The following is a 115,343-nucleotide window of genomic DNA, read 5'->3' on the forward strand; positions in this document are numbered from 1 at the left end:
GGTGAAGGTTAAGTCCGCAAACTCAACATTAGCCAAGAACCACGATGACCCTCCTCTTTCGCCCACAGGGCGCCTTCGGCTGGTTCAGTTACACCACTTCTCGGGACACGATCAAAAAAAAGGATGAAATGCTTGTTAGCGGGATATTTTTCTTTAGAAACGAGAGGTTATCCAGCAAAGTGTCTACTTCACTGCCGTGTAGGCAGCTCAGAAAACCACGGCCTGGTGCAGCTGCTGGCTACGCATCTTCACTGCCGTGTAGGCAGCTTAGAAATGGGTGCGCGCCGCCCTCCGCTGAGCAGTGGTCTTCACTGCCGTGTAGGCAGCTCAGAAATGCTCGAAGCGGCGCCAGGCCCTACATGCGCACTTCACTGCCGTGTAGGCAGCTCAGAAAAGAACGAAAACCAAGGCACTGCGGCTATCCCGCTTCACTGCCGTGTAGGCAGCTCAGAAAAGCTCACAGCTTGGGCGAACGAAAACCGGGAACTTCACTGCCGTGTAGGCAGCTCAGAAATGTGAACGCAGCATGAAGTCCAGCATCTGGTCCTTCACTGCCGTGTAGGCAGCTCAGAAAGGCATGGAGCCGGATCAAGGAGAGAGCATGAGTCTTCACTGCCGTGTAGGCAGCTCAGAAAAGCAGTCGATCAGTCGATACCGCGCCAGGCGCCTTCACTGCCGTGTAGGCAGCTCAGAAATGAACGGCAAGCAGCTCACCAACGCTGAAAAGCTTCACTGCCGTGTAGGCAGCTCAGAAAAATTGACGCGGCTTCCTACGAAGTACATAGCGCTTCACTGCCGTGTAGGCAGCTCAGAAATCGATCAAGGTCAAGTACAGATCCTCGGCAATCTTCACTGCCGTGTAGGCCGCTTAGAAAAGACTCTGTGCTTCTGGAGTGAATCGCCCCTTTTTGACTGCCGCATGGGCTGCTCAGAAATGCAAGACGGTCCCGGCGTGGTTGCCTGTGCTCGACACTATCTTGCAGGTAGCAAAAATCTTGGCGAGCTTCCAGGTGCAATCGATTTTCTTAAGCAGACAAATGCTCAAACAGAATCGTCGCCCCCACGATCATCAACACCACCCCACCGACAATCTCCGCCCGCTTGCCAACAACCGTCCCGAGCACCCGCCCCAGCATCACCCCGATCGTCACCATGATCATCGTGGCCAAACCAATAGCCGCTGCCGCTACCAGAATATTCACATCGACAAACGCAAGACCCACACCGACGGCCAGCGCATCGATACTCGTCGCAAAGGCCGTGACGGCCAGCACCAGAAACGAATGCTGGCGGGTCTTCTCTTCTTGTTCATCCTCGTCTTTCACGCCGTTGTAGATCATGTGCAGGCCCAGGGCGATCAGCAGTGTGAAGGCGATCCAGTGGTCCCAGTCGGCGACCCAGGCGGTGGCAGCCTGGCCGATTGCCCAGCCGACAAGCGGCGTAATGCCTTCGATCACACCAAAGATCAGGCCGGTGCGCAAAGCTTCAGAGAGGCGGGGTTTATGCAGTGCCGAGCCTTTGCCGATGGCGGCTGCGAAGGCGTCGGTAGACATCGCAAGCGCGATGAAGATGAGGGAAATCGGGTTCACGGTGTACGTCCGCCGGGCTATGAGTCAACGACAAAGACACGCGCCCGGCTTGAGCATGTGCTGTGTCGCTGGTCTCACCAACCAAAAATGGTGTTCGTACCACGGCTGACTGAAGCCGAGAATGTTGATACGAACGCTCGCGATTGCTCGCCAGCAGGTTACTCCCCAACGGAAGCGGCGATTATATACGCGTACCTGTGAAAGTGAAGTTAAGTATTTGTTGTCTCTGGAAAAGCCATTTTGGGTAACAGGATGGCGTATGGCATCGTGCAAAGGAAAGGTGCATTGTGTCTGGAAGCGTTATCTAAAGCCTGGCGCAATCCCTTACAGTAGACGCTTGATAGCAACAAGCCATGAGGTATCTGGAACGTGCAGCACGAAATACACCCCCTGTCGGACACGCCGCTGCGTCAGCAGATGCTGGCAAACGTAGCGTGCTTCGAAGGTATCAAGGATGAGGTGTTCAATGAGTTGATCGGGATGGCTACGGCGCATTTTGCTGTGCCGATTGCGCTGATTTCGATTCTCGAAAGCCGTCGCCAGTGGTTCTGGGCGCAGGCCGGGATGGAGTGCACTCAGACGCCGTTGATCGACTCGTTCTGTGCCACTGCCGTTGCCGCCGATGGTTTCTTTCAGGTCACGGATGCGGTTGTCGATTCACGTTTTCGTGATAATCCACTGGTGCTGGGCAATCCTGGCATTCGCTTCTACGCGGGTTACCCGCTGGTGACCAGCGAAGGCCTGACGCTGGGTATGTTCTGCATCATCGACACAAAACCCCGCCCCGGCCTCACCACTGAACAACAGAACATCCTCAAGCAACTGGCCCGCATTGTCATGCTGCGCATCCGCGACCTGCGCGAAAGCAGCTATGTCGATGGCAGCATCGGCCTGTACAACCGTATCAAGTTCGAAAAGGACGTCGAGGCCTACAGGCATCGCGGCGAGCCGGTGACGGTCATCGCCGCCGACATGATCTCGCCGACCTTCCTCAACGAGATCGTCAAGTCCCTGGGCTATCCCTTTGCTGCCAAGGTCATGTTGCTGCTCAAGGACAAGCTCAAGCGCATCATTGGCGAGCGTGACCTGTACAAGATCAGCCCGACCCGCTTTGGCTTCATGATTCCAGGCGCAGGCGAGATCGAGAAACTGATCGGGCTGTTGTCTGCCGAGATCGAGCAGCCCATCGAGTGCTCCGGCATTCCCCTGCAGCCGCGTGCGGGGCTTGGCATGTTGCGGCTCACGCCGGGTGACTGGCACGAAGACTGGCTGCGTTGCCTGGTCAGTTCGGCCGATCATGCACGAAACACCGGCAAGGGCTGGGTGTATTTCGAGCCTGAGCTGGATCGGGCGCAGATGCGGGCGTTTACCTTGCTGACCTCGCTGTCCAAGGCGGTGGAGCGCGATGACCAGTTCTATCTGGAATACCAGCCCAAGGTCGAGGCGGCGAGCGGCCGGCTGTGCGGCGTTGAGGCCTTGCTGCGCTGGCGGCACCCGGAGCTGGGGCTGATCAGCCCGGGCGAGTTTATTCCGCTGGCGGAAAAGACTCCGTTGATCCGCAAGATCAGCGCCTGGGTGGCGCGGCGGGCGCTGGAACAGTTGGCGGACTGGAAGGCGCAGGGATTCGAGTGGCAGGTGTCGATCAATGTGTCAGCGGCGGACATGGCCGACTCGACCTTTGTCGACCAGTTGATCGGCCTGCTGCGCGAGAAGACGATCGAGCCCCACCTGCTGGAAGTGGAACTCACCGAAAGTGCATTGATCACCAATCCCGAGCTGACCCGGGTCAATCTGGAACGAGTCCGCGATTGCGGTATTCGCCTGGCCATCGATGACTTCGGCACCGGCTACAGCAACTGGACTTACCTGCGCATGTTGCCGGCCACAACCGTCAAGCTGGACCAGTCGTTCATGCGCGATGCCTGTCGCGATACGAAAGACCGGGCGGTGGTGACCTCGATCATTCAGCTGGCGCAGACCATTGGCTATCAGGTCGTGGCCGAAGGGGTGGAAACCGCCGAGCTGTATGAGCTGCTCAAGGCCTGGGGGTGCGATCAGATCCAGGGGTATTACGTGGCACGGCCCATGCTGCCGAACCTGTTGGTGGCCTGGGCGCAGAGTCGGTGAGCGGTCGCGGGCAACCTGTGTGATGCAGGCCGGCTGAATCTTTTACCGCTTGTTCCTATCAGAGTGATGGGCACGTGCTCATAGTCATGATCGAGGAACAGCCATTGAATATCGCATGCCTGGGATGGGGATCGCTGATCTGGAAGCCGGAGGCATTGCCGCTGGCGGGCGAGTGGTATCAGGACGGGCCTGAGCTGCCGGTCGAGTTCTGTCGGGTGGGCGATAAGGGCGAGCTGGCCACGGCCTTGTGCTGCAACGCACCGTCCAGCCAGGTGCTGTGGGCGCTGCTGGCCGTGGACAGCGTCGAGCAGGCCTGCGCCAGCCTGCGCGAGCGCGAACAGATTGCTGCTGACCGGCAGGATGGCATCGGAGTGTTCATCCCCGACAAGACCGAGGTCGGGCCGTTGGCCGAGTGGGCAGCGGTACGCAAAGTCGATGCGATTATCTGGACCGCCTTGCCACCCCGGCTGGATGCCATCGAAGGACGTTTGCCATCGCTGAAGGATGCCTTGGGCTACCTCGACGGACTGTCGGGCGAGCCTCTTGAACATGCCCGCCATTACATCGAACAAGTCCCTCGGCAGATCGACACACCCTATCGACGGGCGATCTGTAAACGCTTCGGGTGGGGCCAGGGTCAATAAGTCTGCCCAGGCGTTGCCGATCAGTAGGAGCAACCAACGGTCGCGAAAAGATCCGCATGATTCAGGGCGGCATTCGCGACCGTTGGTCGCTCCTACGGGCTGCCAGCCCTCAATGCTGAGGGCTGGACGGCTCGACGCTGGTTTTGGCCGTTTCATGACCGGCATCCAGCGTACTGCGGATCGCCTTGACCTGCTCGGCCGACACCACGCTGGCGCTGTTCGACCAGCCCTGGCGCAGGAAGGTCGCCAGGGCCGCGGTCTCGCTGTCATCCAGGCGCCAGGCAAAGCCCGGCATTGGCAGCACCGAGGGGGCTCGTGCCGTCGACGGCGTCTGGGCACCGGCGAGGATCACGCTGATCAGCGCGCTGGGGTTGTCGGCGTTGATGATCGATGCGCCATCCAGTTGCGGGAAGATGCGCGAGGCACCATTGCCGCCGACGAAGTGGCAGGCACCGCAATTGTCCACGTACAGACGCTCGCCCAGGGTCAGGTCCTTGGCGGCGGTCAGCTTGGCAGTAGTCGCTTCGCTGGCGGACGATTTGGTCGCTGCCGGCGCTTTCTTGCCATTGAGTGATTTCAGGTAGGCCGCCACGGCGCCCAGGTCTTCATCGCTCATGTGCGAGGTGCTGTTGGCGACCACGTCGGTCATTTCGCCGCCGACCGAGGCCTTGGCGTTGCGGCCGGTGCCCAGGTAATCGACGATTTCCTCATGCGACCAGTGCGGCATGCCGCGCAACGGCGGGACCGCCCAGCCATTGAGTTCGGCACCGGCCAGGTAGTCCGGGTCTTTTTCGTCCAGGCCTTTCTCCTGCATGGTCAGCGCCCGTGGCGTGTGGCACGAGCCGCAGTGGCCCAGGCCCTGCACCAGGTAGGCGCCGCGCGCGACCTGAGCGGCTTTGCCCTCGGTCGAGGCCTTGAGCGAAACGGCGGCCTGCTCCGGCGTCGGCGAGAACAGCGTGCGCCAGTAGGCCAGCGGCCAGCGGATCGACAGCGGCCACGGGATGTCATTGGCCTTGTTGGCCTGATTCACCGGTTTGACGCCGCTCATGAAGTAGGCGTACAGCGCTTCGGTGTCCTGGTCGGTGGTGCGGGCATAGGACGGGAAAGGCATCGCCGGGTACAGCGCGCTGCCGTCATGACCGATGCCGCGACGCACGGCGCGCTCAAACTCGCCGTAGCTCCAGCCCCCGATGCCGGTGTCTTTGTCCGGACTGATGTTGGTGGCGTAGATGGTGCCGATGGGAGACTCGATGCCGCGCCCGCCGGCAAACGGCTGGCCGCCATGGGCGGTGTGGCAGGCGACGCAGTCACCGGCGCGCGCCAGGTATTCACCCTTGGCGATCAACTCGGGCGTCACCGGTTGCGACAGTTGCGCACCGGTGTCGCCGGCGCGGTTGAGCCAGCCGGCGAGCAGCCAGCCCAGCAGCGCCAGCACGACGCCGATCACGACCAGGGCGATCAGCAGGGAACGGGGTCTGGATTTCACGTGTGCGCTCCTCATGCCTGCACCAGCGGGCCGGGGTTTTTCAGGTACTGGTCCTTGATGGCCTGGGCGGCGAACAGCGTCAGGGCGCCGATCAGGGCCGTCGGGTTGGCCTGGAAGTTCTGTGGAAACGCGTTACCGCCCGGCACGAATACGTTGTGCACGTCCCAGCTCTGCAGGTAGCGGTTCAGCGCGCTGGTCTCTGGCGACTCGCCCATCACCGCGCCACCCACGTTGTGGGTCGACACGTACTTGGTGATGTCCCAGTGCGAGTCGAGCCCCAGGAAGCTTTCCGAGTAGCTGTCCGGGCCCAGTTCTTTGGTGATGTTCTGCACGATGCCGCGCAGGTGCTGCTGCAGTTTCAGTTCGTTCTGTTTCCAGTCGAAGGTGATGCGCAGCAGTGGCTGGCCCCATGGGTCCTTGTAGGTCGGGTCCAGGTCCAGGTAATGGTCGCGATAGGACATGCAGCCGGTAGAGATGCTGACCTTCATCGAATGGCCATACCAGTCGGCCATGCCGTCTTTCCAGCCCTGGCCCCATTCCGGGGTGCCGGCCGGCAGCGACGTGCCGATCGGTGTGCCGGTGGCCTGCGAGCTGTGGATCTTGGCGCCGCCAATGAACCCCAGCGCCGCACCGTCGTAGTTGCCCGGCGAGATGTCGTTGAACATCTGCCCGGTGGCGCCGGCGGTGGCGAACGGGTTGAAGGTCTTGTCCTTGAAGAACAGGGTGCTGGCGCCCACGCTCAGGTAGGCGTAGTTACGCCCGATGGTGCCGGTCTCGGTCACCGGGTCATACGGTTTGCCGATGCCGGACAACAGCATCAGGCGCACATTGACGAACTGGAAACCCGCCAGCACGACGATCTTGGCCGGCTGGAACACCAGGTTGCCGTCGCCGTCGGCGTAGGTCACGCCGCGGGCGGTCTTGCCGTCCGGGTGCAGTTCGACTTTCAGGACGTTGGCGTTGACCTTGTAGTCGAAGTTGTCCATGCGCTTGAGCGCGTCCATGACCGCCGTTTGCGGCGACGCCTTGGAGTAGTTCAGGCACGGGTACTTGCTGCAATAGCCGCAGTAGTTGCACGGCGCGATCTGGTTGCCGTAAGGGTTGGTCCAGGCGCGCGAGACGTTGGCCGACGGGTTGGGGAAGGGGTGGTAGCCCAGCTTGCGCGCCGCGGTGGCAAACATCGAGCAGTTCAGGGTGTCTTCCAGCGCCGGCAGCGGAAAGGGGCTGGAGCGCGGGCCCTCGAACGGGTCGCCACCTTCGATGATCTTGCCGTTGAGGTTGCCGGTATTGCCCGAGAGGCCGCAGATCTTGTCGAACTTGTCCAGGTACGGCTCGATCTCGTCCCAGGTGAACGGGTAGTCACCAATGCGCATGTCGTCTTGCAGGATGCCTTTGGCGTAGGCCTGGTCGGCGTAGGTCTTGAGCTTGATGTCAGTGGGCGTCGGGCGGATCAGTACACCGGTCCAGTGCAGGCCGGAGCCGCCGACGCCAGTACCCGGCACGAAGGCGCCCCACTTGCGGGTCGGCAGGGCGGTGCTGCTCATGTTATGACGCACGGTCAGGGCGCCGTCCTTGGGGGTGACCATGACCTTGTTGCGTACGGCGTAGGCGTACTGGTCAGCCGGCTTGGGGTACATGAAGTCCGCGTTGTTGCGGTCTTCACCGCGCTCCAGGGCGCGGACCTTCAAACCGGCCTGGGCCAGTTCGATGCTCATCAGGGAGCCGGTCCAGCCGAGGCCGACGACGACAACGTCGACTTCGTCATTGGTAATAGTTGCCATAAAAATCTTGCTCGCTCTAACGCTTGACGAAAAAGGGGTCAGCCGCGGTCGCCACTGATGCTTACAGGGCCCAGCGGGTAGGCAACGTTGTGTTGCTTGACCCATTCTAGGTAGCTGGCGCGGGCGCCGGGAAAGCCGATGGCAATCCAGGCCTTCATGCCCTTGTTGCCGCCGTAGATCGGATCGGAGAGGTAGCCCTGCTGGGCCAGCGTCAGGACTTCGGAAAAGAACATCGGCGACTTGAGGATGTCTTCGCCAAAGGCATTGAACTTCAGGTCACCGGCCTGCAGCTTCTTGAGCACCTCGACCTGGGTGTCGGCCTTGAGCGCAGCAAAATTGCCGTGGTGGTTCTCGTTGCACCAGGCTTCGACTGCCTGGATGCCCTTGCGATAGATGTCCTGCGGGCGGTACGGAATCTGATAGCCCAGCGTCTTGGGGGCGTTCAGGTCGAAGGGGCCTTCGAGGTAGATCTCACCGCCCAGGTCACTGGCCAGTTGCTGGTCCATGAACACCGGCACGTTGGCTTCCAGTGCGCCAGGACCGCGGCCACCGGCAGGAATCAACTGATTGCAGGCCGCCATGATGAACGCCCATTCGGCGGGGCTGAAAAACGTCGGCGAGTAAGACTCGAGGTTGGGGGCCACCATGTCGGCAGCGACGGCGGCGCTGAGCCCGTTTACGGTCACGCCCAGCGCAGGCAAGGCAATCAGGGAAGAAAGCAGGAATTTTCTTCGCGATGTCGGCTTGTTCAACAACATACAGGGACCACCTATGACGGCTCACAAGAAAATCCCGGACGGCACAACGCTCTATGGCTACACATCGCAAGCGACGATCCTGACCCTTTGCGTAAACGTTGGCGGCCGCCGCAGCCTGTGGGCAGGCGTAGTCGGCGTCAGGTTGAAAAGGCCTTTGCCTGCCACCTTTTTCAGGGCAGACGGAACCACGCCAGTGCAAGGCGGGTCGTTATCGCAGGCGAAGGCTTTCGCAACAGGGGCTGGCAGGCCTTGAGGGCTGCTCTCATTGTGATTCGTTTACATCGGGTGGCCGGCTCAGGTCGCGATCCGGTCCATTGACAGAGGTGCGATACGTGTCGATCGCTTGCTCATCACGGGTCATACGATGTTAGCAGACTCATTTCTATATGTAACGAATGATTTCCTTTCGAGTGTCAAGCGCTCTATCGCCGCATCCATAGATGAGATTGCGCTGTCTTTAAAAAGTTATTGGATCGCAAATTATTCAAGGTTTTCAATGGTTGTCTGACGTCGCAGTGGGAGACCGCCGGCCTCAAGGCGGAGGGCTTTTATCGGACGCTGCACATGACCGACATGAACAGACCGTAGGAGCGACCAACGGTCGCGAATGCCGTCGCCAATCATGCAGGTCTTTTCGCGACCGGTGGTCGCTCCAGCTGTGGTCGTAGACGTGTCCGATCCAGGCTTTTACTGGGCCGGCACGGCCAGCCACTCACCGAGAATGGCCTGATAGGCGCCCGTGGCCTTGCTCAAGTGCAGCCATTGATCGACATAGCTTTTCCAGGTCATGTCATCACGGGGCAACAGGTAGGCTTTTTCACCGTATTGCATGAAGTGTGTCGGGTTGACCGCGCACAGCCCCGGCAAGCGTTTTTGCTGGTAAAGCGCTTCGGAGGCATCGGTGATCATCACATCGGCCTGCTTGTTCAGCAGTTGCTGGAAGATGGTGTTGTTGTCATGAAAGCCCAACTGCGCCTTGGGCACAAAGGCGCGGGCGAAGGCTTCGTTGGTGCCGCCGGCCGGCTCGATCAGGCGTACCGAAGGCTGGTTGATCTGCTCAATGCTCTGGTACAGCGCCTGGTCTTCACAGCGCACCAGCGGGATCTTGCCGTCCACGTCCAGAACGTTGCTGAAAAAAGCCTTCTTCTGCCGCTCCAGAGTGACCGAAATACCGCCCATGCCGATGTCGCACTTGCCCGCCTGCAGGTCCGGCATCAGCGTCTTCCAGGTGGTCGGCACCCATTTGACCGGCACGTTCAGGCTCTTGGCCAGCGTACGCGCCATGCTGATATCAATGCCTTCGTACTCGCCGTCTTCACGCAGAAACGTGTAGGGCTTGTAATCGCCTGTGGTGCACACAGTCAGTTGACCGGCCTGCTGTACTTTATCCAGGTGCGAAAGCGGCTCCTGGGCGTGAACTGCACTGCAGAACCCGAGTACCAAAACGGCCAGACTGCTGGATTGAACATTCATAGGGGCGCGACTCGCTGCTGGAGAATGGAAGCGCCTAGGGTAGCGGGTTTGATCCCGGATGTTGGACTGGGTGCGAAATCGCATCGGCGACTGTATGAGCGCGGGCCGGCACTTGCATAAAATCGACGGCCTGTTGAAAATGCGAGCAATTATTATTAGCGCTTGCAAGGTCCTCTCATGTCGAGCCTTGATATTTCAGCCATTCCCCCGCTTTACAATGAGCCCCACCGCTGGCTGAAAGGCTGGCTGCGGGTACGGTCAGGCAACCCGGCCGATGCGGCGGACTTTGCCCGGGACACTTTCCTCAAGGTCATGGGCGCCCGTAATGCCGGGCCGATCCGCCAGCCCCGTGGCTACCTGAGCAGCGTAGCGTGTTCGCTGCTGGTCGACAACGCATGAGTCACACGCCGGATTTCCAGACCCTTGAAGCGGCTGCCACCTGGTATGTACAGCTTAACGATGGGGAGATCGACGAAGCACGTATCCTGGCCTGGCAACAATGGCTCCAGGCATCGCCGCAGCACGCAGCGGCATGGGAGCGGGTCGAGAGACTGCACCAGCAGTGGGCGCGTGTGCCGCAGCAGACGGCGTTATCCAGACTGAGCGCTGCACAGAAGCAACGGCGTGAGGCGCTCACGGTGCTGTCGATCCTGCTGGTCATGGGCGGTGCCGGCTGGCTGGCCGTCGAGCATGTGCCGTACCGCGCATTGCTCGCCCAGCAGCACACCCGTGGCAACCAACGGCGCACGCTGGATCTGCAGGATGGGTCGCGCCTGGTGCTCAATGCCGATACTGCCGTGGACATCCGCTTCAGTGCACTGCAGCGGCTGATCCAGTTGCATCAGGGCGAGGTCCTGGTGCAGACCGCTCAGGATGCCGCCCGGCGACCTTTTATCGTCCAGAGCGAGGAGGGCAGCATTCTGGCGCTGGGCACACGGTTCAGTGTTCGCCAATTGCTCGGCAAAACCCGCGTCGGGGTGCTGGAGGCCGCCGTGCAAGTGCGGCCGTTGCAAAGCATCCATCATGCCGACCGCCTGGTCGCCGGTCAGCAGGTGACCTTTGATTGCAACCGGGTCAGTCCGCCTGAACACCTGCCCGAAGGCTCGACCGCCTGGGTGCAGGGGCTGCTGAGCGTCAATGACTGGCCCCTGGGGACGTTTCTCGATGAGCTGAGCCGCTATCGCCCAGGCGTACTGCGCTGCGACGAGTCAATCAGGCACCTGAGGATTTCCGGCACCTTTGCGCTCGATGACATCGACACGGTGCTGGAAAACCTGGGCAAGACCCTGCCGGTCAAGGTGCGTTACCTGACCCGCTACTGGACCCGCGTCGAGCCCGCCTGATAACGGGCCACGCGGATTATTCGACTTTCAGGGCTACCCACTGATCGAAGTCCGGATGTTCGCGCCGGGCCTTGTCCGACAACTGCTCAGGCGTTTCATCACCCAGCCCATAACGGGCATCGACAGCCTGGGCCAGCGCTTGCCAATCCAGTTCGCGGTCTTCGTCTTCATCCGGCTCCAGCCAGTCGCCGTCAAAGAACTGCTTGCCGCTGGCCAGTTGGCGGATGAAGTCCTCGATGTCATTCGCCACCAGGCTGGTTGCGCCTTCCGAGCCCATGAACACCACCGGTGGCCGTGTGCTCAAGCCGGGGTAATACCACAGCAGAAACATCGACCCGGTGCCGTCCTGGCCAAACTGCACAAACGTGTCGCCCGCCTCGGACCAGCGCTGGCCGCCAAACCAGTGGCCGAAGGTTTCCGCCAGCTCCGCATCGCTGAAGGCTGCAGGCTCGAAATCGATAGGCCAGTCGATCAGGCCGTCTTCACACAGCGTGTTGATGAAGTCGATGGCGTCGCGGGTGGTGTCGTCAAGTTTGCTGTTCATGGAATGCCTGCGCTTAGAAGGGGGGCGTTTCCAGCAGGGCGCTGGTCTGTGGCAGCAGTAGACCGCAGAAAGTGGGCTAGGTTTGCGAGCGTGTTGGCGTTTTGGATGAGCACGTGGTGGTTCTGTGAACTGGGTACAAAAGCATGTTCCGCAGGACGTCATGGCGGTTAAACATTAAGGCTTGGCAGGTTCTGCTAAAATCGCTCAACCGCCTACAATCCACCTTCTCTACGGCACTCATTCAGGTCGGTCCATTCATGGCGCTCGATCCCCTTACCCTGCTGGTTATCACCGTTGCCCTGGCCGCTTCTGCGGCGCTGTACCTGGCCATCGAGTGGCGCAGCGTGCGCGAGTCATCCTTGCTGTTCTGGAGTGCCGGCTTTGCCTCGATCAGCGTGGGCTGCATCCTGGCGGTGATGCGCAGCAGCGGGTTGCTGGTGATCGGCATTTGGTTTGCCAATGGTTTGTTGGTGGTGGCGCACGGGCTGTTTCTGCTGGGCGTTGCGCGCTTTACCGAAGTGCGCCTGTCGCGCGCCTGGTACCTGATTGCGGTGGTCTGGTGTGCCTTGCTGTTACTGCCCGCCGATCCGTCGTGGTCCAAGGTCATGCTGCTGGTCAATTCGCTGCTGGTGGCGCTGCTGAGCCTGCGTGCCAGCTTCCTGTTGCGCCCGCATGGCCAGTCGTTGACCGTTGGGGCGGTGCAGTTGCGCTATGTGCTGTTGCTGCACGGGCTGTTCTACGTGGTCAAGGCCGCCACGGCTGTGGTGCCGGGCACCCTGATCGATCTCGCCTCGTTGCGCGGCCAGATCATCCAGATTTCCCTGGTCGAGGGCGTTATGGCCGTAATGCTCATCGCGCTGTCGATGACCGGCACCGAACGCCACCGCCGCGAGCGGCGCATTGCCCGGCTGGCCGCACGCGACCCATTGACCGCGCTGTATAACCGCCGCGCCTTTGAAGTACGAGCCGCCCGCCTGCTTGAAGACGTCTGCACTGCCCGGCCCGGTGCCTTGCTGTTGATCGATATCGACAATTTCAAACTGGTCAACGACCTGCATGGCCACACTGCCGGTGACCGTTTGCTGATCACCCTCAGCGAACTGATACGCGCCGAACTGCCCCAGGGCTCACTGGCTGCCCGCCTGGGCGGTGACGAGTTCGTGATTCTGCTCAGCGATGCCTCGTGCGAACAGGTTGGCGCCCTGGGCAGCATGCTGCGCGAGCAGTTTCACAAGATCGCGGCCGAGACCTTTGTCACGCCCAAGCCTGTGACCCTGAGCCTCGGCGCCAGCCTGTTCGACCAGGCGCCTGCCACTTTGGCAGGGTTGATCGAACAGGGCGATGCCGCGCTTTATGAGTCCAAGCGCGCCGGGCGTGACCGGTTAAGGATGGTGGATCTGCGCGTCATCAATAATGAAGATGCAATGCAGGTTGGCTGAGGCGGCGCGAGGCCGTAAGGCAGTTTTGTTCACGCACTCGGCGCCCTGCTTTCAGGTCCTCCCAGCGTTCGGGTATCACAGAATTAAAGTCGGCATCGGGACAAGGGGCTGCAGATGACTAAACTGTTTTTAATAAAAATTTCTGATGATTATCCGGAACGCTATTGGTTTCGCTGCACGGTGTTGAGCGGTCAGGATCCTGGTGTTTTTAAACAAGGCATACCGCTGGAAGAGGAGGTGTCGATTGAATTCAGGGTTGGCTCGAAGCCTGATGCCGGGCGCCTGTTGAACTATGACTTTCTGTTCAGTGATGGGCCTAACTTCATAAGCCCCAGGTTTCATCGGCTGTTACTGGACCATGACGTGCAGGGTCTTCAGTTTTTTGACGCTGACGTCTATATGGGGGAAGCTAAATGCCATGGTTACAAGGTGGTGAATTTTACCTCGAAGTCAAAGGCATTCGATGAAAGCAAGTCAAAGAGCGAGCCGCTCTTGAGCTATTTGCCAGAAGGGCCTGCGCTTTATACCGAAATTGTATTAAAGGAAAACGCTGATACGCGTGTCGACCTGTTCAGGGCTGAGGAAGACTTTACAAGCATGCTGGCCGTGGCCCGGATAAAGGCGCTCTGTGACGCTCATCAGGTAGGCGGTTTGCAATTCGTAGAAGGGGTTTTCAAAGCTTGAGGCCGTGGGGAGAGCTCAGCATAACGGCTTGTTGGCAGGTTCAAGGTTGCAGGCCGATGCCCACTGAAACTTTACGCCAGACGAAAAAAAGGCCTTGATAATCAAGGCCTTTCTTCATTGTGCTGGTGCCCCGAGGGAGACTCGAACTCCCACTCCTTTCGAAAACGGATTTTGAATCCGCCGCGTCTACCAATTCCGCCATCAGGGCTCAATGGCCGCGAATTATAGGGACGGTCTGACAGCCGGTCAACCCTGATTTTTGAGGCTTTTTTACTAATCGAGGCAAACCGGCTAAACTTCGCGCCCCTGCTGGACGACCCCACCCCATCATGCGTGTTGCTGACTTTACCTTCGATCTTCCCGACGCCCTGATTGCGCGTCATCCCCTGGCCGAGCGGCGTGGCAGCCGGCTGTTGACGCTGGACGGCCCGAGCGGCGCGCTGGCGCATCGTCAATTCACCGATTTGCTCGAGCATCTGTGCCCTGGCGACTTGATGGTGTTCAACAATACCCGGGTGATCCCGGCGCGGTTGTTTGGCCAGAAGGCCTCCGGCGGCAAGCTGGAGATTCTGGTCGAGCGTGTGCTGGACAGCCATCGGGTGCTGGCGCACGTGCGTTCGAGCAAGTCGCCCAAGCCGGGTTCGGCCATCGTCATCGACGGCGGTGGCGAGGCGACCATGGTCGCGCGCCACGACACGCTGTTCGAGCTGGCGTTTGCCGAGCCGGTGCTGGCCTTGCTTGATCGCGTCGGGCATATGCCGTTGCCTCCTTATATAGACCGCCCCGATGAGCGCGCGGACCGCGAGCGCTACCAGACGGTGTACGCCGAGCGTGCCGGTGCGGTGGCCGCGCCGACGGCCGGGCTGCATTTCGACCAGCCGTTGCTGGAGGCGATTGCCGCCAAGGGTGTCGAGACCGCGTTCGTGACCTTGCACGTGGGCGCCGGGACTTTCCAGCCGGTGCGGGTCGAGCGCATCGAAGACCACCACATGCACACGGAGTGGCTGGAAGTCGGCCAGGACGTGGTCGATGCCGTGGCGGCGTGCCGGGCGCGGGGCGGGCGGGTGATCGCGGTGGGCACCACCAGCGTGCGCTCGCTGGAAAGTGCCGCACGCGATGGCATCCTCAAACCGTTCAGCGGCGATACCGATATCTTCATCTATCCTGGGCGACCCTTTCATGTGGTCGATGCCCTGGTCACCAACTTTCATTTGCCTGAATCCACGCTGTTGATGCTGGTTTCGGCGTTTGCCGGTTACCCCGAGACCATGGCGGCCTATGCGGCGGCCATCGAGCAGGGCTACCGCTTCTTCAGTTACGGTGATGCCATGTTCATCACCCGCAATCCCGCGCCTACGGGGCCCCGGGAATCGGCATCAGAGGATCATCCATGAGTCGCACCTGTCGTATGTCTTTCGAGTTGCTGGCCACCGACGGCAAGGCCCGTCGTGGTCGGCTGACCTTCCCGCGTGGCGTGGTCGAGACCCCGGCATTCATGCCGGTGGGCACCTATGGCACGGTCAAGGGCATGCTGCCGCGTGACATCGAGGCCATCGGTGCGCAGATCATCCTGGGCAATACCTTCCACCTGTGGCTGCGCCCTGGCACCGAGGTGATCAAGGCCCACGGCGACCTGCACGATTTCATGCAGTGGAAAGGTCCGATCCTCACCGACTCCGGCGGTTTCCAGGTGTTCAGCCTGGGCGCGATGCGCAAGATCAAGGAGGAGGGCGTGACCTTCGCTTCGCCGGTCGATGGCGCCAAGGTGTTCATGGGGCCCGAAGAGTCGATGCAGGTCCAGCGTGACTTGGGCTCGGACATCGTGATGATTTTCGACGAGTGCACGCCGTATCCGGCCAGCGAAGACGTGGCGCGGGTGTCGATGGAGCTGTCGCTGCGCTGGGCCAAGCGCTCCAAGGTCGCCCATGGCGAGAGCGATGCGGCATTGTTCGGCATCGTCCAGGGCGGCATGCACGAAAACCTGCGCAAGCGCTCGCTGGACGGCCTGAACGAGCTGGACTTCGACGGCCTGGCCATTGGCGGGCTGTCGGTGGGCGAGCCCAAGGATGAGATGATCAAGGTGCTCGATTATCTGCCCGGCATGATGCCAGCAGACAAACCTCGTTACTTGATGGGTGTAGGCAAGCCCGAAGATCTGGTCGAAGGTGTGCGCCGCGGCGTCGACATGTTCGACTGCGTGATGCCGACCCGTAATGCCCGCAACGGTCATCTGTTCATCGACACCGGTGTACTGAAGATCCGTAACGCGTTCCATCGTCATGATGATTCGCCACTGGATGCCACCTGTGACTGCTACACCTGCCAGAACTTCTCGCGCGCTTACCTGCATCACCTGGACAAGTGCGGCGAAATGCTGGGCAGCATGCTCAATACCATCCATAACTTGCGGCATTACCAGCGGCTGATGGCTGGTTTGCGCGAGGCTATCCAACAGGGTAAATTGGCCGACTTCGTCGATGCCTTCTATGCCAAGCGCGGTCTTCCCGTGCCGCCTCTGGGTTGAAACACAACGAGTTTTTCCTGCTTTACATACTAATTATGCAAATGGAGCGCTAAATGAGCTTTTTCATCTCCCCCGCCTTCGCGGACGCTGCAGCACCGGCCGCTTCCGGCCCTGCAGGTTCCGGTTTCGAGTGGATCTTCCTGGTCGGCTTCCTGGTCATCTTCTACCTGATGATCTGGCGTCCACAGGCCAAGCGCGCCAAAGAGCAGAAAAACCTGCTGGGCAACCTGCAAAAAGGCGACGAAGTCGTGACCGCGGGCGGTATCGCCGGAAAAATCAACAAAGTGACAGACGACTTTGTGGTGATTGAGGTGTCCGATACCGTTGAGCTGAAAATCCAGAAGGGCTCCATTGTGGCCACTCTGCCAAAGGGCACTCTGAAAGCCCTCTGAGTTTCGTATCTACCATCGACGGGGCGCGCAAGGCGCCCCGCGTTTTAAGCGGGCGGCGTGATGCTGAACAAATACCCTCTGTGGAAATACATACTGATCCTGGCGGTGCTGGTGATCGGTTTCATTTATTCCGCACCCAATCTCTACCCTGACGATCCGGCCATCCAGATCAGCGGCGCGAGCACGGCGTTGCAAGTCAACCAGGCCGATGTCGACCGTGCCGCCAAGGCACTGACCGATGCCGGTCTGACGGTCAAGGGTTCTTCTCTGGCTGAGAATGGCAAGGGCGGTTTGCTGCGTCTGAGCAAGCAGGAAGACCAGTTGCCGGCCAAGGACGTCGTGCGCAAGGCGTTGGGCGACGACTATGTCGTGGCACTGAACCTGGCCCGTACGACACCGGCCTGGCTGAGTAATCTGGGTGCAAGCCCGATGAAGCTGGGTCTGGACCTGTCCGGCGGCGTGCACTTTCTGCTCGAAGTCGACATGGACAAGGCCATTGATGCACGCCTGAAAGTCTACGAAGGCGAGGTCAAGACCTTGCTGCGCAAAGAGAAAGTGCGTTATCGCAGCCTCCCGCAGCAGGGCAACGTGATTCAACTGGGCTTCAACGACGACGCCGAGCGTGAGCAGGCCCGTGCGCTGGTCCGCAAGAGCTTCACCGATTTCGAAATCACCCCCGCCGAGCTCAATGGCATTGTCACGCTGCGCCTGGCACTGACCCCGGCCAAGCTCGCCGAAATTCGCGAATACTCCATCAAGCAGAACCTGACCACGGTGCGTAACCGGGTCAACGAGCTGGGTGTGGCCGAGCCGCTGGTCCAGCGCCAGGGTGCCAACCGCATCGTGGTCGAGCTGCCGGGCGTGCAGGACACTGCCGAAGCCAAGCGTATCCTCGGCAAGACCGCCAACCTGGAATTCCGTCTGGGTGCAGGCCCGGATGACTCCAAGGCCACCACCGAGATGTTCGAGTTCCGTGAAGGCGGCCGTCCGGCGGCTGCCGTGGAGCGTGGCCTGATCATCACCGGCGACCAGGTGACCGATGCCCAGGCCAGCTACGACGAACATGGCCGTCCACAGGTGAACATCAACCTCGATGGCCATGGCGGCGAGTTGATGAGCCGCGCCACTCGCAGCAACGTGGGTCGCAGCATGGCGGTGATCTTCATTGAACAGCGTCCGGTGACCACCTACGTCAAGCAGACGGTCGACGGCGTCGAGAAAGAAGTGCCGCTGCAGACCTTCAAGGAAGACAAGAAGATCATCAGCCTGGCGACCATCCAGTCGCCGCTGGGCAGCCAGTTCCGCATCACCGGCCTGAACGGGCAGGGCGAATCGTCCGAGCTGGCGCTGCTGCTGCGCGCCGGTGGCCTGGCCGCGCCGATGTACTTCGCTGAAGAGCGCACCATTGGTCCGAGCCTGGGTGCCGACAACATCGACAAGGGCATCAACGCGTCGTTGTGGGGCATGCTGTTCGTGTCGCTGTTCATCATGGCCATCTACCGCTTCTTCGGTCTGATCGCCACGGTGGCGCTGGCCTTCAACATGGTTGCGCTGCTGGCGCTGATGTCGCTGCTGGGGGCTACGCTGACCCTGCCGGGCATCGCCGGTATCGTGTTGACCATGGGTATGGCGGTGGACGCCAACGTGCTGATCTTCTCGCGGATTCGCGAAGAACTGGCCAATGGCATGAGTGTGCAGCGTGCCATTCACGAAGGTTTCGACCGCGCCTACAGTGCGATCCTTGATGCCAACCTGACGACGCTGCTGGTCGGCGGCATTCTTTTCGCGATGGGCACCGGCCCCGTGAAAGGCTTTGCCGTGACCCTGTCGCTCGGCATCTTTACCTCCATGTTCACGGCCATCATGGTGACTCGCGCAATGATCAACCTGATCTTTGGCGGGCGTGACTTCAAGAAGCTGTGGGTTTAAGGGGCTGACATGAAATTAGGTACGATCAATTTCATGGGCGTGCGCAACGGTGCGTTCGCCCTGACCGTGCTCCTGACTGTTCTGGCGTTGTTCAGCTGGTTTCATAAAGGGCTCAACCTGGGGCTGGACTTCACCGGCGGTACGCTCATCGAGCTGACCTACGAGCAGCCGGCGGACCTTGGCAAGGTGCGTCAGGAACTGGGCAATGCCGGCTACCAGGACGCCGTGGTGCAGAGCTTCGGCGCCACCACCGACCTGCTGGTGCGCATGCCGGGTGACGATCCGCAACTGGGGACGCGGGTGGCCGAGGCCTTGCTCAAGGCCGATGCCGGCAACCCGGCCACCGTCAAGCGCGTCGAGTTCGTCGGCCCGCAGGTCGGTGAAGAGCTGCGCGACCAGGGCGGCATCGCCATGTTGCTGGCACTGGGCGGCATCATGTTGTACCTGGCCTTCCGCTTTCAGTGGAAGTTCGGCGTTGGCGCGATCGTGTCGCTGATCCACGACGTGGTGGTCACCATGGGCATCCTGTCGTTCTTCCAGATCACCTTCGACCTGACGGTGCTGGCGGCGGTGCTGGCGATCATCGGTTACTCGCTCAACGACACCATCGTGGTCTTCGACCGGGTGCGGGAAAATTTCCGTGTGCTGCGCAAGGCGACCCTGATCGAGAACATCAACATCTCGACCACCCAGACCCTGCTGCGCACCATGGCCACCTCGATCTCCACGCTGCTGGCAATCGTGGCGCTGTGGATGTTCGGCGGCGATAACCTCGAAGGGTTCTCCATTGCGCTGTTCGTGGGTGTGCTGGCCGGTACCTACTCGTCGATCTACATCGCCAACGTGGTGCTGATCTGGCTCAACCTGAGCAGTGAAGACCTGATTCCGCCGGTGACCTCTGACAAGGTCGACGACCTGCCATAAGGGCCGGGCGTGACCAAAAAAGGCGCGAGTGTTGAACTCGCGCCTTTTTTATTGCTCCAAGGCTGGGTAAATCGCAAGAAATTGCGCTTGGAAGGTCAGGAGGTTCACGTGAACAAGTCTCTGTTGGTGGGTGCCGTGTTGGGAGCCGTTGCGGTGACTGCGGGTGGCGCGTTTGCCACCTACAGTCTGGTCAATAGCGGTCCCGAGCATGCAGAAGTGCTGGCTGTCGATCCGATCAAGCAGCAGATCAAGACGCCGCGCGAAGTGTGCAAGGACGTGACCGTGACGCGCAAGGCGCCGGTCAAGGACGAGCATCAGATCGTCGGCAGTGTGCTGGGCGCCGTGGCCGGTGGCCTGCTGGGTAACCAGGTCGGTGGCGGTAATGGCAAGAAGATTGCCACCGTGGCCGGTGCCGTCGGTGGTGGCTACGCGGGTAACAAGGTTCAGGAAGGCATGCAGAACCGCGACACCTACACCACGACCCAGACCCGTTGCAACACGGTCAACGACATCAGTGACAAGGTCGTGGGCTACAACGTGAAGTACAAGGTCGGTGAAAAAGTCGGTCAGGTGCGCATGGATCGCGATCCAGGCAACCAGATCCCGGTCGACAAGAATGGCCAGCTGATCCTCAGCCAGCAGTAAGGCTGCAGGACCGGCCGGGCGGCGATCCGCTTTAGTCGGCAAGCAGACTCACACCAGGCATAAAAAAACCGGCTCATGAGCCGGTTTTTTGTGCCTGCAGCAATCAGCGTTTGATCGAGGCCGGCAGGTGCGGTGCGATCGAGGTCAGCACGGCCTTGAAGCACTTGGCGTTGCCCGCCACGATATGACCCTTTTCAAGGAAATCGTGACCGCCAGTGAAGTCGCTCACCAGGCCGCCTGCTTCCTGAATCAGCAAGGCGCCTGCAGCCATGTCCCATTCCGACAGGCCCGATTCCCAGAACGCATCGAAGCGGCCGGCAGCGACATAGGCGAGGTCCAGGCTGGCGGCGCCGGCGCGGCGGATGCCGGCGGTCTGGCCGACCAGGCTGCGGAACATGCCCAGGTAGTTTTCCAGGTTGTCCATCTGGTTGTCACGGAACGGGAAGCCGGTGCCCAGCAGGGCGCCGTCCAGGCTCTTGCGCGCGCTGACGCGCAGGCGGCGGCCATTGAGGGCGGCGCCACGGCCACGGCTGGCGGTGAATTCTTCCTGGCGAACCGGGTCCAGAACGACCGCGTGTTCCAGGCGACCACGGTATTTGCAGGCAATGCTCACGGCAAAGTGCGGAATGCCGCGTACGAAGTTGGTGGTGCCGTCCAGTGGATCGATGACCCACAGGTAATCGGTGCCTTCGCCGCTGCCGGCATGCAGGCCGCTTTCTTCGCCGAGAATGCCGTGGGTCGGGTAGGCTTTGCGCAGGGCGGCAATGATGCTTTGCTCAGCGGCACGATCGACTTCGCTGACGTAGTCTTTGGCTTCTTTTTCGTCGACCTTGATGGTATCCAGGCGCTCGATGGAGCGGAAAATCAATTCGCTGGCGTTGCGTGCGGCGCGCAGCGCGATATTCAGCATGGGCTGCATGGATAAATCACCTAGGGTTGTTAAAGAGAGCCGGGCATTCTAGTGGCTGCATCAAATTATTTCCAGCCTGTATTGACCTTCCGCACGCCCGGCAGATGAGCTGTTGTGACGGTTTGCCTGTCAGTGGCGCGACAGGGTGTCGCAAGGCTTCATGGCGTTAAGCAGGCTGCTTCTGTAAGATTTGCGCCCCATGATTGAGTCAGTGAGCGCCCACGGTGTTGCACAACATTCGTATTGTCCTGGTCGGTACGACCCATCCCGGAAATATCGGTGGGGCCGCCCGTGCCATGAAAAACATGGGCCTGTCGCGCCTGGTCCTGGTCGAGCCACGGGTCTTTCCGTCGCCTGAGGCGGATGCGCGCGCCTCGGGGGCTGATGACATTCTGGCCGGCGCCCAGGTGGTGTCGAGTCTTGAAGAGGCGCTGACCGGTTGCAGCCTGGTGCTGGGCACCAGTGCGCGTGACCGCAGCCTGCCCTGGCCGATGCTCGACCCGCGCCAGTCGGGAGAAAAAGTCATCGAGCAGGCGGGGCAGGGGCTTGAAGTCGCGCTGGTGTTCGGTCGCGAGCATGCCGGCCTGACCAACGATGAGCTGCAACGCTGTCATTACCATGTGCACATCGCCTCCAATCCGGATTTCAGCTCGCTGAACCTGGCCGCCGCCGTGCAGGTGCTCAGCTATGAAGTGCGCATGGCCTGGCTGGCGGGGCAGCAGGCACCGCAGGCGGTCAAGGCGTCGGTGGCGCGTGAGCACGAACTGGCGACCATGGATGAAATGGAAGGCTTTTATGCTCATCTGGAGCAGACGCTGGTGGCCATCGGTTTTCTCGACCCGGAAAAACCACGCCACCTGATGGCCCGGCTGCGCCGCCTGTACGGGCGCGGTGAAGTAGAGCGGCCGGAGCTGAGCATCTTGCGCGGCATCCTGACCGAAACTCAGAAAGTGGCGCGTGGCGAACCCTACAAACGGAAGGATCAGTGATGTTCGAGCGGTTGCGAGAAGATATCCAGAGCGTTTTCCACCGGGACCCGGCGGCGCGCAACGCCTTTGAAGTGCTGACCTGCTACCCGGGCATGCATGCCATCTGGATGCACCGCCTGGCGCATCGACTCTGGTGCGGCAACTGGAAGCTGCCGGCGCGCATGGTGTCGAACTTCAGTCGCTGGATGACCGGCGTCGAGATCCACCCGGGCGCGAAGATCGGCCGGCGCTTCTTCATCGACCACGGCATGGGCATTGTGATCGGTGAGACGGCCGAGATCGGCAATGACGTCACGCTTTATCAGGGCGTGACCCTGGGCGGCACCAGCTGGAATGCCGGCAAGCGTCATCCGACCCTGGAAGACGGCGTGGTGGTCGGCGGCGGTGCCAAGGTGCTGGGGCCGTTTACGGTCGGGGCGGGGGCCAAGATCGGTTCCAATGCCGTGGTCACCAAGGCCGTGCCGGCCGGTGCGACCGCTGTCGGCATTCCGGCGCGGATCATCATCAAGTCCGACGACGAGGTCGAGGCGCGGCGCAAGGCCATGGCCGAAAAACTCGGGTTCGATGCCTACGGCGTCGGCCAGGACATGCCTGATCCGATTGCGCGGGCCATCGGCAAGATGCTCGATCACCTGCAGGCAGTGGATGTTCGCCTGGAAGACATGTGCGGGGCGCTGAACAAGCTGGGCAGTGATTACAAGGGCTGCGAATTGCCGTCGTTGCCGGACGAAGTCTTCGAGTGCGTCAAGGACCAGCCAGAAAAGGCGCAGGCTTGATCGGTGTCAATACGCCGCCATTTTTGCTATGATTCGGCCCGCTCCTGAGGCTAAACCCGACTATTTTGGTTGGTTTTATAGTTGACTCAAATACTCGGGAATAGCATACTTGCACCCATTCTGAATCACTGCGGTACATGCCATGCGACTGACTACAAAAGGCCGATACGCTGTCACAGCCATGCTCGATCTGGCTCTGCACGCGCAACATGGTCCTGTGTCACTGGCCGACATTTCCGAGCGCCAAGGCATTTCCCTGTCTTACCTCGAACAACTGTTCGCCAAGCTGCGCCGCAGCAACCTGGTGTCGAGCGTGCGCGGTCCCGGTGGCGGTTATCAGCTGTCGCGTGACATGAACGGCATCCAGGTCGCCCAGGTCGTCGATGCGGTCAATGAATCGGTCGACGCCACCCGTTGCCAGGGGCTGGGCGATTGCCATGCCGGTGATACCTGCCTGACCCACCATTTGTGGTGTGACCTCAGCCAGCAGATTCACGAGTTTCTTAGCGGTATCAGTCTGGCGGACCTTGTCACTCGCCGTGAGGTACAAGAAGTCGCACAGCGCCAGGATAAGCGTCGTTGCTCGAACACGAGCAAGGTGTCGCTCCTGGGTAAGATTGAAACGTCCGCCGTCGAATGAACGCAGATGAATGAGCGGTGCGCCTGCCTGAAAGGAGATATTCAATGAAGTTGCCGATTTACCTCGATTATTCCGCGACGACCCCGGTCGACCCGCGTGTCGCCCAGAAAATGATGGATTGCCTGCTGATGGACGGCAATTTCGGCAACCCTGCGTCGCGCTCCCACGTCTTTGGCTGGAAAGCCGAAGAAGCGGTCGAGAATGCCCGTCGTCAGGTCGCCGATCTGGTCAACGCCGATCCGCGTGAAATCGTCTGGACCTCCGGTGCCACCGAGTCCGACAACCTGGCCATCAAGGGTGTGGCGCATTTCTACCACACCAAGGGCAAGCACATCATCACCTCCAAGATCGAGCACAAGGCGGTCCTGGACACCACGCGCCAGCTGGAGCGTGAAGGCTTCGAAGTCACCTACATCGAGCCGGGCGAAGACGGCCTGGTGACGCCGCAGATGATCGAAGCCGCCCTGCGCGAAGACACCATTCTGGTGTCGATCATGCATGTGAACAACGAAATCGGCACCGTGAACGACATCGCCGCCATCGGCGAGCTGACCCGTTCGCGCGGTGTGCTGTTCCACGTCGACGGCGCCCAGTCCACCGGCAAGGTCGAGATCGACCTGGCCAAGCTGAAAGTCGACCTGATGTCGTTCTCGGCGCACAAGACCTATGGCCCCAAGGGCATCGGCGCGCTGTACGTGAGCCGCAAGCCACGTGTGCGTCTGGAAGCCGCCATGCACGGCGGCGGTCACGAGCGCGGCATGCGTTCCGGCACCCTGGCCACCCACCAGATCGTCGGCATGGGTGAAGCCTTCCGCATCGCCAAGGAAGAGATGGTCAGCGAGAACCAGCGCGTCAAGGCCCTGAGCGACCGCTTCTTCAAGCAGGTCGAAGACCTCGAAGAGCTGTACGTCAACGGCAGCCAGACCGCTCGTGTTCCGCACAACCTGAACCTGAGTTTCAACTATGTCGAAGGCGAGTCGCTGATCATGGCGCTCAAGGACCTGGCGGTCTCGTCCGGTTCGGCCTGCACCTCGGCGTCCCTGGAGCCTTCCTACGTGCTGCGCGCCCTGGGCCGCAACGACGAGTTGGCGCACAGTTCGATCCGCTTCACCTTCGGCCGTTTCAGCACCGAAGAAGAAATCGATTACGCCGCGCAGAAAGTCCGCGAGGCGGTCACCAAGCTGCGAGCGCTCTCGCCGCTGTGGGACATGTACAAAGACGGTGTCGACATCTCCAAGATCGAGTGGGCGGCGCACTAATTCAAAGTCGCCATCCGGACAGGTCGCCTTTAACAAGCGCGACCTGCAGAGCGGCTCCCCTGATGTGAGAGGAACAGAATCATGGCTTACAGCGAAAAGGTCATCGACCACTACGAAAACCCACGCAACGTCGGCAAGATGGACGCTGAAGACCCTGATGTCGGCACCGGCATGGTCGGTGCTCCGGCCTGCGGCGACGTCATGCGCCTGCAGATCAAGGTCAATGAGCAGGGCGTCATCGAAGATGCCAAGTTCAAGACCTACGGTTGCGGTTCGGCCATTGCCTCCAGCTCCCTCGCCACCGAGTGGATGAAGGGCAAGACCCTGGACGAAGCCGAAACCATCAAGAACACCCAACTGGCAGAAGAACTGGCCTTGCCGCCAGTCAAGATCCACTGCTCGGTACTGGCCGAAGATGCCATCAAGGCCGCCGTGCGCGACTACAAGCAAAAGAAAGGCTTGTTGTAAGCACACCGCTCTTTCAGCAACGCTGGCGAAATCCAAGGAGTTCCCGATGTCTATCAGCATGACCGAAGCCGCCGCCAACCACGTGCGTCGTTCCCTCGAAGGGCGCGGCAAGGGTGATGGCATTCGCCTGGGTGTTCGCACCACAGGCTGCTCGGGCCTGGCCTATGTGCTTGAGTTCGTCGACGCGGCGGACCCTGACGACACGGTAGTCGAGGCGCATGGCGTGAAGGTCATCATCGACCCGAAAAGCCTGGTGTATCTTGACGGCACTGAACTGGACTTCGTCCGCGAGGGCTTGAACGAAGGCTTCAAGTTCAATAATCCCAATTCGCGCGGTGAATGCGGCTGCGGCGAAAGCTTCAACGTCTGAGGCCGATGATCGTGGGCACTCCTTGTCATTTTGCACTGTTCGACCTGAAACCCGGTTTTGTCGTGGACCTCGATCTTTTGGGGAACCGCTACCGGGAGCTGGCGCGCAGCGTGCACCCGGATCGGTTCGCCGATGCGCCCGAGCAGGAGCAGCGCCAGGCGCTGGAGCGCTCGGCCAACCTCAACGACGCCTACCAGACCCTCAGGAGTGCCCCGCGCCGGGCGCGTTACCTGTTGGCACTGCGTGGCGACGAGGTGCCGCTTGAAGTCACGGTGCATGACCCCGACTTTCTCCTGCAACAGATGCAATGGCGCGAAGAGCTCGAAGACCTGCACGACGAGGCCGACCTGGCTGGCGTCGCGGTGTTCAAGCGTCGCCTCAAGGCAGCCCAGGAGACCCTCAACGACAGCTTTGCCGCCTGTTGGGATGATGCGGCGCAACGTGAACAGGCCGAACGCCTGATGCGGCGCATGCAGTTCCTCGACAAGCTTTCCCAGGAAGTGCGCCAGCTCGAAGAGCGCCTCGACGATTAACCCCGTGCGGCCCTGGTCGCGCGCCTGTGATTATTCCTAAAAGCATGGCCTTACTGCAGATCGCCGAACCCGGCCAGAGTCCTCAACCGCATCAGCGTCGTCTGGCTGTCGGTATCGACCTTGGCACCACCAATTCGCTGGTTGCTGCCTTGCGCAGCGGCCTTTCCGAGCCGTTGGCCGACGAGAGCGGGCAGATCATCCTGCCGTCGGCCGTGCGCTACCACGCCGATCGTGTCGAAGTCGGGCACGCGGCGAAGGCGGCGGCTTCTCTTGATCCATTCAACACGGTTCTTTCGGTCAAGCGCCTGATGGGGCGCGGCATTGCCGACGTCAAGCAACTGGGCGAGCAACTGCCGTACCGGTTCGTCGAGGGCGAGTCGCACATGCCGTTCATCGACACCGTGCAGGGTGCCAAGAGCCCGGTGCAGGTGTCGGCCGACATCCTCAAGGTGCTGCGCCTGCGGGCCGAAGCCACATTGGGCGGCGAACTGGTGGGCGCGGTCATCACCGTGCCGGCCTATTTCGACGATGCCCAGCGCCAGGCCACCAAGGATGCTGCGCGTCTGGCCGGCCTGAACGTCTTGCGCCTGCTCAATGAGCCGACAGCGGCGGCCGTGGCCTATGGCCTGGACCAGAACGCCGAAGGCGTGGTCGCCATCTACGACCTGGGTGGCGGCACATTCGATATCTCGATCCTGCGCCTGACCGGCGGTGTCTTCGAAGTGCTGGCCACCGGTGGCGACACCGCGCTGGGCGGCGACGATTTCGACCATGCCATTGCGCAGTGGATCATCAGCGGTGCCGGCCTGTCCTCGGACCTTGAGCCTTCTGCCCAGCGCAATCTGCTGCAGGCCGCCTGTGCCGCCAAGGAAGCGCTGACCGATGCGCCGTCCGCCGAGGTCGCGTACGGCGACTGGCGTGCCGTGCTGACCCGCGAAGCCTTCAACGAACTGATCGAGCCGATGGTGGCGCGCAGCCTCAAGGCCTGCCGCCGCGCCGTGCGCGATGCCGATATCGAGATCGATGACGTCAAGGCCGTGGTCATGGTCGGTGGCTCGACCCGTGTGCCGCGTGTGCGCGATGCGGTGGCCGAGCTGTTCGGTCGCCAGCCGCTGACCGACATCGACCCTGACCAGGTCGTGGCCATTGGTGCGGCGATCCAGGCCGATACCCTGGCCGGCAACAAGCGCGACGGCGGCGAGCTGCTGCTGCTGGACGTGATTCCGCTGTCGCTGGGGCTGGAGACCATGGGTGGGTTGATGGAGAAGGTCATCGCCCGCAACACCACCATCCCCGTGGCGCGTGGCCAGGAATTCACCACCTATAAAGACGGCCAGACGGCCATGATGATTCATGTGCTGCAGGGCGAGCGCGAGCTGATCAGCGATTGCCGCTCCCTGGCGCGCTTCGAGTTGCGTGGCATTCCGCCCATGGTCGCCGGCGCCGCCAAGATCCGCGTGACCTTCCAGGTCGATGCCGATGGCCTGCTCAGTGTCGCCGCGCGCGAACTGGGTTCGGGGGTCGAGTCCAGCATTCAGGTCAAGCCGTCCTACGGCCTGACCGATGGCGAAATTGCCAGCATGCTCAAGGATTCCTTCCAGAACGCCGGCCAGGACAAGGTCGCCCGCGTGTTGCGCGAGCAACAGGTCGATGCCCAGCGCCTGCTTGAAGCGGTGCAGGGCGCCCTGGACGCTGACGGTGAGCGCCTGCTTGACGAAGAAGAACGGCTGGCCATCCAGCTGCAGATGGACGAATTACGTGAACTGATGCAAGGCACCGATGGCCTGGCCATCGAGCAACAGACAAGGCGTCTGTCGCAGGTGACCGATGCATTTGCTGCAAGGCGCCTGGATTCGACGGTAAAAGCCGCACTGGCAGGACGCAACCTGAATGAGATCGAGGAATAACTGATGCCGTTGGTGACTTTTCTGCCGCACGAGAAGTACTGTCCGGAAGGAGCAGTCTTTGAGGTGGCGCCCGGAACGAACATCCTGGAGCTTGCCCATGAGCATCACATCGAGATCGAGAGCGCCTGCGGTGGGGTGAAGGCTTGCACCACGTGCCATTGCATCGTGCGCAACGGCCTGGACTCGCTGGAGGAAGCCGACGAGCTCGAGGAAGACATGCTCGACAAGGCCTGGGGTCTTGAAGCCCGGTCGCGCCTGGCGTGCCAGGTCAATGTCGGCGATGAAGACCTGACCATCGAGATTCCGAAATACTCGCTCAACCACGCTGCCGAAGCGCCGCACTGATCCGGGAAGAAAATCATGGCTCTGAAATGGGTTGATGTGCAGGAAATCGCCATCCAGCTGGCCGAAGCGCATCCGGATGTCGATCCGCTGACGGTGAATTTCGTCAAGCTGCGCAATCTGGTGATGGCGCTTCCGGAATTCGATGATATTCCGGATCGTGGCGGGGAAAAGGTCCTCGAAGCGATCCAGGGGTTATGGATCGAAGAGGCCGACTGACACCTGTCAGCCTCTGTAACGCAACCAAGTTAGGCAATACTCTTGAACCCGCGTATAATTCGCGGGTTTAATTTTTCGATTTAATTTCTGCTTCTGGAGTTTCACCATGGCTGTTCAACGCACTTTCTCGATCATCAAGCCTGACGCCGTTGCCAAGAACGTGATCGGCAAGATCACCACTCGCTTCGAAGACGCTGGCCTGCGCATCGTCGCTTCGAAAATCAAGCAACTGTCCAAGGCCGAGGCCGAAGGCTTCTACGCCGAGCACAGCGAGCGCGGTTTCTTCGCTGACCTGGTTGCCTTCATGACCTCCGGTCCTGTTGTCGTTCAGGTTCTGGAAGGCGAGAACGCCATCGCTCTGAACCGTGAGCTGATGGGCGCTACCAACCCTAAAGAAGCTGCTGCCGGCACCATCCGCGCTGATTTCGCCGAGTCCATCGACGCCAACGCCGTTCACGGTTCGGACTCCGAAGCCGCTGCTGCTCGCGAAATCGCTTACTTTTTCGCTGCTACCGAAGTAACCGCTCGCTAAGCCACGGCCGACGAGCGAAGGGTGAATTCATGATCGTGACGACTGGTAAAACCAACCTGCTGGGTCTGACTCAGCCGGAAATGGAAAAATTCTTCGAGTCAATCGGGGAGAAACGCTTCCGTGCCGGTCAGGTCATGAAGTGGATTCACCACTTTGGCGTCGATGATTTCGACGCCATGACCAATGTCGGCAAGGCCTTGCGCGAAAAGCTCAAGGCCTGCTCCGAGATTCGCGGCCCCGAAGTGGTCAGCGAAGACATTTCCACCGACGGCACCCGCAAGTGGGTGGTCCGCGTGGCGTCCGGCAGTTGTGTCGAGACCGTCTACATTCCCCAGGGCAAACGTGGCACCTTGTGCGTTTCGTCCCAGGCAGGCTGTGCCCTGGATTGCAGTTTCTGCTCCACCGGCAAGCAAGGCTTCAACAGCAACCTCACTGCCGCCGAAGTCATCGGCCAGGTGTGGATTGCCAACAAATCCTTTGGCAGCGTCCCGGCAACCGTCGACCGTGCCATCACCAACGTGGTGATGATGGGCATGGGTGAGCCGCTGCTGAATTTCGACAACGTCGTGGCCGCCATGCACCTGATGATGGACGACCTGGGCTATGGCATCTCTAAGCGCCGGGTGACCCTGTCCACCTCGGGCGTGGTGCCGATGATCGACGTGCTGGCCCAGCACATCGACGTGTCCCTGGCCCTCTCGCTGCATGCGCCCAACGACGAGTTGCGCAACAAACTGGTGCCGATCAACAAGAAGTACCCCCTGAAGATGCTGCTCGAGTCCTGCCGCCGCTACATGGCGACGCTGGGCGAGAAGCGCGTGCTGACCGTCGAGTACACCCTGCTCAAGGACATCAACGACCAGCCGGCGCACGCCAGCGAGATGATCGAGTTGCTCAAGGACACCCCTTGCAAGATCAACCTTATCCCGTTCAACCCGTTCCCGCATTCCGGCTACGAGCGTCCAAGCAACAACGCCATCCGGCGCTTCCAGGACATGCTGCACCAGGCCGGCTACAACGTGACCGTGCGCACCACCCGTGGTGAAGACATCGATGCGGCGTGCGGGCAACTGGTTGGCCAGGTCATGGACCGCACGCGACGCAGCGAACGCTACATCGCGGTTCGCGAGGTCAATGCCGAGGCTGCGCAGGGACACAGCGCCGCCTCCTGAACCCGAATGCGAACCTGACCGAGAGGGACCCTATGTCTGTGCGCGCTTCGTTGCTGTTGAGTTTCGTCTTCTTGCTGACAGGTTGCGTGACATCGGGCGATGTCGACCCGCTGACCACCAGCAAGGGGCGTGACCAGGCGCGCAAGGCGTATGTGCAACTGGGCCTGGGGTATTTTCAGCAAGGCCAGACCGAGCGCGCCAAGGTGCCCCTGAAGAAAGCCCTCGACCTGGACCGCAACGATCCGGACGCCAACGCCGCACTGGCGCTGGTGTTCCAGACCGAAATGGAGCCGGAACTGGCCGACCAGTACTTCCTCAAGGCAATTGCCGCCAGCAAGGACGATGCCCGCATCGTCAACAACTACGGCAGCTTTCTGTACGAGCAGCAACGCTACAAGGAAGCCTACGCACGTTTTGAACAAGCGGCGGCCGACAATCTGTATCCTGAGCGCTCGCGTGTCTTCGAAAGCCTGGGCATGACGGCGCAGAAGCTGGGCGAGCGTGAGCGGGCGCGTGAATTTTTCATCCGTGCCCTGCGTCTGAACCGTGTCCAGCCACGCGCATTGCTGGAAATGGCTGAGTTGTCCTACGAAGACAGGCAATATGTGCCCTCGCGTGATTACTATGAGCGTTTCAGCCAGGTCAGCGAGCAGAACGCCCGGAGCCTGTTGCTCGGCATACGCCTGGCCAGGGTCCATGAAGATCGCAATACCGCAGCCAGTTACGGGCTGCAGTTGAAAAGACTCTATCCCGGTACGCCGGAATATCAGCAATACCTGTCGGAGCAATGATGAAAGCGGCGCATCCCGAAGTTGTAACAGGCAATGGTATGAATCCAGGGGAAACCCTGCGCCAGGCCCGTGAGCGCCAGAACTGGTCGCTGCCTGATGTGGCCACAAGGCTCAACCTCACCACCCATTCCCTGGCCCACCTTGAAAATGGCGCGTTCGACAAGCTGCCCGGGCACACCTTCGCCCGCGGTTATGTCCGCGCCTACGCCAAGCTGCTGGAGCTGGACCAGGCAGCACTGGTCGCCCAGTTCGACCAGTACACCGGCACGGATGGCAAAGGCAGTGAAGTGCATGCCTTGGGCCGTATCGAAGAGCCGGTACGCCTGTCGCATAACATTCTGCGTATCGTCAGCCTGATTCTGCTGCTGGTGCTGGTGGGTGGCGGTTTCCTGTGGTGGCAGGACCAGGGTTCGCTGCGTGGCAAGGACGTGGCCGGGCTGAACCTTGAGCATGTCGAGGTCGAGAGCGCCGATGGCACCACCCAGATTCACCAACTGGACGAGCCGCCGACTGAAACACCGGCGCCGCAAGCCGCCAATGGCAACAGTTCGCCCCTGGCGCTGACGCCTTCGACACCCACCACTGAAAGCGCGCCTGCCACGCCAGCACCCGCGGCGCCTGCAGCACAGACCAATGTCACCTCACCGGCCTCCAGCGCGCCAGCCACCGCTGCGCCATCGGCGCCGGTTGCTGCCACCTCCGAGCCTATTGCGCCGATCCTGCCGGGCTCTGGCCGTGTCAGCGTCAAGTTTGTCGCCAATTGCTGGGCACAGGTCACCGATGCCAACGGCAAGGTGCTGGCCAGCGGCCTCAAGCTCAAGGGCGAAACCCTGGAAGTCAGCGGCAAGCCGCCGCTTTCGGTGCGCCTGGGCTATGCCCGCGGGGCCGAGGTCAGCTATAACGGACAGCCTGTCGATGTGGCTCCATTTACCACTGGCGAAACTGCTCGCCTGAAACTAGGGCAATAAGTCATGCACGGCCATTCCCCCATTAAACGTCGAGAGTCGCGCAAGATCTGGGTCGGGTCTGTGCCGGTCGGTGGCGATGCTCCGATTGCCGTACAGAGCATGACCAACAGCGACACCAACGATGTCGCCGCCACCGTCGCCCAGATCAACCGTCTTGAAGCCGCCGGCGTCGACATCGTGCGGGTCTCGGTGCCCGACATGGATGCCGCCGAAGCGTTTGGTCGCATCAAGCAACTGGTCAAGGTGCCACTGGTTGCCGACATTCACTTCGACTACAAGATCGCCCTGCGCGTGGCCGAGCTTGGCGTCGATTGCCTGCGCATCAACCCGGGCAATATCGGTCGTGAAGACCGGGTCAGGGCCGTGGTCGACGCCGCGCGTGACCGGGGCATCCCGATCCGCATCGGCGTCAACGCCGGTTCCCTGGAAAAGGACCTGCAGAAAAAATACGGCGAGCCAACCCCTGAAGCGCTGGTCGAGTCAGCCTTGCGCCATGTCGAGCACCTCGATCGCCTGGACTTCCAGGACTTCAAGGTCAGCGTAAAGGCCTCGGACGTGTTCATGGCCGTCGAAGCCTATCGCCAGCTGGCCCGCCAGATCGTCCAGCCCTTGCACCTGGGCATCACCGAAGCCGGTGGCCTGCGCTCGGGCACGGTGAAATCCGCCGTGGGGCTGGGTATGCTGCTTGCCGAAGGAATCGGCGATACTATCCGCATTTCCCTGGCGGCCGATCCGGTCGAAGAGGTCAAGGTCGGCTACGACATCCTCAAGTCGCTGCACCTGCGTTCGCGTGGCATCAACTTCATCGCCTGCCCGAGCTGCTCGCGGCAGAACTTCGATGTGGTCAAGACCATGAACGAGCTTGAAAACCGCCTCGAAGATCTGCTCGTGCCGCTGGACGTGGCGGTCATCGGTTGTGTGGTCAACGGTCCGGGTGAAGCCAAGGAAGCCCATATCGGGCTGACCGGTGGCTCTCCGAACCTGATCTACATCGACGGCAAGCCGGCACAGAAGCTGGGCAACGAGAACCTGGTCAGCGAACTCGAGCGCCTGATTCGCGAGAAAGCGGCCGAAAAAGTTCAAGCTGACGCCTCGGTCATCGTGCGCGGCTAACCAAGATTGCTAAGGATTTTTTGTGAGTAAGTCTCTACAAGCCATTCGTGGCATGAATGACATCCTGCCCGAGCAGACCCCGCTGTGGCGCTATTTCGAAGGCACGGTCTCGCGCTTGCTGGACAACTACGGCTACCGGCAGATCCGCATGCCGATCGTCGAGTTCACCGAGCTGTTCAAGCGTTCGATCGGCGAAGTCACCGACATCGTCGAAAAAGAGATGTACACCTTTGCCGACCGCAACGGTGATTCCCTGACCCTGCGCCCCGAAGGCACGGCTGCGTGCGTGCGTGCGGTGCTCGAGCACGGCATCACCGGCGGTGGCCAGGTGCAGAAGCTCTGGTACATCGGCCCGATGTTTCGTCACGAGCGCCCGCAGAAAGGCCGCTATCGCCAGTTCCACCAGATTGGTGTCGAAGTCTTCAACCTCGACGGCCCGGACATCGATGCCGAACTGATCGTGCTGACCTGGCGCCTGTGGGGCCAACTGGGCATCCGCGATGCGGTCAAGCTCGAGCTCAACAGCCTGGGCACCAGCGAGGCCCGTGCCCGCTATCGCGATGCACTGGTCGAGTACCTCTCGGCGCGTCACGAACAGCTGGACGAAGACAGCCAGCGTCGCCTCAAGAGCAACCCGCTGCGCATCCTCGACACCAAGGACCAGGCTACCCAGGCCCTGCTGGTCGACGCGCCGAAGCTGGCCGATTACCTGGACGACGAGTCGCGCCTGCACTTCGATGGCCTCAAGGCGCGTCTGGAGGCGGCCGGCATTCCGTACGTGATCAACCCCAAGCTGGTGCGCGGCCTGGATTACTACAGCAAGACCGTGTTCGAGTGGGTCACCGACAAGCTCGGCGCCCAGGGCACTGTCTGTGCCGGCGGGCGCTACGATGGCCTGGTCGAGCAGATGGGTGGCAAGCCCACCACCGGTGTCGGCTTTGCCATGGGCATCGAGCGCCTGGTGCTGCTGCTCGAAACCCTTGAGCAGGTGCCGCAAGACATCGCCCGTCAGGTCGACGTCTACCTCTGCGCCTTCGGTGAAGCGGCAGAACTGGCCGCCCTGGCCCTGAGCGAGCAGGTCCGCGACCGCTTGCCCGGGCTGCGTCTGCAGGTCAATGCCGGTGCCGGCAGCTTCAAGAGCCAGTTCAAGAAAGCCGACAAGAGCGGCGCGCTGTATGCTCTGATCCTTGGCGAAGAAGAACTGGCCGGCCAGCAGATCGGCGTCAAGCCGCTGCGCGGGCAGGGCGAACAACAGAATATTGCCTGGGACGCTCTGCCTGAGCACCTGGCGGCCTGCCTGGCGCAGGCTTGAGCGGTCAAACAGCCGAATTAGCGACGAATCAGGAGTATTGGGGTGTCGAGTAGCGAAGATGACGATCTGGCAGCAATGAAGGACTGGTGGCAGCGCAACGGCAAACCCTTGGTAACAGGTGGTCTGCTGGCGCTGGTGGTGGTCTTTGGCTGGCAGTACTGGCAAAAATACCAGAGCACGCAGGCATCCAATGCCTCGGTGCTGTACCAGCAATTGCTGGAAACAGCCCTGACGCCCAGCGGCGATGCCGACCCTGCGCGTGTCGCCGAGGTGGCCGGCAAGCTGAAGAAGGAATACGGCGGTACCGCCTATGCACAGTACGCCAGCCTGTTCGTGGCCAAGGTCGCGGTCGACACCGGCAAGCTGGATGATGCCGTTGCCGAGCTGAAAACCGTGACTGACAAGCCGGCCAACGCGACGCTGGGCGAACTGGCCCGTCAGCGCCTGGCCCGTGTCCTGGCGGCGCAGAACAAGGCTGAAGATGCACTGAAACTGCTCAACGGCGATGCCGACAAGGCGTTCCTGGCCAGTCGTGAAGAACTCAAGGGCGACCTGCTGGTGCAGTTGGGTCGTGCCGATGAGGCACATGCTGCTTACCAAAAGGCCAAGACTGCACTGTCGCCAGACGCCGCAGTGGGTGGCCTGCAAATAAAGCTCGACGATCTGGCCAAAGGGGATGCGTGACGTGATTCGTTGGAAACATGCAGCATTGCTGGCCCTGGCCGTGATGGCCGTGGGTTGCAGCAGCAACAGCAAGAAGGAACTGCCGCCGGCAGAACTGACCGATTTCAAGGAAGAAGTGACCCTGCAGAAGGTCTGGAGCCATTCGGTCGGCGACGGCCAGGGTGAAACCTGGAACATGCTGGTGCCCGCCATCGACGGTGATCGCATCTATGCCGCTGACGTGACCGGTGAAGTGGTTGCCCTGGATCGCCTGACCGGCGACAAACTCTGGGAAAAGGACCTCGACCTGCCAGTGTCCGGTGCGGTCGGCGTCGGTTACGGCGTGCTGACCATCGGCACCGTCCGCGGTGACGTGGTTGCGCTGGACTCCAGCACCGGTGAAGAGAAATGGCGTGCCAAGGTCACCAGCGAAGTGCTGGCACCTCCGGCCACCAACGGCGACGTCGTGGTCGTGCAGACCCAGGACGACCGCGTCATCGGTCTGGATGCCTACACCGGTGCCCAGCGCTGGATCTACGAAAGCACGCCAGCCGTACTGACCCTGCGTGGCACCGGCGCGCCGATCGTGACCAGCCGCCTGGCGATTGCCGGCCTGTCGACCGGCAAGGTCGTGGCGCTGGACATCAGCAACGGCGTACCGGTCTGGGAGCAGCGCATCGCCATCCCGCAAGGCCGTTCGGAGCTGGAGCGGGTCGTGGACATCGACGGTGGCCTGCTGCTGTCGGGTAATACACTGTATGTAGCCAGCTATCAGGGCCGCGTTGCCGGTCTGGATCTGGATAGCGGCCGGGTGCTGTGGCAGCGTGATGCCTCCAGCTATGCCGGTGTGGCCCAGGGTTTTGGCAGCGCTTATGTCAGCCTGGCGTCCGGTACGGTCGAAGGCATCGACGAGCGTTCGTCCTCGGCGCTGTGGAGCAATGATTCGCTGGCGCGTCGTCAGTTGAGCGCGCCGGAAGTGTTTTCCAGCTACGTGGCGGTAGGCGACCTCGAAGGTTACCTGCACCTGCTCAGCCAGGTCGACGGTCGTTTCGTGGCCCGTGAACGTATCGACAGCGATGGCCTGCGGGCGCGTCCGCTGGTGGTTGGTGACATGATTTACGTGTATGGCAACAGTGGCAAGCTCGAAGCCCTGACCATCAAGCAATGATTGGATCGGGCCGGGGCTGATCGCCCCGGCCTGCCTTGCTCACGCAGGGCAGCAGTGCCTTCGGGGACTGTTTCGCACTCTGGCCGCTGCCTCGCAGCGGCTTTTGTATTTTCTGAAATAACGTAGTGGAGAGCCGCATGGTTCCCGTAATCGCCCTGGTGGGCCGACCGAACGTCGGCAAATCCACCATGTTCAACCGCCTGACCCGGTCGCGGGACGCCATTGTTGGCGACCTGTCCGGTCTGACCCGTGATCGCCAATACGGAGAGGCGAAATGGCAGGGGCACGCTTACATCCTGATCGACACCGGTGGTATCTCCGGTGACGAGCATGGCATGGATGAAAAGATGGCCGAGCAGTCGCTGATGGCCATCGAAGAAGCCGATGTCGTACTGTTTCTGGTGGATGCCAAGGCCGGCTACACCGCCGCCGACCAGATGATTGGCGAGCACTTGCGCAAGCGCAACAAGCGCAGCTTCGTGATCGCCAACAAGATCGACAATATCGATGAACACCTGGCCCGTGCCGAGTTCAGCCCCATGGGCCTGGGCGACGCCATTCCAGTGGCCGGTGCCCACGGTCGCGGCATCACCCAGATGCTCGACCTGGTGCTCAAGGACCTGGAGTGGGACGAGCAGGAAGTCATCGACCCTGAAGGTGCCGAAGAAGTCGCCGAAGGCCAGGAAGCCAAGCGCATTCCGGGTCCGAGCGAAAAGGATGGCATCAAGATCGCCATCATCGGTCGCCCGAACGTCGGCAAGTCGACCCTGGTCAACCGCATGCTCGGTGAAGACCGCGTCATCGTCTACGACCAGCCCGGCACCACGCGCGACAGCATCTACATTCCGTTCGAGCGCAACGAAGAGAAGTACACCCTGATCGACACTGCCGGGGTGCGCAAGCGCGGCAAGATCCACGAGGAAGTCGAAAAGTTCTCGGTGGTCAAGACGCTGCAGGCCATCAAGGACGCCAACGTGGTGATCTTCGTGATGGACTCGCGCGAAGGCGTGGTCGACCACGACCTGAACCTGCTGGGCTTTGCCTTGGAGTCCGGCCGTGCCCTGGTCATCGCCCTGAACAAATGGGACGGCATGACCCCGGGTGAGCGCGACTTCGTCAAGATCGAGCTGCAACGCCGCCTGTTCTTCGTCGACTTTGCCGACATTCACTTCATCTCGGCGCTGCACGGCACCGGCGTGGGCAACCTGTACAAGTCGGTGCAGAACGCCTTCATGTCGGCCGTGACCCGCTGGCCGACCAGCCGCCTGACGCAGATTCTCGAAGACGCCGTCAGCGATCACGCACCGCCCATGGTCAACAACCGCCGCATCAAGCTGCGCTATGCCCACCTGGGTGGCGCCAACCCGCCGATCATCGTGATCCACGGTAACCAGGTCGATGCGGTGCCCAAGTCGTACGTGCGCTACCTTGAGAACACCTATCGCCGGGTGTTGAAACTGGTCGGCACGCCGATCCGTATCGAGTTCAAGGGCGGTGAAAACCCGTATGAAGGCAACAAGAACACCTTGACCGACCGCCAGGTCAACAAGAAGCGCCGCCTGATGTCGCACCACAAGAAAGCCGACAAGAAGCGCCGCGACAAGCGTTAGCAGGAGTAATGACGATCAGTCAGGGGGAATTTCGGGCCTGGCACCAGATTGTGGGAGACGGCTTGCCGGCGATGGCTATGTGTCAGGCGCAGCAGGTGTATGGGCCTTGCTGGCCTCATCGCCGGCAAGCCGCCTCCCACAGAGTTTTGTGTTGTCTCATGTGATTGGTACTGGCCCTGCACCGCAGCCATCGCCGGCAAGCCGCCTCTCACAGGATTAATGTAGCCTTGGGTTTTTTGCCTGGCACAAGACTGTGGGAGGCTCTGCTGGCGCTGCCCATGTAGGGACTTTACCGGCCTCATCGCGAGCAGATCAGGGCGCCGACCGGCCCCTCCCACATGTTCAGCATGTGGCGAAATTCCCCCTGGCTGATCGGCATTAGTGAGTAGGAGCGGCTTTGTTGCGAATCGCACGAGGCGAAAGTGGCTGCGTATGTGTTCCCGGCTAAAGCCGGTCCTGGTGGCTTGCTGATTGCAGCTGTTGTAGGGTGAGCCCCAAGGCTTTCCCTACAGCAGGTGTTCAATGATCGACAGCAAACTGCCCAATGTCGGCACCACCATCTTTACCACCATGTCCCAGCTCGCAGCCGAAACCGGGGCGCTCAACCTGTCCCAGGGTTTTCCTGATTTTGACGGGCCACAGGCACTGCGCGATGCGTTGAGCCGCCATGTTGCCCAAGGCCATAACCAGTACTCGCCCATGACCGGCCTGCCAGCCTTGCGCCAGCAAGTGGCTGCCAAGATCCAGCGCAGTTATGGCGTCAAGGTCGATTTCGAGCGCGAAGTGACCATCACCCCAGGTGCCACCCAAGGCATCTTCTGCGCCGTGCAAACCGTGATCCGCCCCGGTGACGAGGCGATCATCTTCGACCCCTGCTATGACAGCTACGAGCCTTCTGTAGAACTGGCCGGTGGCCGCTGCGTGCATGTGCAGCTTGATCCGCAGAACTTTGCCATCGACTGGCAGAAACTCAGCGATGCCCTGAGCCCGCGCACCCGCCTGATCGTCATCAACTCGCCGCACAACCCCAGCGGTGCGCTGCTCGGCCGTGCGGACCTGGACCGGCTGGCGGCGTTGATCGCCGGGCGCGATATCTATTTGATCAGCGACGAGGTCTACGAGCACCTGGTGTTCGATGGTCGGCAACATGAAAGCGTATTGGCCCACGAGGCGCTGTATGCCCGCGCCTTCGTGGTCAGTTCGTTCGGCAAGAGCTACCACGTCACGGGCTGGAAAACCGGTTATGTGGTCGCGCCCCCGGCCTTGACCACTGAGCTGCGCAAGGTGCACCAGTACGTCAGTTTCTGCAGCGTCACGCCCTTGCAATATGCGCTGGCCGATTTCATGGCCGAGCATCCAGAGCACGTCGAGGCGCTGCCGGCGTTCTACCAGGCCAAGCGCGACTTCTTCTGCGATCACCTGGCCGCTTCACGCTTGCGCTTCGAGCGGGTGGGCGGCACCTATTTCCAGTTGGTGGATTACTCGCAGATCCGCCCGGACCTCAATGATGTCGACATGGCGACGTGGATGACCCGCGAACATGGCGTGGCCAGCATTCCGGTGTCTGTGTTCTACCAGAGCCCGCCTGAGGGCCAGCGCCTGATCCGACTGTGCTTTGCCAAGCGTGAGGAGACGCTGCTGCAAGCAGCGGAAAAACTATGCGCGATCTGAATACTTTGCCCGCATTGAACATTGCCCTGGTCCAGACCCACCTGGCCTGGCACGACCGGCAGGCCAACCTGGCGCATTTCCAGGCGCTGCTGGATCAGGCGCAAGGGGCGGACCTGATCATCCTGCCGGAAATGTTCACCACCGGCTTTACCATGGATTCGGTCGAACAGGCCGAAGCCGAAAACGGTCCGGCTGCACAGTGGCTGCTGGCTCAGGCCGCACGGCTTCAGGCGGTGATCACCGGCAGCGTCATCGTGCGCGCCGCCGATGGCAGCCACCGTAACCGGCTGTTATGGGCGCGACCCGATGGCGAGCTGCTGCATTACGACAAGCGCCATCTGTTTCGCATGGCGGGTGAGCATGAGCATTTCAGCCCGGGCGAGCGGCAGGTGACCTTCGAGCTCAAGGGCTGGCGGGTTCGTCCGTTGATCTGCTACGACCTGCGTTTTCCCGTGTGGAGCCGTGACGCCCAGGACACTGACCTGTTGCTGTACACCGCCAACTGGCCGGGCGCCCGACGCCTGCACTGGAACCGTTTGCTACCGGCCCGTGCCATTGAGAACCTGTGTTATGTGGCAGCGGTCAACCGTGTTGGCACTGACGGCAAGGGCCTGGCCTATACCGGCGACAGCCAGGTGCTGGATTTCCAGGGCGAAAGCCTGTTCAACGCGGGCGAGGCGGATGGCGTATTCAAGGTGACGCTCGACGCGGTCGAGCTGGCAGCCTATCGGACACGTTTTCCGGCGTGGCGAGATGCTGACGATTTTAATATTCAGTAACAAGTGCAGTTTTTCGGGGGCAGGCCGATACAGATGCCATACCTGAAAGGAGTTCGTCATGACGACCATCAACACCAGTTCGCTGAGCACCTACAACAGTGCCTTCACTGCAGCGATCAAGAAGCCGGACGCTGCTCAGACTGACGAGACCAAGACCGCTGCCCCTGAAAAAATCACCGCTGACATGAGCGGGACCCAAGTCAGCGAGGCCAGCAAGAGTTCGGGTGGATCGCCCAAAGAGCAGATGATCGAACAGATCAAGAAGCAGATCGAAGACACCCAGGAAATGCTCGAAAAACTGCAAGAGCAACTGGCAGCCGTGCAGAAGGGCGGTGCCGACGACGACACCAAGGCCCAGCAGTCGATGGCCATCCAGTCGCAGATCGTCGCCGCCAGCGCCAATCTGCAGACCCTGCAGGCCAGCCTGCTGGAGCTGATCGGTGGCAGTGTCGATACCAAGGCCTGATCGGCATGAAAGTCATGTCCGTAGGAGCGACCGGCGGTCGCGAAGGCCGCAGTGAATTATGTGGGTCTTTTCGCGACCGTTGGTCGCTCCTACAGATCGGGTGTTTGCTGCGCGATAAGGCTTTTCGTTGCGTACTCGGTTACTCGTTCACGTTCATGAACTTGCGCGCCCACTGCACATAGTCTTCGGGCTGGGTGTAGGTGTGGGTCAGTTCGGTGGCGCTCATCTCCGAGGTGCTGCAAGTGATCTGCCGCTGGGCCCGCAGGCTGTCGTAGGTGGCCTTGATGGCGGCAAAGTAGGCCGCATGGCCATCCACGCAGACGCGCACGCCCATTTCAGCCAGGCGCTGGTTGTCCAGCAGGGCCGGGTTGCCATAGGTCACCAGCATCAGCGGCACGGTCACGCCTTCGCTGATCTGCGCCAGGTGCTCGAAATCACGCACGCCCACCACGGTGATGCCATCCACACCCGTGGCCTGGTACTGCTGCATGCGGTCGATGGTTTCGCTGACCGGCAGGATGGTCGCGTTGGTACGGGCGAAAATCGACAGCTCGGCATCGCAACGTGCTTCCAGAGCGGCGCGCATCTTGCCCACGCCTTCGTCGACCGGAATCAGGTCGGTGGACTTGCGGCCGAACTGGGCTGGCAGCAGCGTGTCTTCGATGGTCAGCGCCGCAACGCCGGCACGCTCCAGCTCGGTCACGGTGCGCATGACATTCAGGGCGTTGCCATACCCGTGGTCGGCATCGGCAATGAACGGCAACTGGGCCACGCGACCGATGCGGGTCGCCTGTTCGACGAATTCGCTCAGGGTGATCAAGGCAAAGTCTGGCGCGGCCAATACTTGCAAGGACGCCACGGAACCGCCAAGGATGCCGACCTCAAAGCCCAGGTCCGCCGCAATGCGGGCCGACATGGGGTCAAACACCGAGGCGGTGCGGTAGCAGGTGCTGGAAGAGGTCAGTGCGCGGAAGTTACGGCGCAGGTCTTGATGGGAAGCCTTGGGCATAGTCGCTCCGTGGAGGGCAGGGTCAGCTCGGCAGGGCCGCAGCTGATGATTTTTCAATAGACGGCAGGTCGCTCCGTGCAGGATTTTCAATGGAAAATCGTGCGCTAGTCATCGAAGTGTCGGAAATGAAGTACAGCAAAAAAGAGGCAAGGCTCAAGCCAGATCCGATGACGCCAAAAGGTCATGGGGCTGAACACAGGTACCTGAATCGTTTAAGGACATAATGCTATCACAGCGTTTTTGCCGTGCCTTATGCCGAATCTGCGGGGGGTATGCGAGAAATGCAAGATGCACTGAGGTGGGGCGTTATCGCCCCACAATCTTCACCCTTTGCACCGTGGCGGTGCAGAAAGGGCGAAGATGGGGGAGGGGATCAGGCCGCTTCGGCCTTGCCTGGCGACTGGCTCAGCGAGCGGTTCAGGGCGCTGAACAGCGCGCGGAAGCTGGCCGTGGTGATGTTTTCATCGATGCCCACGCCGTGCACGGCACGTTCACCGTTGACGCGCAATTCGATATAGGCCGCTGCCTTGGCCGTGGTGCCGGCACCGATGGCGTGCTCGTTGTAATCCATGATCTCGACCGCCACCGGCAGGCTCGACACCAGCGCTTCCAGCGCGCCGTTGCCCTTGCCTTTCCAGCGCTGGGTCTCGTCATTGACGTTCACTTCAGCGTCGACGTTGCTGATGTTGTTCTCTTCCTGCAGGCGATGGCTGATCAGCGCATACGGCTTGTTGGCCTGCAGGTACTCGCGCTTGAACAGGGCGTAGATCTGCTGCGCGGTCATTTCCAGGCCCAGGCGATCGGTTTCGCCCTGAACCACCTGGCTGAACTCGATCTGCATGCGGCGCGGCAGCGAAATGCCGTATTCCTGTTCCAGCAGGTAAGTGATGCCACCCTTGCCCGACTGGCTGTTGACGCGAATCACCGCCTCGTAGCTGCGGCCGATGTCGGCCGGGTCGATCGGCAGGTACGGCACTTCCCACAGGGTGTCCGGTTTCTGCTGGGTGAAGCCCTTGCGGATCGCATCCTGGTGCGAGCCGGAGAACGCGGTGTGCACCAGGTCGCCCACATACGGATGACGTGGGTGCACCGGAATCTGGTTGCACTCCTCGACCACCTTGCGGATGCCGTCGATGTCCGAGAAGTCCAGCTCAGGGTGCACGCCCTGGGTGTAGAGGTTCAGGCCCAGGGTCACCAGGTCGACGTTGCCGGTACGCTCGCCGTTGCCGAACAGGCAGCCTTCGACGCGGTCAGCGCCGGCCATCAGGCCCAGCTCGGTCGCGGCCACGCCGGTGCCACGGTCGTTGTGGGTGTGCAGGCTGATGATCACGCTGTCGCGACGGTTGACATGGCGGCCGAACCACTCGATCTGGTCGGCGTAGATGTTCGGCGTCGACACTTCGACCGTGGCCGGCAGGTTGAGGATGATCTTGTGCTCGGGCGTCGGGTTCCAGACCTCGATCACCGCGTCGCAGACTTCCTTGGCGAACTCAAGCTCGGTGGCGCTGAAGGTTTCCGGCGAGTACTGGAACGTCCACTGGGTTTCAGGCTGCTGGGCGGCGTACTTGACGAACAGCTTGGCGGCATTCACCGCAATGTCCTTCACGCCTTGCTTGTCCTGGTTGAACACGATGCGGCGAAACGACGGGCAGGTGGCGTTGTACAGGTGAACGATGGCTTTTTTCGCGCCGCGCAGGGATTCGAATGTGCGGGCAATCAGGTCTTCACGGGCCTGGGTCAGCACCTGGATGGTGGTGTCTTCCGGGATGTGGTTGTCTTCGATCAGGGTGCGCACGAAATCGAAGTCGGTCTGCGAGGCGGACGGGAACGACGCTTCGATTTCCTTGACGCCGATGCTCACCAGCGTCTTCCAGAAGCGCAGTTTCTTGACCGCGTCCATCGGCTCGATCAGCGACTGGTTGCCGTCGCGCAGGTCAGAGCTGCACCAGATAGGCGCCTGGGTGATGGACTTCGAAGGCCAGGTGCGATCCGGCAAGTCGATGGTCGCGAAGGCACGGTACTTCTTCGAAGGGTCTTTGAGCATGGTCATCGGGCTGATCCTTTGTACTGAATGGGCCGTGGTAGAGGCGGCCAACCAATTGAATGTGGTGCAGGGCGAGGCGACGCGATCTAGCCTGGCAGTCGGGCGCTGACCAGGTCGAGGCAGGCGTGCTGGCGCAACAGAATGAGGGTGTGAGAGGTTTTCATGTGGCCAACCGTACTCATTGGGGTGAATGTTGGCAAGCACCCGGAAAAAATTGATAGAAATCTTCTGTAATGCACTTATGGCGAATTTTTTTAGCGTTAAACGACCATGAAACAATTTTTTATTGCTGGTCGCTACGCCAGGGCGCAAGTGAGAGGCGCCCTGGCGGTAAAGCCGCTGTTACGGCTCGAACGCGCCAATGAAGATCGCCGGGTCCACCCGGGCATCGTTGAGGCTCACATTCCAGTGCATGTGCGGCCCGGTGGCGCGGCCTGTAGCGCCGACCTTGCCGACCACGCCGCCGCGAGACACCGCATCGCCGACCTTCACGTCGATCTTCGACAAGTGGCAGAACATGCTGATGAAGCCCTGGCCGTGGTCGACGAACACGGTCTGGCCATTGAAGAAGTAGTCACCGGTCAGAATCACTTTGCCAGCGGCGGGCGATTTGACCGGTGTACCGGCCGGTACCGCGAAATCCAGCCCCGAATGCGGGTTGCGCTCTTCGCCGTTGAAGAAGCGGCGCACCCCGAAGCGGCTCGACAGCGGGCCGTTGACCGGTTTGTCGAGAATCAGGTTGCTCGGTGTGCCAGGGCTGAAGCTGCGATAGGCCTGCAACTGCTCGGCCAGCTCGCGCTCGTAGCGTTTGGTCTGCTCGGCGTTGGGCGTCACCTGGCTCTGATTCTTCAAGGTGATGCGCTGTTCTTTGTATTTCTTGCTGCCGACGGTAAAGGGCAGCGCGCGATTGCCGCTGAGCACCTGCTGCTTGCCCGGCTTGACGGTCAAGGGAATGCCGACAATCGCCAGCCAGCGGGTGTCCTGTTCCTTGACCACCAGAACCGGCTTGCCTTCATACGTGGCGGTGGGCGGCTGGGCGCCGCCACCCAAGTCGATGACCGCAACGCCGCCGGGGACCGGCTTGTTCAGGGTGCGGGTTATAAAGCTGTCGGCGTGGGCGGGCAGGCTTAACAACAGGGCCAGCAACGGTGCAATAAAACGTAGCATCGGCAAGTCAGTCCAGAAGAGAAAGGGTCACGGGCGTCAGGTGGTTGTCTTCGACGCGCACCTGCAATTCGCCCTCGCTGAGGCGCGCGGTGAGGCGTTGGCCGGTATGGGTCTGGTCGGCACGGCGCACCGCCTGACCGCGTTCGTCGAGCAGGATGCTGTAGCCGCGTCCCAGCGTGGCCAGGGGGCTGACCACTTGCAGGGTTTGCACCTGATGCTGCAACTGCAGGCGCCTTGCCTTGAGCTGTTCACGAATCGCCCGTGGCAAGCGTTCGGCCAGGGTGTCCAGGCGCTGGCGTAGAAAGGCCAGGGTCCGGCCGGGATGCTGCGCCGCCAGGCGGCTTTGCAGGTGCGCCACCTGGGTCTGCTGCTTGCGCAGGCTGTGGTCGAAGGCCCGGCGCAGGCGCATGTCCAGGTCATCAAGACGCTGGGCTTGCTGGCGCAGGCGTTCACCGGGATGACGCAAGCGCCGCGACAGGCCGTCGAGCAACAGCTGTTGGTGCATGAGTTTTTCGCGCATGCGGCTGACCAGCCGGCGTTGCAGGCTCTCGACCCGGCGGTGCAGGTCGCTGGCGTCCGGCGCCAGCAGCTCGGCGGCTGCCGACGGGGTCGGGGCACGGACATCGGCGACGAAATCGCTGATCGACACATCGGTCTCGTGACCCACGGCGCTGACGATCGGTGTGACGCAGGCATCGATAGCGCGTGCCACTGCTTCTTCGTTGAAGCACCACAGGTCTTCCAGCGAGCCGCCGCCCCGAGCCAGGATCACGGCATCGAAGCCCTGGCGATCGGCCAGTTGCAGGGCGCGCACGATCTGGCCGATGGCTTCGCGACCTTGCACGGCGGTGGGGATCAGGGTCAGCTCGACCTGCGGCGCACGGCGGCGGAATACGCTGATGATGTCGCGGATCACCGCGCCCGTGGGCGAACTGACAATACCGATGCGCCTGGGGTGCAAGGGCAGGGCGACCTTGCGTTCGGCACTGAACAGGCCTTCTTCATCAAGCTTGACCTTCAGGGCCTCGAAGGCCTGGCGCAACGCACCGTCACCGGCCGGCTCCAGCGTGTCGAGAATCAACTGATAGTCGCCACGGCCTTCATACAGCGAGACCTTGCCGCGCACCTTGACCTGCAGGCCGTCCTTGAGCGCCTGGCGCACCCGCGCCGCATTCTGGCGAAACAGCGCGCAGCGCACCTGGGCGCCGGCGTCCTTGAGGGTGAAGTACACATGCCCCGAGGCCGGGCGTGAGAGGTTGGAAATCTCGCCCTCGACCCAGATGCTGCTGAACACGTCCTCCAGCAACACCCGGGCACGGCCGTTGAGCTGGCTGACAGTGAGGACTTCCCGGTCCAGGCCGAGTCTTGCAAAAGGGTCTTTGATCATGGCCGGCATCATAAAGCGATTTGCCGCCTGCCCACCACTGGTGCTTTTATCGCGCATGGCTTTAGATGCATACCTTGGCAATGTCGCGGATCGCATCATTAATGCGATCGATGTGGGAGGGGGCTTGCCCGCGATGGCTGCGGTACAGACGAAACAGGTATTGCAGTGCAACGCGGCAGTGTTGTGGCGCAGACCCAGTGGGCTCTCTTGAGCGACAGCGCACGGCAGAGATTGAACCAAAAGTCATTGTCAGGGAGGAAGCCGTGGTCATCGAATACACACTGCAATGGATCGCCCAACTGGGCTTCTCGCCGCTGGACTGGCTATGGATCGAGTTGGCCATCGTCGGCGCCTACATCGTGTTCGGCATCGCCGGCTTCGGCACTGCCCTGGTGGCAGGGCCCCTCCTGATTCACTTCATGCCGCTGTCGCGGATCATCCCCTTGCTGGTCATGCTCGACTTCATCGCGGCGTTGGGCAACCTGCTGCCGGCGCGCCATTCGGTGGTCAAGGCCGAACTGCTGCGCCTGCTGCCGTGCATGGCGGTCGGTTGCACGCTGGGCGTGGTGTTTCTGCTTAACCTGAAATCCGATGTGCTGCTGTTGCTGATGGGGCTGTTCGTCACCGCCTATGCCCTGTACAGCCTGGCGGTCAAGGTGCGGCCCAGCCAGCTCGCCGCCGGCTGGGCTGTACCGATGGGCACGGTAGGTGGCCTGTTCGGGGCCTTGTTCGGCAGTGGTGGCTTTCTGTATGCCATCTACCTCAATGGCCGGCTGGAGGCCAAGGAACAGGTGCGCGCCACCCAGGGGGCGTTGATCAGTTGCAGCACGGTGGTGCGCCTGGGCCTGTTCGCGGTGGCCGGGGTGTATGCCGAGATCCCGCTGCTGGTGCTGGCCGCCTGTCTGCTGCCGGCGATGCTGCTGGGTTCGTGGATCGGGCGCAGCGTGACCCTGAAGCTGTCGCGTGAGGCGTTCGTCCGGTTTATCACCTGGCTGGTGCTGGTCAGCGGCATCGCCCTGATCATGCGCTACTTCAGCGGCTAGGCTGATTGTCACTTGACCTGAACCGGCGGGCGATTAAGCTGCCGCCCCTTGATTCCTTGCACGACAGCCGCCGCCATGAACAGCCAGAGCATCATCGTCCCGCAAATTTCCAGCTTCCCGGCACGGGAGGCCATGGCACGCAAGATCCTGCGCTGGCTGGTCACGCTGGACGTGGTCGAGCCGGAACTAAGCACCTGCGGGCGCAGCGGCAACCGCATGGCCTACGCCATTGCCCCAGGCGCCCGCCAAGTAGTGGAAAACCCCGAAGCCTTGCCGTTCGGCCAGGCGGTCAATGGCCTGGAGATCGTCACCAAGCGCTGCATCTATACCCCGCTTGACGGCTTTGCCGAAGAAGCCGGCTGCCCGGAGTGCCGCAAGGAAGTCGGCGAGGCGCTGTTCGAAAGCCTGGAAGACTGGATGCCGCGGCACACCGACAACTTCATCTGCCCGCTGTGCCGCCATGAAGACGACATCAACGGCTTTCTGTTTCTTGACCCGTGCGGCTTTTCCAACCTGGGCTTTATTTTCAACGATTGGCTGGCGGCCGGCTTCAAACAGCGCTTTCTCGACGAGTTTGCCGCCCGCCTGGACCGTCCGGTGTCCTGGGTCAAGGTGCGCTTGTAGACATGAGGTCAAACAGGCCGAGTTTTTGCATTGAGCCGGCCGGTGTGTATAGGTATAATGGCGCGCTTCCAATTTTCCCGCTCGGGAGCCCCCGCGATGCTGCGTATCAGTCAAGAAGCCTTAACATTTGACGACATTCTCCTTGTACCCGGTTATTCCGAGGTGCTTCCCAACGAAGTCAGTCTGAAATCCCGTTTGACCCGCGGCATCGAGCTGAACATCCCGCTGGTTTCTGCAGCGATGGACACCGTCACTGAAGCTCGCCTGGCCATCGCCATGGCGCAGGAAGGCGGCATCGGCATCATCCACAAGAACATGACCATCGACCAGCAAGCCGCTGAAGTGCGCAAGGTCAAGAAGTTCGAAGCCGGCGTGGTCAAGGACCCGATCACCATCGAGGCCGACGCCACCGTACGCGACCTGTTCGACCTGACCCGCCTGCACAACATCTCCGGTGTCCCGGTGCTGCACAACGGCGACCTGGTCGGCATCGTCACCTCGCGTGACGTACGTTTCGAAAGCCGCCTGGACATCCCGGTCCGCGAAGTCATGACCCCCAAAGAGCGTCTGGTCACCGTCCGTGAGGGCGCTGACAAGAACGAAGTGCGCGAGCTGCTGCACAAGCACCGCCTGGAAAAGGTCCTGATCGTCGACGGCAACTTCGCCCTCAAGGGCATGATGACCGTCAAGGACATCGAAAAAGCCAAGGCCTACCCGCTGGCCAGCAAGGATGACCAGGGTCGTCTGCGCGTAGGCGCGGCAGTCGGCACCGGCAAGGACACCGGCGAGCGCGTAGCCGCTCTGGTGGCCGCCGGCGTCGACGTGGTGGTGGTCGACACCGCCCACGGTCACTCCAAAGGCGTGATCGACCGCGTGCGCTGGGTCAAGCAGACCTACCCGCAAGTGCAGGTCATCGGCGGCAACATCGCCACCGGCGCTGCCGCCAAGGCCCTGGTCGAAGCCGGCGCCGATGCGGTCAAGGTCGGTATCGGCCCGGGCTCGATCTGCACCACCCGCATCGTCGCCGGTGTCGGCGTGCCGCAGATCAGCGCCATTGCCAACGTCGCCGAAGCCCTTGAAGGCACCGGCGTCCCCCTGATCGCCGACGGCGGTATCCGTTTCTCCGGTGACCTGTCCAAGGCCATCGTGGCCGGTGCCTCGGCCGTGATGATGGGCTCGATGTTCGCCGGCACCGAAGAGGCTCCGGGCGAAATCGAACTGTTCCAGGGTCGCTCCTACAAGGCCTACCGCGGCATGGGCTCGCTGGGCGCCATGTCCCAGGCCCAGGGCTCCTCGGACCGCTACTTCCAGGACTCGTCCGAAGGCGCCGAGAAGCTGGTGCCTGAAGGTATCGAAGGCCGCGTCGCCTACAAGGGCTCGCTGTCGGCGATCATCCATCAGTTGATGGGCGGCCTGCGCTCCTCGATGGGCTATACCGGCAGCGCGACCATCGAAGAGATGCGCACCAAGCCCGAGTTCGTCCGCATCACCGGTGCCGGCATGGCCGAATCCCACGTCCACGACGTGCAGATCACCAAGGAAGCGCCGAACTACCGCGTAGGTTGAGCCTTCAAGCAAATCGTCAAGCAACCGGGGCTGTTTTATTCAGCCCCGAGTTGTTTCTGAATCACGACTGTTACTGATTGACTTAAACGAGACTGAATCATGGCCCTCGATATTCACGCGCACCGCATCCTGATCCTCGACTTCGGTTCGCAGTACACCCAGCTGATCGCCCGCCGCGTGCGCGAGATCGGCGTGTACTGCGAACTGCATCCGTTCGACATGGACGATGAAGCCATTCGCGAGTTCGCACCCAAGGGCGTGATCCTCGCCGGCGGCCCTGAGTCGGTACACGAAGCCGACAGCCCGCGCTGCCCGCAGGCGGTCTTCGACCTGGGCGTGCCAGTGTTCGGCATCTGCTACGGCATGCAGACCATGGCCGAGCAACTGGGCGGCAAGGTCGAAGGGTCCGACCTGCGTGAGTTCGGTTACGCCCGCGTCGACGTGGTCGGCAAGAGCCGCCTGCTCGACGGCATCGAAGACCACATCGACGCCGACGGCCTGTTCGGCCTCGACGTCTGGATGAGCCACGGTGACAAGGTCACCCGGCTGCCGGAAGATTTCCACATCCTGGCCAGCACCCCGAGCTGCCCGATCGCCGGCATGGCCGACGACACCCGCGGTTACTACGGCGTGCAGTTCCACCCGGAAGTGACCCACACCAAGCAGGGCGGTCGCATCCTGTCGCGCTTCATCCTCGACATCTGCGGCTGTGAAGCCCTGTGGACACCGTCGAAGATCGCTGAAGACGCCATCGCCCAGGTGCGCGCCCAGGTCGGCACCGACAACGTGCTGCTGGGCCTGTCCGGCGGCGTCGACTCTTCGGTGGTTGCGGCCTTGCTGCACAAGGCCATCGGCGACCAGCTGACCTGCGTCTTCGTCGACAACGGCCTGCTGCGCCTGCACGAAGGTGAGCAAGTGATGGCCATGTTCGCCGAGAACATGGGCGTCAAGGTCATCCGCGCCAACGCCGAAGAGCAGTTCCTGAACAACCTGGCCGGCGAAAGCGACCCGGAGAAGAAGCGCAAGATCATCGGCCGCACCTTCATCGACGTGTTCGACGCCCAGTCCAGCCAGCTGGACAACATCAAGTACCTGGCCCAGGGCACCATCTACCCCGACGTGATCGAGTCGGCCGGCGCCAAGAGCGGCAAGGCCCACGTGATCAAGTCGCACCACAACGTTGGCGGCCTGCCCGAGGAAATGAACCTCAAGCTGGTCGAGCCCCTGCGTGAACTGTTCAAGGACGAAGTCCGCCGCCTGGGCCTGGAACTCGGCCTGCCCTACGACATGGTCTACCGCCACCCATTCCCGGGCCCGGGCCTGGGCGTGCGCATCCTCGGTGAAGTGAAGAAGGAATACGCCGACCTGCTGCGCCGCGCCGACCACATCTTCATCGAAGAACTGCGCAAAGCCGACTGGTACCACAAGGTCAGCCAGGCTTTCGTTGTGTTCCAGCCGGTGAAATCGGTAGGCGTGGTCGGTGACGGCCGTCGCTATGCCTGGGTCGTCGCACTGCGTGCGGTGGAAACCATCGACTTCATGACCGCACGCTGGGCACACCTGCCTTACGAGCTGCTGGAAACAGTCAGCGGCCGCATCATCAACGAGATCGAAGGCATCTCGCGGGTGACCTACGACGTGTCGAGCAAGCCGCCGGCGACGATTGAGTGGGAATGATTGGACGTCCGGCATTGTCCGGCACCAACTAGCAAGAAATGCCCTGGAGCCCGCGTAACTGCGGGCTTTCGGCTTTTTGAGTCTGGCAAGTTCAGGCAGCGTTTTGCATCGCCAAGCATGTATTTTTTATGGCATGGTACGGGGTACTAACTGCATCCGATGCCATGCATGACGCTTGATACCATGCTCCTCTCATCAGGACGAGCATGGTATCGAGATAGCCAAGAGGCCCGGTTTTACTGGGGGAAACCCCATTCTTCCGCGCTTTTCAGAGCATGGTATTTTTTTATGGGAAAAGTGGAAGCCATGCTCACTGATACCAAGCTCCGAAACCTCAAACCGCAAGACAAGCTCTACAAGGTGATTGACCGCGATGGTTTGTACGTGGCGGTTACACCGGCCGGCTCAATCTCCTTTGTAAGCGCTCCATGAACCCCACATTCCAAGCGCTTATCTGATGCTCGATGCTGTGCTCCCGATTCTCTCAGGAGCCCGTTCGCCATGATGCGACCCGATGCAAAAGTCGAAAAAGTCTATCTCTACCCCAAACCCGTCGACTTCCGAAAGTCCATCGACGGCCTCGCTGCCCTGGTCGAGTTGGACATCAAGGTTGCCGTCTTCGATCCGGTGCTTTTTGTCTTCCTCAACAAACCGCGCAACCGTGTGAAAATCTTGTACTGGGGTGTGTCACGAACGCTGGCATCAGCCAGCGATGCTGTATCAAAGATGGGAGTAGGCCTCCCGGAGTCTGCTTGCAGGAGCTGGCTTCAAACCGCCCGGTGCTGCTGCGTTCAAAAGGCGTGGTGGTGAGCGACCGTTGGAAAAGGCGCCGATAACGGCGTCAGGTACGTATTGAGAAGATGAGCGAAAGCAAACCGTCCGAAGACGCATCGTTAAGGATTCAAGCGCTGTCAAAACCGAGGTCGCCCAGTAGCCTCGGGATTAGTCTGGAAGATACCTGTCTACTGTCCAGATGGCAGCCGGTGTATAGGCTGCATGAGCTCAATACAGGCTTTGATATGGAAAGTGAGAACCTCGCCTTTGATGCCAAGGGAAATGACAAGCGGCTACCACCGCAAGGAAGAATACCGATGCAAAGGCCGAGGGGCGGAGCCATTCGTAGTAGTGATGAAGTTCTTGTAATGAGAGTGGAGCGAAGGGATGGCGTTGCCCAGCTCGCTTATGTCGTCAACCGGCTTCGGCGGGGAAGAGCGGCATGAGCGCAGCAAAGTCGTACAGCATTTCCAAGCTGACAGTTTGGGAGGCCTTCCAGCAAGTGAAAGCCAATCGAGGAGCCGCTGGGATAGATGAACAATCTATTGCCCAGTTCGAGCAGAAGCTGCAACGGAACCTGTACAAGGTTTGGAACCGCATGTCGTCGGGTTCCTATTTTCCGCCACCGGTTCGGCAGGTGGAAATTCCGAAGCAATCAGGAGGCAAACGCAAGCTGGGTATTCCAACAGTAGCCGATCGGGTGGCTCAGACCGCCATCAAGTTGCTTATAGAGCCGAGTCTGGACTGTCTGTTCCATCCTGATTCCTATGGATACCGGCCGGGAAAGTCAGCCAAACAGGCAGTGGAGATCACTCGTAGGCGTTGCTGGAATATCAATTGGGTAGTGGAGTTCGATATCAAGGGAGCCTTTGATCACATTGATCATGAGCTGCTGCTCAAAGCGGTTAAGCATCACATAAAGGATGAATGGATTCTGTTGTATATCGAACGGTGGCTTAAAGCGCCATTTGAGACTGCTGACAGCGTTCAGGTCCCGCGTGAAAGCGGTACACCCCAAGGTGGGGTTGTCAGTCCCTTATTGATGAATCTGTTTATGCACTATGCGTTCGATGCCTGGATGCAACGGACTTTTCCAGGTTGTCCATTTGCACGCTACGCCGACGATGCGGTGGTTCACTGCCGTAGCGAAAAGCAGGCGTGTGAGGTCATGGCGGCAATTAAGGCACGGTTGGAGGTATGTCTGCTGACCATGCACCCGGAAAAGTCGCAGATTGTGTATTGCAAAGACAGTAACCGCAAAGCAGCGTACCCAACGACACAGTTCACGTTTCTGGGGTTCACCTTCCGGCCACGGGAGGCATGGGGCAATAATGGACGCCGGTTTACCAGCTTCCTGCCCGGGGCCAGTAATGAGGCGTTAAAAAGAATGCGTCAACGAACTCGCAGCTGGAATATCCACCGGCAAACACCGGTCAGCCTTCTTGAGTTGTCACAGCAGTACAACGCTACCCTGCGCGGGTGGTGGAACTACTATGGGGCTTTCTACAAAACGGTCATGCGCAAGGTCTTCAATCACTTTGACTTGAAGCTGCAACGCTGGGCCCGTCAGAAGTACAAACCACTGGCGGGGCACAAACGCCGCAGTGTTGATTGGCTCAACCGGATGAAGAAAGCCTGTCCATCGTTGTTCATGCACTGGCATGTTTATGGAAATGAGTTTCGACCGGGCAACGGGAGCCGTATGAGTTGAGAGGCTCACGTACGGTTCTGCGAGAGGCTGAAGGTGAAACTCCTACGGCCTACTTACCAGCGCAACGGCTTCTGCCTCTGGCTCAAGCGCCTGGAGTCCGAGCGTTTTAAAACGTCGCCTGACGTGACGGACGAAGCGATTGTCCTGACCGTTCAGGAACTCAACTGGATGCTCGACGGTTTTGACCTCTGGCGTAACCGTCCCCATCAAGTTTTGACGCCGCGATTCGTGGCCTGATTCGGTATAATCCAGGGCATGAATTTCGTGCCCGACAACCTTCCTGATGATCCTGAATTGCTCAAGCAGATGCTTGCGAAGATGCAGTCCAGGATGGGCGTGCTCGAAGAACAAGTCGCACTGCTAAGGCAGCGCCTGTTTGGCCGAAAATCAGAGCAGGCCATCGATCCGGCAACGCCTCAAATGGCGTTGTTCAATGAAGCGGAGCACGAGGTCGAGTTGGCGTGCGAGACCGCTGAAGAAGAGGTCGTCCCACCCGCCAAGCGCCGTGGCAAGCGCAAGCCGCTGCCTGCTGACCTTCCGCGCGTCGAGGTCATCCACGAACTGCCCGAACATGAGCTGACTTGCACCTGCGGCTGCCGCAAGCACGCCATCGGCGAGGAGATCAGCGAGCAGCTTGAAATCGTCCCGATGCAGATCCGTGTCATCAAACACGTCCGCAAAGTCTATGGTTGCCGCGAGTGCGAAACCGCACCAGTCACCGCGGACAAGCCTGCTCAACTGATTGAAAAAAGCATGGCCAGCCCCAGCGTTTTGGCGATGTTGCTGACGACCAAATACGTCGATGGCCTGCCACTGCATCGCTTCGAAAAAGTGCTGGGTCGCCACGGCATCGATATCCCACGCCAGACCTTGGCGCGCTGGGTTATCCAGTGCGGCGAACATCTGCAACCTTTGCTGAATTTGATGCGCGACCGGCTACTGGAAAGCCGCGTCATCCACTGCGACGAAACGCGCGTGCAAGTGCTGAAAGAACCAGATCGAGAACCGAGCAGCCAATCCTGGATGTGGGTGCAAACCGGCGGGCCGCCGAATCAGCCGGTGATCCTTTTTGACTACTCGACTAGCCGGGCGCAGGAAGTTCCGTCGCGCCTGCTCGAAGGTTATCGCGGCTACCTGATGACCGATGATTACGCCGGTTACAACGCGCTGGGCGCCCAAACTGGAGTCGAGCGTTTAGGTTGCTGGGCGCATGCTCGACGCAAGTTTGTTGAAGCACAGAAAGTGCAGCCCAAAGGTAAAACGGGGCGTGCCGATATCGCGCTGAACCTGATCAACAAGCTGTACGGCATCGAACACGACCTAAAGGCTTGCGGCGACGCTGAACGCAAGATCGGCCGTCACGAACATAGCTTGCCAATATTGGCTCAGTTGAAAAGCTGGATCGAAAAGACGCAGCCACAGGTCACCGCGCAGAACGCCTTGGGCAAAGCCATCAGTTACCTCACAAGTAACTGGAGCAAGCTGGAGCGATACGTCGAGGAAGGCTACTTACCGCTCGACAACAACGCCGCTGAACGCGCGATCCGCACCTTCGTGATCGGAAGAAAGAACTGGCTGTTTAGCGACACGCCCAAGGGTGCCACGGCCAGTGCTCAACTTTACAGCCTGGTCGAGACTGCCAAAGCCAACGGCCAGGAGCCCTATGCGTGGCTGCGCCACGCACTGGAACGCCTGCCAACGGCGACATCGGTTGAAGATTACGAAGCGCTGCTGCCTTGGAACTGCTCACCCATCTCGCCTAGCTGAGCGCATCGCCCATCGTGAAGCTGGTGGGGTTTATGGAGCGCTTACGACTTTTTCGACGCTGGCATTGGGACGCATCATGGTGGTGGGCTCCTGATAGAAAACGGGAGCCCAGCATCAGCGGTCAGCTATCTGCTTGGAATGTGGGGTTTATGGAGCGCACTCGGTTGTCCCGGTCTGGATACCTGCGGGCTGTAGCATTGAACTATCCAATTCGGTCTGTTGTGGACCTGGCCGCTGTAGCCGACTTAGCTAAGATCAATGGTGACCTTGGGCGGGTCGCAGGCTTATTGAAGTTATGGCTCGTTGAGAAATATGACCAAGGAACACGGGCGGTGGACATTGACGCCATTATGGTGGAATTTCGCGAGCTGCAAGGAGAGGTCAGGGCAATTATGAGTAAGGTTGTACATGAGCGGAAATGATAAAAGCCTCATTAGGGTTTATCATTTATTTTTGATGCATTAGCTGCGCACGACATAAAGCCAAAAAATCCTATTTTTTTAAGTTGATCGGAGGGGCCAGATCCAAGAGCCCCTCTTAATGGCAGAGCTAGAGCTGCGCAGCGTTATGCTAACCAGTTCGAGTACTTTTTCTTGTAGGTTTCGATGCTGAAACTTCCACTTGAACCGCTGCTGCTAAATGATAATACATCTTTTACCAGTTTGCGCAGAAGATCTCTGTATGCTTTGTCATTGGTCTGTGAATACATTTTCTCGTAGGATGCGGACAAGTAGTTGCATACGATGAACCAGCCTTTACCCTTGTTTTCGCCATGAAAACTTTTGGCATCCTCTAAAAAGCGTATAGCGCGACTATGTTCTTTCAAGTGCTGACAGAGGAAAATACCAAAGAGCATCAGTAGTGAGGCGTGTGCAATGCCTCCTATCAGATATCGATAATCATATTCAATCGATTCAACCGCTTCTTCATATAGTCTTTCAACTTCCTGAAGGATGGATTTATCGCCACGGTGAAACTTAAACATGCCCTCTTTCAATAGTCGTGCTTTTTGCAGAGGCACGTAAGGGTGGTTCGTTATAAATGAATGCTCATCAAATTCCTTTAAGTATTTTTCGTAAGCTCTTTTGTCATTTCTACCTACGCATTTAATAGCGTCGCCATATAGAGAAAAAAGCTCCGCAATAACGATTTTGTCTATATAGTTCTTGGGTTGCCATTCGTTTACGTTTTTATGGAGTGCGGAGTTTGCATTCAGGGTGCTTTCAAGTTCGGCAAGTTTTTGTTTCATTCTTTCTTTGTGTTTTTTTATCTTGTCCTTTACTTTGTTCAGCTCTATTCGATCGGGGAGTAACTTAATGAATACAAATCTCTTTGCGAATTCGTTTAGCTCATAATACTCGCCGGATTTCTTCAAGACAAGCCGCTCTAGCAGGTAGTTGCAGATACGCTCTGCATCAGCAATTTCAAGTTTTGAAAGTTTGCTTATCGAGTAAAGTTCAATTCTTTCATCGTAGAGTGAGATTACTTGCATTATTTCATTTACTGGGTAGCCTTTTGATGATAAGTGCTTTAGGGCGTCGTCAAATGTGTTCTTGTACATAAAGTTTGCAATCATTTCTGAATTTTTGGATCGCATACTTTCTAGAGAGCGCGTGATCTCATCGAACGTGGATACCCCCCTATCAATTATGTTTAATGTTTGGACTATTATTAATGCGTTGCCCTTTGTTGCTTTGATCACCTGTTCGGCGGTTTGTTTTGTCACCTCCAAATTGAAGCCTTCGGATTCAATAATTTCCTCTACGAACTGGACGCCAGTATCATTGTTGCTAAACTCTTCGATGTGAATTTTTTCTTCGCATGCTTCTTCACCTCGAGAGGTTACGATGAATTGTACTGTTCTAGGGAGTGATTTAATGAATTCTATAATTTTAAGTTTTTCTTCACTTTCGATGTTTTCGATGTTGTCAATTGCGATTATCCCTCTGCCAGGATAATCAGATATGGTGGATATATCAGTGAGATTCAAACATTTGCATATCAGGCTTTTTAGGTCGGCCAAAGTAGAGAATTCAGGTTTGGCGGTGTCTATATATAGTTCGCCTGTGGTTTTGTTTTCCTTTAGATATTCATCTTTGCTAGAGAAAAATAGGAGGTATTCGATATCTGCATGTTTGCCATCTCGCTTGTCTCTCAGTAATCTATATAGGAACTCAGTTGTTATAGCGGTTTTTCCAACGCCGCCATAACCGTACAGTACAATCGAACCTGCTAATCGCTGGCGAACATCATCTCCCAATAATGATTTGTACATGTTTTTTATTATTGATTCTCTACATAGAAGCCGTTTGTGCGTAGAGCTTGCGAAGTTTAGATTGTGGTGACTTGGCAGTACTCCAAGATTTATACTGTTGTACTTCTGTACGTTTTTTCTAATATTTTCTTTTGTTGCGTACCAGAAATATTGTTGATCCAGTGCTACCAGCAAGTTTTCTATAAAATAGACGACCTTGTTGGCGTCTAAGACTGTTGTCGGGTGCGAGGCGGGATGAGAAAGATTGTTTCTGAGTTTGTGGTACAGTGTGCAGCAGTAATGAAATTCCTCAATAGAACTGAATTCTTTTACTATGTCTTTGTCTGAAAAGTGCGCGTTAAAAAATATTAATAATAAATCTATAATTTCTGAAATGTAAGGTACGTTGTTGTTATAGCTTTTGCTATCAAGTGCTTTTTTGCAGTCGCAAATTAATTGGTATATTTCTTTGTATTTTGTTGTAAAGGATTTTAGCTTTGCGTCGAATCGCTTCGAATATATCAGTTTGTCAGAAATGGAAATTGATTTTAATGCTGTTTGAAAAGCTGCGGCGTCCTTATAATGCTTAGATAATATATCAGATACGAAGCTTCGTAATGCAACCTCTGAATTTTTGACGATTCGGTCAAGTTCTTGAGATTGCTCTATGGATATATACACTTGAACTTCCTATTTCTGTGTGATGGTTCCGCAACTTTTTCGCGGTTCTGCAATGGCTATTTTTGATGCTGAGCACCCTCGGCCGACGGTCGAGTAGGGCATAATGCTAGCATGAAGGTTGGAGGCTTGCCTTTGAGGTAGCAGGGCAAGTATTTTGCTTTGATAGCTGATTTTCCGAGTGTCTGGCACTCTCTACCCTCTTGACAGCCACTACTGCGTCCCGGATGAAAAACAACGCCATTGGCCTGAGAGACCTCTTACCTCTTGGTTCTGCGTTGCACCTCGGCTTGGGAGCGTAAGCCAATCGAGGGGTACATCTATCCCCGTTGAGGGTTCAGATGATTGCTATCTGGAGCTTTGCTAAAACTCGCAGGTATCGGGTCGAGCGAACGAGGGGGAGCTAGCGCAATCCGTCCTTAGTACGCATAGCACAAGCGGAGTGAGGCAATCTACATTGTTCGGGAAACTACTCACGTGAGGGAGCGATGGCGGGGAAAAGACAACATTATGTGCCGCGTCTTCTGCAACGCGGATTTCTTGCTGAGCTGGATGGCGAGCGTACCTGGCTGCACCGGGCTGGCGGACCAGCGCGGCTGGTCGGCATCAAGGATGTAGGAACTGAAGACTGGTTCTATTCGCGCAAGGGAGAGCCCGGCGAACTGACGTTGGACGACGCGATCACTGCGTTCGAACAGGACTTGGGCAGGGATGTCGCGATTCTGCGCACGACGCCACCCGGCAGTTCAATCGAGCCGGGCCTGGCCGCACGGATCACCGTGCATCTGGTCATGCGCACCGCGCATCTGCGCCAGACGATTGAGCACGGGATCGACGGTATCTCAAGCGAGATCGAGTCCATCTTCACCGATCCGACGCGGCTCGGCGCTATGATGGGGATCGACAGCCCGATGTTAGCCTCCTCTGTGACGGATGCCATCCGTAGCACCGCCCAGGATCTCGTGCCGACGGGATTTCCAGCGCCGCTCAGCGAACGATTGATGTCCTTCTTCATGCGCGAACGCGGCGGCGAACTGGCTGCGCAAGCGGTAGCCACGCTCACGCCAATGTTCCCTACCCTGTTCAAGGATCTCGCGAGCCGGGTGCGTGACAGTCACAATGCGATCGTCGCCAAGCCGCTCGACGATTATGGCTGGGTCAAGGCTCTCACCGGCTTTCACTGGACGATCGAGGCCGGGGTTGACCTGATCCTGCCTGACGCCGTGGCGCTCGCACGCGAGACCGGACATTCGTTGGCGCCGCTTCTGTTTACGACGGCCGCTAACGCCGAGCTGATCCTGTTGCCGGTGGCGCATGACCGTGTTCTGGTCGGCCGGCACGACAATGCGACTAGCGTCGATTTGACAACCTATAATGCGCAGGCGGCAGCGAGCTGTCAGCGCTTTTTCGTCGCTGCAAGCGAGTTCGATGCTGAAGGGCTGAGCGCCACGATCGGCAGCGGTCCGGCGCAGGCGCTGGCGGCATCGATCGCCGAGTCCGTACAGGACGCGGAAGCGGCGGGGCGTGATCACGACGGGGCCGACCGTCCGCGGGCGCAGCCACGGACGTTTGAGCTGGCGGATTTTTCCTACTGCGTCACGTTACATGATTTTGGCGACGAGGTGCTTGCGCAGGAATACGCCGCTATCCTCCAGAGCGTGGTTGGGGCGCTGTCGCGCGACATCCCGCTCCACGATCTTGATGGTGTCACCATCGCGGCCGATTACGGCGATGCGCTAGCGAAGCTCGATCGCGGCGACTCTGATCTGCCGCCGGTGGCCAGCGGTGCTCTTGGATATGGAGTCGGCGTCGCCAAGCCTGTGACCGTGGTCCGCGATGGCAAGCTCAAGTCGCATCTAGTGCTGGCTGCTGGGATCGCCGCAGCCTGGACCTCGGACGATGCGGACTTGCGCGCATCAAGCCTGCACCTGCTGATCAAGATGCTGGCCGGGATCGCCCATGGCACGCGCTTTGCCGATGTCCCGCCGTTCACACCGAATGCGATGGGCCGCGAACTGCACCTCGCCGTTGCCCATGCCCCCAGTGGGTATTGGAGCGCTAAACAAGCCGCCTTTGTTCATCCGGATCAGGGTGATAACTATGCCGACCTAGTCATCACCAGTCTCGATTTCGCGCGGAGTGAAATTGGTGCCGCGCGCGCGCGCATGGCGGACGATAGTGATGTGGGCGAAGCTTCGCTGATCGCAATCGAGTGCGTCTCGGCCGCGCTCAACCATGTCGCTGAATGGCTGGGCCATCGTGACGGTTTGGCGCCTGACCAGTCTTTTGCCGGCGACGATCTGGCAGCAAGACTGGCACCGTCCGGGCTCGATCATTGGCTTGCGTTGTTCGGGCGCGATCTCGCGGCGAGCTATGGCGAAGATGGCGCGATCGACCTTGCGGTCGTGATTACGCTTAGTCGCCATGTGGAACGCCTGTTCTGGAGCCTTGGCATCTATTGCTGGCCCGAGGGCGAAAACGTCCGCTGTGTCGTATCCGATCGGCCGCTGGCGCCGCTTTTGCTACCGGGGATCGATATACTCGCAGATGTTCCAACGGTCGCTCCCGCGCCCCGCAATTTTCAGCTGCCCGATAATGGCGAGAGTGGGCTGCAATGACCGATGTGGAATGTCTGGTTTCTCCGGCGCATCTCCCAGAATGCGTCGGTCGGCTAGGCCCCAGACCCAGCCATACTCCCACCGTCCGTTGTGATAGTGGCGAATCGTTGTTGTGCGGCGAAAACCATTGCCTACGGGCCTCCAGCTCGAAGCATGGTATAAATCATGGTGTTCTATATCATAAATTTTGTAAGCTTATGATAAATATCAGTTTTTATGGTTATAAATAATAGAGTGGGAATAAGGTTTTCTCACAACTACCTGATTTTATTGTCAAAAATAAAAACGGGTCGTTGTGTTTACTGCCTCATCAATGGCGTTTTTAATGGCGCACGTCTTATTTAAATAAGAGAGCGCCATCGATACCCGGTCGCGGGCAAGGCATGCCGACAGGGTATCGAGAACGCTGAGTCGCGCAGACGTCACCAGCGGCTGTTTGGCAGTCTCCAGGAGGGTATTGGTATGGATTATTCATCACCACCGGCCTCGCCACTGTTATCGGCTGCAATCCGATCAAGCGTGAAGCCATTTCCTGGTATGCGAACGGGGATCACAGGTGTCCATAACCGCATCCTGTGATACTCAATCGATCAACCTGCTCAGCAATCGGTGCCCATCATGGGTCACCTCGACCATCGCTGACAGCATCACGCTATCCGCGCCGTCCTGGGTAAGGATGGTCCAGAGTTCCGGTGGCAGGAACCGCACGCCAAAGGTGCCGGACTTGGCCACCCCATAGACGTTTAACACCTCACCGGATTTCATCAGCGTTTCATCATTGAAGGCGCTCTTGTAACCGAGCACTTGAGGTTTCTGAATCCGCATCTGGCCCATGGAGTATCCCGCCAGCTCCTGCACGGCCACCACGTGATCGGCATCAAGCGCCTGCTCAATGGCAGCGCCCACGTTAGACAACCGCTCGCCAGCCCGAATCTGGGCGATACCTTTTCGCAGCGCGCGTCGAGCGGTCATCAAGAGTTGCTGCTGTTGTTCAGTTGCATTGGGGGTCGCGAATGTCCATGCCTGGGCAACATGGGCCTGTGGCGAGGCGGCTACCAACTCCACTTTGACCAGTGCCGCCTCCGGAAACGGCGCGTCAGTAGGTGGGGCGTTTCCCACCTGATTATTGACCGAAACCGGCACCGCCACGGGGTATCCCTCGTAGCCTACTAACATTGGCCGCCAGCCATGCTGCAAAAACTGCTTCAGTAAAAACGCCTGGATCGCTACACCGTTGCCACCCTGGCGGATCATCGGTTTGACCTTGAGCAACATGTCACTGGCCAGGGGCGCGATCCGCGTCTCAGCAGCTAAAATTATCTCGCTGTCCAGTTGAGCAATCCTGGCCCCAAGCGCTCTGTTGCCTGTGGCGTAGCGGTCGTACAGCGATTCTGTGGCGAGAGCACTTTTAAAAAAAATGAAAGCAGTCCGATCTTTTTCATCAAGTGGTGCCCTGGGCGCGCATTAATTAAAGGTGTTCGCTGAGTCGTTGGGGCGGTCAAACAGGTTAACAACGGCCACCTGCAGGGGAAAGCGTTTGTAATGGCGTGGCCGCTCGATATGACTGATTCAGCGGCAACTGCGGTGCTGGCTGACACCTTACGCTGTGCGCGCTATCTGTTTTCTGAAGGAGGCATCAGCTTCGTTAAACTGATGCCTGTTTGCCCCAGTCTTGGGGGTTAGTGGGTGCCGCGGCTCAATCCACCCAGGCGGGTTGAGATCGACTGCATGCTTTTGCCCAGTTCCCGAAGAGTACTCGCATCTCGGGCACCTTCTTCACTGGCCGCATGGATACGTACCGCCAGCTCGTTGATTTCCTGAGTCACGTGGCTCTGCTCTTGGGCGGCCACTGCGATCTGCTGGGCGCGCTGGACGATGTCATCGAAACTGCCCACCGTAGTGCCCAATGTGGCGGACACGCCGACCGCCTGCTGCACGGATTCGCGAGTGCGTTGAGCTCCATTCTGCATGGTTGTGACGGCAGAATTGGATGCCTGGCGCAGTTGGGCGATCATCTCCTGAATTTCGTTGGCAGACGTTTGAGTGCGACCTGCGAGCGTGCGCACTTCATCGGCCACCACCGCAAAGCCACGGCCTTGCTCACCGGCCCGTGCGGCCTCGATAGCAGCGTTGAGCGCCAATAGATTCGTCTGTTGAGAGATCGATTTGATGACCTCCAGCACGCCGCCAACGCGCTCGATGTCTTCACCTAACTGAGTGATGGCGGTGGCCGCGCCTGAAATGTCGGTCGCCAGGCTTTCGATGGATTCGCTGTTGCGGTTGACTTCGTCCTGACTTTTTTGCGCGTCTACCAGTGAGCTGCGGGCCGTGTCCGAGCAGTCTGTGGTGTTGCGTGCGACCTCGTTGGCGCTGGCCGACATTTCAGTAATGGCAGTGGCGAGCAGGGTGTTGTCCATGCGTTGAGTCTCTGCCCGTTCAGCCAGGCCGTTGGACAGTTGCGCCAGCTCATTGGCCTGGGCTTCCAGTGACACTGATTCATCGGCAATGCGTCGCAGCATGGCCTGTAGAGAGCCGGCGTAATGGTTGACCGCAATGCGCAACGCGCCGAGTTCATCGGACCGCAGAATCTCTAGCTGAGCACCTGCCTGACCGCCTTGGCCCAGACGTTCGATTTGCGCCGTGGTTTCCTCAAGCTGAGTGAGCAGCCGTTTGCCGGCCAGCCATGCGAGGCCCAGCAAAATACCCAACAGCGGCAGCAAGAACAGCAAAATCTGCCCGGTCAGCTTGTTCGCGAGTCCGACCACACGGGCCTCAGGCGTGACCAGCCCAATGCGCCAGCCGGTGCCTTCCATGGTTTCCAATGTGATGTAAGCCGGTCCATCCAGGCGCGCGTCGTTTTCCAGATACAGCGTTGTAGTGCCGGCCGGCTTGCTCGACAGGCTGTCGGCGACCGGCTTCAGCCACGGTTGTTCCTGGCTCAATCCGGCAATGGTGGGCAGGCCCTTGGTGCTCTTTGCATCGGGAAAAAACAGCAGGTTCCCTGAAGGGTCGACTGCAAAAGCGTAGCCGCCGGTGACATTGCCATTAGCCTTGAGAAACGCTGCGAGGCCGTCAAGCTTGAGGTCGATAGTGGCGACACCGGCAAACGCGCCCTGTGCGCGGTAGGGCACGCTACACGTCGTCATTGCCACGCCACTGACCGGGTCCTGGTAAGCATCTGACCAGACGCAACGTCCCGGTGGCGCAGACTTCGCTCCGGTGTACCAGGACTCAGCCTGATAGGGCGGGGTCTGCGCAGCGTTGTACTCGTCCGAATAATCCAGCTGATTGTTGCCGTTGCGTGCCCAGAAAAAACTTCGGCGATCAGTTCCGGCAGTAAAACTGTTGGGTTCTGGCCACAGCCCGCCGCCTGCAATGGCAGCATCGCCTTGGCTGTCGATCACGTTAGGCAGATTGGCCTTGAGCAGGGTTTCGTCGTGGGGCAGGGTTTCGGCCAGGTGCGCCATCGCCGCCGTGGTGCCCTCAATGCGATTCACTTGCAGGGCCAACTGGCGGGTAATGGCCCTGGCCGATTGTTCCGCTGCCTCGGTGCCTGCTGCGACTAGCTGAGGCTTGCCGCCCAAGGTCATGACTGAATAAATCGCCAATGCCGTGAGAACCAGCAGCGTCAGGATCCCCAGCGTCATTCGCCCTGAGATGCGGTTGGGAAGTAGCAACATGCTGAAGCTCCACAAGATTAAGGTTGGCTGTAGTTGATTACGGCAGCCAGGCCCGGGAGTTGAGGCGCTGCATAATGTTTCTGATGATTAGACGACCGGCGGCTAAGGGCGCTCTGTAAAGACTTCCGGATCGGGTGAAATACGCCAGTCCCAAGCACTGAGCGGTTAAGCCCCGATGCATCAGATGCCCTTCGCTGATGCCAGATAATCGGGTCGATTGCAGTGCGGTCGGGCAGTCGCTGGCATCGAATGTGTCCGGCAAGTGGAATCGACCGACAGGAAACGGGCACTGGCTGCCACTTACAAACGCCCGTTTTCGGCCAATGAGTGTCGGTCACCCATGGCAGCGATTGCCGACCCACGCGTTGAGCATTGAGATGCCGCAGGGCAGTATCCCGATCAACCTCACGAAAAGCGTCCAGGGATAATCCTGAGGCGCGCGCCTGTTCTTCAGTGATGTATTTTCAACAACCATAAACCGGCTCTACCGTACAACCGCTCCGGGGGCGCGCTGAGTGCCCTGGCGCAGCGCATCAAGATGTTGTTGTGCGTGGGCGGCTTGGCAATAGGCGTTGAGGATGTCTGCGATCTGGTCACAACCCAGGGTACGACCCTCATGCATCAGGCCGGCAGATTGGATGCGGACCTGCGGCTGGGGCTTTTTCAGGGCCAGGGCCTGGTTGCCGAACAGCTGCCGCGCGGAGCGATGAACGGGCAGCGGCGCATCGGGACGCAAAATCAGTTTCTGCACCGTCAGCCAGCCTTCGTCATTGACGGAGACGTCGACAACGTCCACCAGGTCCACCGGTGTGCTCAGGGTGTCCGCAAACAGCTGGCGGCGGGTCAGGCGCATAAACGCGTGTTGCCCGGCGTTGCGGTGCTGCCAGGTGATCAACACGAACACCACCGCCATCACCGCAGCACACACGGTCAGGCCGGTGCCCCCGCGATGCAGGGCAAATCCCAGCAAGCCCAGGGCAATCAACAAAAACAGCGGGCCGCACACCTTGTACCGGCGCGAGTTGGTGAATTCGGTCTGCTCGGGTACGCGCTGGATAACCTGCTCGAGTTCGGTTATCGCACGCTCGCGCTGGGCGTCGCGGGAGTCGGTGTATTCCTGGCTGAGTGCGCTGGCGAGATCCGACAGCGGATCGGTGGGTTGGGTCATGGGTCATGCTTCTTGGACGGTTGATATCGGCGGTAATACGGGCTGCGTAGCAGTCGACGACGCCGGACGGGTGAGTTGGCGGAACCACTGTCGGTCGTGTTCGGTGAGCACACGGGTGGCCTCGGCCAGCAGCGTCTCATCCAGCGTTACGCCCAGTTGCTGGAGACGTAATGCCGTCGGCGGATGTGTATCAAAAGGGTGCGTGATGGCGTGGTCCAGCGCCGCCTTGTTCAGGCGCAGCGGCGTGTGGCTCAGGTGGTCGGCCAGGGCCTGGATCAGGTTGGAATGACGCTCGGCGAGCAGCGTTTGGATTTCACCGTCCAACGCGATCACCCGTAACAGCGCTTGGCAGAACAGACGTTCACCGCCGATGTTGCTGCCCGCCCGGTCCGCGACCAATTCCTGAGCACGGCCCCAGTGATGCACCGCCAGTTGAAAGTAATGCAGGAAACGTTGCGTCATCCAGATGGCCGGGCGCTCGATCCAGGCCGGGTCGGCATCCTCGGCACGGATAAACGCAAGGTGCAGGCACATCAGGCTGAACTGCGCACCTATCTCGCTGCCTCGTTCGGTGTCGCGGCGGCTGAAATGACCCAGCTCATGACCGATGATCGACGCGGTCTCGGCCTGGCTCAGGGTCGAGAGGTAGGTCAGCGGCAGGTAAAGGGTGCGCCCGCATAGCAAGTCGCCGCCCGGTTGCAGGGCTACATCGACGCTGGTGACGAAAAACGATTGGTCGATGCCCACCACTACATGGTCGGGCACCGGCGCGCAGCTGGCTGTGGCCAGTTGTTCGATCCACGCCCACAAGGCCGGGGCCTTGTCACGCCCGATCCTTTGCCCCAGAAGCGCCAAGGACGGACTCTCCAAGGCATGCCATTGCTGGCGCAGACGCCCGATCAACAAGCATCCCGCCCACAGCACGGCAACCAGCGGCACCGCCACCAGCAGCATGAACCCGCCACCGGCCTTGAAGTGGCTCCAGCCCCAACTCAGTTCATACAACAGGCTCAGGGCCAGCGCGCCCAGCAACAGCCCGGTATACGCCACCAGCCAATGCCCCAAGGCACGCCAGCAGAGGAACAGGCGGTCGTAGAGAAAATCCCTGGATTTCAGCGCGCGCCAAGCATCCAGCCTCAGCTTGAGCCAGGTCGCAGGTCCGGCCACCAGCGCGGCGAGGGCCAGCCAACAGGCCAACCCTGCCAGCACCTGACGCACGCGCAGCCAAGCGTGGTCGCTGCCGATAGGCTGTGCTTCACGCAGCACGTCATCGACACGCCCGCTTTGTAAACTGGCCCAGGCCATCAGTACCAGCGGCAGCAGCAACATCGTCAGCGGCCACGACCACCGTGCGCGTCGGCCCATGGCTCAGTTGGCCTGCAAAAAATCGGTCAGAAAAGCCTGTGCATTGCCTTGGCTGGACAGGAGCTCGTCATAGCCGACGTTCAGCGCCTGCGATTCGCCAGGCAGGTACAGTTCGCCCCAACCTTGTTGCAGCACCAGCACCACGAATTTTTGCCCGTCCACGGTCGTGGAATAGCGGGTGCCCTTGCTGGTCTTTTCCACGGCCATCTTCTGGATCTTCATGTTCCAGTCATGGTCCACGCCCTCTACCTGCACCAGCGCCTGATTGTCACTGCGCGCACCGATGCGCAGGGTCCAGATTTTCACGCCACCTTCGCCGGCATAGGCCAGCACTTTTTCCGCGACTTCCGGGCGGTTGTCAGCCTGGGCGACCCCTGCGATCACGGCCAGAACCAAGCCCAGCAGTGCGGCCCACTTGCGATACGTCAACATTCACAGATTCCTCGACAGTTCAAAGCCTGCCATTGAAATCAACGCTGCAACGCCTGCCAAGCGGTCCGGCCGTGGCGCACAACAATAAGGTCGTGACTCACAACAACTGATCGGGATGCCCGATGTCGATATCATGCAACGCTGCCCACCCGTTCTGACGGACGCTTTTGCCAATGGACCGCCGCCGTAACCCCTATCTGGACACCCACTTCTGTTTCGATCACCCAGAGGCCCTGGACCAGGCCGGTGTATTCGATGCCAGCGCGCGGCAGGTCATAGGCAGCGCGATCGGCCATTACCGCGCACAGACCGTGCGGTCGCACCTGCAGTATTTCGACTGTGATTTGCAGTTCCCCGAACCGTTATGCATCCATAAGGTGCTGCCCGACAGCGTGTGCATCGTGCAGGTACTGGATGGGCAATGGCAGCATCGGGTAAACGGTCGGCTGAATGAATACACCCCTGGCGCGCCCCATGTGCTGGGCTTGGGCGAAAGCATGGAAGCCAAGGACCAGATGCCTGCTGGCAGCCGTGTGCGCATGGCCGGGCTGCGTATCAGCGGCGACTATCTACGTGAATTGGCCGAACAAGACCCGTCACTGCAGCCGCTGGCCGGGCTGCTCGACGATGGCATGCACTTTTCAGAGCTGCATGGCTGTCGCGTCGTCGGGCGTTTGTTCGAGCGCCTTTATCACTCGCCCTACCAAGGGGCGTTGGAACGGCTGAACCAGGAAAGCCTGAGCCTGGCCGTGCTGGTCGAGCTGGCGACGCATCTGGCGCCACAGCCGGCCAGGCCTGTGGCCGCGTTGCACAGCCATTCGGACCTGGCACGCGAAGCACGTTTCAAGCTCGATGCCAGCCTGATGAACCCACCCGGCACTCTGGCGCTGGCCCGGGAGCTGGGCGTGGGTGAAACCACCTTGAGACGTGTCTTCAGGCGGGTGTACGGTCAGTCGATGCTCGATTACGTGCGCCAACAGCGCCTGGAACTGGCGCGCAACCTGCTGCGCCAGCGCAAATGGCACGTGGCGCAAATAGCCCACCGTCTGGGCTACGCCAACCCGGCCAACTTCAATCATGCCTATAAGGCGTATTTCGGCCATCCGCCAGGGGCTGAATCCTGACGTTCGCTCGCCCCGGCGTTGTAGTTGCCTTGGTTGGCACAGCCGCTGTAACTTCGAGCTTCCGTCAGCGAGGACATCTCATTGAGCGACTCTGAACATCTTGAACAACTGCGCACCCGTTTCAACGCTGGAGAATCTCTGAAATTCACGTTTTTCTGGGGGCACCGGCGCAGCAAGACTGTCGTCACGGCTTCGTGCTTCAGCCAATGGTTCGAGGCCGGATTCATTGTCGAGGAACAACATTACCCGACCGCTGAGCACTTCATGATGGCCGAGAAAGCGGCCTTGTTCGACGATCATGACATTCGTGCCCAGGTGCTCCAGGCCCCGACGCCTGACGCCGCCAAAGCGCTTGGTCGCCACGTGCGCGGATTCAATGAACAGGTCTGGCTGCACCATCGATACGACATCGTCTTTCGAGCGAACCAGGCCAAGTTCTCTCAGAATCCCCAATTGAACGAATACCTTCTTCAAACCGGATCAAGCGTGATTGTCGAGGCCAGCCCGGTTGATAGCATCTGGGGTATAGGGCTCGCCCAAGACAACGCCGATGTGCACAATCCGAATCTGTGGAAAGGCTTGAATCTGCTGGGGTTTGCGCTGATGCAGGTGCGCGACGAGATCAGTAGGCCAACCCCGGCGTAGTGGCCTGAGCAGGCTATTTCGAGGCTTTGCGGCCTCTATGAATCAGGAGTGATTGATGAAAGACCGTAGTCACGATGAGGCCATGGCAGCGCTGTTCCAGGCTGATCCGTCTTATGCGGCGCAGCTGCTGGCCGAGGTTGTACGTGAGGGTGATGCGGATGAAGTGGCCATCCTGGAACGGCAGCTATCAGTCGCCTTGGCCATGAAAGAAGCTGATCCGGCTGCTTGAGCGGGTCTTGACGCTACATGGCATGGCCGAACGCCCGGCACTGACCCGCACGATCTGGCAATAACGACCCCGAAGCCCGCGTAATTGCGGGCTTTCAGGTTTCTGGATCAGCAGCAACAGCCTCTGCAATGGGTCGTCCGGAATTTCGAGGGCCAGTGCCGGTCCGATCAGCCAGAAGCAAACGATGCAAGTGGGGTCGCTGGTGCGCCACAAGGCCCGGACGCACGGCTGTTCTGCGACCACAGGATCAAGAACAGGATTAGGCGGTCCTGTCGCTTTGCCATATTCTTTGCGCCTTCTTACAACGGACGTTCCCCAAGAGCTTGACCATGGACATGCACAGCGATTCTGCGACACACGATTACGCCCGGATCCATCGCGCCGGGGTGGACCTCAGCGGGTTGATGTCGGTGCTTGGCAAGCACCTGTATTCCACGCCCACCGTGGCCCTGCGCGAGCTGGTGCAGAACGCACATGACGCGATCCTGCGCCGGCGCCTGGAGCAGGCGGGCTGGGAAGGCGAGGGGCGTATCGAGGTGGTGGGCGACCCGCAGTCGAACACCATCAGCATCACCGACACCGGCGCCGGCCTGACCGAACAGGAGATTCACGCTTACCTGGCGACCGTGGGCATTGGCTACACCCGGGGCCTGCGCGAGGCCGGCGTGGATGCCGGTGGCCTGATCGGCATGTTCGGGCTGGGCTTTCTGTCGGCTTTTGTACTGGCCAGGCGGGTCACCGTGCGCAGTACGTCCTGCCAGCAGCCGCACCTGGGGTTCTGTTATCAGTCCAGCAATGCCCAGCAGTACAGCGTGGTGGCCTGCGAGCCGCGTCCGGTGGGCACGCAAGTCATTCTGGAACTGCATGAACATCATCGCGCGCTGGCCGAGGCCGGCCGCCTGCGGGCGATCCTGGAGCGCTATTGCGCGCTGCTGGAGGTGCCTATCTATGTCGGTGCGGATACCGATCAGGCAATCAACCACGAGCCGCCGCCCTGGCGACGCGCGGCACAGGGCGATTTGCATCCATTGCAGCGGCACAAGCGGCAACTGGCGTTCGCCACCGGCTTCGAGCACACCTTCGAACCGATCTGCTGCATGCCGGTCACGTCGCGCCAGCAGCCCGACCTGCAAGGCTTGTTGTGGGTACAGGACGGCGCGACCTACGGCTCGAACGATAATCGCCACCTGAGTGTGTTCCTGCGCGGAATGCTGCTCGATGACAACGCCCGTGACTTGTTGCCGTCGTGGGCCGGTTTCATCGGTGGCGTGATCGAGTCCGGACACCTGACGCCGACGGCGAGCCGCGAAGCCTTGCAGCACGATGAGCACTACACGGCGACGCGTCACGCTGTCAGCGAAGCCTTGATCGACGGCCTGGTCGGGCTCGCCGGGCAACAGCCGCAGGCCTGGCGACGGGTGCTGTTGCGCCATAACGCCGCCCTGCTGGGGGCGACGCTGTGCGACCAGCGTCTGTTCGACCTGCTCAAGGACAGTTTGTGCATTCCGACCTCCCGGGGCGAGCTGCTGGCGCGCGACCTGGCCGTGGATGGGGCCGTGCATGTGCTGCTGGACGGCCACAACGGCTTTGAAACAATGCTGTTCCAGGCCTTGGGTTTTCCGGTGGCGCACGGCAATCGTTATGCGGTGCTGCCGTTTCTGCGCCTGTGGTGCGAGGCGCACGGCATGCGTCTGGTCGAGTTGGGCAGCGAAAGCGGTGACCGGCAGTTGTTCACACCGGTCAGCCTGCCGCCTGCGCAACGTGACTGGTTGAGCGCGCAACTGGCCGTGGATGAAGAACTGGTGGTTGCACGGTTTGCGCCCCAGGCGTTGCCGCTGGTGATGGTCAGCAATCACGAGGCGCAGTTGAAGGCCCGGCTTGAAAGCGATGAAGCCGACCGGCGTATCGCCTCGGCCGCCTTGCACCTGGCCCGTCAGTTTACCCGGCAGATAACGGCCCAGGCCGATCACCGGCTTTACCTGAATCTTGATAACCCGGCCATTGCGGCCCTGATCCGGGCCATCGACGACAACCCCTCGGGCGCCCTGGAGGCTGCACGACTGCTCAAGGTGTTCAAGGTGATCATCGCCGGGCAGGCCGCCGTGCAGGCACCGGCCGCCCTGACCGGGGCGCTGGAAGGGCTGTCGTTGTCGATGCAGGTTTTGCTGGCCCGCTGATCAGTCATCTGAACAATCGAATGGAGCGTGACGTACATGGATATCTGGAATTGGGTCTATACACTCAAGACCGAGCTGCGAGCGGCGGGCCACGGGCAGGCGGTCGATGTGCTGGATCGCATGCTTCGCCACACCTACAGCGTGGAGGTCACCCAGGCCCAAGCCTTGCTGCCAGAGCTCAAGGCGCACGCCAAGGCCATTGGCAATCCGTGGCTGGAGGTGTTCATCGGTCATTGGGAAATGCGCAATCGCATCGGCAGCCTGCTGGAAGGGGACGCGGCGCTGGCACAGGTGGTAGCGCTGTTCGAGCGGGCCAACCGCGAAGATGCCCAGCAATGCCCGCAATCGGTCTGCGTGACCCAGGACCTAGTGGGCTGTTATGCCAATGTCGATGGTGCCGGATGGGTCCAGGAGCGGATCGCCGTCTGTGACGAGGCCTTGCAGCGCGTTGAGCCGCAACGGGCCTGTTTTTCATGCATCAGTTATGAAAAGGCCGATGCCCTGCTCGACGACGGGCGTCCCGAGGAGGCCCTGGCGTTCCTGGAACAACAACAAGGCCGGATCCTGGCGGCCGGCAAATCGATCTACGGGGCCCTGCACGAGATCCACATGGCCGTCCTGCTGCGTTTGAACCGGCCCGAGCAGGCCTGGGCAGTGCTCCTGGAGTGGGAGGCTGGCCTTGAGGGGTACGAATGGCCGACCCAGCGCCAGTCGCGTCTGATGTTCAAGGCGCAGGTGCTGGCCCGGTTGCAGCGCGACGAGGAGGCCTGGGCCTTGCTGCTGGCCGAGGACGAGTTGATTCCGCGCTACCGTATGTTCTGGCTGCTTGCATTCGAAGAGTTATTGCAGCGCGCCCCGCAGCGCAATAACCAGATGCTGGCCGACCGGCTTGAGCAGCTCATCGGGCAGCACCATCGCTATGGCGCGCACCGGCGGGTGATCCAGGTGGCCGCGATCAGTATTCCATTGGCCCTGCAGCGCCAGGACCTGGCCCAGGCTCGGCAGCACCTGGCGCTGGCACACACGCATGTCGGCCAGTTGCGACGCGATTGTGGGGCACAGGCGTTGCTGGCGTCCCTGGCAAGTCAGATCGAGGCTGCCAGCCCGCCGCTCAAGGTCAATTGATCACGATTATCCCGGCCGGTGGTACTGCATTCTCTCTCTTTGCGCAGTGATGTCTCAGTGACATCATTGTGTGTCGAGCGTTCCAAAGCTGTACAAAAATAAAAATATGTACAACTTTTGCCGAAGTCTTCACTCTCACCCTTCACGCGCTGACTGAAACGTTTAATTACATAATCAAACGTGATGATCCCACTGAGCCAGACAGAGCCAGGCGCTACGAGAAAAGGACCGTTCTCCCCCAGCAATCCTTACCCATACCGTCCCGCTTCGGGCTGTGAGAACTCCATGAATATCCTTGCTCCTGCCGTCACCCTGGCTAACCGACTGCGCTTCTCGACCAAGTTCGGCGTGCTGGCGATCATTGTTTTGATCCCGCTGGTCATGCTCGGCACGCGTGTTGTCCAGCAGATCAATCACAGCCTGGAGGTGATTGCCTCGGAGCAACTCGGCCAGCGCTACCTGCAGGAAGTGACACCCGTCTTGCGTTTTTCGATGCTGCAACGCGCGCTGACCAACCGTTTGCTCAGTGGTGATGCGACGGCGCAGGCCGATGTATCGGCCAATCAGGCGAAGCTGGAAGACGCGTTCTCCCGACTTGAAACCCTTGACCGGCAGTTCAATGCCCAACTGGAAACCAGTGACCGCGTGCAGCGCCTGCACGCCGGTGTGCAGGCGCTGATTGCGCAGGCAAAGACCGGTGTTGAGCCGGGCAAGATGTTCGACGACTGGAACGATCAGCTTATCGAGACCCTGAACTTCGTCTATTTCGTGTCGGCCACCTCGGGCATGGTGCTGGATGAAGATTTTGCCTCGCTGTTCATGATCGACCAGAGCACCTTGAGGCTGCCACGGCAGATCAATATCGTCGGGCAATTGCGCGGCCTGGCCAGTGGTCTGCGTGACGGGCAAACCTTGAGCCCGGCGACCCGCGGCGCGATCCGGTTGATGCTCAAGAACGAATTGCTGATCCGCAAGGAACTGCAGCAGAGCCTGGCACTGTTGCGCCGCAAGGAGCCGGCCCTGGCCGACCGCATTCAGGCGCCGGTCAGCAGTGCCATCGTGGGCCTGGACAGTTTCCGTAACGACCTCGAAGCAGTGGTCAACTCGACCCGCGAGACCATCACGGGCGTGCAGAACCTGCCGGCCACGGGCAATGCGGTGGTGGCCGATCTGTACAAGGCGCAAGACACGCTGCAAGACGCACTGCTGGACCGGTTGAAGGACCGTGCCGAGGCGATGACCGCCGAGCGGCTGCTGATCCTGGGCATGATCGGGTTTCTCGGTCTGCTGCTGGTGTATGCCTTCAGCGGCATCTACAGTGCCATGCGCCGCACCATTAATGAGGTGCTGATGGCTACCCGACAGATCGCCCAGGGCGACCTGACGGCACGCATCGAGGTGCGCGGCAAGGATGAGATGGCCGATGTGGGCCAGGCCGTCAACCAGATGGCGCAGGCCTTCGGTGCCTCGCTGGTGCAGGTCGAGCGCAGTTCGCAGTCGGTGTCCGAGGCGGCCACGCGCATGGGGCTGTCGATCGAGCGTGCCAAGCACTCAATGAGCGCGCAGCAGAGTGAAACCGAGCAGGTCGCCACGGCCATCAACGAAATGACCGCCAGTGTGGCCGACGTCGCACAAAACACCGAAGGTGCTGCCCACGCGGCCGAGCACGCCGGCAAGTCCTCCAGTGCAGGCCTGGCGAAAATGCAGGAGACCCGTGCCACCGTCGAGGCCCTGGCCGAGGAAGTGGAACGCAGCGCACAGAAGGTCTCGGCGCTTGCCCAGCACAGCCAGCAGATCGGCGGGGTGGTTGAAGTCATCCGCAACATTGCCGATCAGACCAACCTGCTGGCCTTGAACGCCGCCATTGAAGCCGCCCGTGCAGGTGAGCAGGGCCGGGGGTTTGCGGTGGTGGCCGATGAAGTGCGCACGCTGGCTTCACGGACTCAGAATTCCACCGAGGAAATCCGCCGCATTATCCAGGAACTGCAACTGGCCACCAACGCCGCCGTCGAGCAGATGAAGACCGGCCAACAGCGCGCACAGGCCTGCATCATCTCCGCCGACGAGGCCTCGACCAGCCTGGATGCGATCAATGATGGCGTGGAGCAGATCGTGGGCATGAACACCCAGATCGCCAGTGCGGCGGTGCAGCAACATGCCGTCTCGGAAGACATCAACCGCAACGTGACCGGGATTCGCAACGGCAGCGTCGTGCTCATGGAAGGTATCGAAGACAACGCCGTGACGGCCGGGGAGTTGTCGCTGCTGGCGAGCGAACTGCGCACGGTGGTGGCGCGGTTCAGGTTGTAAGGATTCCGGGCGGATCCAGTGCTGGATCCGCCTTTCTACTACGCTGATTTCTTGATCTGGCACGTTTGCTTGAGCCAGTGATGCCTGTCTTTTTGGTTGTCAATTGACAACCCTTTTTTGTCTGAATTCTGAGGCTATTCATGAGGCGTCCTACGCATCCAGGGAAGGAAATCGAAGACGCTTTGACGTGTGCAGAAGCTCAGGCAAGGCAAAAAGCGGCGAGCAAGCGCAGTTGACACGTGTCAATGAGCATTGCGAGTCGCTTTTTAACGCAGCATGGCCGAGCGCAGCCACTTTACGTACAGAGCCTAGAGTCCTGCCAATGTTGACGCGAACTGTACCTGCGTCGAAATGCCGATCTTACGCATTCGCATTCGGGGGTGTATCGTAATGCCCCCTCGCATCCGTCCACGGATGCACTCGTCGTGCTCAAGGTGTTCGCGCTCATGTCTTTTACCCGTCGCCAGATTCTCACCGGCATCGCCGGCCTTGCCGTGGTCGGCCTGGGCGCGGGTGGCGCGGCGCGCTACTGGTTGGGCCAGCGCGGGCCGGGGGAGGGGCATGATTTCGAACTGATCGCCGCGCCGCTGGATGTGGAACTGGTGCCCGGCCACAAGACCCCGGCCTGGGCCTTTGGTGGCACTGCGCCGGGCACCGAGCTGCGGGTGCGCCAGGGCGAGTGGCTGCGCTTGCGCTTCATCAACCATCTGCCGGTCGAGACCACCATTCACTGGCATGGCATCCGGGTGCCGCTGGAGATGGACGGTGTGCCCTACGTTTCGCAGTTGCCGGTCAAGCCGGGCGAGTATTTCGACTACAAGTTCCGCGTGCTGGATGCCGGCAGCTTCTGGTACCACCCGCACGTCAGCAGCAGCGAAGAGCTGGGGCGCGGGCTGGTGGGGCCGTTGATCGTCGAAGAGCGCGACCCTACCGGCTTTGCCCATGAGCGTACGCTCAGCCTGAAGAACTGGCATGTCGATGAGGTCGGGGCCTTTACCGAGTTCAGCGTGATCCGCGAAGCGGCGCGCGAGGGCACGGCCGGGCGCTTGTCGACGATAAATGGCGAGCACCGCAGTGTGATCGAGCTGCCGGCCGGCGAGATTACCCGGGTGCGGCTGCTCAATCTGGACAACACCGTGACCTATCGCATCAACTTGCCGGACGCCGAAGCGCGGATCTATGCCATTGATGGCAATCCGGTCGAGCCCCGGCCGTTGGGCAAGGATTACTGGCTGGGGCCGGGCATGCGCCTGTGCCTGGCGGTCAGGGCGCCGGCGGCCGGTGAAGAATTGTCATTGCGCAACGGCCCGGTACGCCTGGGCACCTTGCGCTCGGTGGCCAGCACGGGCACGGGTAGCGACTGGCCACCGGCCCTGCCGGCCAATCCGCTGCCCGAGCCGGACCTGGGGCAGGCCGAGACGATCAACTTCAACTTCGAGTGGGTCGGGTCGGTGTCCGAGGGCACGGCCGACGGCAAGCCGCCGAGCCTGTGGCAGATCAATGGCCAGGCTTGGGACATCACCGACAAGACCTGTGCCGAGCGGCCGATTGCCCGGCTGAAACTGGGCAAGAGCTATATCTTTGAACTCAAGAACATGGCCCAGTACCAGCATCCGATCCACTTGCATGGCATGAGCTTCAAGGTGCTCAAGTCCGACAGACGCAAGATCATTCCGTATTTCACCGACACCTTCTTGCTGGGCCGCAACGAGCGTGCCTGGGTGGCGCTGGTGGCCGATAACCCTGGCGTCTGGATGTTCCATTGCCATGTGATCGATCACATGGAAACCGGCCTGATGGCCGCCATCGAGGTGTCGTGATGCGCCAGCCCGTGATTATCGACCGTAGCCGCGACCAGGATTTCATGCGCGAGGCGCTGGCCCTGGCCGCGCAAGGGGCGGCGCTGGGCGAGGTGCCGGTGGGGGCCATCGTGGTCGTGGACGGGCTGGTGGTGGGGCGCGGCTATAACTGCCCGATCAGCGGCCATGACCCCAGTGCCCATGCCGAAATGGTGGCGATCCGCGATGCGGCGCGGGCCCTGAGCAATTACCGACTGCCGGGCAGCACCCTGTACGTGACCCTGGAGCCGTGCAGCATGTGCGCGGGCCTGATCGTGCATTCACGCATCGGCCGGGTGGTGTATGGCGCGCTGGAGCCCAAGGCCGGTGTGGTACAGAGCCAGGGGCAGTTCTTCATCCAGGGCTTTCTCAATCATCGGGTGCTGTTTGAAGGCGGGGTACTGGGCGAGGAATGCGGTAGCGTGCTGAGCGAGTTCTTCCGCAAGCGCCGGGCACTGCAAAAAACCTGAGAAAATCACCCCCGTAGGAGCGCGCTTGCCCGCGACCGAGTGCGCAGCGCTCGCAAAATTTGCCAGACGCCACAAATGCTGAGCTGTGGACGCCTCTAAAATCTATGAAACGCTGAAAATTTACGACTGCTAACGCAGCCGGTCGCGGGCAAGCGCGCTCCTACCTGGCCCCATGTTTGCTGCGCGATCATCAAGGCGTGGCAGGCTGTGCAGGCGCCGGCGGCTGGGCCCCGGCCGGCGCGGTCTTGTCGACGCCGGGCACATGCAGCTTGCCCTCGGCAACCTGGCTGCCTTCCAGCTGGGGTTGGGTCACCCAGGTCAGGATGTCGTAATAGCGGCGGATGTTGGCAACGAAATGCACCGGCTCGCCGCCACGGGCATAGCCATAGCGGGTCTTGCTGTACCACTTCTTCTGCGACAGGCGCGGCAGCATTTTCTTCACATCCAGCCACTTGTTGGGATTAAGCCCCTCGTTCACCGCCAGTTTGCGGGCGTCTTCGAGATGGCCGCCGCCAACGTTGTAGGCCGCCAGCGCCAGCCAGGTGCGGTCGGGCTCCTGGATGTCCTTGTCGAGCTGCTCTTTCACGTAGGCAAAGTACTTGGCGCCGCCCTGAATGCTTTGCCGGGCATCCAGGCGGTTGGTCACGCCCATGGCCTGGGCGGTGTTCTGGGTCAGCATCATCAACCCGCGTACGCCGGTCTTGGAGGTGACCGTGGGCTGCCACATCGATTCCTGATAGCCGATGGCTGCCAGCAGACGCCAGTCGACCTGCTCTTTCTTCGAGGAGGTCTGGAAGAATTTTTCGTATTTGGGCAGGCGTTCCTGCAAGTGCTGGGCAAAGGTGTAGGCGCCGACATAGCCCAGCACGTCGACATGGCCGTAGTAACGGTCCTTGAGGTGTTGCAGGGTGTCGTTCTTCTCGACCTTGGCCAGGAAGGCGTTGATCTCGTTGAGCAGGCTGTTGTCCTCTCCGGACGCCACGGCCCAGCGCTGCTGGCGGGTCTCGCCCAGGTCGAAGGCGACCCGCACGTTGGAAAAATACACCTGGTTCATCGCCAGTTCGTTGGAATCCACCAGGGTCAGGTCGATCTGCCCTTCATCGACCATGCGCAGCAGGTCGACCACCTCGACCGCGTCGGACTCTTCGTATTCCAGCGCCGGATACTGCGCCTTGAGGGTGGCCAGTTGCTCGGCATGGCTGCTGCCCTTGAGCACGATGATGCGCTTGCCGACCAGGTCGGCGCCCTCGGTAGGGCGCGACTGGCCATTGCGGTACACCACCTGCGGGGTGACCTCCAGGTAGGGGCGCGAGAAGCGCGCCTGCTGGCTGCGCCTTTGCGTTTCGATCAGGCCGGCGGCGCCCAGTACCGGGCCGTCGGGTTGCTGCAAACGGTCGAACAGTTCATCGAGGTTGTCGGCGGTTTCGATCTTCAGCTCCACCCCCAGGTCATCGGCAAAACGCTTGACCAACTCGTACTCGAAGCCGGTTTCACCGTTGCGGTCCTGAAAGTAAGTGGCCGGGCTGTTGCGGGTGATTACGCGCAGCACGCCGTCCTCCTTGACTCGCTCCAGTGTGGTGGGTTTATCCACACAGGCGCCGAGCAGCAGGAAGAGTCCGGTTGCGATGAGCCATCTGACGCAACGAATACGGAAAGCGGGTTGGGAGAACATCGGTGCAGTATACGCAAACGGCCCTGAGCGCCATATATCGACAGCAAAGCCTGCGTCTGATAAGAAAACCGGCTATTTTCGATCTGCCGAGGCTCAAACAGGTCGGTGCGACACGGCGGCGCATGCCGTGCAGCCGTTTTGGGTGCCAGAAGGACTGCTTTAGGCTAGAATGCGTGGCCTCAAAGTACACCCCCCTTCCCGAGGCTGTCCCGACGATGTTGATCCTGCGTGGTGCTCCTGCCCTTTCTGCTTTCCGCCACAGCAAATTGCTGGAACAACTGAAACAAAAAGTTTCAGCTGTCAGTGGCCTGTACGCCGAATTCGCTCACTTCGCTGAAGTCGACGGCGCCTTGAGCGACCAGGAGCACCAGGTGCTCGAGCGGCTGCTGAAATACGGCCCGAGCGTGCCGGTCCAGGAGCCCAATGGCCGCCTGTTCCTGATCGTGCCGCGTTTTGGCACCATTTCGCCCTGGTCGAGCAAGGCCAGCGACATTGCCCGCAACTGCGGCCTGGATAAGATCCAGCGCCTGGAGCGTGGCATTGCCTTTTATGTAGAAGGTTCGCTCAGCGATGCCGAGGCGCAAGCCGTCGCCGCTGTGCTGCACGACCGCATGACCCAACTGGTGCTGACCTCCCTGGATCAGGCTTCGGCCCTGTTCAGCCATGCCCGGCCGCGGGAAATGACCTCGGTTGATATCCTCGGCGGTGGCCGTGCCTCGCTGGAGAAGGCCAATGTCGAGCTGGGCCTGGCCCTGGCCGAAGACGAGATCGACTATCTGGTTACCAGCTTCACCGGCCTCAAGCGTAACCCGAACGACATCGAGCTGATGATGTTCGCCCAGGCCAACTCCGAGCACTGCCGGCACAAGATCTTCAACGCCAGTTGGGACATCGACGGCCAGGAACAGGAAAAAAGCCTGTTCGGCATGATCAAGAACACCTACGTGATGCACAGCGAAGGTGTGCTGTCGGCCTACAAGGACAACGCCTCGGTGATCGTCGGCCACGTGGCCGGGCGCTTCTTCCCGAACGCCGAAACCCGCCAGTACGGCGCGGTCAAGGAGCCGGTGCACATCCTGATGAAGGTCGAGACCCACAACCACCCGACCGCCATCGCGCCATTCCCGGGGGCCTCCACCGGCTCCGGCGGCGAGATCCGCGACGAGGGTGCCACCGGTCGCGGCGCCAAGCCCAAGGCCGGCCTGACCGGCTTCACCGTCTCCAACCTGCAGATTCCCGGTTTCGTGCAGCCCTGGGAGAAGCCGTACGGCAAGCCCGAGCGCATCGTCACCGCACTGGACATCATGATCGAAGGCCCGTTGGGTGGCGCTGCGTTCAACAACGAATTCGGCCGTCCGGCCCTGACCGGCTACTTCCGTACCTTCGAGCAGTCGATCAGCACCCCGCACGGCGACGAAGTGCGCGGCTATCACAAGCCGATCATGCTGGCCGGTGGCATGGGTAACATCCGTGCCGAGCACGTCCAGAAGGGTGAAATCACCGTCGGCGCCAAGCTGATCGTGCTGGGCGGCCCGGCCATGCTGATCGGCCTGGGCGGCGGCGCCGCCTCGTCGATGGCCACCGGCACCAGCTCGGCTGACCTGGACTTTGCCTCGGTACAGCGCGAAAACCCGGAAATGGAGCGTCGCTGCCAGGAAGTCATCGACCGTTGCTGGCAACTGGGTGACAAGAACCCGATCGCCTTCATCCACGATGTCGGCGCCGGTGGCCTGTCCAACGCCTTCCCGGAGCTGGTCAACGACGGCGGCCGTGGCGGCCGCTTCGAACTGCGCAACGTGCCCAACGACGAGCCGGGCATGGCCCCGCTGGAAATCTGGAGCAACGAATCGCAAGAGCGCTACGTGCTGGCGGTCAGCGCCGAAGACTTCGAGCGCTTCGAAGCCATCTGCGAGCGCGAGCGTTGCCCGTTTGCCGTCGTCGGTGAGGCCACTGAAGAGCCGCACCTGACCGTGACCGACAGCCACTTCGGCAACAGCCCGGTCGACATGCCGCTCGAAGTGCTGCTGGGCAAGGCGCCGCGCATGCACCGCTCGGTTCAGCGTGAAGCCGAGCAGGGCGATGATTTCGACCCGAGCGTGCTGGACCTGGCCGACAGCGTGCAGCGCGTGCTGCACCACCCGGCCGTGGCCAGCAAGAGCTTCCTGATCACCATCGGTGACCGCAGCATCACCGGCCTGGTGGCCCGCGACCAGATGGTCGGCCCCTGGCAGGTGCCGGTGGCCGATTGCGCCGTGACCGCCACCAGTTTCGACGTCAACACCGGCGAAGCCATGGCCATGGGTGAACGCACCCCGCTGGCACTGCTCGACGCCGCCGCTTCGGCGCGGATGGCGGTCGGCGAGACGCTGACCAACATCGCGGCCTCCCGTATCGACCGCCTTTCCGATATCAAGCTGTCGGCCAACTGGATGTCGGCCGCCGGCCACCCCGGTGAAGACGCCCGCCTGTACGACGCGGTCAAGGCCGTGGGCATGGAGCTGTGCCCTGAGCTGGGCATCACCATTCCGGTCGGCAAGGACTCGATGTCCATGAAGACCCGCTGGAGCGACGAAGGCACCGAGAAGAGCGTGACCTCGCCGATGTCGCTGATCGTGACCGGTTTTGCCCCGGTCGCCGACATCCGCCAGACCCTGACCCCGCAACTGCGCATGGACAAGGGCGAGACCGACCTGATCCTGATCGATCTGGGCCGTGGCCAGGACCGCATGGGCGGCTCGATCCTTGCCCAGGTGCATGGCCTGCTGGGCCGCAGCGTGCCGGACGTGGACGATGCCGAAGACCTCAAGGCTTTCTTCGCCGTTATCCAGGGCCTGAACGCCGACGGCCACTTGCTGGCCTACCACGACCGCTCCGACGGCGGTCTGATGGCCACTGTGCTGGAAATGGCCTTTGCCGGTCATTGCGGTCTGCAACTGTGCCTCGACGGCCTGGCTGAAAACGCCTCTGAACTGTCGGCCATCCTCTTCAACGAAGAGCTGGGGGCGGTCGTCCAGGTGCGCCAGGATGCCACTGCCAACGTGCTGGCCCAGTTCAGCGCCGCTGGCCTGTCGGACTGCGTGGCGGTCATCGGCAAGCCGCTCAACAACGACGAAGTCTCGATCAGCTACGGCGGCGCTACCGTATTCAGCAGCCAGCGTCACCAGTTGCACCGCGAGTGGGCCAAGACCAGCTACCAGATCCAGCGCCTGCGCGACAACCCCGAGTGCGCCGACCAGGAGTTCGACCTGTTGCTCGAGGAAGACAACCCGGGTCTCAACGTCAAGCTGGGCTTCGACGTCAACGATGACATTGCCGCGCCCTACATCAAGAAAGGCGTGCGCCCGAGCGTGGCCGTGCTGCGCGAGCAGGGCGTCAACGGTCAGGTCGAGATGGCCGCTGCTTTCGACCGCGCCGGCTTCAACGCCATCGACGTGCACATGAGCGATATCCTCGCCGGTCGCGTCGACCTCAACGCGTTCAAGGGCCTGGTTGCCTGCGGCGGCTTCTCCTACGGCGACGTGCTGGGTGCTGGTGAAGGCTGGGCCAAGTCGGCCCTGTTCAACGCCCGTGCCCGTGATGCCTTCCAAGGCTTCTTCGAGCGCGCCGACAGCTTCACGCTGGGCGTGTGCAACGGTTGCCAGATGCTCTCCAACCTGCACGAGCTGATTCCGGGCAGCGAGCTGTGGCCGCACTTCGTGCGTAACCGCTCCGAGCAGTTCGAGGCGCGCGTGGCCCTGGTGCAGATCCAGGAATCGCCGTCGATCTTCCTGCAAGGCATGGCCGGTTCGCGCATGCCGATCGCCATCGCCCACGGCGAAGGTCATGCCGAGTTCGCCAGCAGCGACGCCCTGGCCCTGACCGACGCTTCCGGCACCGTGGCCCTGCGCTACGTCGACAACCATGGCAAGGTGACCGAAACCTACCCGGCCAACCCGAACGGTTCGCCACGCGGTATCGGTGGCCTGACCAGCCGTGACGGTCGCGTGACCATCATGATGCCGCACCCAGAGCGGGTCTTCCGTGCCGTGCAGAACTCCTGGCGTCCGGATGACTGGAACGAGGACGCGGCCTGGATGCGCATGTTCCGCAATGCGCGCGCCTGGGTGAACTGAGTCGATGTATAAACTCGCGTTCTTCGTCCCGACCAGTCATCTGGAACCGGTGAAGAGCGCGCTGTTTGCTGCAGGGGCCGGGCGAATAGGCGACTACGATCACTGTGCCTGGCAGGTCCCGGGCCAGGGCCAGTTCCGCCCGCTGGACGGCAGCCAGCCGTTCATCGGGCAGGGCGGGGTGGTCGAGCAGGTCGAGGAGTGGAAGGTCGAACTGGTGGTCGCCGACGAGCACATTCGTGCGGCGGTGGCAGCCCTCAGGCTCAGCCACCCCTACGAAACACCGGCCTATGACGTGTGGCGGCTGGAAGATTTCTGACGCTGCTACACATTAAGCGCGCTCATCAAACACAATGCATCATCGGCACGAAAATCGCCCCCGTAGGAGCGACCAGCGGTCGCGAATGCCGCAGTTGATCATGTGGGTCTTTTCGCGACCGTTGGTCGCTCCTACAGGTCGGGTGTTTGCTGCGCGCCAAGGCAGCGGGTGATCGCCTACGGTCTGATCTCGATCATCGTGCCGTCTTTCACCAGGTCCCATATCTCGCGCATGTCGTTGTTCTTCAGCGCGATGCAGCCCTCTGTCCAGTCCAGCGTATGGAAATACCACTCCGGGTATTCTTCGTCGATGGGCGTGCCGTGGATCATGATCATGCTGCCGGGCTTGACGCCCTCGCGTCTGGCCCGCTCGCTGTCGGCGGCGTTGGGGTAGGACACGTGCATCGACAGGTTGTAGCGGCTGCTCGGCTTGCGCCAGTCGAGCCAGTAGAAACCTTCGGGCGTGCGCTTGTCGCCCTCCTGCAGCTTGGTGCCCTTGGGGTTCTTGCCCAGCGAGACCCGATAGGTCTTGAGCGCTTCGCCGTCACTGATCAGCTGCAACTGGCGCGCCGACTTGATGACCAGCACCTTGTCGATCTTGCGCTCGGACAGTTTGACGGTGTTGATCACCTTCTCGCCGACGATCTTCTGCTCGCTGCCCTTGGGCACGATGGTCTGGGTGAAAGCCGCCTGGGAGGCGGAGGCGAACGACAGGCACAGTACGGCGAACAACCAACGCATGGACGTTTTCCTGAAGGCACATGCAAGATGTGCCGGACGTGGGGCAATCAAGTGGGGCGTGAGGCCGGCAGCACTTGGGTGTGGACCGGATAGTGCTGCTCACGGCGGTCGGCGAAGAAGCATTCTAGGGTACGCCTGACCGTCATGAAAGCCAGGTCGTGCCAGGGAATGTCGGCTTCGTCGAACAACTGCACCTCCAGGCTCTCTATCCCGGCGGCAAATCCGCTGCCGGCCAGCTCGGCCCGGTAGAACACATGCACCTGATTGATGTGCGGCACATCGATCACGGCATACAGGTGCATGTCCTGCAGGCTGGCGCAGGCTTCCTCGACGGTTTCGCGGCGGGCGGCCTGTTCGACGGTCTCGCCGTTTTCCATGAAGCCGGCCGGCAGGGTCCAGAAGCCGTGACGCGGCTCGATGGCCCGACGGCACAGCAGCACCTTGTCACCCACAGTCACCAGGCAGCCGGCGACGATATTGGGGTTCTGGTAATGAATGGTGTGGCAGTGGTCGCACACATAGCGCAGGCGGCTGTCGCCGTCGGGAATGCGCTGGGTGACCGCCTGGCCGCAATGGCTGCAGAAATTCATGGCGTGTTTCGATCCGTGAGGGCAGCCGTCATCTTGGCCTGCCATGCGTGCGCTCAGCAAGTTTTCATGTGCGGCGCTCATCAAGTTGCTGCGCTAAGGCTTGGGCGGGCAGGCGCTTTTGGTGCATGATGCGGGGTAGCCAACCGATCGAGATTTCCCATGCTGGATGAGCTGCTGAGTCGTGTAAGCCGTCATACGCCAGAGATCCTTGAGACGGATCGGCGCTTTCCCGAGGCCGCTGTCCTGTTGCCGGTAACCCGCAGCGACAAGCCCGAACTGGTGCTGACCCTGCGCGCCAGCGGTCTGTCGACCCACGGCGGCGAAGTGGCTTTCCCCGGTGGCCGGCGCGATCCTGAAGACCCCGACCTGGTGTTCACCGCCCTGCGCGAGGCCGAGGAGGAAATCGGCCTGCCGCCGGGGCTGGTCGAGGTGATCGGCCCGTTGAGCCCGGTGGTCTCGCGCTATGGCATCAAGGTCACGCCTTACGTCGGCATCATCCCGGATTTTGTCGAGTACCGTCCCAACGATGACGAGATCGCCGCGGTGTTCAGCGTGCCGCTGGAATTCTTCCGCCAGGACGTGCGTGAGCACACCCATCGCATCGACTATGAGGGGCGCAGCTGGTACGTCCCCAGCTACCGTTATGGCGAGTACAAGATCTGGGGGCTGACCGCGCTCATGATTGTCGAGTTGATCAACGTGCTGTACGACGCCAATATCAGCCTGCAGCGCCCACCCCTGTCTGCCAAGACCTGAATCCCTGCAAGAACGCCTGAGGACCTGCCATGAAATACCGCCTGGGGGACGTCCGCGTCCAGACCCACCCCGACAGCTGGATCGCCCCCACCGCCACCCTGATCGGCCAGGTCTGCCTGGAAGCCGGTGCCAGCGTCTGGTTCGGCGCCGTGTTGCGCGGCGACAACGAGCTGATCCATATCGGCGAGAACAGCAACGTGCAGGACGGCACGGTCATGCACACCGACATGGGCTGGCCGCTGACCCTGGGCCGGGGCGTGACCGTTGGCCACAACGCGATGCTGCACGGTTGCAGCGTCGACGACTACAGCCTGATCGGCATCAACGCGGTGATCCTCAATGGCGCGAAAATCGGCAGGCACTGCATCATCGGCGCCAACGCCCTGATCGGCGAGGGCAAGGTCATTCCCGATGGCTCGCTGGTCATGGGCTCGCCGGGCCGCATCGTGCGTGAGCTCACCGATGCCCAGAAAAGCATGCTCGAAGCCAGCGCCGCGCATTATGTGCAGAACGCCCAGCGCTACGCCCGCGACCTGGCCGAGCAGTCCGACGATGAGCGTTGAGGCCCTGCCCGAAAAGCCCGTGCGCTCGCCTTGCGTGAGCATTTGCGCGCTGGATGACGACGACATTTGCACCGGCTGCCAGCGCAACGTCAGCGAAATCACGCGCTGGAGCCGCATGAGCAACGACGAGCGGCGTGCGGTGCTGGTGCTATGCCATGAGCGGGCCAAGGCCAGCGGAATGCTGCTGTAGGTGCAATGCCGATCGTTCAGGGGAAATTTCGTCAGACGCTGAACGTGTGGCAGGGCGTTGTGCTCCAGGCAGCGATCAGACGAGAAGGCCGGCAAGGCCGATCTATCTGCTGCGCCTGTTCCATAGCCATCGCCGGCAAGCCGCCTCCCACAGGTCTTGTGCCAGGCACGAGATCCGGGGCGACATCAATCCGGTGGGAGGCGGCTTGCTGCGGGCGGCGATCCGACGATGAGGCCAGCAAGNCTCCCACAGGTCTTGTGCCAGGCACGAGATCCGGGGCGACATCAATCCGGTGGGAGGCGGCTTGCTGCGGGCGGCGATCCGACGATGAGGCCAGCAAGGCCTATACACCGGCTGCGCCTGTCACACAGTCATCGCCAGACAGTTGCTGCTTCCCACAGGTCTTGTGCCAGGCACGAGATCCGGGGCGACATCAATCCGGTGGAAGGCGGCTTGCTGCGGGCGGCGATCCGACGATGAGGCCAGCAAGATCAACCCACCTGCTGCGCCTGTCACATAGCCATCGCCGGCAAGCCGCCTCCCACAGGTCTGGTGCCAGGCACGAGATCCGGGGNCCGACGATGAGGCCAGCAAGATCAACCCACCTGCTGCGCCTGTCACATAGCCATCGCCGGCAAGCCGCCTCCCACAGGTCTGGTGCCAGGCACGAGATCCGGGGCGACATCAATCCGGTGGAAGGCGGCTTGCTGCGGGCGGCGATCCGACGATGAGGCCAGCAAGACCAACCCACCTGCTGCGCCTGTCACACAGTCATCGCCAGACAGTTGCTGCTTCCCACAGGTCTTGTGCCAGGCACGAGACCTTGGACGACATCAATCCTGTGGAAGGCGGCTTGCCGGCAATGAGGCCAGCAAGATCAACCCACCTGCTGCGCCTGTCACATAGCCATCGCCGGCAAGCCGCCTCCCACAGGTCTGGTGCCAGGCACGAGATCCGGGGCGACATCAATCCGGTGGGAGGCGGCTTGCCTCCCACAGGTCTTGTGCCAGGCACGAGATCCGGGGCGACATCAATCCGGTGGGAGGCGGCTTGCTGCGGGCGGCGATCCGACGATGAGGCCAGCAAGAYCAACCCACCTGCTGCGCCTGTCACACAGTCATCGCCAGRCAGTTGCTGCYTCCCACAGGTCTTGTGCCAGGCACGAGATCCGGGGCGACATCAATCCGGTGGGAGGCGGCTTGCTGCGGGCGGCGATCCGACGATGAGGCCAGCAAGANTCCCACAGGTCTKGTGCCAGGCACGAGATCCGGGGCGACATCAATCCGGTGGGAGGCGGCTTGCTGCGGGCGGCGATCCGACGATGAGGCCAGCAAGACCAACCCACCTGCTGCGCCTGTCACATAGCCAACGGCAACAGAGCTGCCTCCCACAGATCCGCGTCGAGGCTTGAGTGATCGGCATTATCCTGTACACGCAGCTTGCGCGGCGTCTGCAATGAATCTGCTACCATTGCCGCCCGTTTTCTTCTGTCGCCCCTGACCATGCTGTTTCTGATTGCCTACATCGCCAGCGTCGTGCTGATCAACTTCGCCTTCTCGGCTGCGCCGCACCTGGACATTATCTGGTCGGCCTGGGGCGGGCTGGTGTTTGTGCTGCGCGACATGGTCCAGACCCGTTTCGGGCATGGGGCGATCCTGGCCATGCTGGCGGCGCTGGTGCTGTCATACATCACCAGCGACCCGACCATCGCCCTGGCCAGTGCCACGGCCTTCGCCGTGTCCGAAGGCATCGACTGGCTGGTGTTCACCATCACCCGCCGGCCCTTGCATGACCGGCTGTGGATCAGCTCGGCCCTGAGCATTCCAGTCGACACCTTCATTTTCTTCGGCATGATCGATGCGTTGAGCACGCCGGTGCTGCTGACCGCGCTGGGTTCCAAGTTTGCCGGTGTCACGGCGGTGTGGCTGATCATGGCCTGGCGCCTGCGGCGGCAGGCGCACCCGCTTGGTCGCTAGCGTCACCGCAGGTGACCGTGATGAAACGGCACCAGAACACGCGATCTTCGTGATAAATTGCGCGCCTTTCTCCACTGCGGTCGCCCGTTACCTGGCGGGTTGCCCTCGATATCCGCTCCACGAGGACCTGAGATGACTCAAATCGGAACCCCCCTGTCGCCCACCGCGACCCGCGTATTGCTGTGCGGCAGCGGCGAACTGGGCAAGGAAGTCGTGATCGAACTGCAGCGCCTGGGGGTCGAGGTGATTGCCGTGGACCGCTACGCCAACGCGCCGGCCATGCAGGTGGCACACCGCAGCCATGTGATCAACATGCTCGACGGCGCCGCCTTGCGGGCGGTGATCGAAGCCGAGAAGCCGCACTACATCGTGCCGGAAATCGAAGCCATCGCCACCGCCACCCTGGTGGAGCTGGAAGCCGAAGGCTTTACTGTGATCCCGACCGCGCGCGCCGCGCAGTTGACCATGAACCGCGAAGGCATCCGTCGCCTGGCCGCTGAAGAGCTGGGCCTGCCGACCTCGCCGTACTTCTTTGCCGACAGCTTCGAGGACTACCAGAAAGCCGTGACCGAACTGGGTTTCCCGTGCGTGGTCAAGCCGGTGATGAGTTCCTCGGGCAAGGGCCAGAGCCTGCTCAAGAGCGTCGACGACGTGCAGAAGGCCTGGGACTACGCGCAGGAAGGCGGTCGCGCCGGCAAGGGCCGGGTCATCGTCGAAGGCTTTATCGATTTCGAATACGAAATCACCCTGCTGACCGTGCGTCACGCCGGCGGCACCACGTTCTGTGCCCCGGTCGGTCATCGTCAGGAAAAGGGTGATTACCAGGAGTCCTGGCAGCCGCAGGCCATGAGCCCGGTGGCTCTGGCAGAGTCGGAGCGCGTGGCCAAGGCCGTCACCGAAGCACTGGGTGGCCGTGGCCTGTTCGGTGTCGAGCTGTTCATCAAGGGCGATCAGGTGTGGTTCAGCGAAGTCTCGCCGCGCCCGCATGACACCGGCCTGGTGACCCTGATCTCGCAAGACCTGTCACAGTTCGCCCTGCACGCCCGCGCCATTCTCGGCTTGCCAGTGCCACTGGTACGTCAGTTCGGCCCTTCGGCCTCGGCCGTGGTGCTGGTCGAAGGCCAGTCGACCCAGACCGCCTTCGCCAACCTGGGCGCTGCCCTGGCCGAACCGGACACCGCCCTGCGCCTGTTTGGCAAGCCGGAAGTCAACGGCCAGCGCCGCATGGGCGTGGCCCTGGCGCGTGACGAGTCGATCGAAACGGCTCGCGCCAAGGCCACCCGCGCCTCACAGGCGGTCAACGTCCAGTTGTAAGTGCCGGGCGATACCCTTACAGGTCGGTATCGCGGGTCTCTTTCAGGGCCAGCACCGCCAGTACGCTGATCAGGGCGGCCGCTGACACGTAGCCGCCTACCCAGCTCAGGCCACCCATGGCCACCAGTTTCTGGGCAAAGAACGGTGCCACCGAGGCGCCGACGATGCCGCCCAGGTTGTAGGCCGCCGACGCACCGGTGTAGCGCACCTTGGTCGGGAACAGTTCCGGCAGCAGGGCGCCCATCGGCGCGAAGGTCACGCCCATCAGAAACAGCTCGATGCACAGGAACAGGGCCACGCCCCAGGTCGACCCCTGGGTCAGCAACGGTTCCATGAGAAAGCCCGAGGCAATCGCCAGCACGCCCCCGACAATCAGCACCGGGCGCCGGCCATAGCGGTCGCTGGCCCAGGCCGACAGGGGGGTGGCCGCCGCCATGAACAGCACGGCAAAGCACAACAGCCCCAGGAACGTCTCACGGCTGTAGCCCAGGGTCGCGACGCCGTAGCTCAGCGAAAACACCGTCGAGATGTAAAACAGCGCATAGCACACCACCATGGCCGCCGCCCCCAGCAGCATGGGCCGCCAGTGCTGGCTGAAGGTCTCGACAATCGGCAGGCGCACCTGCTGGTGGCTGGCCAGCACCTTGGCGAAGGCCGGCGTTTCTTCCAGGGTCAGGCGTACATACAGGCCGACCAGCACCAGTACGGCGCTGAGCAGGAACGGAATGCGCCAGCCCCACGAGCGGAACTGCTCGTCATCGAGCACCAGGGCCAGGGTCAGAAACAGCCCGTTGGCCGCCAGAAAGCCGATCGAAGGCCCCAGTTGCGGAAACATGCCGTACCAGGCGCGCTTGCCCTTGGGCGCATTCTCCGTGGCCAGCAAGGCCGCGCCGCCCCATTCGCCGCCCAGCCCAAGTCCCTGGCCGAAGCGCAGCACGCATAGCAGGATCGGTGCCCAGACCCCGATACTGGCATAGCCAGGCAGTACGCCAATCAGCGTGGTGCTGACGCCCATCAGCAGCAATGACGCCACCAGCGTCGACTTGCGGCCGATGCGGTCGCCAAAGTGGCCGAACAGCGCCGAACCCAGCGGCCGGGCCATGAAGGCAATGCCGAAGGTCAGAAATGACGAGAGCATCTGCGCGGTGCCCGACGTCTGCGGGAAAAATACCGGGCCGATCACCAGCGCCGCGGCGGTGGCGTAGACATAAAAGTCATAGAACTCGATGGCGGTGCCGATGAAACTGGCCGTGGCCACCCGGGTGGCGGAGTTGGCCGGCGGTATCGCGTCAGCGTCGTCGACGCGGGTTGTGGTCGTGGTCATGCGAATTCCCTGTCGTGGGTTGTTATTGGCTGTTTTTTTTAGCGTATCGACATTCGCAAGGGCGGCCCGGTTGGGCGGCAGGGCAGGGGCGCCGCTTGTGGGTAGGGCGGCGCTTGATGATGCGTGGGTCAGGCTGGAGCGTGGCCGATCAGGCGAAGTGCGGGTAGCACGCCGACGGGCCTGGGCTGGGTAAGCCTGTGGATTATAGGAAGGGATTCATTTCTGAAACAAGCGGTAACAGGTGCCGATGGGTTTCAGTAAAAACCACGGGCTGGCGCGTGCTTCCACATCAATACGCGGGTGACACGGTTGTCCTCGGTTTCGAGGATCTCCATGCGATAGGGTCCCAGCTTCAGGCACACCGGGCCTTCGGGAATGGTCTCCAGGGCTTCGGTGACCAGGCCGTTGAGGGTTTTCGGGCCGTCCGAGGGCAGGTGCCAGCCCAGGCTCTTGTTCAGCTCGCGAATCGAGGCGCCGCCATCGACTTCCAGCTGGCCGTCCGCCAGCCGGGTAATGTCCGGGTTGTCCAGGTGCTCGCTTTCGAATTCACCGACAATCTCTTCAAGGATGTCTTCCAGGCTGATGATGCCCAGCACTTCGCCATACTCGTCGACCACCACGCCCAGCCGCCGCTGTTGCTTGTGGAAATTGAGCAGCTGCAATTGCAGGGGCGTGCTTTCGGGGACGAAGTAGGGCTCGTAGCAGACTGACAGCAAATGCTCTTTGGTCAGCTCGCTTCTGGACAGCAGGTGGCTGATCTGCCGCGTGTTGAGCACGCCTTGCACCTGGTTGATGTCGTTGTGATAGACCGGCAGGCGCGTATGGCGAGAAATGATCAGGCGCTCGATGATCAGCTCGATGCTGTCATCCAGGTTGATGCCGTCCACTTCGCTGCGCGGAATCAGGATGTCGTTGACCGTCATGCGGTCCAGGGCACGAATGCCGCCCAGTACGCCTTGCGGCAGGTCGGGGTCAGGGTCGCTGTCGTGGGTATCGATGGGGCGTTGCTGCTGCGGCTGGCCGATATCGCCTGGTTCCTGGCGCGGCTCGAACGGGCGCAGCAACAGCCGGGCAATCATATCCAGGCTCCAGCTCAAGGGGCGCAACAGGCGCAACGGCCAGCGCAGCAGGCTCTTGCCCAGCAGCAGCGTACTCAGGGGGTAGCGTGCCGCCAGCCGGCGCGGCAGGTACTCGACGAGGATCAGCAGCAAGGCGCTGCTGCCCAGCCAGGCCAGCACCGGCCCCTGGTAGAACCAGTAGCGCACGGTGATCAGCACGGCAATGATCACGATCAGGGTCTTGATCAGTGTGTTGCCCAGGATCAGGCTGTCGAGGTCGACATCGGTCCTGTGGCGGATCTTGCGACCGTCGGTGCACAGGTAGTGCGCGCGTTCGAGCGCCGTGAACAGTCCTGCCCACAGCGTCAGCAGGGCCAGCACACCGAGCAGGGGACCGATGGGCAGATTATCCATGTGCAAGGCTCGTCAGATGTGCAGGATGAATTCGCGTACCAGCTTGCTGCCGAAAAAGGCCAGCATCAGCAGGCAGAAGCCGCCCAGGGTCCAGCGAATCGCCTTGTGTCCACGCCAGCCCAGGCGGGTGCGTCCCACCAGCAGCACGCTGAACACCACCCACGCCAGGCAGGCCAGCAGGGTCTTGTGCACCAGGTGCTGGGCAAACAGGTTCTCGACGAACAGCCAGCCGGTGATCAGCGACAGCGACAGCAGCGCCCAGCCTGCCCACAGGAAACCGAACAGCAGGGTCTCCATGGTCTGCAACGGCGGGAAGTTGCGAATCAGCCCCATGGGGTGCTTGTGCTTGAGCTGATAGTCCTGCACCAGCAGCAGCAAGGCCTGGAAGGCGGCAATGGTGAACATGCCATAGGCCAGGATCGACAGCATGACATGGGTCAGGATGCCGGGCTCTTCGACGATCGGTTGCACGGTGCCGCTGGGCACGAACTGCGCCATCAGCACGGTCACCAGCCCCAGCGGAAACAACAGCGCCAGCAGGTTTTCCACCGGGATGCGGATCGTGGCCAGCAGGGTCAGGACGATCACCGCCAGGGCGATCAGGCTGGCCGCATTGAAGAAGTCCAGGCCCAGGCCGACAGGCCGTACCAATTGCGAATACAGGCCGATGGCATGGGCAATCACCGCCAGGGTGCCGAGCAGGCCCAGCAGCCGCTTGTCGGGCCGGGCGGTCTGGCTCAGGCGAATGCCCTGGTAAACGGTCGCAACGGCATACAGACAGGCGGCGGCGAGGGTGGGGAGCAGGCTGGCTGGCAAAGGGGACATAGATCCTGACGGGCGGGCCCTGAAAGGCGCTGAGTGTGGCATAGACCGACGTTGCACGAAAGAGTGCCAGCGTGACGCTGCACCGTACAAAAGGACGGTCATCGCCATGCCGGTGTCCGTGGGGCGGAGTCTCGGCTATAATCGCTGCCCTGTTCAGGCCGCGGGCTCGCCGTGCGCCACTTGTCTCTATCGCGGCGGGGCCGCACCCACCGGGTCGACCAGAGCCTTAAAGGATCGCGCATGTTTGAAAACCTAACCGACCGCCTTTCGCAGACGCTGCGCCATGTCACCGGCAAGGCCAAGCTGACCGAAGACAACATCAAGGACACGCTGCGCGAAGTGCGCATGGCCTTGCTTGAAGCCGACGTCGCACTGCCGGTGGTCAAGGACTTCGTCAACAGCATCAAGGAGCGCGCTGTCGGCACTGAAGTGTCGCGCAGCCTGACGCCGGGCCAGGCGTTCGTAAAGATCGTCCAGGCCGAACTTGAAAGCCTGATGGGCGCCGCCAACGAAGACCTGGTGCTCAACGTGGCACCGCCTGCGGTGGTGCTGATGGCCGGTCTGCAGGGTGCGGGCAAGACCACCACCGCCGGCAAGCTGGCGCGCTTCCTCAAGGAGCGCAAGAAAAAGACCGTGATGCTGGTCTCGGCCGACGTCTACCGTCCGGCGGCGATCAAGCAGCTCGAGACCCTGGCCAACGACCTGCAGGTCACCTTCTTCCCGTCCGACATCAGCCAGAAGCCGGTCGACATTGCCCAGGCAGCGATTCGCGAAGCCAAGCTCAAGTTCATTGATGTCGTGATCCTCGACACCGCCGGCCGTCTGCACATCGACGCCGAGATGATGACCGAGATCCAGGCGCTGCATGCGGCGGTCAAGCCGGTCGAAACCCTGTTCGTGGTCGACGCCATGACCGGCCAGGACGCGGCCAACACCGCCAAGGCCTTCGGCGATGCACTGCCGCTGACCGGCGTGATCCTCACCAAGGTCGACGGCGATGCCCGTGGCGGTGCCGCGCTGTCGGTACGTGCCATCACCGGCAAGCCGATCAAGTTCATCGGCATGGGCGAAAAAAGCGAAGCGCTCGAACCGTTCCACCCTGATCGTATCGCCTCGCGTATCCTGGGCATGGGCGACGTGCTCAGCCTCATCGAGCAGGCCGAGCAGACCCTGGACCGCGACAAGGCTGACAAGCTCGCCAAGAAGCTCAAGAAGGGCAAGGGCTTCGACCTCGAGGACTTCCGCGACCAGCTCCAGCAGATGAAAAACATGGGCGGCCTGGGCGGCCTGATGGACAAGCTGCCGAGCATCGGCGGCATGAACCTGTCGCAGATGGGCAATGCCCAGGGCGCGGCCGAGAAGCAGTTCAAGCAGATGGAAGCGATCATCGGCTCCATGACTCCGGCCGAGCGCCGCGACCCTGACCTGATCAGCGGCTCGCGCAAGCGCCGCATCGCGCAGGGCTCCGGCACCCAGGTGCAGGACATCGGGCGGCTGATCAAGCAGCACAAGCAGATGCAGAAAATGATGAAGAAATTCTCCACCAAGGGCGGCATGGCCAAGATGATGCGTGGTCTGGGCGGCATGATGCCTGGTGGCGGCGGTATGCCGAAGATGTAAGGGTGCAGGCCCCGCCATGCCGTGTGCATGGCGGGGCCGTCACCTGTTCCCATCCTGGACGCGGCGTGTGCCGTGTCCGTCCAGCGCGAGAGGGGGACCTTTCGCACCCTGCCTTCGGGCAGACTCTCCCGGCCGCCATTGGCGGTCGGACCTTGACAGGTCTGCAAGGCACGGCGAATGGCTGCGGAAAAAGTCATTTGCAAATGTCGGGATATTCCTTGAGAATATGCGGCCTTTCGGGCACCTATGCCCGCTGTGCACCTTAGATTTGCAGCACCGACTAAACAGGAACGATGTTCAATGCTAACCATCCGTCTTGCCCTTGGCGGCTCCAAAAAGCGCCCGTTTTACCACTTGACCGTTACCGACAGCCGTAACCCACGCGACGGTTCCCACAAGGAACAGATCGGTTTCTTCAACCCGATCGCTCGTGGCCAGGAAATCCGCCTGTCCGTTAACGAAGAACGCCTGAACTACTGGCTGGGCGTTGGTGCACAGACTTCCGAGCGCGTAGCTCAGTTGCTGAAAGAGCACAACAAGGCCAAGGCTGCGGCCTGAACCTTATGAACGCGACGCCTGCATCTGCCGACGATCTGATCGTCATTGGCAAGATTTTCTCGGTTCATGGCGTTCGCGGCGAAGTGAAGGTTTATTCCTTTACCGATCCGATTGATAACCTGCTGGACTACGGGACCTGGATGCTTCGGCGCGAAGGACGTGTGGAAAAACAGGTAGAACTGGTCAGTGGACGCTTGCAAGGCAAGTTCCTGGTCGCAACGCTCAAGGGTCTGAACGATCGCGACGAAGCCCGTCTTCTGTCCGGTTGCGAGATCTGTGTGCCGCGCAGCCTGTTCCCCGATCTGGACGATGGCGAGTACTACTGGTACCAGCTTGAAGGCCTGAAGGTCATCGACACGCAGGGGCAATTGCTCGGCAAGATCGATCACCTGCTCGAAACCGGTTCGAACGATGTAATTGTGGTCAAGCCCTGCGCAGGCAGCCTGGATGATCGCGAGCGCCTGTTGCCCTATACGGAGCATTGTGTGCTGGCCGTCGACCTGGAAGCCGGCGAGATGAAGGTGGACTGGGACGCGGACTTCTAAGTGGCCAACTTGCGCATAGAGGTCATCACGTTGTTCCCGGAGATGTTTTCCGCCATCAGCGAATACGGCATAACCAGCCGCGCGGTGAAACAGGGTCTCATGCAACTGACCTGTTGGAATCCGCGGGACTACACCACGGATCGGCATCACACTGTGGACGATCGCCCCTTCGGTGGCGGCCCCGGCATGGTGATGAAGATCAAGCCCCTGGAAGATGCCCTGGTTCAGGCCAGGCAGGCAGCAGGGGAGACGGCGAAGGTGATCTACCTGTCGCCGCAAGGCCGCAGACTGAATCAGTCGGCGGTACGCGAACTGGTGAACGAGAGTGCACTTATTCTCATTGCCGGTCGTTATGAAGGCATTGACGAGCGTTTCATTGAAGCGCATGTCGATGAAGAGTGGTCGATTGGTGACTATGTTCTGTCCGGGGGCGAGCTTCCGGCGATGGTGCTGATTGATGCGGTTACACGGCTGCTGCCTGGAGCTTTAGGGCATGCGGACTCTGCGGAGGAAGATTCCTTCACGGATGGTCTGCTTGATTGCCCGCACTACACCCGACCTGAGGTGTATGCGGATCAGCGTGTACCCGACGTATTGCTCAGTGGCAATCACGCACATATCCGGCGTTGGCGTTTGCAGCAGTCCCTTGGAAGGACCTACGAACGACGGGCCGATCTTCTGGAAAGTCGCTCACTTTCTGGAGAAGAGAAGAAGCTGCTGGCGGAATACATCCGCGAGCGGGACGATAGTTAACGTATCGATGGCTGATCCGGGAGGATCACCCTTAGGAGCATAGTATGACCAACAAAATCATTCTCGCCCTCGAAGCAGAGCAGATGCAGAAAGAAATCCCGACCTTTGCCCCGGGCGACACTGTTGTCGTTCAGGTGAAAGTGAAGGAAGGTGATCGTGCACGTCTGCAGGCTTTCGAAGGCGTCGTAATCGCCAAGCGCAACCGCGGCGTGAACAGTGCTTTCACTGTTCGCAAGATCTCCAGCGGCGTTGGCGTAGAGCGTACTTTCCAGACCTACAGCCCGCAAATCGACAGCCTGGCTGTCAAGCGTCGCGGCGACGTTCGCAAGGCCAAGCTGTACTACCTGCGCGACCTGTCCGGTAAAGCAGCACGCATCAAGGAAAAACTGTCCTGATACAGTTTTTCGATGCCTGAAAAAGCAGCCTTCGGGCTGCTTTTTTGTTGTCTGGCGTTTCTTCGTGGCAGCGCATGTAGTAGGTTTTGCAGTCTGTTCATCGTTGTCATCGAGCTGCAATGTCTGCCCTGGATCACCCCCTGATTGACCGTTTTCTCGACGCCTTGTGGCTTGAAAAGGGCCTGTCCGACAACACCCGCGACGCCTACCGCAGCGACCTGACCCTGTTCAATGGCTGGTTGAACGAACGCGGGGCGCAATTGCCCGAGGCCGGCCGCGAGGTTATCCTCGATCACCTGGCCTGGCGCGTCGAACACGCCTACAAGCCGCGCTCTACAGCGCGCCTGATCTCTGGCCTGCGTGGCTTCTACCGCTACCTGCTGCGCGAAAAGCTGATTGCCATCGACCCCACCTTGCAGGTCGACATGCCGCAACTGGGCAAGCCGCTGCCCAAGTCCCTGTCCGAAGCCGATGTCGAAGCCCTGCTGGCCGCCCCCGACCTGAGCGTGGCGATCGGCGAGCGCGACCGCGCCATGCTTGAGGTGCTGTATGCCTGTGGCCTGCGGGTCACCGAACTGGTGGGCCTGACCCTGGAGCAGGTCAACCTGCGCCAGGGGGTGGTGCGGGTCATGGGCAAGGGCAGCAAGGAGCGACTGGTGCCAATGGGCGAGGAGGCCATTGTCTGGATCGAGCGTTACCTGCGTGGGGCCCGCAGCGAACTGTTGAACGGGCGACCCAGCGATGTGTTGTTTCCCAGCCTGCGCGGCGAGCAGATGACCCGCCAGACGTTCTGGCACCGGATCAAACAGCATGCGCAGGTGGCCGGCATCGGCAAATCCCTGTCGCCGCACACGCTGCGCCATGCCTTTGCCACTCATTTGCTCAACCACGGTGCCGACTTGCGTGTGGTGCAAATGCTGCTGGGCCACAGCGACCTGTCGACCACCCAGATCTACACCCACATTGCCCGCGCCCGCCTGCAGGAACTGCATGCCAGCCATCACCCGCGCGGCTGATTTTGCCCGACAGTCCGGGTCCGTGTTGGCGGGCTTATGTGATAGTCTTTGCCGGTTTCACAGAGCGAGGCAGGCGCTACGGCGCAGCAAGGCCTCGGCTCTGCCCGTCGTCATAGGAGTTTTCATGCGCGTTCCTTCGTTTCTTGCCGCCATCGTTGTCGCGCTGGCCAGTACCTTCAGCGTGTTTGCCCAGGCCGATGCCGGGGCCGAACAGGCCATTCGCAAGACCCTCGACACCCTCGAGCTCGAACTGCCGGTCGAAAGCATCGCCGCCAGCCCGCTGGGCGGGCTCTACGAAGTCAAGCTCAAGGGCGGCCGTGTGCTGTATGCCAGTGCCGACGGCCAGTTCGTGGTGCAGGGCTACCTGTTCCAGATCCAGAACGGCAAGCCGGTCAACCTGACCGAAAAAACCGAGCGCCTGGCCATTGCCAAGACCATCAATGGCATTGCAACCGCCGACATGGTCATTTACCCGGCCGTGGGCGAAACCAAGTCGCACATCACCGTCTTTACCGACACCACCTGTCCGTACTGCCACAAGCTGCATGAAGAAGTCGGCCAGTTGAACAAGCTGGGCGTCGAAGTGCGCTACGTGGCCTTCCCGCGTCAGGGCCTGGGTTCGCCGGGTGACCAGCAGTTGCAGGCGGTCTGGTGCTCCAAGGACCGCAAGGCGGCCATGGACCAGATGGTCGAGGGCAAGGACATCAAGGCGGCCAAGTGCGATAACCCGGTGGGCAAGCAATTCCAGATCGGCCAGTCGATCGGCGTCAACGGCACACCGGCCATTGTCCTGGCCGACGGCCAGGTGATCCCGGGTTACCAGCCGGCCGCTCAGGTGGCCAAACTGGCCCTGGGCGCCAAATAATCCATTTTTAGCGGCACGGTCTGCGTGCCGCTGTTTTTTCGCGGTCGTCCTCCAGGCGGCTGTTCTACGGGGAGTTCATCAGTGAAACCGGTCAAAGTAGGCATTTGTGGGCTGGGTACCGTCGGTGGCGGTACCTTCAACGTGCTTCAGCGCAACGCCGAGGAGATCGCCCGCCGTGCCGGGCGTGGCATCGAAGTCGCGCAGATTGCAGTTCGTACACCAAACCCCAATTGCCAGATCACCGGTATTGCGACCACCACCGATGTATTCGACGTGGCCAGCAACCCTGAGATCGACGTGGTCGTCGAGCTGATCGGCGGCTACACCGTCGCCCGCGAGCTGGTGCTCAAGGCCATCGACAATGGCAAGCACGTGGTCACCGCCAACAAGGCGCTGATTGCCGTGCACGGCAACGAAATCTTTGCCCGTGCCCGCGAGAAGGGCGTCATCGTCGCCTTCGAAGCAGCAGTGGCCGGCGGCATCCCGGTGATCAAGGCCATCCGTGAAGGCCTGTCGGCCAACCGCATCAACTGGGTGGCCGGCATCATCAACGGCACCGGCAACTTCATCCTCACCGAAATGCGCGAAAAAGGCCGTACCTTTCCAGACGTGCTGGCCGAAGCGCAGGCGCTGGGTTATGCCGAAGTCGACCCGACCTTCGACGTCGAAGGCATCGACGCCGCGCACAAGCTGACCATCCTGGCCTCCATTGCCTTTGGTATTCCGCTGCAGTTCGACAAGGCCTACACCGAAGGCATCACCAAACTGACCACGGCCGATGTGAACTACGCCGAAGCCCTGGGCTACCGCATCAAGCACCTGGGCGTGGCGCGCAGCACCGATCAGGGCATCGAACTGCGCGTGCACCCGACGCTGATCCCGGCCGATCGCCTGATCGCCAACGTCAACGGCGTGATGAACGCGGTCATGGTCAACGGCGATGCCTCGGGTTCAACCCTGTTCTACGGTGCCGGTGCCGGCATGGAGCCGACCGCGTCGTCGGTGATCGCCGACCTGGTGGACGTGGTGCGGGCCATGACTTCGGACCCGACCAACCGCGTGCCGCACCTGGCCTTCCAGCCCGATTCGCTGTCGGCGCACCCGATCCTGCCGATCGAGGCCTGCGAAAGCGCCTATTACCTGCGCATCCAGGGCAAGGACCACCCGGGCGTGCTCGCCCAGGTGGCAAGCATCCTGTCCGAGCGCGGCATCAACATCGAATCGATCATGCAGAAAGAGGTCGAAGAACAGGATGGCCTGGTGCCGATGATCCTGCTGACCCACCGTGTGGTCGAGCAGCGTATCAATGACGCTATCCAGGCCCTGGAAGCCTTGCAGGACGTCGTAGGCCCGGTGGTTCGTATCCGCGTCGAACACCTCAACTAAGAGCAGCGGCAAGCGGCAAGCCGAGCGCGTATCGCTCTGACGTATGGCTTATCGCTTGAGGCTTGCCGCTCAAACCAAAGGTTTGAAAAAAATGCGTTATATCAGTACCCGTGGCAAAGCGCCGGCGTTGAACTTCGAAGACGTGCTGCTCGCAGGTCTCGCCAGCGACGGCGGCCTCTATGTACCGGAAAACCTGCCGCGCTTCACCCAGGAAGAAATCGCCTCCTGGGCCGGCCTGCCGTATCACGAGCTGGCGTTCCGGGTGATGCGCCCCTTCGTGGCCGGCAGCATCAGCGATGCCGACTTCAAGAAGATCCTCGAAGAAACCTATGGCGTGTTCGCCCATAGCGCCGTCGCCCCGTTGCGTCAGCTCGACAACAACGAGTGGGTGCTGGAGCTGTTTCACGGCCCGACCCTGGCGTTCAAGGATTTTGCCCTGCAACTGCTTGGTCGCCTGCTCGACCACATGCTGGCCAAGCGCGGCGAGCGCGTGGTGATCATCGGCGCCACCTCGGGCGACACCGGTTCTGCCGCCATCGAAGGCTGCCGTCGCTGCGACAACGTCGACATCTTTATCCTGCACCCGAACAAGCGCGTCTCGGATGTCCAGCGTCGCCAGATGACCACCATCATGGGCGACAACATCCATAACATCGCCATCGAAGGCAACTTCGACGACTGCCAGGAAATGGTCAAGGCCAGCTTTGCCGACCAGGGTTTCCTCAAGGGCACGCGCCTGGTGGCGGTCAACTCGATCAACTGGGCGCGGATCATGGCCCAGATCGTCTACTACTTCCACGCCGCCCTGCAGCTCGGCGGCCCGGCGCGTTCGGTGTCGTTCTCGGTGCCGACCGGCAACTTCGGCGATATCTTCGCCGGCTACCTGGCGCGCAACATGGGCCTGCCGGTCAACCAGTTGATCGTCGCCACCAACCGCAACGACATCCTGCACCGCTTCATGAGCGGCAACCAGTACGTCAAGGAAACCCTGCACGCGACCCTGTCACCGTCGATGGACATCATGGTCTCGTCGAACTTCGAACGCCTGTTGTTCGACATGCACGGTCGTAATGGCGCCGCCATCGCCGAACTGATGGACAACTTCAAGCAGGGTGGCGGCTTCAGTGTCGACGAAGAGCGCTGGACCGAAACCCGCAAGCTGTTCGATTCGCTGGCCGTCGACGACGAGCAGACCTGCGCCACCATCGCCGAGGTCTTTGCCCGCACCGGCGAAGTGCTCGACCCGCACACCGCCATCGGTGTAAAGGCCGCGCGCGAATGCCGACGCAGCCTGGACACCCCGATGGTGATACTGGGCACGGCGCACCCGGTCAAATTCCCTGAGGCAGTGGAGAAGGCCGGTGTAGGAAAAGCGCTCGAGCTACCTGCACATCTTTCTGATTTGTTCCAACGCGAAGAACGCTGCACCGTACTGCCCAACGACCTCAAAGCCGTACAGGCCTTTGTCAGCCAGCACGGTAACCGTGGCAAGCCGCTCTGACGGTATCGTTGTGTAACAACTTGAGGCCCGCCCCCCGGCGGGCCTTGCTGTTTTTGCATGCCAAACTCTGCCGGTTGAATGATTTCGGAAGAGTGTGCGGTTGTGAAACAGGCAAGCAGGGAGCGTCCCCTCCACAAGACCCCGTCAGGGCCCGTCGCGCAGGCATGGCGTGTGCTGTCGCTGGTGCTCATGGTGCTGTTCGTAGCACCGGCCGGTGCGGTGCAAAGCCTGGCGTTCACGCTGGGCGTGCCATTCGATGACCCTGGCGTGCTGGCGCTTGATGATGCCGAGCGCCAATGGCTGGACCTGCACACGCCCTTGCGCGTCGGCATCGCCATTGCCGATAACGAACCGATCGACATCACCACCGACGGCAACCGCTACCAGGGCGTCAGCGCAGATTACCTGAGCCTGCTCGGCCGCCGACTGGACACCCCCCTGCAACTGGTGGGTTTTGCCCAGCGCGAGGATGCCATCGAGGCCCTGCGCGCCGGCAGCATCGACCTGCTGACCAGCGCCAATGGCTTTGACCGGGGCGAGCCGGAACTGACGTTTTCACGGCCCTACATGCCTGACCGGGTCGTGGTGGTCGGGCATGGCCAGCCCCTGATCCCCGCCCAGGGGCTGGTCGGCAAGAAGATCGTGGTGCTCGAAGGCTATGTTAACCCCGAGGTCATGCACCGGGTCTACCCGGACAGCGAGATCATCCAGGCACCGAACCTCTACAGCGCCATGGAGGCCCTGGTTCAGGGCGAGGTGGATGTCTTTATCGGCAATGAAATCGTGGCGCGCGCCTACCTGGCCATGCGGCCTTACCTGAAACTGCAGATCCTGTTCGAAGCGGCGCTGCCATCGGCAGGCTTTGCCTTTGCCCTGCGCGAGGACGACCAACGCCTGCGCGAACTGGTCGATAAGGCCCTGATCGGCCTCGAACTGGCGCTGGAACGCGAGATACAGGTGCGTTGGACATCCGGGCTGGGGCCGGATGCTTCCGGCCAGCGCATCACCCTGAGCGGCGCAGAGCGACGCTGGCTGGCCAGGCACCCACAGGTGACGGTCGCCACCAGTGAGCACCCCCCGTATATCTATCGTGACACCCATGGCCACTGGGTGGGGCTCAATGTCGACGTGCTGGCGCGGGTCTCGCGCATGACCGGCCTGCAGTTCGTCTATCGGCCCATGCCTTCTACCCAGGCCAGCATGGATGCCCTGCGCAATGGCCTGGCCGACATGAATACCACACTGGCCGAGAACGCCCGGCGCAAGCAGTTTCTCAATTTCACCTATTCCTTTGGCGGCAGTAACTGGGTGTTCGTGACGCGCACCGGACAGGCGTCGCCCACCAGCCTGGCCGATCTGGCAGGCCAGGTGCTGGCCTTGCCGGCCCGCCATGCACTTGAAGACGACATCCGCCGCCACTATCCGGCTATCGAACTGCACCTCGTGGACACCTACGTGCAGGCGCGTGAACGGGTGGAAAACGGCCAGGCCGACGCGACCATTCAGAACGAGGCCGGAGCCTGGCTGTTTGCGCCCGGCAAGCTCAAGCCCGGGCGCAGCGTCGACGGCAAATGGTCAGCCGATCGCTTTTCGGTGATCAAGTCGCAGCCCGAACTGCTGAGCATCCTCAACAAGGCCCTGGAGGAGTTTCCCGTGGCCGAAATGCGCTCGATACGCCTGAAATGGCTGGGCACGATGCTGCCCCAGCCGTCGTTATGGAGTCGTGCGCCTGCGTGGATGGTGTGGACCCTGACCCTGGTGGTGTTGCTGGGCCTGGTCTCGCTGGCCTGGCGCAGCCGGCTCAAGGTCCAGATGCGCCTGCGCCAGCAGGCTGAGGCCCGGCTCAACGATCAACTGGCGTTCAGGCAGGCATTGTTCGATGGCCTGCCAATGCCGCTTTATGTCCGTGACCGGCAAGGGCGATTGCTGGCGTGCAATCACCATTACGAAACCTGCCTGGGCATCAGCATCGAGCACATGCTCGGGCGCCGTCTGATCGATACTGACCTGCTGCCGGGCAGCGTGGCCAGGCAGATGCATGACGATTACCTGCACCTGCTTGAAAAGCGCCAGCCAGTATTCACCGACCGGGTGCTGGAGCTGTCCGGCCGGCGTGTCGAAGTACGGCAGTGGAGCACGCCGTTTCTCGGTGCCGACGGGCAGTTGCAAGGGCTGATCGGTGGCTGGGTGGATCTCACCGGGTGCAGCGCCGGTGTCCAGGCCGAACCGGTTGCGCACGAGCCTCATCTCAATGACAACAATGACCTTTCCTGACACCCGACGCTGGCGACCTGCGGAGACCTGCCTGTGCATTCACTCAAGGTACTGATTCTCGAAGACCATCCCTTCGAACTCATGGCGCTGCACCAGATGCTCAATGCCAATCAGGTGTTCCAGGTCCTTGCCGCCGACAGCGTGGTAGCGGCCTGCGCTTCGTTGCGCGCCAGAGGACCTGTGGACATCGCCATTTGCGATCTGCAGATGGACGGGGCAGACGGCCTGGCGTTGATCGATCACCTGATCGAGACGCGTCAGGCGCGCTCACTGATCGTGCTCAGCAGTGCGCCCGCCGAGGTTCAGGACAGTGTCGCGCGGCTGGCCCGCCAGCGTGGTATCGAGGTGCTGGGCTGCCTGCGCAAGCCGGCATCGGCCGCGTCGGTGCGTGCCCTGCTCAAGGCTTACCTGCGCCATGAGGAGGCGATGGACAGGCTTGAGCCCCCGGCCGGCCTGCCGGTGCACATCGAATGCGCAACCCTGTTCAGCCAGGCGGGCGGCGCGCCGCCGGTGGAACAATGGGTGGCGTACTTTCAGCCCAAGGTCAGCCTGGAGGGCGACCTGCTGGGGGTCGAGGCCCTGGTGCGCTGGCAACACCCGCAGCACGGGCTGCTGAGCCCCGGCAGCTTCATGCCGGCGTTAGAGCGCGCCGGCCTGTTGGCCCCCCTGACCTGGCGGGTACTGGAACTGGCACTGCAATTGTCGGCCCAGGTCCGTGACGAGCGCGGCAAGGCCTTGCCTGTGGCCGTCAATATCGCGCCCTGCGTGCTGGAACAGCCAGGTTTTGCCCGGCAGGTCCTGCAACGGCTGGCTCATCATCGCCTGGCACCGGGCCTTTTGACCCTGGAGATCCTCGAGCACCAGGCCGGGCAAGCCGGTGACTGGCCGTTGCATGAATTGTTGCGCCTGCGCATGAAGGGTTGCCGCCTGTCGATCGATGATTTCGGGACCGGGGCCTCGAACATCCAGCGGCTGCTGCAACTGCCTTTTTGTGAGCTGAAGATTCCCGCCGAGTTCGTCCGCGGCATGGGTGAAGACCCGCGCCAGTCGGCGGTGGTGGCGGGGGCCCTGTTCATGGCCCGACGCCTGTCGATGGAGGTGGTGGTCGAAGGCGTCGAGAGCCTCGATGACTTCCACAGCCTGCTGGAACTGGGCGCGCTCGCGGTCCAGGGCTACTTCATCGCCCGGCCCATGAGTCCGCACGAGTTGCTTGCCTGGATGGCCGCGCGCCGCCAGTGGCTGCCCGGGATACGTCTTGAATAACCGGTCATTGCGCCCAGTCTTTCTCTCTGTCACATTCCATAGGCATGCTCCAGAGCATTGACTGCTTTACGCACGGCTGTCAGAACTTTCCGGGCCGGGCGCAGGTCATTGATAAGCACCTTTGCATTCAACCTGTTGAGTGGTGAACTAGATGGAAAATATCAGCTTGCTGCTAAGTGAAGCGCTGTCACCGTACCAGGCCAGCCTCGGGCCTGCCGGTTCCAAAGGCGAACGTCTGGTAACCCTGAAGAATGCTGCCGGTGTCACCGTCATCGAGCGCCGTTTCAGCGCCGATCAGTTGCGCGACAAGTTTCAGTTGACCGACGTGGTCGACGGTCTGCATCGCGACCTGCTGGTCGTCGAAGGGCGCATCGAGCCCTGCATGATCGCCGCCATGCGCCATGTTGCCGCCCACCGCCCGTTTTCGGCTTCATCGGCTTTTCTGTAGCTCCGCCACGACGGCGGCCAGGAACCTTTGCCGGATCCCGGGTTCAGATCAGGTACGGCAGGTTCGATCATTTTGCTCCGATGTTCGATGCCGGCCATCCTGGCGACAAGCCAAGGTTTACCCCGATCAGTCATCCCCGCTGTTCGGGGTTTCTTTTGTCCAGCACCCTTTATTTGTCAATAAAGAAGGTCTTGGCGTCTTCCAGGTACTCCGCGCGTTTCTGTTCGTCCAGCCACTGGGCGTAGAAGCCCACCAGGTATTGCTGGCGCAGCACCCGCATTTCCCGGTTGATGATGGCCATCGCCTGGCGGCCTTGCTCGGTGTCCGAGCAGCCGATATGAGTGAACTGGTACTTGGGCGTGTCCTTGACCGGCAGGAACACCAGCTCGCTCTCGCGAATCCCCTGTTGATGTGCCTGGTAACGTGCTTCGGGCCAGTAGCTGATCATGGCCTGCAGGCGCCCCAGCCGCTGCATCTGCAACAGGCTGCCGATCGCATCGTTGCCGTAATGCAGGTTCAATTCGTCAGGCACGGTCTGCTGGAGGATCGCGTCGATCACCGGGCCATAGCTGCGTTCGGCGACTACACCGACCTTGACCGTCTTGCTGGCCAGCAGCGCCTGCAGGTCGACATGCCGGTCGGCAATGAACGGTGTGAACAACGAAAGATCATCCTTGCGTACGATCAACCCATTGCTGAACACCGCATAGGTGGGGATGGAAAAGATGATTTTTTTGGCTCTTTCGGCGGTCCACAGCAGCGTCGGGTCGCAGGTGAAGTTGGGTTCATTGAGCATTTGCAGGCCGCGGGCCCGGTTGACGCGCATCAGCACATGGTCGTATTCGGGCATGTGCGCGATCAGGATCGGCATGAGTCGGTCGATGGCGCCCTGGCCCTGGTCGGGACCGGAAAAAATGGTCACCGGTGCCATGTCGCGCAGCAGCCAGGTCAAGGTGTCCCTGGCCTGGCCTGTGGCCGGCAGCGCACAGAATGCCAGGGCCAGCAGGCGGGTCACCAGATGCCGGTACAAAAGGGGCGAGGCGCGAAAACACATACGTCGAACTCATCCTCGGGCAAAGTGATCCGGAGTGCTCGTCAGGCTAGCGGATTTTCAGTCTTATGGCCCTTGGCCGCAACCAATGCCGGTGAAATAGCCAATGGTCGGCTGTACAGGCCAGTCAATGTCGTTACGCCGCCCCGCATCGGGTAGACTTGCCGGCTTTATCCTGTCCTGGAAGCCCGTTCATGGCTCAGCCGTCGACGACGTACAAATTCGAACTCAACCTGACCGACCTGGACCGCAGCGTCTATGAAAGCGTCAAGCAGACCATTGCCCGTCACCCTTCGGAAACCGAAGAGCGCATGACGGTGCGCCTGCTGGCCTACGCCCTCTGGTACGACGAGCAACTGGCATTCGGTCGCGGCCTGTCTGATGTAGACGAACCGGCCCTGTGGGAAAAAAGCCTGGATGACCGCGTGCTGCACTGGATCGAAGTCGGTCAGCCCGATGCCGACCGCCTGACCTGGTGCTCGCGCCGCACCGAGCGCACCAGCCTGCTGGCCTACGGCAGCCTGCGCGTGTGGGAAGGCAAGGTGGTGCCGGTGGCGAAAAACCTGAAAAACGTCCATATCGCCGCGGTGCCGCAGGAAGCGCTGGATATCCTGTCCAAAGACATGCCACGGGTCATCAAGTGGGACGTGATGATCAGCGACGGCACGATCTTCGTCACCGACGACCGTGGCCAGCACGAAGTGCAGCTGCAATGGCTGACCGGCGACCGCGACTAATCACCTGTTTACAGACCCCGGGAAACCCATGCGCATCGAACACCGCCCACTGCCTCATCCTTTGCCCTTGCTCGGCGACCTGCCGCCCTTGCTCACCCGCCTGTACGCCTCTCGCGGCGTGGCCTCGGCCGAGGAACTGGACAAGGGCCTGGCGCGGCTGATTCCCTGGCAGCAGCTCAAGGGCATCGAGGCGGCGGTGCAATTGCTGGTCGAAGCCCTGCAGCAGCGCCAGCGAATCCTCATCGTCGGTGACTTCGATGCCGACGGCGCCACGGCCAGCACCGTCGGTGTGCTGGGCCTGCGGCTGATGGGGGCGGCGCACGTCGACTACCTGGTGCCCAACCGGTTCGAGTTCGGCTACGGCCTGACCCCGGAAATCGTCAGCGTGGCGCTGCAACGAACTCCGCAACTGCTGATGACCGTCGATAACGGTATTTCCAGTGTCGAGGGCGTGGCAGCGGCCAAGGCCGCAGGGCTCAAGGTATTGGTCACCGACCACCACCTGCCTGGTCATGAGTTGCCGGCCGCCGATGCCATCGTCAATCCCAACCAGCCGGGCTGCACCTTCCCGAGCAAGTCCCTGGCCGGCGTCGGGGTCATTTTCTATGTCCTGATTGCCCTGCGTGCGCGCCTGAGCGAACTGGGCTGGTTCGAGCAGAAGCCGCCTAACCTGGGCGAATTGCTCGACCTGGTGGCGCTGGGCAGCGTCGCCGACGTGGTACCACTGGATGCCAACAACCGCATCCTGGTGCACCAGGGCCTGATGCGTATCCGCGCCGGTCGTGCCCGGCCCGGCCTGCGCGCGATTCTTGAAGTGGCCCGGCGCGATCCATCACGCATCACCTCCACCGACCTGGGCTTCATCATTGGTCCGCGCCTGAATGCAGCCGGTCGCCTGGACGACATGAGCCTGGGCATCGAATGCCTGTTGTGCGACGACCCGGTGCTGGCGCGGGAAATGGCCGTGCAACTGGATGAACTCAACCAGGACCGCAAGAGCATCGAGCAGGGCATGCAGCGCGAAGCCCTGGCGCAGTTGCAGGACCTGCCGGTGGAATCCATGCCGTTCGGCCTGTGCCTGTTCGAGCCGGACTGGCACCAGGGCGTGATCGGTATCCTGGCCTCGCGCCTCAAGGAGCGCTATCACCGCCCGGCCATTGCCTTTGCCAGCGCCGGCGACGGACTGCTCAAAGGCTCGGCGCGCTCAGTGCCCGGCTTTCATATCCGTGACGCGCTGGATGCGGTAGCGGCCCGCCATCCGGACCTGATTAGCAAGTTCGGCGGGCATGCCATGGCCGCCGGCCTGTCACTGCCCGAGGCCAATCTGACGGCCTTCACCGAGGCCTTCGACCTGGAAGTGCGTCGGCAATTGACCGAAGACGACCTGACCGGCCGGTTGCTGTCCGACGGCACCCTGGCGGTGGAAGAGTTTCATCTGGAACTGGCCCGCGCACTGCGCAATGCCGGTCCCTGGGGCCAGCATTTTCCCGAGCCGCTGTTTCATGGGGTCTTTGAGCTGGTCGAACAGCGTGTGGTGGGCGAGCGGCACCTGAAGATGGTGCTCAGGACCGAATGCGGCAGCCTGCGCCTGGATGGCATCGCTTTTGGCGTGGACCGCGACGTCTGGCCAGACCCCACCATTCGCTGGGTCGAAGTGGCCTACCGGCTGGATTTGAACGAGTTTCGCGGCAACGAAACGGTGCAACTGCTGGTCACGCATATTGCACCGCGTTGAACGCTGTGCGCCCTTGGATTGTCGACTAGTCTGTGTAGAAAAAGGCAAAGCCGCTGCGCATTGCCGGGCAGGTTGTGAAGGTGAGCACCGCCTCGCCTGACCTGCGTATCTGGTTCTTGCGCCCCCGTTCAGGAGCGCTGGACGCCTGACTGTCAATCTGAGAGGTCGCCATGAGTCTGCTGCTAGAACCCTATACCTTGCGCCAACTGCAACTGCCCAATCGCATTGCGGTTTCGCCGATGTGCCAGTACTCCAGCGTCGACGGGCTGGCCAACGACTGGCATCTGGTCCACCTCGGCAGCCGAGCAGTCGGCGGTGCCGGGCTGGTCTTCACCGAGGCCACGGCCGTCACTGCCGATGGCCGTATCACGCCGCAGGACCTCGGGTTGTGGCATGACGAGCAGATCGAGCCCCTGCAACGCATCACCCGCTTCATCAGCGCCCAGGGCGCTGTGCCGGCCATCCAGCTGGCCCATGCCGGGCGCAAGGCCAGTACCTGGCGGCCCTGGCTGGGCAAGCATGGCAACGTGCCGATCGAAGAGGGCGGCTGGACCCCGCGTGGTCCGTCGGCGATTGCCTTCGACCCTGAGCACAGCGTTCCGCAGCCATTGAGTGAAAACGATATCCAGGATGTCATCGACGCCTTCGTGACGGCCACCCGGCGCGCCCTGACCGCCGGCTTCAAGGTGGTCGAAGTACATGCCGCGCATGGCTATCTGCTGCACCAGTTCTTGTCACCGTTGAGCAACCGGCGCACCGATCAGTACGGTGGCTCGTTTGAAAACCGTATCCGCCTGACGCTGCAGGTGACCGCCGCCATGCGTGATGTCTGGCCGGCCGAGTTGCCGCTGTTTGTGCGAGTGTCAGCCACCGACTGGGTCGAGGATGGCTGGAACCCGGACGAAACCGTCGAGCTGGCGCGCCGGCTCAAGGCTCTGGGCGTCGACCTGATCGACGTGTCGTCCGGTGGCACCTCGGTGCACGCCGAGATTCCGGTGGGGCCTGGCTACCAGACCCGCTTCGCCGAACGCATCCGCAAGGAGTCGGACATCGCCACCGGCACCGTGGGCATGATCACCGAGCCGGCCCAGGCCGAGCATATCCTGCGCACCGGCCAGGCCGACATCATCCTGCTGGCCCGTGAGCTGTTGCGCGACCCGTACTGGGCGCTGCATGCCGACGATGACCTGGGCAGCCGCCAGGCCGTCTGGCCGGCTCAATACCAGCGTGCCACTCATCGCGACCAGCCGATCCACGAGTCTGACCTGCGCGACTGACCGGCCGGCGGCAAGGGCAGACGCAGGCCCTTGCCGTCAGGCACCCGAAGTGCGCAATTGAGCAATGCAGCCACTCAAGGTGGCAATCGAAAACGGTTTTGTCAGCACATGCATGCCGCTGCCCAGTGTGTCGTAGGTCAATGCCGCACTTTCGGCATAGCCGGTGACGAACAGCACGCACAAACCGGGGTTCAGTAGCCGCGCCGCATCGGCCAGTTGCCGGCCGTTCATGCCGCCTGGCAGACCGACATCCGTGACCAACAACTGGACGGGCGGGTGCTGGTGCAATACCTTCAAGGCCGCCGCGCCATGCTCGGCCTGCAAGACTGCATAGCCCAGGTCCACCAGCACCTCGCTCATCAGCTGGCGCACGGCCGGTTCGTCATCCACCACCAGCACCATTTCGCCACTGCCCGAGTGAGCCTGCCCGGCCGACAAGGCTTCGGTGGCCGGCTCAGGGGCCAGTGCGTCTTGCACCACAGGCAGGTAGATGCTGACCTTCGAGCCCAGCCCCGGCGTGGAGACAATCCTTACATCGCCGCCCGATTGCCGTGCAAAACCGTAGATCATCGACAAGCCCAGCCCGGTGCCCATGCCCAACGGCTTGGTGGTGAAGAACGGATCGAAGGCGCGGCCGATGATCTCCGGCGACATGCCGGTCCCGGTGTCGCTGACGCACAATGCCACATACTGGCCAGGCGGCAGTTCGTGCTGCTCGGCCAGCACCGGGTCCAGCGGCAGGTTACCTGTCTCGATCAGCAACCGGCCGCCATCAGGCATGGCATCCCGGGCGTTGTTGCACAGATTGAGCAGGGCGTTTTCCAGTTGATTGGGGTCTACCTGCGTGGACCACAGGCCGGGGGTGGTCGACACCTGCATGTCGATGGCCGGCCCTACGGTGCGCTGCACCAGCTCGGCCATGCCCTGGACCAGCGCATCGATATTGGTCGGTCGCGGGGCCAGGGTCTGGCGCCGGGAAAACGCCAGCAACCGGTGCGTCAGGGCTGCCGCCCGCCGCGAGGACTCCAGGGAGCCGGTGATATAACGCCCCAGGTCGTCAAAGCGGCCCTGGCCGATGCGCATTTGCAGCAATTCGATATTGCCGGTCACGCCCATCAGCAGATTGTTGAAGTCATGCGCCAGACCACCGGTCAGTTGCCCGACGGCTTCCATTTTCTGTGACTGGCGCAGGGCTTCTTCGGTGGCTCGCAGCGCCTCGGCCCGTTGCTTTTCCTCGGTCATGTGCTTGCCCAGCGCAAAGATCAGGCCTCTACCAGGCGCGGCCGTCCAGCCGAACCAGCGATAGCTGCCGTCCCGGTGCCGGTAGCGGTTTTCGAACAGTGGCAGCTCAAGGCTCTGGGCATGGGCCAGGGCGTGGCGGGAGGGCTCGACATCGTCGGGGTGCAGTCTGTCGGTGATCGAGGTGCCGATCAGTTCTTCGGCCTCAAGGCCCAGCAGAGCGCTCCAGGCCGGATTGACACGCTGGAAGCAGCCATTGAAGTCGACGATCGCCAGCAGGTCGGGTGACATCTCCCAAAAGGTGTCCAGCTCCATGGTGCGCTGTTCAAGGCGGGCAGTCTGGCGACGTTCCAGGCGCACCAGATCCTCGATCAGGGCCTGGCGCTGCAGCTCGCCAGCCTTGAGCGCCTGACGGTCCAGCACGTTGCGGGTGGTTTCATTGGTGCAGCAGAACACCCCGTGCACCTGGCCGTGCTCGTCGCGCAAGGGCGAGAAACAGAACGTCCACCAGGTCTGCTCGGGCTCGCCATAGCGCGCCATGGTCAGCGGCAGGTCATTGGCCTGAAAGGTTTCGCCGGCCAGGGCATTTTCGGCCATCGGCCTGACCTGATCCCATACATCGGACCACAGCACCGCGATGGGCATGCCTATGGCACCTTCGGTACGCGGTCCAAGGATCGGGGTGTAGGCATCATTATGGAAAAACAGCAGGTCCGGTCCCCAGATCAGGTACATCGACACCGGGGAATCGAGCATCAGGTGCAGCGCCGTTCTCAGTGCACCCGGCCACTGATCGACAGGGCCCAGCGAGGTTTGACTCCAGTCCTTGTGCCGGATGACCCGCGCCGCCTCGCTATTGCCGACGGGAAAACCAGTGCTTGATGTCACGTGCAGCAGCTCCCTTGCAAAGATGGGTGACGGTTGGACCAGAACGGCTTTTCGGCGAACGTCATGGAAGGTTCGAGGGATTGACCACACAGGCCGGCAAGGGTTGCACCTTGTCGTACGACATTTTGACAGCTGCCTCCCAAGGTCTTGTGCCTGGCACAAGATCCGTGGCGCTCATCAAACCTGTGGGCGGCGGCTTGCCGGCAAGGCCTATACACCTGCTGCGCCTATCACACAGCCATCGCCRGCAAGCCGCCTCCCACAGTCCGGTGCCAGGCCCGATATTCTGGGCGACATCAATCTGGTGGGAGGGGGCTCTGCCCCGGGCGGCGATCCGACGATGAGGCCAGCAAGGCCCATACACCTGCTGCGCCTGCCACACCGCCATCGCCAGCAGAGCTGCCTCCCACAGTCTGGTGCCAGGCACGAGACCTTGGGCGACATTAATCCTGTGGGAGGCGGCTTGCCGGCGATGAGGCCAGTACGGCCCATACACCTGCTGCGTCTGTCACACAGCCATCGCCAGCAGAGCTGCCTCCCACAGGTCTTNGTGGGAGGCGGCTTGCCGGCGATGAGGCCAGTACGGCCCATACACCTGCTGCGTCTGTCACACAGCCATCGCCAGCAGAGCTGCCTCCCACAGGTCTTGTGTCAGGCCCGAAATCCAAGGCGAAATCCAACTGGTGGGCGGCGGCTTGCCGGCGATGAGGCCAGTACGGCCCATACACCTGCTGCGTCTGTCACACAGCCATCGCCAGCAGAGCTGCCTCCCACAGTCTGGTGCCAGGCACGAAACTCAGGGTCACATCAAACCTGTGGGAGGCGGCTTGCCGGCGATGAGGCCAGCAAGGCCTATACACCTGCTGCGCCTGCCACACCGCCATCGCCAGCAGAGCTGCCTCCCACAGGTCTTGTGTCAGGCCCGAAATCCAAGGCGAAATCCAACTGGTGGGAGGCGGCTTGCCGGCGATGAGGCCAGTACGGCCCATACACCTGCTGCGTCTGTCACACAGCCATCGCCAGCAGAGCTGCCTCCCACAGGTCTTCTTGGGCGACATCAATCTGGTGGGAGGGGGCTTTGCCCCGGGCGGCGATCCGGCGATGAGGCCAGCAAGGCCTATACACCTGCTGCGCCTGTCACACAGCCATCGCCAGCAGAGCTGCCTTGCCACAGCTGACCTGAAACATTCCGAATCACACAGCCAGAGGGGCACACGGGACTTAGCGGCGGGTTTTTTGTCAATCAACCATCCAGTTCAGGTTCGAAGGTATTTCAGATGAATACGCGTGGTTTACTCGATCAATTGCTCAAGTCAGGGCAGCAGATGCTGCAGGATAAAGTCAGCGGCAAGCCGGGCAAGCATCGCTCCGGCAGCGGCGGCCTGGCCGGTGGCCTGGGCAGCCTGCTCGGGGGCGGCAAGTCATCGTCCGGCGGTCTGGGGGGCCTGCTTTCCGGGGCGGGCAGCGGGGCGCTGGCGGCCGGGGCCATGGGCTTGCTCAGGGGCAAGGGCGCCCGTGGCATGGGCGGCAAGGTATTGACCTATGGTGGCCTGGCGGCCCTGGGTGTGATTGCCTACAAGGCCTACAACAACTGGCAGGCCAGCCAGGGCCAGGCCGGGCAGCGCGAGCCGCAGACCATCGACCGGCTGCCTGATGACCAGGCCGAAGAGCACAGCCTGGCGATCCTGCGGGCGCTGGTGGCGGCGGCCAAGGCCGATGGCCATGTCGACGACCGCGAGCGGCAACTGATCGAAGGCGAGTTCGTCAAGCTCAACGATGATCGTCATTTCCAGCAATGGCTGCATGCCGAACTGGACAAGCCGCTTGACCCGGCCGAAGTGGCCCGCGCGGCACGTACACCGGAAATGGCGGCCGAGATGTACATTGCCAGCCTGGTCATGGTCGACCAGGAGCACTTCATGGAGCGCGCCTACCTTGAAGAGTTGGCGCGCCAGTTGAAGCTGGACGCGGGCCTGCTCCGCGAGCTGGAAGCCCAGGTCCGCCAGGCCCAGTAATCCGGTCAGGGCCGGTCAGGGCCTGGGAGTCGCCTCGCGGTTGGTCAGCGCCTTGATCAGCACCTGCTGGTCATGCTCATGCTGGCGCTGCAGGTCCTGAGCGCC

General features: G+C 61.2%; 100 protein-coding genes, 1 tRNA gene, 3 pseudogenes and 1 CRISPR repeat array (1 of these 105 running past the window's edge). Of the genes and pseudogenes, 76 read left to right on the forward strand and 28 right to left on the reverse strand.

The genetic code is table 11. The annotated features are described in order from the left end of the window. Positions 1 to 186 precede the first annotated feature (186 nt). Positions 187 to 875: direct repeats of the CRISPR family, unit length 28 nt; unit sequence CTTCACTGCCGTGTAGGCAGCTCAGAAA. Between the two features lie 150 nt (positions 876 to 1,025). Next, on the reverse strand, positions 1,026 to 1,589 hold the full coding sequence (mntP, locus tag ASF84_RS03710) for a manganese efflux pump MntP (RefSeq protein ID WP_056835378.1): 564 nt from the start codon (positions 1,587 to 1,589) through the stop codon (positions 1,026 to 1,028). Positions 1,590 to 1,958: 369 nt separating this feature from the next. On the opposite strand from mntP, the gene ASF84_RS03715 reads away from it, so the two are divergent. After that, positions 1,959 to 3,716 carry a sensor domain-containing phosphodiesterase gene (locus tag ASF84_RS03715; protein WP_236709355.1) on the forward strand — a complete coding sequence of 586 codons (1,758 nt, stop codon included), beginning with the start codon at positions 1,959 to 1,961 and terminating at the stop codon, positions 3,714 to 3,716. 104 nt (positions 3,717 to 3,820) lie between these two features. Beyond that, positions 3,821 to 4,360, forward strand: coding sequence for a hypothetical protein (locus ASF84_RS03720; RefSeq protein ID WP_056835379.1), 540 nt, complete (start codon positions 3,821 to 3,823; stop codon positions 4,358 to 4,360). Between the two features lie 109 nt (positions 4,361 to 4,469). On the opposite strand, the gene ASF84_RS03725 is transcribed toward ASF84_RS03720, so the two are convergent. From ASF84_RS03725 to ASF84_RS03740, 4 genes are all read right to left on the reverse strand, one after another. Next, positions 4,470 to 5,846 (reverse strand): c-type cytochrome, encoded by a 1,377-nt coding sequence (locus ASF84_RS03725; protein WP_236709356.1) that lies wholly within the window; start codon positions 5,844 to 5,846, stop codon positions 4,470 to 4,472. Positions 5,847 to 5,857: 11 nt separating this feature from the next. Then, positions 5,858 to 7,627 (reverse strand): GMC family oxidoreductase, encoded by a 1,770-nt coding sequence (locus ASF84_RS03730; protein WP_056835386.1) that lies wholly within the window; start codon positions 7,625 to 7,627, stop codon positions 5,858 to 5,860. Positions 7,628 to 7,665: 38 nt separating this feature from the next. After that, a complete protein-coding gene (locus tag ASF84_RS03735; protein WP_056835388.1) occupies positions 7,666 to 8,385 on the reverse strand; it encodes a gluconate 2-dehydrogenase subunit 3 family protein in 720 nt (239 codons plus the stop codon). 687 nt (positions 8,386 to 9,072) lie between these two features. Continuing rightward, positions 9,073 to 9,858, reverse strand: a complete 786-nt coding sequence (locus ASF84_RS03740) for a transporter substrate-binding domain-containing protein (protein ID WP_056835390.1) — start codon at positions 9,856 to 9,858, stop codon at positions 9,073 to 9,075. 177 nt (positions 9,859 to 10,035) lie between these two features. Between ASF84_RS03740 and ASF84_RS03745 the strand changes: the two genes are divergently transcribed. Together ASF84_RS03745 and ASF84_RS03750 are read left to right on the forward strand one after the other, a co-directional pair. Next, positions 10,036 to 10,257, forward strand: coding sequence for a sigma factor (locus tag ASF84_RS03745; RefSeq protein WP_056835392.1), 222 nt, complete (start codon positions 10,036 to 10,038; stop codon positions 10,255 to 10,257). Beyond that, on the forward strand, positions 10,254 to 11,201 hold the full coding sequence (locus tag ASF84_RS03750) for a FecR domain-containing protein (RefSeq protein WP_056835395.1): 948 nt from the start codon (positions 10,254 to 10,256) through the stop codon (positions 11,199 to 11,201). Before ASF84_RS03745 ends, ASF84_RS03750 begins: the two co-directional genes overlap by 4 nt. 16 nt (positions 11,202 to 11,217) lie before the next feature. Here ASF84_RS03750 and ASF84_RS03755 read toward each other — a convergent pair whose 3' ends face one another. After that, positions 11,218 to 11,745: a hypothetical protein gene (locus ASF84_RS03755; protein WP_056835397.1), complete on the reverse strand. Its 528-nt coding sequence runs from the start codon at positions 11,743 to 11,745 to the stop codon at positions 11,218 to 11,220. 257 nt (positions 11,746 to 12,002) lie between these two features. On the opposite strand from ASF84_RS03755, the gene ASF84_RS03760 reads away from it, so the two are divergent. Both ASF84_RS03760 and ASF84_RS03765 read left to right on the forward strand, forming a co-directional pair. Next, on the forward strand, positions 12,003 to 13,184 hold the full coding sequence (locus tag ASF84_RS03760) for a GGDEF domain-containing protein (protein WP_056835399.1): 1,182 nt from the start codon (positions 12,003 to 12,005) through the stop codon (positions 13,182 to 13,184). A 114-nt stretch (positions 13,185 to 13,298) separates the two neighbouring features. Further along, complete coding sequence (locus ASF84_RS03765) at positions 13,299 to 13,868, forward strand: hypothetical protein (protein WP_056835401.1); 570 nt, start codon at positions 13,299 to 13,301, stop codon at positions 13,866 to 13,868. A 123-nt stretch (positions 13,869 to 13,991) separates the two neighbouring features. On the opposite strand, the gene ASF84_RS03770 is transcribed toward ASF84_RS03765, so the two are convergent. Beyond that, positions 13,992 to 14,076: transfer RNA gene (locus ASF84_RS03770), tRNA-Leu, on the reverse strand. Between the two features lie 121 nt (positions 14,077 to 14,197). Here ASF84_RS03770 and queA point away from each other — a divergent pair. The 6 genes from queA to ASF84_RS03800 all read left to right on the forward strand — a co-directional run bounded on the left by queA (position 14,198) and on the right by ASF84_RS03800 (position 20,282). Then, positions 14,198 to 15,262, forward strand: coding sequence for a tRNA preQ1(34) S-adenosylmethionine ribosyltransferase-isomerase QueA (gene queA, locus ASF84_RS03775; protein ID WP_056835404.1), 1,065 nt, complete (start codon positions 14,198 to 14,200; stop codon positions 15,260 to 15,262). A gap of 14 nt (positions 15,263 to 15,276) precedes the next feature. Beyond that, entirely contained in the window at positions 15,277 to 16,392 is a 1,116-nt protein-coding gene (gene tgt, locus ASF84_RS03780) for a tRNA guanosine(34) transglycosylase Tgt (protein WP_056835405.1), read from the forward strand. A gap of 53 nt (positions 16,393 to 16,445) precedes the next feature. After that, complete coding sequence (gene yajC / locus ASF84_RS03785; protein WP_056835407.1) at positions 16,446 to 16,784, forward strand: preprotein translocase subunit YajC; 339 nt, start codon at positions 16,446 to 16,448, stop codon at positions 16,782 to 16,784. A 60-nt stretch (positions 16,785 to 16,844) separates the two neighbouring features. Next, positions 16,845 to 18,713 (forward strand): protein translocase subunit SecD, encoded by a 1,869-nt coding sequence (gene secD / locus ASF84_RS03790; protein ID WP_056835409.1) that lies wholly within the window; start codon positions 16,845 to 16,847, stop codon positions 18,711 to 18,713. 9 nt (positions 18,714 to 18,722) lie between these two features. Continuing rightward, positions 18,723 to 19,637 (forward strand): protein translocase subunit SecF, encoded by a 915-nt coding sequence (gene secF / locus ASF84_RS03795; protein ID WP_056835411.1) that lies wholly within the window; start codon positions 18,723 to 18,725, stop codon positions 19,635 to 19,637. Positions 19,638 to 19,745: 108 nt separating this feature from the next. Then, positions 19,746 to 20,282 (forward strand): glycine zipper 2TM domain-containing protein, encoded by a 537-nt coding sequence (locus ASF84_RS03800; RefSeq protein ID WP_056835413.1) that lies wholly within the window; start codon positions 19,746 to 19,748, stop codon positions 20,280 to 20,282. A 103-nt stretch (positions 20,283 to 20,385) separates the two neighbouring features. Here the strand turns inward: ASF84_RS03800 and suhB are convergent, their stop codons facing one another. Further along, positions 20,386 to 21,201 (reverse strand): type III secretion system regulator SuhB, encoded by an 816-nt coding sequence (gene suhB, locus ASF84_RS03805; RefSeq protein ID WP_056835415.1) that lies wholly within the window; start codon positions 21,199 to 21,201, stop codon positions 20,386 to 20,388. Between the two features lie 215 nt (positions 21,202 to 21,416). Between suhB and trmJ the strand changes: the two genes are divergently transcribed. From trmJ to ASF84_RS03915, 22 genes are all read left to right on the forward strand, one after another. Continuing rightward, complete coding sequence (gene trmJ / locus ASF84_RS03810) at positions 21,417 to 22,181, forward strand: tRNA (cytosine(32)/uridine(32)-2'-O)-methyltransferase TrmJ (protein ID WP_056835418.1); 765 nt, start codon at positions 21,417 to 21,419, stop codon at positions 22,179 to 22,181. Further along, positions 22,181 to 22,957 carry a serine O-acetyltransferase gene (gene cysE / locus ASF84_RS03815; protein ID WP_056835420.1) on the forward strand — a complete coding sequence of 259 codons (777 nt, stop codon included), beginning with the start codon at positions 22,181 to 22,183 and terminating at the stop codon, positions 22,955 to 22,957. Before trmJ ends, cysE begins: the two co-directional genes overlap by 1 nt. 142 nt (positions 22,958 to 23,099) lie before the next feature. After that, positions 23,100 to 23,597: a Fe-S cluster assembly transcriptional regulator IscR gene (gene iscR / locus ASF84_RS03820; protein WP_056835422.1), complete on the forward strand. Its 498-nt coding sequence runs from the start codon at positions 23,100 to 23,102 to the stop codon at positions 23,595 to 23,597. Between the two features lie 44 nt (positions 23,598 to 23,641). Then, positions 23,642 to 24,856 (forward strand): IscS subfamily cysteine desulfurase, encoded by a 1,215-nt coding sequence (locus ASF84_RS03825; protein ID WP_056835424.1) that lies wholly within the window; start codon positions 23,642 to 23,644, stop codon positions 24,854 to 24,856. An 81-nt stretch (positions 24,857 to 24,937) separates the two neighbouring features. Further along, the gene (gene iscU / locus ASF84_RS03830) at positions 24,938 to 25,324 is read left to right on the forward strand and encodes a Fe-S cluster assembly scaffold IscU (RefSeq protein ID WP_040261926.1); all 387 of its coding nucleotides are present in this window, start codon (positions 24,938 to 24,940) and stop codon (positions 25,322 to 25,324) included. Positions 25,325 to 25,370: 46 nt separating this feature from the next. Beyond that, on the forward strand, positions 25,371 to 25,694 hold the full coding sequence (gene iscA / locus ASF84_RS03835; RefSeq protein ID WP_056835425.1) for an iron-sulfur cluster assembly protein IscA: 324 nt from the start codon (positions 25,371 to 25,373) through the stop codon (positions 25,692 to 25,694). 11 nt (positions 25,695 to 25,705) lie between these two features. Further along, positions 25,706 to 26,227, forward strand: coding sequence for a co-chaperone HscB (hscB, locus tag ASF84_RS03840; protein ID WP_056835661.1), 522 nt, complete (start codon positions 25,706 to 25,708; stop codon positions 26,225 to 26,227). 44 nt (positions 26,228 to 26,271) lie between these two features. Further along, positions 26,272 to 28,134 carry a Fe-S protein assembly chaperone HscA gene (gene hscA, locus ASF84_RS03845; RefSeq protein ID WP_056835427.1) on the forward strand — a complete coding sequence of 621 codons (1,863 nt, stop codon included), beginning with the start codon at positions 26,272 to 26,274 and terminating at the stop codon, positions 28,132 to 28,134. A 3-nt stretch (positions 28,135 to 28,137) separates the two neighbouring features. Further along, positions 28,138 to 28,479 (forward strand): ISC system 2Fe-2S type ferredoxin, encoded by a 342-nt coding sequence (gene fdx / locus ASF84_RS03850; RefSeq protein ID WP_056835429.1) that lies wholly within the window; start codon positions 28,138 to 28,140, stop codon positions 28,477 to 28,479. Positions 28,480 to 28,494: 15 nt separating this feature from the next. Further along, positions 28,495 to 28,695 (forward strand): Fe-S cluster assembly protein IscX, encoded by a 201-nt coding sequence (gene iscX / locus ASF84_RS03855; protein WP_056835432.1) that lies wholly within the window; start codon positions 28,495 to 28,497, stop codon positions 28,693 to 28,695. Between the two features lie 106 nt (positions 28,696 to 28,801). Beyond that, the gene (gene ndk / locus ASF84_RS03860; protein WP_056835433.1) at positions 28,802 to 29,227 is read left to right on the forward strand and encodes a nucleoside-diphosphate kinase; all 426 of its coding nucleotides are present in this window, start codon (positions 28,802 to 28,804) and stop codon (positions 29,225 to 29,227) included. Positions 29,228 to 29,256: 29 nt separating this feature from the next. Beyond that, entirely contained in the window at positions 29,257 to 30,399 is a 1,143-nt protein-coding gene (rlmN, locus tag ASF84_RS03865) for a 23S rRNA (adenine(2503)-C(2))-methyltransferase RlmN (RefSeq protein WP_056835434.1), read from the forward strand. Between the two features lie 32 nt (positions 30,400 to 30,431). After that, positions 30,432 to 31,190, forward strand: a complete 759-nt coding sequence (gene pilW / locus ASF84_RS03870; protein ID WP_056835440.1) for a type IV pilus biogenesis/stability protein PilW — start codon at positions 30,432 to 30,434, stop codon at positions 31,188 to 31,190. After that, a complete protein-coding gene (locus ASF84_RS03875) occupies positions 31,190 to 32,158 on the forward strand; it encodes a RodZ domain-containing protein (RefSeq protein WP_056835441.1) in 969 nt (322 codons plus the stop codon). The genes pilW and ASF84_RS03875 overlap by 1 nt, the downstream gene beginning before the upstream one ends. Before the next feature lie 3 nt (positions 32,159 to 32,161). Further along, positions 32,162 to 33,271 carry a flavodoxin-dependent (E)-4-hydroxy-3-methylbut-2-enyl-diphosphate synthase gene (gene ispG / locus ASF84_RS03880; RefSeq protein ID WP_056835444.1) on the forward strand — a complete coding sequence of 370 codons (1,110 nt, stop codon included), beginning with the start codon at positions 32,162 to 32,164 and terminating at the stop codon, positions 33,269 to 33,271. A 22-nt stretch (positions 33,272 to 33,293) separates the two neighbouring features. After that, complete coding sequence (gene hisS / locus ASF84_RS03885; protein ID WP_056835445.1) at positions 33,294 to 34,583, forward strand: histidine--tRNA ligase; 1,290 nt, start codon at positions 33,294 to 33,296, stop codon at positions 34,581 to 34,583. 75 nt (positions 34,584 to 34,658) lie between these two features. Beyond that, positions 34,659 to 35,267 carry a tetratricopeptide repeat protein gene (locus ASF84_RS03890; protein ID WP_177339450.1) on the forward strand — a complete coding sequence of 203 codons (609 nt, stop codon included), beginning with the start codon at positions 34,659 to 34,661 and terminating at the stop codon, positions 35,265 to 35,267. Further along, on the forward strand, positions 35,260 to 36,414 hold the full coding sequence (bamB, locus tag ASF84_RS03895) for an outer membrane protein assembly factor BamB (RefSeq protein WP_056835448.1): 1,155 nt from the start codon (positions 35,260 to 35,262) through the stop codon (positions 36,412 to 36,414). The genes ASF84_RS03890 and bamB overlap by 8 nt, the downstream gene beginning before the upstream one ends. A gap of 137 nt (positions 36,415 to 36,551) precedes the next feature. Next, positions 36,552 to 38,024 carry a ribosome biogenesis GTPase Der gene (der, locus tag ASF84_RS03900; protein WP_056835450.1) on the forward strand — a complete coding sequence of 491 codons (1,473 nt, stop codon included), beginning with the start codon at positions 36,552 to 36,554 and terminating at the stop codon, positions 38,022 to 38,024. 522 nt (positions 38,025 to 38,546) lie between these two features. Then, a complete protein-coding gene (locus ASF84_RS03905) occupies positions 38,547 to 39,695 on the forward strand; it encodes a pyridoxal phosphate-dependent aminotransferase (RefSeq protein ID WP_056835453.1) in 1,149 nt (382 codons plus the stop codon). Further along, a complete protein-coding gene (locus ASF84_RS03910) occupies positions 39,683 to 40,474 on the forward strand; it encodes an amidohydrolase (protein WP_056835455.1) in 792 nt (263 codons plus the stop codon). Before ASF84_RS03905 ends, ASF84_RS03910 begins: the two co-directional genes overlap by 13 nt. A 58-nt stretch (positions 40,475 to 40,532) precedes the next feature. Continuing rightward, positions 40,533 to 40,940: a hypothetical protein gene (locus tag ASF84_RS03915; RefSeq protein WP_056835456.1), complete on the forward strand. Its 408-nt coding sequence runs from the start codon at positions 40,533 to 40,535 to the stop codon at positions 40,938 to 40,940. Positions 40,941 to 41,079: 139 nt separating this feature from the next. Here ASF84_RS03915 and ASF84_RS03920 read toward each other — a convergent pair whose 3' ends face one another. The 4 genes from ASF84_RS03920 to xseA form a co-directional block, all read right to left on the reverse strand. Next, positions 41,080 to 41,949, reverse strand: a complete 870-nt coding sequence (locus ASF84_RS03920) for an isocitrate lyase/PEP mutase family protein (RefSeq protein ID WP_056835458.1) — start codon at positions 41,947 to 41,949, stop codon at positions 41,080 to 41,082. A gap of 373 nt (positions 41,950 to 42,322) precedes the next feature. Then, complete coding sequence (gene leuA / locus ASF84_RS03925; RefSeq protein WP_056835460.1) at positions 42,323 to 43,999, reverse strand: 2-isopropylmalate synthase; 1,677 nt, start codon at positions 43,997 to 43,999, stop codon at positions 42,323 to 42,325. 336 nt (positions 44,000 to 44,335) lie between these two features. Continuing rightward, positions 44,336 to 45,160 carry a peptidoglycan DD-metalloendopeptidase family protein gene (locus tag ASF84_RS03930; RefSeq protein ID WP_056835462.1) on the reverse strand — a complete coding sequence of 275 codons (825 nt, stop codon included), beginning with the start codon at positions 45,158 to 45,160 and terminating at the stop codon, positions 44,336 to 44,338. A gap of 7 nt (positions 45,161 to 45,167) precedes the next feature. Next, the gene (gene xseA, locus ASF84_RS03935) at positions 45,168 to 46,547 is read right to left on the reverse strand and encodes an exodeoxyribonuclease VII large subunit (RefSeq protein WP_161959179.1); all 1,380 of its coding nucleotides are present in this window, start codon (positions 46,545 to 46,547) and stop codon (positions 45,168 to 45,170) included. A 269-nt stretch (positions 46,548 to 46,816) separates the two neighbouring features. Here xseA and ASF84_RS03940 point away from each other — a divergent pair, with 269 nt between their 5' ends. From ASF84_RS03940 to ASF84_RS29575, 10 genes and pseudogenes are all read left to right on the forward strand, one after another. Then, entirely contained in the window at positions 46,817 to 47,590 is a 774-nt protein-coding gene (locus ASF84_RS03940) for a sulfite exporter TauE/SafE family protein (RefSeq protein ID WP_056835663.1), read from the forward strand. Between the two features lie 75 nt (positions 47,591 to 47,665). Continuing rightward, positions 47,666 to 48,214, forward strand: coding sequence for a hypothetical protein (locus tag ASF84_RS03945; RefSeq protein WP_056835467.1), 549 nt, complete (start codon positions 47,666 to 47,668; stop codon positions 48,212 to 48,214). Between the two features lie 96 nt (positions 48,215 to 48,310). Continuing rightward, complete coding sequence (guaB, locus tag ASF84_RS03950; RefSeq protein WP_056835469.1) at positions 48,311 to 49,780, forward strand: IMP dehydrogenase; 1,470 nt, start codon at positions 48,311 to 48,313, stop codon at positions 49,778 to 49,780. A 99-nt stretch (positions 49,781 to 49,879) separates the two neighbouring features. Continuing rightward, positions 49,880 to 51,457 (forward strand): glutamine-hydrolyzing GMP synthase, encoded by a 1,578-nt coding sequence (gene guaA / locus ASF84_RS03955; protein WP_056835471.1) that lies wholly within the window; start codon positions 49,880 to 49,882, stop codon positions 51,455 to 51,457. Between the two features lie 306 nt (positions 51,458 to 51,763). Further along, positions 51,764 to 51,874, forward strand: a pseudogene (locus tag ASF84_RS29360) (Arm DNA-binding domain-containing protein); the annotation flags it as partial. A gap of 84 nt (positions 51,875 to 51,958) precedes the next feature. Then, positions 51,959 to 52,267, forward strand: coding sequence for an IS66 family insertion sequence element accessory protein TnpB (tnpB, locus tag ASF84_RS03960; RefSeq protein WP_056835473.1), 309 nt, complete (start codon positions 51,959 to 51,961; stop codon positions 52,265 to 52,267). A gap of 406 nt (positions 52,268 to 52,673) precedes the next feature. Then, positions 52,674 to 53,942, forward strand: a complete 1,269-nt coding sequence (gene ltrA / locus ASF84_RS03965) for a group II intron reverse transcriptase/maturase (protein WP_056835475.1) — start codon at positions 52,674 to 52,676, stop codon at positions 53,940 to 53,942. 33 nt (positions 53,943 to 53,975) lie between these two features. Then, positions 53,976 to 54,179: a transposase gene (tnpB, locus tag ASF84_RS28295; RefSeq protein ID WP_236709357.1), complete on the forward strand. Its 204-nt coding sequence runs from the start codon at positions 53,976 to 53,978 to the stop codon at positions 54,177 to 54,179. Between the two features lie 18 nt (positions 54,180 to 54,197). Then, positions 54,198 to 55,709: an IS66 family transposase gene (tnpC, locus tag ASF84_RS03970; RefSeq protein WP_056835477.1), complete on the forward strand. Its 1,512-nt coding sequence runs from the start codon at positions 54,198 to 54,200 to the stop codon at positions 55,707 to 55,709. Positions 55,710 to 55,858: 149 nt separating this feature from the next. After that, positions 55,859 to 56,131: a plasmid mobilization protein gene (locus ASF84_RS29575; RefSeq protein ID WP_442963011.1), complete on the forward strand. Its 273-nt coding sequence runs from the start codon at positions 55,859 to 55,861 to the stop codon at positions 56,129 to 56,131. A 143-nt stretch (positions 56,132 to 56,274) separates the two neighbouring features. On the opposite strand, the gene ASF84_RS03980 is transcribed toward ASF84_RS29575, so the two are convergent. Further along, positions 56,275 to 58,644: an ATP-binding protein gene (locus ASF84_RS03980; protein ID WP_156684142.1), complete on the reverse strand. Its 2,370-nt coding sequence runs from the start codon at positions 58,642 to 58,644 to the stop codon at positions 56,275 to 56,277. A gap of 509 nt (positions 58,645 to 59,153) precedes the next feature. On the opposite strand from ASF84_RS03980, the gene ASF84_RS03985 reads away from it, so the two are divergent. After that, a complete protein-coding gene (locus tag ASF84_RS03985) occupies positions 59,154 to 61,259 on the forward strand; it encodes a hypothetical protein (RefSeq protein WP_156684143.1) in 2,106 nt (701 codons plus the stop codon). Between the two features lie 582 nt (positions 61,260 to 61,841). Here the strand turns inward: ASF84_RS03985 and ASF84_RS03990 are convergent. The 6 genes and pseudogenes from ASF84_RS03990 to ASF84_RS04010 form a co-directional block, all read right to left on the reverse strand. Next, entirely contained in the window at positions 61,842 to 62,534 is a 693-nt protein-coding gene (locus tag ASF84_RS03990; protein ID WP_236709358.1) for a M24 family metallopeptidase, read from the reverse strand. Positions 62,535 to 62,938: 404 nt separating this feature from the next. Continuing rightward, positions 62,939 to 64,072, reverse strand: coding sequence for a methyl-accepting chemotaxis protein (locus ASF84_RS30060; protein ID WP_442963012.1), 1,134 nt, complete (start codon positions 64,070 to 64,072; stop codon positions 62,939 to 62,941). Beyond that, a pseudogene (locus tag ASF84_RS30065) lies at positions 64,058 to 64,939 on the reverse strand (cache domain-containing protein); the annotation flags it as partial. The gene ASF84_RS30060 and the pseudogene ASF84_RS30065, both read right to left, overlap by 15 nt. Positions 64,940 to 65,423: 484 nt before the next feature. After that, the gene (locus ASF84_RS04000) at positions 65,424 to 66,107 is read right to left on the reverse strand and encodes a hypothetical protein (protein WP_056835487.1); all 684 of its coding nucleotides are present in this window, start codon (positions 66,105 to 66,107) and stop codon (positions 65,424 to 65,426) included. A gap of 3 nt (positions 66,108 to 66,110) precedes the next feature. After that, a complete protein-coding gene (locus ASF84_RS04005; RefSeq protein ID WP_236709359.1) occupies positions 66,111 to 67,472 on the reverse strand; it encodes a M48 family metallopeptidase in 1,362 nt (453 codons plus the stop codon). A 3-nt stretch (positions 67,473 to 67,475) separates the two neighbouring features. Next, positions 67,476 to 67,904 carry a hypothetical protein gene (locus ASF84_RS04010; RefSeq protein WP_056835492.1) on the reverse strand — a complete coding sequence of 143 codons (429 nt, stop codon included), beginning with the start codon at positions 67,902 to 67,904 and terminating at the stop codon, positions 67,476 to 67,478. A 173-nt stretch (positions 67,905 to 68,077) separates the two neighbouring features. Here ASF84_RS04010 and ASF84_RS04015 point away from each other — a divergent pair, with 173 nt between their 5' ends. From ASF84_RS04015 to tadA, 8 genes are all read left to right on the forward strand, one after another. Then, positions 68,078 to 69,028 carry a helix-turn-helix transcriptional regulator gene (locus ASF84_RS04015; protein WP_056835494.1) on the forward strand — a complete coding sequence of 317 codons (951 nt, stop codon included), beginning with the start codon at positions 68,078 to 68,080 and terminating at the stop codon, positions 69,026 to 69,028. An 81-nt stretch (positions 69,029 to 69,109) separates the two neighbouring features. Then, positions 69,110 to 69,673 (forward strand): NADAR family protein, encoded by a 564-nt coding sequence (locus ASF84_RS04020; RefSeq protein ID WP_056835496.1) that lies wholly within the window; start codon positions 69,110 to 69,112, stop codon positions 69,671 to 69,673. Between the two features lie 55 nt (positions 69,674 to 69,728). Then, positions 69,729 to 69,902, forward strand: coding sequence for a hypothetical protein (locus ASF84_RS29440; protein WP_177339449.1), 174 nt, complete (start codon positions 69,729 to 69,731; stop codon positions 69,900 to 69,902). Positions 69,903 to 70,237: 335 nt separating this feature from the next. Beyond that, on the forward strand, positions 70,238 to 72,079 hold the full coding sequence (locus ASF84_RS04025; RefSeq protein ID WP_442963014.1) for an ATP-binding protein: 1,842 nt from the start codon (positions 70,238 to 70,240) through the stop codon (positions 72,077 to 72,079). Between the two features lie 36 nt (positions 72,080 to 72,115). After that, positions 72,116 to 73,204: a hypothetical protein gene (locus ASF84_RS04030; protein WP_056835500.1), complete on the forward strand. Its 1,089-nt coding sequence runs from the start codon at positions 72,116 to 72,118 to the stop codon at positions 73,202 to 73,204. 285 nt (positions 73,205 to 73,489) lie between these two features. After that, positions 73,490 to 75,514: a methyl-accepting chemotaxis protein gene (locus tag ASF84_RS04035; protein WP_056835502.1), complete on the forward strand. Its 2,025-nt coding sequence runs from the start codon at positions 73,490 to 73,492 to the stop codon at positions 75,512 to 75,514. Positions 75,515 to 75,960: 446 nt separating this feature from the next. Continuing rightward, entirely contained in the window at positions 75,961 to 77,334 is a 1,374-nt protein-coding gene (locus tag ASF84_RS04040; protein WP_056835667.1) for a multicopper oxidase family protein, read from the forward strand. Further along, on the forward strand, positions 77,334 to 77,822 hold the full coding sequence (gene tadA, locus ASF84_RS04045; protein WP_056835504.1) for a tRNA adenosine(34) deaminase TadA: 489 nt from the start codon (positions 77,334 to 77,336) through the stop codon (positions 77,820 to 77,822). Before ASF84_RS04040 ends, tadA begins: the two co-directional genes overlap by 1 nt. Positions 77,823 to 78,012: 190 nt before the next feature. Here tadA and mltF read toward each other — a convergent pair whose 3' ends face one another. Further along, positions 78,013 to 79,494, reverse strand: coding sequence for a membrane-bound lytic murein transglycosylase MltF (mltF, locus tag ASF84_RS04050; RefSeq protein WP_082481314.1), 1,482 nt, complete (start codon positions 79,492 to 79,494; stop codon positions 78,013 to 78,015). Between the two features lie 215 nt (positions 79,495 to 79,709). Between mltF and purL the strand changes: the two genes are divergently transcribed. Together purL and ASF84_RS04060 are read left to right on the forward strand one after the other, a co-directional pair. After that, complete coding sequence (gene purL, locus ASF84_RS04055) at positions 79,710 to 83,606, forward strand: phosphoribosylformylglycinamidine synthase (RefSeq protein WP_056835507.1); 3,897 nt, start codon at positions 79,710 to 79,712, stop codon at positions 83,604 to 83,606. 4 nt (positions 83,607 to 83,610) lie between these two features. Then, positions 83,611 to 83,922, forward strand: a complete 312-nt coding sequence (locus ASF84_RS04060; protein WP_056835509.1) for a Nif3-like dinuclear metal center hexameric protein — start codon at positions 83,611 to 83,613, stop codon at positions 83,920 to 83,922. A 176-nt stretch (positions 83,923 to 84,098) separates the two neighbouring features. On the opposite strand, the gene ASF84_RS04065 is transcribed toward ASF84_RS04060, so the two are convergent. Then, entirely contained in the window at positions 84,099 to 84,662 is a 564-nt protein-coding gene (locus ASF84_RS04065) for a L,D-transpeptidase family protein (RefSeq protein ID WP_056835511.1), read from the reverse strand. Positions 84,663 to 84,709: 47 nt separating this feature from the next. Further along, positions 84,710 to 85,252, reverse strand: a complete 543-nt coding sequence (locus ASF84_RS04070; RefSeq protein WP_056835513.1) for an NUDIX hydrolase — start codon at positions 85,250 to 85,252, stop codon at positions 84,710 to 84,712. Positions 85,253 to 85,411: 159 nt separating this feature from the next. On the opposite strand from ASF84_RS04070, the gene ASF84_RS04075 reads away from it, so the two are divergent. The 5 genes from ASF84_RS04075 to purT all read left to right on the forward strand — a co-directional run bounded on the left by ASF84_RS04075 (position 85,412) and on the right by purT (position 90,051). Beyond that, positions 85,412 to 86,008, forward strand: a complete 597-nt coding sequence (locus tag ASF84_RS04075) for a CoA pyrophosphatase (RefSeq protein ID WP_056835515.1) — start codon at positions 85,412 to 85,414, stop codon at positions 86,006 to 86,008. Between the two features lie 29 nt (positions 86,009 to 86,037). After that, entirely contained in the window at positions 86,038 to 86,571 is a 534-nt protein-coding gene (locus ASF84_RS04080; protein ID WP_056835517.1) for a gamma carbonic anhydrase family protein, read from the forward strand. Next, complete coding sequence (locus ASF84_RS04085; RefSeq protein WP_056835519.1) at positions 86,561 to 86,761, forward strand: DUF1289 domain-containing protein; 201 nt, start codon at positions 86,561 to 86,563, stop codon at positions 86,759 to 86,761. Before ASF84_RS04080 ends, ASF84_RS04085 begins: the two co-directional genes overlap by 11 nt. A 1,502-nt stretch (positions 86,762 to 88,263) precedes the next feature. Continuing rightward, positions 88,264 to 88,737, forward strand: a complete 474-nt coding sequence (locus tag ASF84_RS04090) for a preQ0 transporter (protein WP_056835671.1) — start codon at positions 88,264 to 88,266, stop codon at positions 88,735 to 88,737. 132 nt (positions 88,738 to 88,869) lie between these two features. Continuing rightward, positions 88,870 to 90,051 (forward strand): formate-dependent phosphoribosylglycinamide formyltransferase, encoded by a 1,182-nt coding sequence (gene purT / locus ASF84_RS04095; RefSeq protein WP_056835521.1) that lies wholly within the window; start codon positions 88,870 to 88,872, stop codon positions 90,049 to 90,051. A 16-nt stretch (positions 90,052 to 90,067) separates the two neighbouring features. Here purT and ASF84_RS04100 read toward each other — a convergent pair whose 3' ends face one another. From ASF84_RS04100 to ASF84_RS04110, 3 genes are all read right to left on the reverse strand, one after another. Continuing rightward, positions 90,068 to 91,375, reverse strand: a complete 1,308-nt coding sequence (locus tag ASF84_RS04100; RefSeq protein WP_056835523.1) for an MFS transporter — start codon at positions 91,373 to 91,375, stop codon at positions 90,068 to 90,070. 254 nt (positions 91,376 to 91,629) lie between these two features. Beyond that, positions 91,630 to 92,847, reverse strand: coding sequence for a transporter associated domain-containing protein (locus ASF84_RS04105; RefSeq protein WP_056835524.1), 1,218 nt, complete (start codon positions 92,845 to 92,847; stop codon positions 91,630 to 91,632). A gap of 12 nt (positions 92,848 to 92,859) precedes the next feature. Then, the gene (locus ASF84_RS04110; RefSeq protein ID WP_056835526.1) at positions 92,860 to 93,672 is read right to left on the reverse strand and encodes a cytochrome C assembly family protein; all 813 of its coding nucleotides are present in this window, start codon (positions 93,670 to 93,672) and stop codon (positions 92,860 to 92,862) included. A 240-nt stretch (positions 93,673 to 93,912) separates the two neighbouring features. Between ASF84_RS04110 and ffh the strand changes: the two genes are divergently transcribed. From ffh to ASF84_RS04170, 12 genes and pseudogenes are all read left to right on the forward strand, one after another. After that, on the forward strand, positions 93,913 to 95,292 hold the full coding sequence (ffh, locus tag ASF84_RS04115) for a signal recognition particle protein (RefSeq protein ID WP_056835528.1): 1,380 nt from the start codon (positions 93,913 to 93,915) through the stop codon (positions 95,290 to 95,292). Positions 95,293 to 95,592: 300 nt separating this feature from the next. Beyond that, positions 95,593 to 95,850 carry a 30S ribosomal protein S16 gene (gene rpsP, locus ASF84_RS04120; protein WP_056835529.1) on the forward strand — a complete coding sequence of 86 codons (258 nt, stop codon included), beginning with the start codon at positions 95,593 to 95,595 and terminating at the stop codon, positions 95,848 to 95,850. 5 nt (positions 95,851 to 95,855) lie between these two features. Then, entirely contained in the window at positions 95,856 to 96,395 is a 540-nt protein-coding gene (gene rimM / locus ASF84_RS04125; protein ID WP_056835531.1) for a ribosome maturation factor RimM, read from the forward strand. A 42-nt stretch (positions 96,396 to 96,437) separates the two neighbouring features. Continuing rightward, a complete protein-coding gene (gene trmD / locus ASF84_RS04130; RefSeq protein ID WP_236709362.1) occupies positions 96,438 to 97,148 on the forward strand; it encodes a tRNA (guanosine(37)-N1)-methyltransferase TrmD in 711 nt (236 codons plus the stop codon). A 44-nt stretch (positions 97,149 to 97,192) separates the two neighbouring features. Beyond that, entirely contained in the window at positions 97,193 to 97,543 is a 351-nt protein-coding gene (rplS, locus tag ASF84_RS04135; protein WP_056835535.1) for a 50S ribosomal protein L19, read from the forward strand. A 119-nt stretch (positions 97,544 to 97,662) separates the two neighbouring features. Beyond that, positions 97,663 to 98,559 (forward strand): site-specific tyrosine recombinase XerD, encoded by an 897-nt coding sequence (gene xerD / locus ASF84_RS04140; RefSeq protein WP_056835537.1) that lies wholly within the window; start codon positions 97,663 to 97,665, stop codon positions 98,557 to 98,559. Positions 98,560 to 98,683: 124 nt separating this feature from the next. After that, positions 98,684 to 99,424 (forward strand): bifunctional protein-disulfide isomerase/oxidoreductase DsbC, encoded by a 741-nt coding sequence (dsbC, locus tag ASF84_RS04145; RefSeq protein WP_056835539.1) that lies wholly within the window; start codon positions 98,684 to 98,686, stop codon positions 99,422 to 99,424. Positions 99,425 to 99,505: 81 nt separating this feature from the next. Continuing rightward, on the forward strand, positions 99,506 to 100,810 hold the full coding sequence (locus ASF84_RS04150; protein WP_056835540.1) for a homoserine dehydrogenase: 1,305 nt from the start codon (positions 99,506 to 99,508) through the stop codon (positions 100,808 to 100,810). A 91-nt stretch (positions 100,811 to 100,901) separates the two neighbouring features. Continuing rightward, positions 100,902 to 102,311: a threonine synthase gene (thrC, locus tag ASF84_RS04155; RefSeq protein WP_056835542.1), complete on the forward strand. Its 1,410-nt coding sequence runs from the start codon at positions 100,902 to 100,904 to the stop codon at positions 102,309 to 102,311. A 189-nt stretch (positions 102,312 to 102,500) separates the two neighbouring features. Next, positions 102,501 to 104,510: pseudogene (locus ASF84_RS04160) on the forward strand (transporter substrate-binding domain-containing protein); the annotation flags it as partial. Between the two features lie 108 nt (positions 104,511 to 104,618). After that, positions 104,619 to 105,848: an EAL domain-containing response regulator gene (locus tag ASF84_RS04165; protein WP_056835547.1), complete on the forward strand. Its 1,230-nt coding sequence runs from the start codon at positions 104,619 to 104,621 to the stop codon at positions 105,846 to 105,848. 151 nt (positions 105,849 to 105,999) lie between these two features. Then, positions 106,000 to 106,296 (forward strand): DUF3509 domain-containing protein, encoded by a 297-nt coding sequence (locus tag ASF84_RS04170; protein WP_056835549.1) that lies wholly within the window; start codon positions 106,000 to 106,002, stop codon positions 106,294 to 106,296. A gap of 169 nt (positions 106,297 to 106,465) precedes the next feature. Here ASF84_RS04170 and ASF84_RS04175 read toward each other — a convergent pair whose 3' ends face one another. Then, complete coding sequence (locus ASF84_RS04175) at positions 106,466 to 107,302, reverse strand: TIGR02285 family protein (protein WP_056835673.1); 837 nt, start codon at positions 107,300 to 107,302, stop codon at positions 106,466 to 106,468. Positions 107,303 to 107,541: 239 nt separating this feature from the next. Here ASF84_RS04175 and ASF84_RS04180 point away from each other — a divergent pair, with 239 nt between their 5' ends. The 3 genes from ASF84_RS04180 (at position 107,542) to ASF84_RS04190 (ending at position 111,096) form a co-directional block, all read left to right on the forward strand. Further along, positions 107,542 to 108,084, forward strand: coding sequence for a YaeQ family protein (locus tag ASF84_RS04180; RefSeq protein WP_056835551.1), 543 nt, complete (start codon positions 107,542 to 107,544; stop codon positions 108,082 to 108,084). 28 nt (positions 108,085 to 108,112) lie between these two features. Further along, a complete protein-coding gene (recJ, locus tag ASF84_RS04185) occupies positions 108,113 to 109,819 on the forward strand; it encodes a single-stranded-DNA-specific exonuclease RecJ (protein WP_056835553.1) in 1,707 nt (568 codons plus the stop codon). A gap of 170 nt (positions 109,820 to 109,989) precedes the next feature. After that, positions 109,990 to 111,096, forward strand: a complete 1,107-nt coding sequence (locus ASF84_RS04190; RefSeq protein ID WP_056835555.1) for an NADH:flavin oxidoreductase/NADH oxidase — start codon at positions 109,990 to 109,992, stop codon at positions 111,094 to 111,096. Positions 111,097 to 111,132: 36 nt separating this feature from the next. Here ASF84_RS04190 and ASF84_RS04195 read toward each other — a convergent pair whose 3' ends face one another. Beyond that, on the reverse strand, positions 111,133 to 113,223 hold the full coding sequence (locus ASF84_RS04195) for a hybrid sensor histidine kinase/response regulator (protein WP_056835557.1): 2,091 nt from the start codon (positions 113,221 to 113,223) through the stop codon (positions 111,133 to 111,135). 1,277 nt (positions 113,224 to 114,500) lie between these two features. Between ASF84_RS04195 and ASF84_RS04205 the strand changes: the two genes are divergently transcribed. Next, positions 114,501 to 115,238, forward strand: a complete 738-nt coding sequence (locus ASF84_RS04205; protein ID WP_056835560.1) for a tellurite resistance TerB family protein — start codon at positions 114,501 to 114,503, stop codon at positions 115,236 to 115,238. Between the two features lie 15 nt (positions 115,239 to 115,253). On the opposite strand, the gene ASF84_RS04210 is transcribed toward ASF84_RS04205, so the two are convergent. Further along, positions 115,254 to 115,343 carry the final stretch of an NEL-type E3 ubiquitin ligase domain-containing protein gene (locus ASF84_RS04210; protein ID WP_056835562.1) on the reverse strand. Its footprint extends 5,478 nt past the window's final position, so the window shows 90 of its 5,568 coding nt (coding positions 5,479-5,568); its start codon lies off the right edge, out of view; the stop codon is at positions 115,254 to 115,256.

The organism is Pseudomonas sp. Leaf127, assembly GCF_001423155.1.
GTDB lineage: Bacteria > Pseudomonadota > Gammaproteobacteria > Pseudomonadales > Pseudomonadaceae > Aquipseudomonas > Aquipseudomonas ovata.

Excerpts from the sequence above, each read along its gene's own strand:
- ASF84_RS03730 (WP_056835386.1), bottom strand. The coding sequence starts at position 7,627 with ATGGCAACTATTACCAATGACGAAGTCGACGTTGTCGTCGTCGGCCTC.
- ASF84_RS03735 (WP_056835388.1), bottom strand. The coding sequence starts at position 8,385 with ATGTTGTTGAACAAGCCGACATCGCGAAGAAAATTCCTGCTTTCTTCC.
- ASF84_RS03740 (WP_056835390.1), bottom strand. The coding sequence starts at position 9,858 with ATGAATGTTCAATCCAGCAGTCTGGCCGTTTTGGTACTCGGGTTCTGC.
- ASF84_RS03745 (WP_056835392.1), top strand. The coding sequence starts at position 10,036 with ATGTCGAGCCTTGATATTTCAGCCATTCCCCCGCTTTACAATGAGCCC.
- ASF84_RS03750 (WP_056835395.1), top strand. The coding sequence starts at position 10,254 with ATGAGTCACACGCCGGATTTCCAGACCCTTGAAGCGGCTGCCACCTGG.
- ASF84_RS03755 (WP_056835397.1), bottom strand. The coding sequence starts at position 11,745 with ATGAACAGCAAACTTGACGACACCACCCGCGACGCCATCGACTTCATC.
- ASF84_RS03760 (WP_056835399.1), top strand. The coding sequence starts at position 12,003 with ATGGCGCTCGATCCCCTTACCCTGCTGGTTATCACCGTTGCCCTGGCC.
- ASF84_RS03765 (WP_056835401.1), top strand. The coding sequence starts at position 13,299 with ATGACTAAACTGTTTTTAATAAAAATTTCTGATGATTATCCGGAACGC.
- queA (WP_056835404.1), top strand. The coding sequence starts at position 14,198 with ATGCGTGTTGCTGACTTTACCTTCGATCTTCCCGACGCCCTGATTGCG.
- tgt (WP_056835405.1), top strand. The coding sequence starts at position 15,277 with ATGTCTTTCGAGTTGCTGGCCACCGACGGCAAGGCCCGTCGTGGTCGG.
- yajC (WP_056835407.1), top strand. The coding sequence starts at position 16,446 with ATGAGCTTTTTCATCTCCCCCGCCTTCGCGGACGCTGCAGCACCGGCC.
- secD (WP_056835409.1), top strand. The coding sequence starts at position 16,845 with ATGCTGAACAAATACCCTCTGTGGAAATACATACTGATCCTGGCGGTG.
- secF (WP_056835411.1), top strand. The coding sequence starts at position 18,723 with ATGAAATTAGGTACGATCAATTTCATGGGCGTGCGCAACGGTGCGTTC.
- suhB (WP_056835415.1), bottom strand. The coding sequence starts at position 21,201 with ATGCAGCCCATGCTGAATATCGCGCTGCGCGCCGCACGCAACGCCAGC.
- cysE (WP_056835420.1), top strand. The coding sequence starts at position 22,181 with ATGTTCGAGCGGTTGCGAGAAGATATCCAGAGCGTTTTCCACCGGGAC.
- iscR (WP_056835422.1), top strand. The coding sequence starts at position 23,100 with ATGCGACTGACTACAAAAGGCCGATACGCTGTCACAGCCATGCTCGAT.
- ASF84_RS03825 (WP_056835424.1), top strand. The coding sequence starts at position 23,642 with ATGAAGTTGCCGATTTACCTCGATTATTCCGCGACGACCCCGGTCGAC.
- iscU (WP_040261926.1), top strand. The coding sequence starts at position 24,938 with ATGGCTTACAGCGAAAAGGTCATCGACCACTACGAAAACCCACGCAAC.
- iscA (WP_056835425.1), top strand. The coding sequence starts at position 25,371 with ATGTCTATCAGCATGACCGAAGCCGCCGCCAACCACGTGCGTCGTTCC.
- hscA (WP_056835427.1), top strand. The coding sequence starts at position 26,272 with ATGGCCTTACTGCAGATCGCCGAACCCGGCCAGAGTCCTCAACCGCAT.
- fdx (WP_056835429.1), top strand. The coding sequence starts at position 28,138 with ATGCCGTTGGTGACTTTTCTGCCGCACGAGAAGTACTGTCCGGAAGGA.
- iscX (WP_056835432.1), top strand. The coding sequence starts at position 28,495 with ATGGCTCTGAAATGGGTTGATGTGCAGGAAATCGCCATCCAGCTGGCC.
- ndk (WP_056835433.1), top strand. The coding sequence starts at position 28,802 with ATGGCTGTTCAACGCACTTTCTCGATCATCAAGCCTGACGCCGTTGCC.
- rlmN (WP_056835434.1), top strand. The coding sequence starts at position 29,257 with ATGATCGTGACGACTGGTAAAACCAACCTGCTGGGTCTGACTCAGCCG.
- pilW (WP_056835440.1), top strand. The coding sequence starts at position 30,432 with ATGTCTGTGCGCGCTTCGTTGCTGTTGAGTTTCGTCTTCTTGCTGACA.
- ASF84_RS03875 (WP_056835441.1), top strand. The coding sequence starts at position 31,190 with ATGAAAGCGGCGCATCCCGAAGTTGTAACAGGCAATGGTATGAATCCA.
- ispG (WP_056835444.1), top strand. The coding sequence starts at position 32,162 with ATGCACGGCCATTCCCCCATTAAACGTCGAGAGTCGCGCAAGATCTGG.
- ASF84_RS03890 (WP_177339450.1), top strand. The coding sequence starts at position 34,659 with ATGAAGGACTGGTGGCAGCGCAACGGCAAACCCTTGGTAACAGGTGGT.
- bamB (WP_056835448.1), top strand. The coding sequence starts at position 35,260 with ATGCGTGACGTGATTCGTTGGAAACATGCAGCATTGCTGGCCCTGGCC.
- der (WP_056835450.1), top strand. The coding sequence starts at position 36,552 with ATGGTTCCCGTAATCGCCCTGGTGGGCCGACCGAACGTCGGCAAATCC.
- ASF84_RS03905 (WP_056835453.1), top strand. The coding sequence starts at position 38,547 with ATGATCGACAGCAAACTGCCCAATGTCGGCACCACCATCTTTACCACC.
- ASF84_RS03910 (WP_056835455.1), top strand. The coding sequence starts at position 39,683 with ATGCGCGATCTGAATACTTTGCCCGCATTGAACATTGCCCTGGTCCAG.
- ASF84_RS03915 (WP_056835456.1), top strand. The coding sequence starts at position 40,533 with ATGACGACCATCAACACCAGTTCGCTGAGCACCTACAACAGTGCCTTC.
- ASF84_RS03920 (WP_056835458.1), bottom strand. The coding sequence starts at position 41,949 with ATGCCCAAGGCTTCCCATCAAGACCTGCGCCGTAACTTCCGCGCACTG.
- leuA (WP_056835460.1), bottom strand. The coding sequence starts at position 43,999 with ATGACCATGCTCAAAGACCCTTCGAAGAAGTACCGTGCCTTCGCGACC.
- ASF84_RS03930 (WP_056835462.1), bottom strand. The coding sequence starts at position 45,160 with ATGCTACGTTTTATTGCACCGTTGCTGGCCCTGTTGTTAAGCCTGCCC.
- xseA (WP_161959179.1), bottom strand. The coding sequence starts at position 46,547 with ATGATCAAAGACCCTTTTGCAAGACTCGGCCTGGACCGGGAAGTCCTC.
- ASF84_RS03945 (WP_056835467.1), top strand. The coding sequence starts at position 47,666 with ATGAACAGCCAGAGCATCATCGTCCCGCAAATTTCCAGCTTCCCGGCA.
- guaB (WP_056835469.1), top strand. The coding sequence starts at position 48,311 with ATGCTGCGTATCAGTCAAGAAGCCTTAACATTTGACGACATTCTCCTT.
- guaA (WP_056835471.1), top strand. The coding sequence starts at position 49,880 with ATGGCCCTCGATATTCACGCGCACCGCATCCTGATCCTCGACTTCGGT.
- tnpB (WP_056835473.1), top strand. The coding sequence starts at position 51,959 with ATGATGCGACCCGATGCAAAAGTCGAAAAAGTCTATCTCTACCCCAAA.
- ltrA (WP_056835475.1), top strand. The coding sequence starts at position 52,674 with ATGAGCGCAGCAAAGTCGTACAGCATTTCCAAGCTGACAGTTTGGGAG.
- tnpC (WP_056835477.1), top strand. The coding sequence starts at position 54,198 with ATGAATTTCGTGCCCGACAACCTTCCTGATGATCCTGAATTGCTCAAG.
- ASF84_RS29575 (WP_442963011.1), top strand. The coding sequence starts at position 55,859 with ATGGAGCGCACTCGGTTGTCCCGGTCTGGATACCTGCGGGCTGTAGCA.
- ASF84_RS03990 (WP_236709358.1), bottom strand. The coding sequence starts at position 62,534 with ATGTTGCTCAAGGTCAAACCGATGATCCGCCAGGGTGGCAACGGTGTA.
- ASF84_RS30060 (WP_442963012.1), bottom strand. The coding sequence starts at position 64,072 with ATGGAAGGCACCGGCTGGCGCATTGGGCTGGTCACGCCTGAGGCCCGT.
- ASF84_RS04000 (WP_056835487.1), bottom strand. The coding sequence starts at position 66,107 with ATGACCCAACCCACCGATCCGCTGTCGGATCTCGCCAGCGCACTCAGC.
- ASF84_RS04005 (WP_236709359.1), bottom strand. The coding sequence starts at position 67,472 with ATGGGCCGACGCGCACGGTGGTCGTGGCCGCTGACGATGTTGCTGCTG.
- ASF84_RS04010 (WP_056835492.1), bottom strand. The coding sequence starts at position 67,904 with ATGTTGACGTATCGCAAGTGGGCCGCACTGCTGGGCTTGGTTCTGGCC.
- ASF84_RS04015 (WP_056835494.1), top strand. The coding sequence starts at position 68,078 with ATGGACCGCCGCCGTAACCCCTATCTGGACACCCACTTCTGTTTCGAT.
- ASF84_RS29440 (WP_177339449.1), top strand. The coding sequence starts at position 69,729 with ATGAAAGACCGTAGTCACGATGAGGCCATGGCAGCGCTGTTCCAGGCT.
- ASF84_RS04025 (WP_442963014.1), top strand. The coding sequence starts at position 70,238 with ATGCACAGCGATTCTGCGACACACGATTACGCCCGGATCCATCGCGCC.
- ASF84_RS04030 (WP_056835500.1), top strand. The coding sequence starts at position 72,116 with ATGGATATCTGGAATTGGGTCTATACACTCAAGACCGAGCTGCGAGCG.
- ASF84_RS04035 (WP_056835502.1), top strand. The coding sequence starts at position 73,490 with ATGAATATCCTTGCTCCTGCCGTCACCCTGGCTAACCGACTGCGCTTC.
- ASF84_RS04040 (WP_056835667.1), top strand. The coding sequence starts at position 75,961 with ATGTCTTTTACCCGTCGCCAGATTCTCACCGGCATCGCCGGCCTTGCC.
- tadA (WP_056835504.1), top strand. The coding sequence starts at position 77,334 with ATGCGCCAGCCCGTGATTATCGACCGTAGCCGCGACCAGGATTTCATG.
- mltF (WP_082481314.1), bottom strand. The coding sequence starts at position 79,494 with ATGTTCTCCCAACCCGCTTTCCGTATTCGTTGCGTCAGATGGCTCATC.
- purL (WP_056835507.1), top strand. The coding sequence starts at position 79,710 with ATGTTGATCCTGCGTGGTGCTCCTGCCCTTTCTGCTTTCCGCCACAGC.
- ASF84_RS04060 (WP_056835509.1), top strand. The coding sequence starts at position 83,611 with ATGTATAAACTCGCGTTCTTCGTCCCGACCAGTCATCTGGAACCGGTG.
- ASF84_RS04065 (WP_056835511.1), bottom strand. The coding sequence starts at position 84,662 with ATGCGTTGGTTGTTCGCCGTACTGTGCCTGTCGTTCGCCTCCGCCTCC.
- ASF84_RS04070 (WP_056835513.1), bottom strand. The coding sequence starts at position 85,252 with ATGAATTTCTGCAGCCATTGCGGCCAGGCGGTCACCCAGCGCATTCCC.
- ASF84_RS04075 (WP_056835515.1), top strand. The coding sequence starts at position 85,412 with ATGCTGGATGAGCTGCTGAGTCGTGTAAGCCGTCATACGCCAGAGATC.
- ASF84_RS04080 (WP_056835517.1), top strand. The coding sequence starts at position 86,038 with ATGAAATACCGCCTGGGGGACGTCCGCGTCCAGACCCACCCCGACAGC.
- ASF84_RS04085 (WP_056835519.1), top strand. The coding sequence starts at position 86,561 with ATGAGCGTTGAGGCCCTGCCCGAAAAGCCCGTGCGCTCGCCTTGCGTG.
- ASF84_RS04090 (WP_056835671.1), top strand. The coding sequence starts at position 88,264 with ATGCTGTTTCTGATTGCCTACATCGCCAGCGTCGTGCTGATCAACTTC.
- purT (WP_056835521.1), top strand. The coding sequence starts at position 88,870 with ATGACTCAAATCGGAACCCCCCTGTCGCCCACCGCGACCCGCGTATTG.
- ASF84_RS04100 (WP_056835523.1), bottom strand. The coding sequence starts at position 91,375 with ATGACCACGACCACAACCCGCGTCGACGACGCTGACGCGATACCGCCG.
- ASF84_RS04105 (WP_056835524.1), bottom strand. The coding sequence starts at position 92,847 with ATGGATAATCTGCCCATCGGTCCCCTGCTCGGTGTGCTGGCCCTGCTG.
- ASF84_RS04110 (WP_056835526.1), bottom strand. The coding sequence starts at position 93,672 with ATGTCCCCTTTGCCAGCCAGCCTGCTCCCCACCCTCGCCGCCGCCTGT.
- ffh (WP_056835528.1), top strand. The coding sequence starts at position 93,913 with ATGTTTGAAAACCTAACCGACCGCCTTTCGCAGACGCTGCGCCATGTC.
- rpsP (WP_056835529.1), top strand. The coding sequence starts at position 95,593 with ATGCTAACCATCCGTCTTGCCCTTGGCGGCTCCAAAAAGCGCCCGTTT.
- rimM (WP_056835531.1), top strand. The coding sequence starts at position 95,856 with ATGAACGCGACGCCTGCATCTGCCGACGATCTGATCGTCATTGGCAAG.
- trmD (WP_236709362.1), top strand. The coding sequence starts at position 96,438 with ATGTTTTCCGCCATCAGCGAATACGGCATAACCAGCCGCGCGGTGAAA.
- rplS (WP_056835535.1), top strand. The coding sequence starts at position 97,193 with ATGACCAACAAAATCATTCTCGCCCTCGAAGCAGAGCAGATGCAGAAA.
- xerD (WP_056835537.1), top strand. The coding sequence starts at position 97,663 with ATGTCTGCCCTGGATCACCCCCTGATTGACCGTTTTCTCGACGCCTTG.
- dsbC (WP_056835539.1), top strand. The coding sequence starts at position 98,684 with ATGCGCGTTCCTTCGTTTCTTGCCGCCATCGTTGTCGCGCTGGCCAGT.
- thrC (WP_056835542.1), top strand. The coding sequence starts at position 100,902 with ATGCGTTATATCAGTACCCGTGGCAAAGCGCCGGCGTTGAACTTCGAA.
- ASF84_RS04170 (WP_056835549.1), top strand. The coding sequence starts at position 106,000 with ATGGAAAATATCAGCTTGCTGCTAAGTGAAGCGCTGTCACCGTACCAG.
- ASF84_RS04180 (WP_056835551.1), top strand. The coding sequence starts at position 107,542 with ATGGCTCAGCCGTCGACGACGTACAAATTCGAACTCAACCTGACCGAC.
- recJ (WP_056835553.1), top strand. The coding sequence starts at position 108,113 with ATGCGCATCGAACACCGCCCACTGCCTCATCCTTTGCCCTTGCTCGGC.
- ASF84_RS04190 (WP_056835555.1), top strand. The coding sequence starts at position 109,990 with ATGAGTCTGCTGCTAGAACCCTATACCTTGCGCCAACTGCAACTGCCC.
- ASF84_RS04205 (WP_056835560.1), top strand. The coding sequence starts at position 114,501 with ATGAATACGCGTGGTTTACTCGATCAATTGCTCAAGTCAGGGCAGCAG.